Annotated in this window: 94 protein-coding genes, 1 other RNA gene and 2 pseudogenes; 62 read left to right on the top strand and 35 right to left on the bottom strand. The window is 49.2% G+C overall.

The features are described from left to right. Positions 1-119: 119 nt before the first annotated feature. The gene (locus tag CBE68_RS11420) at positions 120-863 is read right to left on the bottom strand and encodes a FadR/GntR family transcriptional regulator (protein WP_087506224.1); all 744 of its coding nucleotides are present in this window, start codon (positions 861-863) and stop codon (positions 120-122) included. A gap of 318 nt (positions 864-1,181) precedes the next feature. On the opposite strand from CBE68_RS11420, the gene CBE68_RS11430 reads away from it, so the two are divergent. From CBE68_RS11430 to CBE68_RS11475, 10 genes are all read left to right on the top strand, one after another. Then, the gene (locus CBE68_RS11430; protein ID WP_087506226.1) at positions 1,182-4,244 is read left to right on the top strand and encodes a TonB-dependent receptor; all 3,063 of its coding nucleotides are present in this window, start codon (positions 1,182-1,184) and stop codon (positions 4,242-4,244) included. A gap of 86 nt (positions 4,245-4,330) precedes the next feature. After that, a complete protein-coding gene (locus CBE68_RS11435) occupies positions 4,331-6,592 on the top strand; it encodes a polysaccharide lyase 6 family protein (protein WP_087506227.1) in 2,262 nt (753 codons plus the stop codon). Positions 6,593-6,630: 38 nt separating this feature from the next. Then, positions 6,631-8,850: a heparinase II/III domain-containing protein gene (locus tag CBE68_RS11440; RefSeq protein ID WP_087506228.1), complete on the top strand. Its 2,220-nt coding sequence runs from the start codon at positions 6,631-6,633 to the stop codon at positions 8,848-8,850. A gap of 106 nt (positions 8,851-8,956) precedes the next feature. Next, positions 8,957-10,261: an MFS transporter gene (locus CBE68_RS11445; RefSeq protein WP_087506229.1), complete on the top strand. Its 1,305-nt coding sequence runs from the start codon at positions 8,957-8,959 to the stop codon at positions 10,259-10,261. A 175-nt stretch (positions 10,262-10,436) separates the two neighbouring features. Further along, positions 10,437-11,390, top strand: a complete 954-nt coding sequence (locus CBE68_RS11450) for a sugar kinase (RefSeq protein ID WP_087506230.1) — start codon at positions 10,437-10,439, stop codon at positions 11,388-11,390. Positions 11,391-11,420: 30 nt separating this feature from the next. Further along, entirely contained in the window at positions 11,421-12,038 is a 618-nt protein-coding gene (gene eda, locus CBE68_RS11455; protein WP_087506231.1) for a bifunctional 4-hydroxy-2-oxoglutarate aldolase/2-dehydro-3-deoxy-phosphogluconate aldolase, read from the top strand. Positions 12,039-12,574: 536 nt separating this feature from the next. Beyond that, on the top strand, positions 12,575-13,465 hold the full coding sequence (locus tag CBE68_RS11460) for a hypothetical protein (protein WP_087506232.1): 891 nt from the start codon (positions 12,575-12,577) through the stop codon (positions 13,463-13,465). A gap of 101 nt (positions 13,466-13,566) precedes the next feature. Next, the gene (locus tag CBE68_RS11465) at positions 13,567-14,148 is read left to right on the top strand and encodes an SCO family protein (RefSeq protein WP_087506233.1); all 582 of its coding nucleotides are present in this window, start codon (positions 13,567-13,569) and stop codon (positions 14,146-14,148) included. A gap of 14 nt (positions 14,149-14,162) precedes the next feature. Further along, positions 14,163-14,480: a hypothetical protein gene (locus CBE68_RS11470; RefSeq protein ID WP_087506234.1), complete on the top strand. Its 318-nt coding sequence runs from the start codon at positions 14,163-14,165 to the stop codon at positions 14,478-14,480. Positions 14,481-14,513: 33 nt separating this feature from the next. After that, complete coding sequence (locus CBE68_RS11475; protein WP_087506235.1) at positions 14,514-15,671, top strand: methyl-accepting chemotaxis protein; 1,158 nt, start codon at positions 14,514-14,516, stop codon at positions 15,669-15,671. 68 nt (positions 15,672-15,739) lie between these two features. Here CBE68_RS11475 and CBE68_RS11480 read toward each other — a convergent pair whose 3' ends face one another. Continuing rightward, on the bottom strand, positions 15,740-18,265 hold the full coding sequence (locus tag CBE68_RS11480) for a TonB-dependent receptor (RefSeq protein WP_087506236.1): 2,526 nt from the start codon (positions 18,263-18,265) through the stop codon (positions 15,740-15,742). Positions 18,266-18,637: 372 nt separating this feature from the next. Between CBE68_RS11480 and CBE68_RS11485 the strand changes: the two genes are divergently transcribed. Further along, a complete protein-coding gene (locus CBE68_RS11485; protein ID WP_087506237.1) occupies positions 18,638-19,384 on the top strand; it encodes an NUDIX hydrolase in 747 nt (248 codons plus the stop codon). Positions 19,385-19,445: 61 nt separating this feature from the next. On the opposite strand, the gene CBE68_RS11490 is transcribed toward CBE68_RS11485, so the two are convergent. From CBE68_RS11490 to CBE68_RS11500, 3 genes are all read right to left on the bottom strand, one after another. After that, on the bottom strand, positions 19,446-21,089 hold the full coding sequence (locus CBE68_RS11490) for a glycoside hydrolase family 43 protein (protein WP_087506238.1): 1,644 nt from the start codon (positions 21,087-21,089) through the stop codon (positions 19,446-19,448). Between the two features lie 76 nt (positions 21,090-21,165). Continuing rightward, the gene (locus tag CBE68_RS11495; protein ID WP_087506239.1) at positions 21,166-22,506 is read right to left on the bottom strand and encodes a glycoside-pentoside-hexuronide (GPH):cation symporter; all 1,341 of its coding nucleotides are present in this window, start codon (positions 22,504-22,506) and stop codon (positions 21,166-21,168) included. 13 nt (positions 22,507-22,519) lie between these two features. Next, on the bottom strand, positions 22,520-23,575 hold the full coding sequence (locus CBE68_RS11500) for a LacI family DNA-binding transcriptional regulator (RefSeq protein WP_087506240.1): 1,056 nt from the start codon (positions 23,573-23,575) through the stop codon (positions 22,520-22,522). Positions 23,576-23,896: 321 nt separating this feature from the next. Here CBE68_RS11500 and CBE68_RS11510 point away from each other — a divergent pair, with 321 nt between their 5' ends. Then, positions 23,897-26,263 (top strand): endo-1,4-beta-xylanase, encoded by a 2,367-nt coding sequence (locus CBE68_RS11510; protein ID WP_158100588.1) that lies wholly within the window; start codon positions 23,897-23,899, stop codon positions 26,261-26,263. Between the two features lie 159 nt (positions 26,264-26,422). Further along, positions 26,423-28,342: an EAL domain-containing protein gene (locus tag CBE68_RS11515; RefSeq protein WP_087506242.1), complete on the top strand. Its 1,920-nt coding sequence runs from the start codon at positions 26,423-26,425 to the stop codon at positions 28,340-28,342. On the opposite strand, the gene CBE68_RS11520 is transcribed toward CBE68_RS11515, so the two are convergent. Then, on the bottom strand, positions 28,302-29,252 hold the full coding sequence (locus tag CBE68_RS11520) for a 1-aminocyclopropane-1-carboxylate deaminase/D-cysteine desulfhydrase (RefSeq protein WP_087506243.1): 951 nt from the start codon (positions 29,250-29,252) through the stop codon (positions 28,302-28,304). The genes CBE68_RS11515 and CBE68_RS11520 overlap by 41 nt on opposite strands. A gap of 69 nt (positions 29,253-29,321) precedes the next feature. On the opposite strand from CBE68_RS11520, the gene CBE68_RS11525 reads away from it, so the two are divergent. From CBE68_RS11525 to CBE68_RS11605, 17 genes are all read left to right on the top strand, one after another. Next, positions 29,322-30,230, top strand: coding sequence for a hypothetical protein (locus CBE68_RS11525; protein ID WP_087506244.1), 909 nt, complete (start codon positions 29,322-29,324; stop codon positions 30,228-30,230). Continuing rightward, positions 30,227-30,874, top strand: a complete 648-nt coding sequence (locus CBE68_RS11530) for a PilN domain-containing protein (protein WP_087506245.1) — start codon at positions 30,227-30,229, stop codon at positions 30,872-30,874. The genes CBE68_RS11525 and CBE68_RS11530 overlap by 4 nt, the downstream gene beginning before the upstream one ends. Beyond that, positions 30,871-31,524 carry a type II secretion system protein GspM gene (gene gspM, locus CBE68_RS11535; protein ID WP_087506246.1) on the top strand — a complete coding sequence of 218 codons (654 nt, stop codon included), beginning with the start codon at positions 30,871-30,873 and terminating at the stop codon, positions 31,522-31,524. The genes CBE68_RS11530 and gspM overlap by 4 nt, the downstream gene beginning before the upstream one ends. Continuing rightward, positions 31,517-31,855, top strand: coding sequence for a hypothetical protein (locus CBE68_RS11540; RefSeq protein ID WP_143824548.1), 339 nt, complete (start codon positions 31,517-31,519; stop codon positions 31,853-31,855). Before gspM ends, CBE68_RS11540 begins: the two co-directional genes overlap by 8 nt. Before the next feature lie 12 nt (positions 31,856-31,867). Continuing rightward, entirely contained in the window at positions 31,868-33,532 is a 1,665-nt protein-coding gene (mshL, locus tag CBE68_RS11545) for a pilus (MSHA type) biogenesis protein MshL (RefSeq protein ID WP_229744748.1), read from the top strand. Beyond that, positions 33,532-34,377, top strand: a complete 846-nt coding sequence (locus tag CBE68_RS11550; protein ID WP_371870504.1) for an ExeA family protein — start codon at positions 33,532-33,534, stop codon at positions 34,375-34,377. The genes mshL and CBE68_RS11550 overlap by 1 nt, the downstream gene beginning before the upstream one ends. Next, positions 34,374-35,600 carry a tetratricopeptide repeat protein gene (locus tag CBE68_RS11555; RefSeq protein WP_087506249.1) on the top strand — a complete coding sequence of 409 codons (1,227 nt, stop codon included), beginning with the start codon at positions 34,374-34,376 and terminating at the stop codon, positions 35,598-35,600. Before CBE68_RS11550 ends, CBE68_RS11555 begins: the two co-directional genes overlap by 4 nt. Then, positions 35,587-37,326, top strand: coding sequence for a GspE/PulE family protein (locus CBE68_RS11560; protein WP_087506250.1), 1,740 nt, complete (start codon positions 35,587-35,589; stop codon positions 37,324-37,326). Before CBE68_RS11555 ends, CBE68_RS11560 begins: the two co-directional genes overlap by 14 nt. Then, positions 37,323-38,543: a type II secretion system F family protein gene (locus CBE68_RS11565; protein ID WP_087506251.1), complete on the top strand. Its 1,221-nt coding sequence runs from the start codon at positions 37,323-37,325 to the stop codon at positions 38,541-38,543. Before CBE68_RS11560 ends, CBE68_RS11565 begins: the two co-directional genes overlap by 4 nt. Continuing rightward, positions 38,543-38,995, top strand: a complete 453-nt coding sequence (locus CBE68_RS11570) for a hypothetical protein (protein WP_087506252.1) — start codon at positions 38,543-38,545, stop codon at positions 38,993-38,995. Before CBE68_RS11565 ends, CBE68_RS11570 begins: the two co-directional genes overlap by 1 nt. 135 nt (positions 38,996-39,130) lie before the next feature. Beyond that, on the top strand, positions 39,131-39,715 hold the full coding sequence (locus tag CBE68_RS19005) for a type II secretion system protein (protein ID WP_188708261.1): 585 nt from the start codon (positions 39,131-39,133) through the stop codon (positions 39,713-39,715). 27 nt (positions 39,716-39,742) lie between these two features. Continuing rightward, on the top strand, positions 39,743-40,240 hold the full coding sequence (locus CBE68_RS19010) for a type II secretion system protein (protein ID WP_087506254.1): 498 nt from the start codon (positions 39,743-39,745) through the stop codon (positions 40,238-40,240). 676 nt (positions 40,241-40,916) lie between these two features. After that, the gene (locus CBE68_RS19015; protein WP_087506255.1) at positions 40,917-41,378 is read left to right on the top strand and encodes a prepilin-type N-terminal cleavage/methylation domain-containing protein; all 462 of its coding nucleotides are present in this window, start codon (positions 40,917-40,919) and stop codon (positions 41,376-41,378) included. Next, on the top strand, positions 41,368-41,928 hold the full coding sequence (locus CBE68_RS11590; RefSeq protein ID WP_158100589.1) for a type IV pilus modification PilV family protein: 561 nt from the start codon (positions 41,368-41,370) through the stop codon (positions 41,926-41,928). Before CBE68_RS19015 ends, CBE68_RS11590 begins: the two co-directional genes overlap by 11 nt. Beyond that, on the top strand, positions 41,928-42,746 hold the full coding sequence (locus CBE68_RS11595) for a PilW family protein (RefSeq protein WP_087506257.1): 819 nt from the start codon (positions 41,928-41,930) through the stop codon (positions 42,744-42,746). The genes CBE68_RS11590 and CBE68_RS11595 overlap by 1 nt, the downstream gene beginning before the upstream one ends. Further along, positions 42,718-43,191, top strand: coding sequence for a hypothetical protein (locus tag CBE68_RS11600; RefSeq protein WP_087506258.1), 474 nt, complete (start codon positions 42,718-42,720; stop codon positions 43,189-43,191). The genes CBE68_RS11595 and CBE68_RS11600 overlap by 29 nt, the downstream gene beginning before the upstream one ends. Further along, positions 43,188-46,622, top strand: coding sequence for a DUF6701 domain-containing protein (locus CBE68_RS11605; protein WP_087506259.1), 3,435 nt, complete (start codon positions 43,188-43,190; stop codon positions 46,620-46,622). Before CBE68_RS11600 ends, CBE68_RS11605 begins: the two co-directional genes overlap by 4 nt. 3 nt (positions 46,623-46,625) lie before the next feature. Here CBE68_RS11605 and CBE68_RS11610 read toward each other — a convergent pair whose 3' ends face one another. After that, positions 46,626-47,123, bottom strand: coding sequence for an aminoacyl-tRNA deacylase (locus CBE68_RS11610; protein WP_087506260.1), 498 nt, complete (start codon positions 47,121-47,123; stop codon positions 46,626-46,628). A 186-nt stretch (positions 47,124-47,309) separates the two neighbouring features. Here CBE68_RS11610 and CBE68_RS11615 point away from each other — a divergent pair, with 186 nt between their 5' ends. Genes CBE68_RS11615 through tldD form a run of 8 tightly spaced genes read left to right on the top strand, consistent with a single transcriptional unit; the run spans position 47,310 to position 58,097 of the window. Then, entirely contained in the window at positions 47,310-48,353 is a 1,044-nt protein-coding gene (locus tag CBE68_RS11615; protein WP_087506261.1) for a rod shape-determining protein, read from the top strand. Positions 48,354-48,373: 20 nt separating this feature from the next. Beyond that, positions 48,374-49,258, top strand: a complete 885-nt coding sequence (gene mreC, locus CBE68_RS11620) for a rod shape-determining protein MreC (protein WP_087506262.1) — start codon at positions 48,374-48,376, stop codon at positions 49,256-49,258. After that, complete coding sequence (gene mreD, locus CBE68_RS11625; RefSeq protein WP_087506263.1) at positions 49,258-49,731, top strand: rod shape-determining protein MreD; 474 nt, start codon at positions 49,258-49,260, stop codon at positions 49,729-49,731. Before mreC ends, mreD begins: the two co-directional genes overlap by 1 nt. 30 nt (positions 49,732-49,761) lie before the next feature. After that, positions 49,762-50,337 carry a Maf family protein gene (locus CBE68_RS11630; RefSeq protein ID WP_087506264.1) on the top strand — a complete coding sequence of 192 codons (576 nt, stop codon included), beginning with the start codon at positions 49,762-49,764 and terminating at the stop codon, positions 50,335-50,337. Positions 50,338-50,340: 3 nt separating this feature from the next. Next, positions 50,341-51,828, top strand: coding sequence for a ribonuclease G (rng, locus tag CBE68_RS11635; protein ID WP_268234483.1), 1,488 nt, complete (start codon positions 50,341-50,343; stop codon positions 51,826-51,828). Positions 51,829-51,830: 2 nt separating this feature from the next. After that, positions 51,831-55,814 (top strand): YhdP family protein, encoded by a 3,984-nt coding sequence (locus tag CBE68_RS11640; protein ID WP_087506265.1) that lies wholly within the window; start codon positions 51,831-51,833, stop codon positions 55,812-55,814. Then, a complete protein-coding gene (locus CBE68_RS11645; protein ID WP_087506266.1) occupies positions 55,807-56,613 on the top strand; it encodes a carbon-nitrogen hydrolase family protein in 807 nt (268 codons plus the stop codon). The genes CBE68_RS11640 and CBE68_RS11645 overlap by 8 nt, the downstream gene beginning before the upstream one ends. Before the next feature lie 17 nt (positions 56,614-56,630). Beyond that, positions 56,631-58,097, top strand: coding sequence for a metalloprotease TldD (gene tldD, locus CBE68_RS11650; protein ID WP_087506267.1), 1,467 nt, complete (start codon positions 56,631-56,633; stop codon positions 58,095-58,097). Positions 58,098-58,160: 63 nt separating this feature from the next. On the opposite strand, the gene yjgA is transcribed toward tldD, so the two are convergent. Next, positions 58,161-58,685 (bottom strand): ribosome biogenesis factor YjgA, encoded by a 525-nt coding sequence (gene yjgA, locus CBE68_RS11655; protein ID WP_087506268.1) that lies wholly within the window; start codon positions 58,683-58,685, stop codon positions 58,161-58,163. Between the two features lie 110 nt (positions 58,686-58,795). Here yjgA and pmbA point away from each other — a divergent pair, with 110 nt between their 5' ends. After that, a complete protein-coding gene (pmbA, locus tag CBE68_RS11660) occupies positions 58,796-60,133 on the top strand; it encodes a metalloprotease PmbA (protein WP_188708263.1) in 1,338 nt (445 codons plus the stop codon). Beyond that, a complete protein-coding gene (locus CBE68_RS11665; protein WP_087506269.1) occupies positions 60,133-60,618 on the top strand; it encodes a GNAT family N-acetyltransferase in 486 nt (161 codons plus the stop codon). The genes pmbA and CBE68_RS11665 overlap by 1 nt, the downstream gene beginning before the upstream one ends. A 279-nt stretch (positions 60,619-60,897) precedes the next feature. Here the strand turns inward: CBE68_RS11665 and mgtE are convergent, their stop codons facing one another. The 12 genes from mgtE to CBE68_RS11725 all read right to left on the bottom strand — a co-directional run bounded on the left by mgtE (position 60,898) and on the right by CBE68_RS11725 (position 70,154). After that, on the bottom strand, positions 60,898-62,256 hold the full coding sequence (mgtE, locus tag CBE68_RS11670) for a magnesium transporter (protein WP_087506270.1): 1,359 nt from the start codon (positions 62,254-62,256) through the stop codon (positions 60,898-60,900). Positions 62,257-62,368: 112 nt separating this feature from the next. After that, on the bottom strand, positions 62,369-62,641 hold the full coding sequence (locus CBE68_RS11675) for an HPr family phosphocarrier protein (RefSeq protein WP_087506271.1): 273 nt from the start codon (positions 62,639-62,641) through the stop codon (positions 62,369-62,371). Between the two features lie 3 nt (positions 62,642-62,644). Further along, positions 62,645-63,493 (bottom strand): RNase adapter RapZ, encoded by an 849-nt coding sequence (gene rapZ / locus CBE68_RS11680; RefSeq protein ID WP_087506272.1) that lies wholly within the window; start codon positions 63,491-63,493, stop codon positions 62,645-62,647. A 27-nt stretch (positions 63,494-63,520) separates the two neighbouring features. Further along, the gene (gene ptsN / locus CBE68_RS11685) at positions 63,521-63,970 is read right to left on the bottom strand and encodes a PTS IIA-like nitrogen regulatory protein PtsN (RefSeq protein WP_087506273.1); all 450 of its coding nucleotides are present in this window, start codon (positions 63,968-63,970) and stop codon (positions 63,521-63,523) included. Positions 63,971-63,985: 15 nt separating this feature from the next. Next, on the bottom strand, positions 63,986-64,273 hold the full coding sequence (gene hpf / locus CBE68_RS11690) for a ribosome hibernation promoting factor (RefSeq protein WP_087506274.1): 288 nt from the start codon (positions 64,271-64,273) through the stop codon (positions 63,986-63,988). A 29-nt stretch (positions 64,274-64,302) separates the two neighbouring features. Beyond that, on the bottom strand, positions 64,303-65,751 hold the full coding sequence (locus tag CBE68_RS11695; RefSeq protein ID WP_087506275.1) for an RNA polymerase factor sigma-54: 1,449 nt from the start codon (positions 65,749-65,751) through the stop codon (positions 64,303-64,305). 73 nt (positions 65,752-65,824) lie between these two features. Further along, positions 65,825-66,550, bottom strand: a complete 726-nt coding sequence (gene lptB, locus CBE68_RS11700) for an LPS export ABC transporter ATP-binding protein (protein ID WP_087506276.1) — start codon at positions 66,548-66,550, stop codon at positions 65,825-65,827. A 3-nt stretch (positions 66,551-66,553) separates the two neighbouring features. After that, positions 66,554-67,102 (bottom strand): lipopolysaccharide transport periplasmic protein LptA, encoded by a 549-nt coding sequence (lptA, locus tag CBE68_RS11705; protein ID WP_158100590.1) that lies wholly within the window; start codon positions 67,100-67,102, stop codon positions 66,554-66,556. Further along, positions 67,080-67,655: an LPS export ABC transporter periplasmic protein LptC gene (gene lptC, locus CBE68_RS11710; RefSeq protein ID WP_087506278.1), complete on the bottom strand. Its 576-nt coding sequence runs from the start codon at positions 67,653-67,655 to the stop codon at positions 67,080-67,082. Before lptC ends, lptA begins: the two co-directional genes overlap by 23 nt. Next, complete coding sequence (gene kdsC, locus CBE68_RS11715) at positions 67,652-68,203, bottom strand: 3-deoxy-manno-octulosonate-8-phosphatase KdsC (protein ID WP_087506279.1); 552 nt, start codon at positions 68,201-68,203, stop codon at positions 67,652-67,654. Before kdsC ends, lptC begins: the two co-directional genes overlap by 4 nt. Continuing rightward, positions 68,203-69,171 carry a KpsF/GutQ family sugar-phosphate isomerase gene (locus CBE68_RS11720; RefSeq protein WP_087506280.1) on the bottom strand — a complete coding sequence of 323 codons (969 nt, stop codon included), beginning with the start codon at positions 69,169-69,171 and terminating at the stop codon, positions 68,203-68,205. Before CBE68_RS11720 ends, kdsC begins: the two co-directional genes overlap by 1 nt. Positions 69,172-69,179: 8 nt before the next feature. Beyond that, the gene (locus CBE68_RS11725; protein WP_087506281.1) at positions 69,180-70,154 is read right to left on the bottom strand and encodes a calcium/sodium antiporter; all 975 of its coding nucleotides are present in this window, start codon (positions 70,152-70,154) and stop codon (positions 69,180-69,182) included. 388 nt (positions 70,155-70,542) lie between these two features. Here CBE68_RS11725 and CBE68_RS11730 point away from each other — a divergent pair, with 388 nt between their 5' ends. From CBE68_RS11730 to CBE68_RS11770, 8 genes are all read left to right on the top strand, one after another. Further along, positions 70,543-71,361 (top strand): ATP-binding cassette domain-containing protein, encoded by an 819-nt coding sequence (locus CBE68_RS11730; RefSeq protein ID WP_087506318.1) that lies wholly within the window; start codon positions 70,543-70,545, stop codon positions 71,359-71,361. Further along, the gene (gene mlaE / locus CBE68_RS11735; RefSeq protein ID WP_087506282.1) at positions 71,358-72,137 is read left to right on the top strand and encodes a lipid asymmetry maintenance ABC transporter permease subunit MlaE; all 780 of its coding nucleotides are present in this window, start codon (positions 71,358-71,360) and stop codon (positions 72,135-72,137) included. Before CBE68_RS11730 ends, mlaE begins: the two co-directional genes overlap by 4 nt. A gap of 7 nt (positions 72,138-72,144) precedes the next feature. Then, positions 72,145-72,630, top strand: coding sequence for an outer membrane lipid asymmetry maintenance protein MlaD (gene mlaD, locus CBE68_RS11740; protein ID WP_371870506.1), 486 nt, complete (start codon positions 72,145-72,147; stop codon positions 72,628-72,630). Further along, positions 72,630-73,271, top strand: a complete 642-nt coding sequence (locus tag CBE68_RS11745; protein WP_087506283.1) for an MlaC/ttg2D family ABC transporter substrate-binding protein — start codon at positions 72,630-72,632, stop codon at positions 73,269-73,271. Before mlaD ends, CBE68_RS11745 begins: the two co-directional genes overlap by 1 nt. Further along, positions 73,234-73,581, top strand: a complete 348-nt coding sequence (locus tag CBE68_RS11750; RefSeq protein ID WP_087506284.1) for an STAS domain-containing protein — start codon at positions 73,234-73,236, stop codon at positions 73,579-73,581. The genes CBE68_RS11745 and CBE68_RS11750 overlap by 38 nt, the downstream gene beginning before the upstream one ends. Further along, complete coding sequence (locus CBE68_RS11755; protein ID WP_087506285.1) at positions 73,581-73,835, top strand: BolA family protein; 255 nt, start codon at positions 73,581-73,583, stop codon at positions 73,833-73,835. Before CBE68_RS11750 ends, CBE68_RS11755 begins: the two co-directional genes overlap by 1 nt. 13 nt (positions 73,836-73,848) lie before the next feature. After that, on the top strand, positions 73,849-75,114 hold the full coding sequence (gene murA / locus CBE68_RS11760; protein ID WP_087506286.1) for a UDP-N-acetylglucosamine 1-carboxyvinyltransferase: 1,266 nt from the start codon (positions 73,849-73,851) through the stop codon (positions 75,112-75,114). A 617-nt stretch (positions 75,115-75,731) separates the two neighbouring features. After that, complete coding sequence (locus CBE68_RS11770) at positions 75,732-77,618, top strand: CRTAC1 family protein (protein ID WP_087506288.1); 1,887 nt, start codon at positions 75,732-75,734, stop codon at positions 77,616-77,618. Positions 77,619-78,399: 781 nt separating this feature from the next. On the opposite strand, the gene CBE68_RS11780 is transcribed toward CBE68_RS11770, so the two are convergent. Beyond that, positions 78,400-79,491 (bottom strand): alkene reductase, encoded by a 1,092-nt coding sequence (locus CBE68_RS11780; RefSeq protein ID WP_268234485.1) that lies wholly within the window; start codon positions 79,489-79,491, stop codon positions 78,400-78,402. A 42-nt stretch (positions 79,492-79,533) separates the two neighbouring features. After that, positions 79,534-80,616 (bottom strand): annotated as a pseudogene (locus tag CBE68_RS11785) (alkene reductase); the annotation flags it as partial. Between the two features lie 114 nt (positions 80,617-80,730). Between CBE68_RS11785 and CBE68_RS11790 the strand changes: the two are divergent. Beyond that, entirely contained in the window at positions 80,731-81,618 is an 888-nt protein-coding gene (locus CBE68_RS11790; RefSeq protein WP_443094002.1) for a LysR substrate-binding domain-containing protein, read from the top strand. A gap of 7 nt (positions 81,619-81,625) precedes the next feature. On the opposite strand, the gene degS is transcribed toward CBE68_RS11790, so the two are convergent. The 3 genes from degS to CBE68_RS11805 all read right to left on the bottom strand — a co-directional run bounded on the left by degS (position 81,626) and on the right by CBE68_RS11805 (position 84,625). Next, a complete protein-coding gene (gene degS, locus CBE68_RS11795) occupies positions 81,626-82,729 on the bottom strand; it encodes an outer membrane-stress sensor serine endopeptidase DegS (RefSeq protein WP_087506290.1) in 1,104 nt (367 codons plus the stop codon). A 103-nt stretch (positions 82,730-82,832) separates the two neighbouring features. After that, the gene (locus CBE68_RS11800; protein ID WP_087506291.1) at positions 82,833-84,176 is read right to left on the bottom strand and encodes a DegQ family serine endoprotease; all 1,344 of its coding nucleotides are present in this window, start codon (positions 84,174-84,176) and stop codon (positions 82,833-82,835) included. A gap of 77 nt (positions 84,177-84,253) precedes the next feature. Continuing rightward, positions 84,254-84,625 carry a YhcB family protein gene (locus CBE68_RS11805; RefSeq protein WP_087506292.1) on the bottom strand — a complete coding sequence of 124 codons (372 nt, stop codon included), beginning with the start codon at positions 84,623-84,625 and terminating at the stop codon, positions 84,254-84,256. A gap of 205 nt (positions 84,626-84,830) precedes the next feature. On the opposite strand from CBE68_RS11805, the gene zapE reads away from it, so the two are divergent. From zapE to CBE68_RS11845, 8 genes are all read left to right on the top strand, one after another. Further along, positions 84,831-85,925 carry a cell division protein ZapE gene (gene zapE / locus CBE68_RS11810; RefSeq protein WP_087506293.1) on the top strand — a complete coding sequence of 365 codons (1,095 nt, stop codon included), beginning with the start codon at positions 84,831-84,833 and terminating at the stop codon, positions 85,923-85,925. Between the two features lie 496 nt (positions 85,926-86,421). Then, positions 86,422-86,850: a 50S ribosomal protein L13 gene (gene rplM, locus CBE68_RS11815; RefSeq protein ID WP_087506294.1), complete on the top strand. Its 429-nt coding sequence runs from the start codon at positions 86,422-86,424 to the stop codon at positions 86,848-86,850. A gap of 17 nt (positions 86,851-86,867) precedes the next feature. After that, positions 86,868-87,260 carry a 30S ribosomal protein S9 gene (rpsI, locus tag CBE68_RS11820; protein WP_087506295.1) on the top strand — a complete coding sequence of 131 codons (393 nt, stop codon included), beginning with the start codon at positions 86,868-86,870 and terminating at the stop codon, positions 87,258-87,260. 215 nt (positions 87,261-87,475) lie between these two features. After that, on the top strand, positions 87,476-88,066 hold the full coding sequence (petA, locus tag CBE68_RS11825; protein WP_087506296.1) for a ubiquinol-cytochrome c reductase iron-sulfur subunit: 591 nt from the start codon (positions 87,476-87,478) through the stop codon (positions 88,064-88,066). Further along, positions 88,066-89,325, top strand: a complete 1,260-nt coding sequence (locus CBE68_RS11830) for a cytochrome b (protein ID WP_087506297.1) — start codon at positions 88,066-88,068, stop codon at positions 89,323-89,325. Before petA ends, CBE68_RS11830 begins: the two co-directional genes overlap by 1 nt. Next, a complete protein-coding gene (locus tag CBE68_RS11835) occupies positions 89,322-90,062 on the top strand; it encodes a cytochrome c1 (RefSeq protein ID WP_087506298.1) in 741 nt (246 codons plus the stop codon). The genes CBE68_RS11830 and CBE68_RS11835 overlap by 4 nt, the downstream gene beginning before the upstream one ends. An 83-nt stretch (positions 90,063-90,145) precedes the next feature. After that, on the top strand, positions 90,146-90,772 hold the full coding sequence (sspA, locus tag CBE68_RS11840) for a stringent starvation protein SspA (protein ID WP_087506299.1): 627 nt from the start codon (positions 90,146-90,148) through the stop codon (positions 90,770-90,772). 27 nt (positions 90,773-90,799) lie between these two features. Beyond that, positions 90,800-91,255 carry a ClpXP protease specificity-enhancing factor gene (locus tag CBE68_RS11845; RefSeq protein ID WP_087506300.1) on the top strand — a complete coding sequence of 152 codons (456 nt, stop codon included), beginning with the start codon at positions 90,800-90,802 and terminating at the stop codon, positions 91,253-91,255. A 62-nt stretch (positions 91,256-91,317) separates the two neighbouring features. On the opposite strand, the gene CBE68_RS11850 is transcribed toward CBE68_RS11845, so the two are convergent. From CBE68_RS11850 to CBE68_RS11865, 4 genes are read right to left on the bottom strand one after another with little or no spacing between them, the layout of a single operon-like run. Next, on the bottom strand, positions 91,318-91,911 hold the full coding sequence (locus CBE68_RS11850; RefSeq protein ID WP_087506301.1) for a BON domain-containing protein: 594 nt from the start codon (positions 91,909-91,911) through the stop codon (positions 91,318-91,320). Positions 91,912-91,914: 3 nt separating this feature from the next. Then, entirely contained in the window at positions 91,915-92,505 is a 591-nt protein-coding gene (locus CBE68_RS11855; RefSeq protein WP_087506302.1) for a phosphoheptose isomerase, read from the bottom strand. 14 nt (positions 92,506-92,519) lie between these two features. Continuing rightward, positions 92,520-92,870 (bottom strand): YraN family protein, encoded by a 351-nt coding sequence (locus CBE68_RS11860; protein ID WP_087506303.1) that lies wholly within the window; start codon positions 92,868-92,870, stop codon positions 92,520-92,522. Position 92,871: 1 nt separating this feature from the next. Further along, the gene (locus CBE68_RS11865; RefSeq protein ID WP_087506304.1) at positions 92,872-94,677 is read right to left on the bottom strand and encodes a penicillin-binding protein activator; all 1,806 of its coding nucleotides are present in this window, start codon (positions 94,675-94,677) and stop codon (positions 92,872-92,874) included. 78 nt (positions 94,678-94,755) lie between these two features. On the opposite strand from CBE68_RS11865, the gene rsmI reads away from it, so the two are divergent. Next, entirely contained in the window at positions 94,756-95,589 is an 834-nt protein-coding gene (gene rsmI / locus CBE68_RS11870) for a 16S rRNA (cytidine(1402)-2'-O)-methyltransferase (RefSeq protein ID WP_087506305.1), read from the top strand. Between the two features lie 6 nt (positions 95,590-95,595). Here the strand turns inward: rsmI and CBE68_RS11875 are convergent, their stop codons facing one another. Further along, positions 95,596-97,245 carry an EAL domain-containing protein gene (locus CBE68_RS11875; RefSeq protein WP_087506306.1) on the bottom strand — a complete coding sequence of 550 codons (1,650 nt, stop codon included), beginning with the start codon at positions 97,243-97,245 and terminating at the stop codon, positions 95,596-95,598. A 27-nt stretch (positions 97,246-97,272) separates the two neighbouring features. Then, positions 97,273-97,623: a hypothetical protein gene (locus tag CBE68_RS11880; RefSeq protein WP_087506307.1), complete on the bottom strand. Its 351-nt coding sequence runs from the start codon at positions 97,621-97,623 to the stop codon at positions 97,273-97,275. Between the two features lie 202 nt (positions 97,624-97,825). On the opposite strand from CBE68_RS11880, the gene rnpB reads away from it, so the two are divergent. Continuing rightward, an RNA gene (rnpB, locus tag CBE68_RS11885) (RNase P RNA component class A) lies at positions 97,826-98,178 on the top strand. Positions 98,179-98,270: 92 nt separating this feature from the next. Next, positions 98,271-98,396: pseudogene (locus CBE68_RS19085) on the top strand (DUF6538 domain-containing protein); the annotation flags it as partial. Between the two features lie 642 nt (positions 98,397-99,038). On the opposite strand, the gene CBE68_RS11895 reads toward CBE68_RS19085, so the two are convergent. After that, positions 99,039-99,944, bottom strand: a complete 906-nt coding sequence (locus tag CBE68_RS11895; protein ID WP_087506309.1) for a hypothetical protein — start codon at positions 99,942-99,944, stop codon at positions 99,039-99,041. Between the two features lie 247 nt (positions 99,945-100,191). Here CBE68_RS11895 and CBE68_RS11900 point away from each other — a divergent pair, with 247 nt between their 5' ends. Both CBE68_RS11900 and CBE68_RS11905 read left to right on the top strand, forming a co-directional pair. Continuing rightward, entirely contained in the window at positions 100,192-100,908 is a 717-nt protein-coding gene (locus CBE68_RS11900) for a GGDEF domain-containing protein (protein WP_087506310.1), read from the top strand. Between the two features lie 137 nt (positions 100,909-101,045). Beyond that, positions 101,046-102,656, top strand: coding sequence for an EAL domain-containing protein (locus CBE68_RS11905; protein WP_143824550.1), 1,611 nt, complete (start codon positions 101,046-101,048; stop codon positions 102,654-102,656). 61 nt (positions 102,657-102,717) lie between these two features. Here CBE68_RS11905 and CBE68_RS11910 read toward each other — a convergent pair whose 3' ends face one another. From CBE68_RS11910 to upp, 3 genes are all read right to left on the bottom strand, one after another. Beyond that, positions 102,718-103,041 carry a hypothetical protein gene (locus tag CBE68_RS11910; RefSeq protein WP_087506312.1) on the bottom strand — a complete coding sequence of 108 codons (324 nt, stop codon included), beginning with the start codon at positions 103,039-103,041 and terminating at the stop codon, positions 102,718-102,720. 149 nt (positions 103,042-103,190) lie between these two features. After that, on the bottom strand, positions 103,191-104,414 hold the full coding sequence (locus CBE68_RS11915; RefSeq protein WP_087506313.1) for a uracil-xanthine permease family protein: 1,224 nt from the start codon (positions 104,412-104,414) through the stop codon (positions 103,191-103,193). 38 nt (positions 104,415-104,452) lie between these two features. Next, positions 104,453-105,082 (bottom strand): uracil phosphoribosyltransferase, encoded by a 630-nt coding sequence (upp, locus tag CBE68_RS11920; protein WP_087506314.1) that lies wholly within the window; start codon positions 105,080-105,082, stop codon positions 104,453-104,455. Between the last annotated feature and the right edge of the window lie 281 nt (positions 105,083-105,363).

Consider the following 105,363-nt stretch of genomic DNA (forward strand, 5'->3'; position numbering starts at 1 on the left):
CGCACTTGAGCCTTGGCATGAAAACGCCAGAAGAAGTGCACAAAAAAGCCAGCGTTGGAGGAACGCTGGCTTAATCAAAAACCGTCAACTTATTTTAGGACGGCACAGTCGAGACATCGTTAAGCAGGCCGGTGTAAAACACCTTCAAGCGAATAAAGGCCGCGTTTCTCACTGGCTTTGCGGCGCACTTCCTCAAGCGCTTTGGCTTCTAGCGCATCAAACAGCGAGTTAATCAATCGATTAAAGTGTTGGTGCATGGCGGCGCGTGCCGCAGTGGCATCTCTTGCCTTGAGCGCTTTATAAATAGCGGTGTGTTCATCAAGGATTTTGCTTTGATTGCTCTTGGCACACACAGATCCATAATCGGACACAATTTGTGGATTCGATACTCGTAGGCTCCACAAGTTTTCAACGGTACGAAGCATTGCTTTGTTGCGAGTCGCTACCGCGATGATCCGGTGGAATTCTTCATCCGCCTCTTCGGTGTAATCACCTTTTTCCATTGCAATCAGTGTGCTATGAAGTTTTTCCAGCTCTTCGTCAGTGATTGAGGTGGCAGCCAACGCGGCAACTTCACCCTCAATGAGGGCGCGAGACTGTGTTAGCTCAAAAGCACTGATGGCCATGTCAGCTTTAGACAAATTGCTTTGCTCTAACACGTAAACACCCGAGCCGGTCTTAACTTCAACCCGCTCGCGGACTTCCAGAGCAATGATTGCTTCGCGAATTGTTGGCCGGCTAACATCAAAGATCTCTGCAAGCTCTCGCTCTGGCGGTAAGCGGCTTCCTGCAGGAAAATCACCACCACTGATCATGGCTTCGATTTGATCTACGATGCGCCAGAATAAGCGCCGATTTTTCATGAATGAATTCCTATCTCAAAATATTGGTTAGCCGTTGGCATGACACATAATCACCATATGTTATAGGCAAACTCAAGGTTTGTTCAAAGTAATTGCGATCAACATCTACATATTTGTTACCAATAAGGCTTGCTTTGAATTTAAATTGGCAATACCAATTGGTAAAGTTGTTTTGGATCACAATTGTGTCATTGGTAATATTAAATGGTTTGCTGGTTTGTTTGAATTTGGTTAACTTTACTGCACTTGGTAAGCACAATTATTTTTCAAGTGCTTCATAAGAACAACAAACGTTGAATAACGTGGGGAAAACACATCGTGAAACTCAACCAAATAACCAGCGCACTCGCGCAACAGAAAGCTGGTTTGCTAAGCAAGCAAACTTTGCTGACATCGGCGTTACTTGCTTTTGCTGCCCCAGCTCTGGCTGCTGAAGCCCCGGCCCAAGAAGTGCCGACCGCCGAGCCAGAAGAAGCGGTAGAGCGCATTCAGGTTTCGGGCATGCGTGCAACCATGTCACGTTCTTTGGATGAAAAGCGCACCAACGCTGCTGTGGTTGACGCTATTGCTGCTGCTGATTTTGGTGATTTGCCTGGTCTATCCATTTCTGACGTAATCGAAAACATTACTTCGGTTTCTGGTCACCGCGGTAAAGGCAGTTCTTCAGAAACGTCAATTCGTGGTATGGGACCATTTCTCGGTTATTCCACTTGGAATGGCCGAACTGTAACCAGCGCTGGTTACAGCCGGGCAGTGAACTTTAAGAAGTTCCCATCTGACTTAGTAAATAAAGTGGTGGTGTACAAATCACAGCAAGCTGATTTGGTTGAAGGTGGTGTAGCCGGTACCATCGAGCTGAGCTCGTTGCGTCCAATTGACTATGGTAAGCACAAGACAACGGTTGAAGCTCAGGCTATCTACAACAGCCACACTGCCCGTCTCCACGATGAAAATGGTTTTGGTAACCGCTTGACCTTCTCAACCGTTAACCAATTTGAAACCGATAGCTTGGGTGATTTTGGTTACACCTTAGGTTTTCAACGCACTGACACATCAAACCCAGAAGAAAGTATGCTGACGTCTTCGAGCATGTACGGCTGTGGTAGTCGTATGGCAGATGGTAGCCCAGCCCCACAAGGCAGCTATGACTGTGAAGACATGCTCGATAAAGAGGGTATCACCGACGAAAATGGCGATAACTACGGTTGGGACATTCGAGATTCTATCGATGTCTACGATCCAGATAGCATGTTCTATACCTCGTCATCGCATACCTATCGCACTATGGAAGAGGAAGATCTTCGCAAGGCGGTAGTCGGTACTTTGCAATGGCAACCAAATGAGAACTGGGATATCAATGCTGATATCGCATGGTCGAAAAATAGTTACTGGGAAGAGCGCCACGACTTCATTGTCACTTCGGCTCGCCGCAACATCAATTGGGACACCATGGTGGTTGGCCAAGACGGTACTTTGTTGTATCGCGAAGGCGAAGCGAAGATGGAAGCGCAAGGTTTGCACCGCGATGAAACCGAGCGTTACAACGGCTATGGCCTAAACATCGCCAACTATTGGAATGATGACTGGAAGTTCGAGCTCGATCTGTCTTATTCACGCTCGACCCGCAGCCGTATCGACTACAAATCACGCATTGTTACTGGTGATTACTGGAACTACAGCCTAGACAACACCAAGCATCGCCTGACTGAACTTCGTTTTCTTGATACTGATGGTGCGGTATTCGATCCGAATAATCCAGAATCATGGTTGGCAGAAAACAACAACGGTAGCGCGCCAGAAGGCAAATACGAGCGTTTGACCGATGACCGTTGGGACACCCATAAAGCGATTCGCTTCGATACCGACTACCTCATTGATGGCGATATCTTCTCAAGCGTACGTGCAGGCTTCCGCTACTCCAAACAACATCTAACCTCTGATTTGGATGACGATGTGGCATTGCGGGTTCGTGGCCAGTTGCCTGAAAGTAACGCTGATCAGGTGTCGGAGTACAAAACTAAAGATGAAGCCATCACTGACATCCTCGTGTCTGACTGTTTCACCGACTGGAATAACGACCGTTGGATGAACAGTGAAGATGGCGAAGGTATTGAAGGTGGCCGTTGGGCGAGCTTTGATGGCCGCTGTGGCTTTGGTGTGATGTCCGGCGTTAACGAAGATAACAGCTTCACCGATATTGGTCCTTGGGTTGACCGCCGTTCAACTGGTGACGATGACATTCGTGAGGATGTGACGGCAGCCTACGTAATGGCCAACATCGATACTGAGATGTTTGGGTTAACCACCACCGGTAACGTTGGCGTTCGAGTGGTGAAGACCGAGGTTGAATCCAGTGGTTGGCGTCAGGATTACGAGGTTGACTTCAGTGACCCAACTGAACCGAAATTGGAAGCAAAAGTTGACGAAAATGGCGTGCCAATTCTAGAAAAAGTAGTGTTGGAAAATGACGTTACCGAAGTACTGCCAAGTGCCAATATTACCTTCCATTTAGAAGATGATTTGCTGTTGCGGACTGCGGTTTATCGTTCGCTGTCTCGCCCTAACCTGCAAGATATGGGCGCCGGCCGTCAAATCAAAACCGGTAGTGGTGATGAAGAAACTGAAACCATCGCTGAGCTGATCTCTGATGTCACTGGCGACAACCCGAACCTAGAACCAATTATGTCTTGGAACGGTGACATCTCGCTTGAGTGGTATCCATCGACTGACACTGCCATTTCGACTGCGTTCTACCTGAAACGTTTTGAGGCGTCTTTCGAAAACACAATTTTGCAAGAAACCATCACCATTGATGGTCAGGAAGTGCCAATTGATGTTCGCGCCACCTCAAACGGCGACGACAAGAGTACCTTGTGGGGTATTGAGCTTGCCGGTCAACATCACTTTGCCGACCTCCCTGGTTTGTGGAGTGGTTTGGGTGTCAAAGCATCCTACAACTATGCCGATTCTGACTTTGAGAACGAAGATGGCGCATTTGGTAATGCTTACGATGAAAATGGCGAGCTAACCAAAACACGTATCGATGGCTTCGATCCGGCCAACATCTTTGGCTTCTCAGAGCATGTGTTCTCTGGTTCGGTTTACTGGGACTACGAAGACTTCTCGATTCGTGTGCTCTACAAATACCGTTCGAAGTACTACCAGCCAAATACGGGTTCTCGAGCCAACCGTTATGTTGAGCCATTCGAGTATGTTGATATGAACATGAAGTACAAACTGACCGACGACACCAGCGTTTCGTTCAAAGCGCTCAACGTGTTGGACGAAGCACAGTACATGACTCGTGGTACCAACAACTATCCAACCTTGATCTCAAGCTCAGGTCCTAAGTACTTCCTGGGTATCAAGACCAAGTTCTAAGGATTAGACATCATCTTACGGGAAATGATGAAGCACCATGGAAGGTGCTTTCTTCCCCCTTTTTTCAATAACAACAGAGTTCGGCAATGCACCTGACACTATCTTCTCGACGCTGTCTGACAGCGTTTGCAACCCTGGCACTAAGCTCACTACCGGTTTCTGCGTTGGCAACCGACTGGTTGGTTAAAACACAAGCTGAGTATCATCAAGCGATGGCAGATATCGCGCCCGGCGATAAAGTGATCTTGGCAAACGGTCAGTGGCAGGATTTTGAAATTCTGTTCGAAGGTAAGGGCACTAAAGCTGAACCTATTACTCTGACAGCCCAAGACAAGGGCAAAGTATTCATTACCGGCCAGTCTAACTTGCAACTGGCAGGTGAACATTTGGTCGTTAGCGGTCTGGTTTTCAAAGACGGTTTTACTCCAAGTAGCGAAGTTATCTCATTTCGTCGCGATAAGAATAACTTCGCCAGTCATTCGCGTGTGACTGAAGTGGTTATCGATAATTTCAGCAATCCCGATCGCTTTGAAGGCGACTATTGGGTTGGTCTGTATGGTAAGCACAACCGCTTTGACCATAACCACTTAGAAGGCAAGCGCAATAAAGGCGTGACGCTGGCGGTTCGTTTGAATGGCGAAGCACACCAGCAAAACCATCATCGCATCGACCACAACTACTTCGGTCCGCGACCTATTTTTGGCTCCAACGGCGGCGAAACCTTGCGTATTGGTACCAGTCACCATTCGCTAAGCGATTCACTGACTGTGGTCGAAAACAACTATTTTGATCGCTGCAATGGTGAAGTGGAAATTGTCTCGGTGAAAAGCGGCAAAAACCAAATTCGCAACAACGTGTTTTTTGAATCTCGCGGCACACTGACCTTGCGCCACGGCAATGGCAATGTGGTTGAAGGCAATGTGTTCTTCGGCAATGGTGTTGACCACACAGGAGGCATTCGGGTTATTAATGCGGACCAAACGATCCGCAACAACTACCTCGAAGGCTTGACGGGGTACCGGTTTGGCAGCGGTCTGACGGTGATGAATGGGGTGCCGAATTCGCCCATTAACCGCTATCACCAAGTCGTTAATGCGACGATTGAGAATAACACCCTGATTAACGTGGAGCATGTGCAACTGGCCGCAGGTAGCGATGCCGAGCGCTCTGCGACTCCGCAAGACAGCGTCATGCGCAACAACCTGATCATCAACAAACAGGGCCGTGACCCATTTACTCTGTTTGATGACATCAGTGGTATCAAATTTGAGGGCAATATTCGCAGCAACACCAACAAGCCAGCGATTCAGTCAGGCTTTAAGGATGCCAGAAGTAAGCTGGTACGTAACGGTCATGGTTTGCTGCAACTTGCTGAGCCAGTGTCTGGCGTTGGCGCGTCTGCCGATTTGAAACCAATCACTAAAGCGCAAGTTGGTCCTAGTTGGTATCCAAAAACTGAGCCAGAAGTGGCGTTTGCTGCCGGTAAAGTGGTGCAAGTTACACCGGGTGAAAAGGCCCTTTATCAAGCCGCAATGTCTGCCCAATCGGGTGATGTGCTGGTGCTGGCCGACGGTCACTACGATGTCACTAAAATCATCAAGCTCGACAAAGTGTTGTCGGTTAAAGCTGCTAACCCGGGCAAAGTGTCGATTCGATTCCAGCGCTCAGCACTATTTGAAATCGGCAACGGTGGTAGTTTGGAGTTGGTCGGCTTGACCATCTCTGGTGTCGATGCGCCAGATTATTCTGGTAACGCCATGGTTCGCACCGCCAAGTGGGGGATGTACCACAACGTCCGCTTGGTGATGAAGCAAATGACGGTGAAAGATTTAGACATCAATCATTCGTTCCATGTCTATGACTCCGGCGCTCGTGCGTTTGCCGATTACATCAACATTTCTGACAGTCGTTTCGACAATATTACCGGCGATATTTTGCGTCTTAACAAAGAGTTGGATGATTTAGGAATTTACAACGCCGAATACGTCCGACTGGAAAACAATCGTTTTAACGATATTCAAGGCGCCATTGCCAAAGTTTATCGTGGCGGCAGTGACGAAAGCACCTTTGGTCCACATGTATTGATGACCGAAAACATCATCGCCAATGCTGGCTTAGGTAAGCGCAACAAAGAGCAGGCTGCGCTGTTGTTGCACGGCGTTCAAGTCACTTCATTGACTGACAACCAATTTATTAACTCTGCGCCGGTCGTCGTTGAACACACAGTGGGTGAACCTCAAACGACAATTACCGACAACCTGTTTGACAAAACGAGTGCGCCCAAAGTCACCGAATTGCGAGTTTCTGGCCCGCACACGGCTGTGTTGCACAACAACAAAATCCGCTAATAGCGTTGTTCTCACTGCGATTATAGGTACTAAAAGTGATGAAATTCGGATTTAAATCAGCAACTGTTTCGCTACCGCGTTTGGCACAGGTAGTGGCGGCTACTTGGGTCGCCATTGCTTCAACGGTCAGTGCTGCCCACCCAAACTTAGTGATTACCGCTGAAGACGTTGAAGCCATGCGACAAGCAGTGAAACAGCCTGGCTTGTTTCAACAGACTTACCAGCAAGTCAAAGCGTCTTTAGATGAGCAAATGTTGCTGCCCATCACGGTGCCAGTACCAAAAGATGCCGGTGGTGGCTACACCCACGAACGCCATAAAAAGAACCAGTATTTAATGTACAACGCTGGCGTTATGTATCAGCTCACGCAGCAGCAAAAATACGCTGACTACGTGCGTGACATGCTGATTGAATACGCAAAGCTGTATCCGACCTTGCCGATTCATCCGCAAAAGAAAAGCAGCAATGTTGGCAAACTATTCTGGCAAGGTTTAAACGAAGCTGTATGGCTGGTTTATACCATTCAAGCTTATGATGCTGCGCTCCCTGGCATTAGCAAAGCAGATCGCGACTCAATTGAGCAAGGCGTGCTGCGTCAGGTGGCATTGTTCTTGTCGGAGCAGTCTCCACACACATTTAACCTAGTGCACAACCATGGCACTTGGGCAACAGCAGCAGTCGGCATGACCGGCTATGTATTGAATGAACCTGAGTGGGTAGAAAAGGCGCTGTATGACTTGGATAAGTCAGGCAAAGGCGGTTTCTTGCGCCAGATGCAGGAGTTGTTTTCACCTCAAGGTTATTACAGTGAAGGTCCTTATTATCAGCGCTACGCCTTGATGCCATTTGTCACCTTTGCCAAAGCGATTGAGACCAATGAGCCTGAGCGTAAGATTTTTGAGTATCGCGATGGCCTGTTGCTCAAAGCCATCGATACCACGATTCAGTTGAGCTACAACAAGCTGTTCTTCCCGCTCAACGACGCGATTAAGAGCAAAGGTATTGATACCATTGAACTGGTCAATGGTGTGGCGATTAAATATGGCCTGACAGCCGATCCTCAACTGCTATCGATTGCCCAACTGCAAAATCAGATTTTGCTGACTGGTGATGGTCTCAAAGTGGCTCAAGGCATCGAACAGGGCCTAGCTCAGCCATATGACTTCCAAACAAAGGTTTACGGAGATAGCGCTTCGGGCGACAAAGGTGCCTTGGTTATCTTGCGTCAGCAAGCCGCTAGTGCCGAGCAAGCGGTGGTGTTTAAAGCAACTGGCCAAGGCATGGGCCACGGCCACTTCGATAAGCTCAATTGGCAGTTTTATGATCATGGCAGTGAAATTGTCTCTGATTACGGCGCAGCTCGTTTCCTCAACGTTGAAGCCAAGTTCGGAGGCCGTTACCTGCCAGAAAATGACAGTTATGCCAAGCAAACTGTTGCTCACAACACCCTAGTGGTGGATGAAACCAGTCATTACAACGGCAACTGGCGCGAATCAGAAAAACATTACCCAGAGCTACTGTTCTTTGCCGACAATGACCAAGTGGCAGTGACTTCAGCCAAAGTCGATAGCGCATACCAAGACGTTTGGTTTAAGCGCACCATGGCACAGCTCAAGCTTGCCGATGATCGCACTATTGTGGTGGATATTGTTGATGCCAATGGCGAGCGTCAGCACCAGTACGACCTGCCGGTGAACTACCAAGGTCAGCTGATTGAAACCAACTTCAAGCTGGCCGGAAATACCACATCGTTAACACCCGTTGGCAAAGCCAATGGCTATCAGCACTTGTGGCTTAAAGCTTTGGCTGAGCCGCAAGCGGGAATGAACAAAATCACCTGGCTAAATGAAGAGAACAACCGCTTCTACAGCTATAGCACCTTAACAACGGCAGAGACGCAAGTGCTGTTCACCCAAACCGGTGCCAACGATCCCGATTTCAATTTACGCAATCAACATTCATTCATTCTTCGTGTTCCAACAGCGAAGCTGCACACCTTTGTCAGCGTGTTGGAGCCACATGGCGAATACAACCCATCGAAAGAGTACACCCTCAATGGCAGCTCTCAGCTGACTGTTCTGGCATTTGATCGGCAGCGTGAGATCGATGTGGTTGAGTTGGCATTTGTTGATGGAGGGCGTTATTTGCTGGCTATTAGCAACGGTAAACAAGTGACCTCTACGAGCCAATCGACGTTTTCACATCAAGGTCAAAGCTACACCTTTCAAGGGCGCTTTAGTCTGCTGCAACTCGATTGATGGCGGGATTGAAATTTTAGTTTTAGCAACAGTTTAACGTGGCTGGGTCGGTAAATAGTGGTTTAGTCACAACAAATAGAATTTACTTCATAGGAGTGCAACAAGCATGAAAATCAAGGGGTTCCGGTGGGTCATTATCGGTTTGATTTTTACCGCCACGGTTATCAACTATATCGACCGTTCCGCATTGTCCATTATGTGGCCAGGTGAAACGGGTATTGCCAACGACTTGGGTCTGACTGACTCAGATTATGGCCTGATTCTCAACGTGTTCATGGTGGCCTACGCGTTAGGTCAGCTATTTTCGGGTAAGATTTTTGACAAGATTGGTACCCGCATTGGCTATGTTCTAGCCATTGGTATTTGGGGCTTATCATCGTTCCTGCACTCCACCGCTCGTGGCTTCTGGTCGCTCGCCTTCTTCCGTACCACTTTAGGTTTTTCTGAAGCGGGTAACTGGCCGGGTGCAGTAAAAAGTAACGCCGAATGGTTCCCCGTTCAGGAACGGGCGATTGCTCAAGGCTTGTTTAACGCTGGCGCTTCGATTGGTTCGGTCATTGCACCGCCACTGATTGCGGCGTTGTTCGTGGCTTTTGGTTGGAAAGTAACCTTCATGATCATTGGTTCATTCGGTATTGTCTGGATCGTGCCTTGGTTGGTCATCAACAAAGCTGGTCCGAAAGATCACCCATGGGTAACTGATGAAGAGCGTAAGTTCATTCTTGACGGTCAACCTGCTGAATCGACTAGTGATGACAAAGAAGAAGAAGGTCTTTCTTGGGGCCAGTTGTTGAAAATTCGCGAAACTTGGTCAATCTTGATTGGTCGTTTCTTCCTTGAGCCAATCTGGTGGTTCTTCGTTGGCTGGATGCCGCTTTACCTTGCTAAAGTTTATGGTTTTAACGTCAAAGAACTGGGCATGTTCCTATGGTTCCCATATGTCGGTGCAGCCGTCGGTTCTATTGTCGGTGGCATTGTCTCCGGTAAGATCATTGCCAGCTCGGGCTCGATCAACAAGGGCCGTAAGACTACAGTGGTGATTGGCGCTATTATCATGTTCCTTGGTTTGCTTGCTACCGTGATGTTTGAACACAACGAATACTCCTTTATGGGAGTCGTGTTCTGCGTCCTGTTCGGCTTCCAATTTGCAATTGGTAACATTCAAACCTTGCCGGGCGATTTCTTCAGTGGCAAATCGGTTGGCTCGCTGGCCGGTATGGGCGGCATGGTCGGGGTGTTCTCGGTCATCATTCTGAACTTCTTGGTACCGATTATCGCTGAGGTGTCATACACCCCTATCTTTATCTTGATCGGTGTCTTCGTGCCATTGGGTGTGCTGGCGGTATTCTTCTTCGGTGGCAATATCGGCCCGGTTGAAAAAGAGCGTATTGAGCAAGTCAAAGCATCTTAATCGGTTCATTCGAACTTATCGTTAAGGAGTTGCCGCAAAAGCTGCAACTCTTTAACGACAACAAATTCAAATAAAGGGCTTGAGCCCTTCTTAACCTCAATTGGTTTATTGATGATCTGCTGTTTATTTTGCCGTTGTGCTGGTGGATCGAAGCTGCGGAGCGTAGAACGTAATTATGAAAAACGTATATATATTAGGTGAATGTATGGTGGAGTTGTCGCGCACTGGCGACGGCTTACTGAAACAATCCTACGCGGGTGATGTGTACAACACCGCAGTCTATTTGAAACGAGCTTTTGATGACTTCAACGTTAATTTTTTCACCGCGGTTGGTGAAGACTCGTTGAGTGACGACATGGTGGCAGCGTTTGAAACCGAAGGCGTCAACACTGAGATGGTGCAGCGCTCAAAAGACAAAGCTCCCGGCTTGTATATGATTTCTGTCGACGAACAAGGTGAGCGCAGCTTTTCTTACTGGCGCTCAGATTCCGCAGCGCGACAGATTATGCAGTTCGTCAGCGCGGAAAATGTTGGTTATTTATGCATGGGCGACTTGTTTTTCTTTTCTGGTATTTCGTTGGCGGTTATCGCGCCTAACGAGCGCGATATCTTCTGGCAGCTATTGCGTAAGTTAAAAGACTCAGGGGTCCGCATCGCTTTTGATCCCAACTACAGAGCCCGTATGTGGTCAGACAAAACTGAAGCCAAAATCCAGTTTGAGCGCGCATTTCGTTTGTCGGATGTTGTGTTACCCGGGATTGATGATCTTAGTCAGCTCTATGGCTTCACCGAATTCAATAAAATACAAGACTTCTGCAGTGCTTTTGGCATTGAAGAGCTGGTGGTGAAAAACGGTCCAGATAGTGTTTGCTGTATTCGCAATGGTGAATTTAATGAAGTCGCTATCAAACCAGTACAACAAGTTGTTGATACCACTTCCGCAGGGGATTCTTTTAACGGCGTATACTTAGGCGCTCGAATGAGTGGTGTTGAAGTCGTTGAAGCCGTGAATCTTGCGGCGGCAGCTGCCGGCGAAGTCATTCAACACCCGGGAGCAATTGCCCCCAAGGATGCGTTTGAGCAGGCGATTCGTCCTCTGGTAGACCAATCTGTAGCCGTCGCTAGCTGACGCGACGTGTCGAATTATTAAGGACTTTTAATGAAACTTTTTTCTGAAATGATGGCAGGCCAAACCTTACTGCCAATTATTCAAGCTGATTCGGTAGCGCAGGGTGTTGCCATCGCCGGAGCTATGGCAGAAGCAGGCCTTAAGGTCGTTGAAGTGGTGTTGCGATCAGATGCATCACTAAAGGCGCTGACGGCCATTAAACAACAGTACCCTGAGTTGATTGTTGGTGCAGGTACCGTACTGGACACTGAGATCCTTGCTCAAGCACTTGATGCCAAAGCCGATTATATTGTCACGCCTTGCGTCACGCCTGATTTGTTAGCGGCATTGGCCAGCAGCGGAGTGCCAGCTATTCCCGGTGTCGCCAACTGTGCTGATATCGCTTTAGCGCGTGATGCAGGCTTCCGTGAAGTGAAGTTGTTCCCAGCCTCTTTAGCTGGTGGTATTCCATTTTTGAAAGCGGTCTCTTCAGTGTTTCGCGATATTAGTTTCTGTCCAACAGGCGGTATTAATGCCGATAACTGCGGCGACTTCTTGGCACTACCCAATGTGATTGCAGTTGGTGGTACTTGGGTTGCTAAGAAAGACTGGGTTGAAGCCGAGAATTGGCAGGCGATCACGGATGCCTGTCGTGATGCTATCGGTTAATTTGTGCTGATGTGACAGTGATTACTTCCCGGTGAGGTTGGTACTCAGGTGTGACTAGGTTCTGGTTGCACATGGAAGTGCGCCGCCAAGCAAAAGATTGAGCGCTCATGCTGAAAAGCATGGGCGTTTTTTGTTGTTGGAGCAGACAAATTGCGGAGTAATTAATGTTGGTATTGCCGAACTTTAATTATTGGTCGCACTAATTGGTAATATTGGTAATAATGAATAAATTTTTTTGTTGATTTTTTGGTAAAGCCAAACTACTATTTGGTTCGTGGGTTTTGGCAAATCTTTTGTGTGATTTGGGGTTTGCCTGACACTTCAGTCCTACTTCTCTATTAGCGAACATGGTGGCCGTTTGCTATAGAACCCCCTCCCAAGAGGACTTCGCGGTATCAGTTTTGATACCGCGTTTTTTTTGTCAAAATTTAACCGACGATGCACTCAAAGTGTGATGAATTGTATTTATTTGGTCTATCCAATTAATTATATTTAACGCTTTATTTGGTCAATCCAATTGAGTTTTGGGGGTTCGCATGAGCAACATTCGTACCCTAGTTATTGTCGCAAGTCTGTCTCTTATTGGCTGCGCGACTGACAACGAGCAACAACAACTGCCATTGGCGCAGGGCATTAAACAATCTGATGGCCGACAACTCGTCAGTGAATCCGTTGTTAAAGCTGATGGTGTTGATGTTGGTTACGATAGCTATCAACTGATTGAAGACGCCTACGGCAAACGTTCGATTGAAGCACCTGATTTGTTTGTTGGTGACCACACAGGTGTACGTCACATTGTTGAGGTAGTCGATGATGTTGTCGGACCCCATTTTGCATTCTTGATTCATCGTGATTTGGATGGCAACAAAGGTCAGTATATCGATCGCCAGCGCAATGAAATCAAAGTCTTCGGTGGCTCAGAGGACTATTTAAAGGGATACCAGCACAAGCTGTTTGAGTACCGTTGGAAGTTCAAGGTTAATCATGACTTCTCGCTTACCAAACGCTTTAGTCATTTCTTCCAACTAAAAGCTGTTGGTGGTGCTGATAAAATGCCAATTATCACTCTAACCGGCAATATCCGAAATGGTCAAAAGGGCATGGAATTGCGTCATAGCTCGGGGAGCGAGCACAGTTTGTTAGCTCGAGTGCCATGGCAGCGAGTCACCGATGAGTGGCTTCAGATCACATGTTTTGCAAAGTATCAGCAGCAAGGGATCCTGCAGTTTGTTATTCAACGTTTAAGCGACGGTGAAGTGCTCATGGCGGTTGATGCCGAACAAATTGATCTTTGGCGAGGCCTCCGCCCTGAACATTTTGTTCGGCCTAAGTGGGGGATTTATCGCTCGGTGGTGCAAAAAGACTTGATTAGCGCGAAGCAAGAACGTGTCCTATTCGCTGATTTTGAAATCCGTGAGTGGCAATAGTTAGTCAAGGTAAAAACTGAGTCACAAACTCCGTCTCCCAAGCCGCATGAACAATTTCTAATATTGGTCTAGGGTTAATCCATGGATCATCGGAGGTTTGTGTGAGTTACCGTACTGTCCTCATTGCTCTGTTGTTTGCTATTGCCGCTGCGTTTGCGGTGGCAATGCCATGGCTTCCCTCGTTACTGCAGCAACAAGATTTCTATGGCCTTTCTGTTGACCGCCCTGCACATGACTTCGCCATCGGCGATGGTCAGCTGACTGACTTGCAAGGCCGCTACGTCTATTTGCTGTTCGGGTTTCTGCGATGCGGTGATGTCTGCCATCGCCAAGTCGCCAACATGTTGGCATTGAACAAGCAGCTACAGGCTGAACCCGTTAGCTTTGTCTTTGTTAGTCTCGATCCTGAGTGCGACGCCGTTGACCAGCTACAATCCTATTTTGATCAGCAAGGCCCAGATTTTCATAGCGTTAAGCCAGCAAGCTCAGCCGCTGCGCGAGCACTTGCCAAAGAGTACAACGAGTACGTTGTGAAAACCGGTAGCGGCGACGACTATCAAATTGACCATTCCGGCTTTATGTATGTCATTAACCCAGCAGGGCGATTACGTCTGATATACACCAGTAGTCATTTGAGTGTTTCAGAAATGCTAAATGACTTGTCAAAATTACCAATCAGTTAATAGGCGAGAGAGTGATGAGTGACCTAACCCATGCCCAACAAGAGCGGCTGAAATCAGACAAATTTATGCTCGGTATATTGCTCGCTCATGTGCCTTTCGCTGGCTTATGGGCCCCCATGGGGTATGGCACTATGTCGTTCGCCCTGACCTCGTCATTGTTGATCGCTGCGATTATTGGCGCTGGTTTTGTCTTGGCCAAAGGCACGCGGGCATTCTCCTGCTTGGCCGCCATGTGCCTGATGTTATTTTCTGCAGTACTCATTCAAGCCCAGTTGGGCCGCCTGGAAATGCACTTCCACATATTCTCGGCGTTGGCGTTTACCTTAATTTAACGGGATTGGGCACCGGTAGTAACCGCTGCTGCAGTGATTGCCGTCCATCATTTGCTGTTTACCGCGTTACAACTCGGCGATGTGTCATTTGGCGATATGCCGGTGATGATTTACAACTACGGTTGCAGCTGGTCAATCGCCTTTCTGCATGCATTTTTCGTTGTGATGGAGTCTTCTGTGTTGGTGTATTACTCGATCCGAATGCAGCAAGAGCAGCAATTTGGCTATGCCCTTATTGATGCGGTTAGTGACGTTGCCAATCACAACAATTTGCAAACTCGCCTCGACAACCAGCAAGGTAATCCGGCCGCGCAAGCATTTAATGAAATGATGGATAGCATCGCCGATTTGTTTCGAGTGCTCACTTCGTCGGTTAGTGAACTGAAACAAACAGCAAATCAGTTGCAAAAGTTGAGCGATGTCACCCATGAAGTGATGGCGTTGCAGATGGGCCAAACTCAAGAAGCCGCCACCTCGATGAATCAAATGTCCGCCACCATTAACGAGGTCGCGCGGAGCGCCCAAGGAGCAGCAACATCTGCTGCCGATATTGATGTCCAGGTTAGGGATGGTGGCCAGTTGGTGACGCAAGCTACTGGCCGCACTGATGAACTGACCGCAGCGTTAGAGCGTGCTTCAGATTCAATTAGTGAGTTGGATGGCAATGTTCAAACCATATCCTCGGTAGTTGAGGTGATTCAGAGTATTTCAGAACAAACCAATTTACTGGCGTTGAATGCCGCCATCGAGGCCGCTCGGGCGGGCGAACAGGGGCGAGGGTTTGCCGTGGTTGCTGATGAAGTCCGAGCGTTGGCTGGACGCACCCAAGAGTCAACAGGCGAGATTCAAAACATGATTGAGGCGTTGCAGCAAGGCACTAATCATGTAGTGAAAGCGATGGAAACCGGTCGCGAACATTCATCGGATACCGCTAGCAAAGTACACGAAGCTGGCGCTGTGCTTGGCAGTATCGAGCAAGCAGTGGCACAGATGCGTGATATGAACGACCAAATAGCTGCTGCAGCCGAACAGCAATCTGTGACTGGAGATCACATCAATCAAAACGTCATCGATATCAGCAGCCAAAGTAGCAAAATTGTCGAGCAGACGGATCAAGTCACTACTTTCGCCAAGAACCTAAATGACATCGTTGGCGAGTTTGAAATCTTGATCGCTAAGTATCGAGTGTAATACCGAACAGGCATAAAAAAGCGGCGCAAAGGGCGCCGCTAGAAAAACCTCAAAGTGGTGGGGTGAGGTTAGAAATAGGTCCGCATGCGAACACCATAAGTGCGAGGCAAGTTATAGAACCGTAGGTTCAAGCCTGGCGCCATAATGGCTTTGTCCGAATGTGTCTCGTCGAAGATGTTGTTGACGTAACCTTCGAAGCGAATCGCGCCGTCACGGAGGCTATAACCAATACCGAAGTCGGCATGCCAGTAGCCATCGACTTTGTCATCAAAACCAGGGTTCGGATCTGAGTCATAGTCTTTACCATTGAAGATACTCAAATAGTATGAGCTGCGGTATTGCGCGGCTAGCATCCAATCCAAGCTACCATGCTCAAAATCGTGATACTGAGTCAACTTCATGTTAGCGGTGAAGTCAGATGCTTTTGGTAGAGTGTTGCCACTCAAATCGACTTCTGGAAGGTCGCCAGGGTTGTGAGATTGACGCGCATCGGAAACGATGCCGCTATCAATTTCTGCATCGAGGAACAGCATTGTCATGTCAAACGTCAGGTCGTATGGCAGTAATGTTTTGCTCTCGATTTCCAAACCTTTGATTTCAGAGTCTGCAACGTTGACGTTTAGTGCCGCCGTTGGTGGCACTTCACACTCTGGACATTCGCCCACTTGTTGCACCAACTGGAACACTTGATCTTCATAGTCATAGTAGAAGGCCGATACGTTCAAACGCATTGGTGTGCCCATGAATTCCAGATCGTTTTTGCTACCAATTTCATACATGGTCAGCTTCTCTGGAGAATACTCTTCAGTGATCAGCTCGCCATCAACCAAGTGAGTATCATTGAAGCCACCAGATTTGTGACCTGTGGCGATGTTGGCGTAGACCATGCTGTCATCAGCCCAGTCCCAAGCAATACCGACGCGCCAGTCATTGAAGTCGAACTCTGAGCTACCCTCTTGCTTAATCAGCGTTGAGTTATTGGCTTGATTACAAGGTTCACCTTGGAACTCACAGCCGCCAGCCAGGTAGTCACCAATGGTGTCACGAGCACCGAATGACTTGACGCCACTCAGCAGCAGTGCTTCGGCATCCAGTTGGGTGACATCTTCCTTCAGGAAGCTGAAATCACGATCGAGGCCTTTAAAAACATAACCTTCGGTACCAAAGCGGATGTTTTCATTCGGTACACTTTCTGACCAAGAGCTGTTCATCCAGCCAAAGCCGTAGTTACCACCAATACCTAAGCGGTACTTCTCTTCATTGGTACGGCGGTAGCCACCCATCACGCGTAAATCGTCAGTGATGTTGTAGGTCATGTCGATGTAACCAGCCAGAGAGTCAGTCTCAACTTTTGGCATGGTGAACTCGGTACCTTGGTACCAGTTGGAGCGGTCGGCGAACGAGAAGAATACGGTCTCTTGGTCTTCATCGTAATAGAACACACCAGCGGTCCAAATTAATGGGCCATCGTCAGTGGAGAACAAGCGCAACTCACTCACTCTGGATTCTGAAGTTTGCTCCCACAGCACGTTGCTGTATAGATCCCACTCTTGGCCTGAGTTGTCACGGCCTGGATACATCATGCCAACGCTTTGAGCATTTTGTTGTTCGAAATCCATGTCTCGGAAGCTGGTGCTAGCTTCGACGGAGAAACCATCAAAGTCGTGAATGTACTGGGCAACAATACCGCGGATACGCGAGTACATGTCACCTTGAGTGCCGTGATAGAGCACGTCACGTGGTTCATTCAAGTCATCTGGGTTGTAGCCATTTTGCAGCGCCTCATAGGCGTTGGCTCCCGGATAACCGGTACCGGTTTCTTCAGTGTAGTCAGCAACGATGTACAAGGAGCTATCCATGGTTGGCTCCCACAATGCTGAAATCCGGCCTGCGATGTTGTCTTCCTCACCAGCAGGAGTCAGATCTTTTACTGGGCTGGCTTGGTTGAAGTACGAGTCATGAGCTTGGTGCTGGCCCGCGACGCGAATTGCAAAGTTGTCGGCCACTGGAATGTTAACCGTTGCATCATAGTTGATGGTGTCATAGTTACCGTAGCCGACCTCAACCATACCGGTAAATTCATCGAACTCAGGCTTTTTGCTGATGACGTTAAGGCTACCAGCTGTGGCGTTTCGACCGCGCAGGGTACCTTGCGGGCCTTTATTCACTTCGACGCGTTCAACATCGTAGAATTGCATACCAATGCCACGCATTCGCGGAATGTATATACCGTTAATGTGGAATGCTGCTGCTGCGTCGCCTAGCTCGGTGTTGTTGGAGTTGCCGACACCACGGATGTAGACCTCAACGTTACCTTCTTGTTTGGCAATGCTCAGGCCTGGTACCGCGTTACCTAGGTTACGGATATCAGCCGTAATACCCATGTTCTTTAGTTCAGACTCATCCAGAGACTGAGCAACACCGGCGTAGTCTTGAATTGACTGCACACGACGCTCAACGGTCACTTCGATGACTTCTAGTCCACGATGCTCGGCTTTATCTTCTGTTGTGGCTTCATCTGCCGCTATCGCGTTGCCGCTCAGTGCTAGACCAACTGCAATGGCTAGCGAGCTCAAAGATTGTTTCTGCAACATAACACCCCCCTGGTGCTTATTGTTCGCTGGAATAATTTGTTATTGAAATACCCTGGCAAAGTAATGACTACGAACTCTGATTGTTGTTATCTGGAGTTAAGACTTTGCTACGGATGTTACAAACTTTACATACAGTTTATTAATGGTCAATAGGACTATAACTGTAATGGTAAAAAAGACTACAAGCTTGTGATCGAGGTTACATTTTGATCGCGCTTGTTACCCTTAATAGGTGGTTTGGCATATGCTGGAGCAGTTGGCGTAAGCCTTATAGTCAGATTTGCACCACTGGTACTGAGACGGTAAGGTTACCATCATTATTGGTGCTGCAAATGTTGTTGACCAGATTTTGGCTGTGGGGACACAAAAGCTATGACAGAAAACGCGGACTCCGCGACATCAGACGAGAAAATTTTCTTTTACGGCAGAATTCAAGAGTTGCCGGATGATGTGATTCACACCTTATCAAACGACAGCGTCGTGTTCGGCTGTGACAATTGTTGCCTTAAGGTGCTGTTAGTTCGCCACGCTGCTGGCGATAGTGCCGGTGAATGGGCTCTGCCTGGAGGCTGGGTTCGATTTGACGAGAGCGTTGACGATTCCGCAGCACGCATGCTTCAGCAACTGACCGGTGTACACGATATTTTCCTAGAACAGTTGCATGTTTTTAGCAATGTCCACCGGGTACCGCACCGGCGGATTATCACCACCGCCTACTACGCGCTGATCCGGCCCGATGATCATGCTATTGCCGCTGGCCACAGCACCTATGATGTGCGCTGGGTTGATATTCATGATTTGCCAGAGTTGATTTACGATCATGCCGATATCATCAACATGGCATTGCAACGCTTACGCCATAAAGTTCGCCATGAGCCCATTGGCTTTAACTTGTTGAACAAGAAATTTACCTTGCTACAATTGCAAGAGCTGTACGAAGCAATTCTCGATGTGAAGTTAGATAAACCGAATTTCCGTCGTAAAATGTTGAAGATGAACTTGTTGATATCCAGCAATGAAAAGCAAACCGGCGTTAGTCATCGTGCAGCCAAACTCTACGAATTTGATGAAGCGGTGTATCACGAATTAGAGCAGCAAGGCTTTAACTTCGAGATTTAAACCACCATTCAGCTGAAAAAAAACCGCTCAATAGAGCGGTTTTTTGTTGCGTTGCTTGCTGCTAGCAATCGTCAGCACGCTGCTGGCGATTCATAAATTCCCGCTCTTGATAGCTGAATTGGCGGAAATCTGCTGGCAAGCGAGCACCGCTCATGTCGTGACACGCCATACCAATGAAGGCGCCGGTGAAATTCTCGGCACCAAACTCGTCAGCCAAAATGCTGTAATCAAGCTCAATCGCTAGACGCTGCCATTGACCACCGTTGTGGCGCCATGCGCAACTCCATGCATCAAAGTCAACGTCGATGCGCAACCCTATTTCACCCTCAGCCGGCAACGGAATACGCTGACCAAGTGGATAGCTCATGCTGCCGCCTGACATATTGGCCATCATGATCTCAAGTACTCGGCCTTGCTCCGGATCATGGGTGATGTAGAGGTAAATAAACTTACCTGTGTTGTAGTAACTGATCAGGCCAGCCATTTGCTGAATGTTTTCCGGTTGAACGTCAATATCAGTAGTGGCAGTAAAGCAAAATGCTTGTTGGCGTCTGGCAATCAACGATTGTTCATATTTACTGGTCGGACACTCGGCGCCTTTCAAACGTAAATAACCTGGGCGCTCTTTCAGCGTTAAGTTGTTTTCGCCTAGTGGCACCCGCAAGGTTTGAAAATCGATCGGCAATGAAGCCTCATCGAAATCCAATGATTGGCTTTGGAAACGCTCCGGTGCGCTGCCGCCAAATGGCCCTTCAATGGTGTCGGTTGGGCCAACATGACCCTGCGCCAAGCGTGGCCAACCGTCATCAGACCAAGACATTTTCTGAATGGCCGTTTCTCGTCCGAGCACACAACGGCCACGGTAAGGCAACGGACGCCCGGTCAAGTGAACCAAGTAGCAGTCGCCATTGGGCAGCTCCAACATGTCGGAATGGCCGCTGCGTCTCAAGCTAGATGAGGGCACTTGCCAACTATTGAGAAAGTGACCTTCGGGATCCATTTCATAAGGGCCATCGATTGTTTTACTGCGAGCGAAAAGTGCCGCGTGATATGCAAATGTGCCGCCTTCCGCCGTCAGTAAGTAGTAGTAACCGTCGCGCTTGAACAAGTGGGGGCCTTCGACTAAGCCTAGATCCGAGCCAGCAAAAATGTTTTTGATTGGGCCAACGAGCTTCTGTTGCTCGTGATCATATTCCTGCAGCAAAATACCGGCGAAGCTCTTGGCTGGACGATTGTGATTGAGGCTTGCTTCTGGGCGGTGATCCCAAAGCACGTTGATAAACCACTGGCGGCCATCATCGTCATGGAATAACGAGGGATCAAAGCCACTGGAGTTCATGAAAATCGGCTCAGACCATGGCCCTTCAATCGATTCTGCGGTCACCAAGTAGTTGTGAGCGATTTTAAAGTCGTCTTGATAAGCCCGCACATCGGTGTAGATCAGCCAGAACAAACCGTTGTGGTAGGTCAAGCAAGGAGCCCATACACCGCACGAGTCGGGATGACCTTTCATATCTAACTGCGACACTCGATTGAGTGGTTGGGCAACTAAGTCCCAGTTAGCTAAATCTTTAGAGTGATGGATTTGGACGCCAGGAAACCACTCAAAAGTGGAGGTGGCAATGTAGTAGTCATCGCCAGCCTGACAAATCGACGGGTCAGGGTTAAATCCCTTCAAAATTGGATTCAGTATTTCATTCGACATTATTGTTTTTCCATACTTGGGCCAGTAACTGGCTTTAATTCAAAATTCTTTATTCGCAACATTAACGACTTAGCGTTTAGGAGCTACTTTCCTGGGCTTTGAGCTGTATGTGAATGTCATCCATGGCTTTGTCATCGAGCTTGTAGAACTGGAAGATGGCAATCATCAAGATTCCTGTGATGACTGCGAATATGGCGTAGCAGAACAAGATGCCTTGCAGCGCGCCTGCTGTTTGTTCCTGATTGGCCACGTAACCACTGGCAGCGAGGATCCACCCGGCAAAGGCGCCCCCCAAGGCAATACCAAACTTTAATACCAGCAAATGGCCTGAGTAACTCATTGCCATGGTATTGGCGCCTGTTTTTAGTGCATTGTAGTCAGCTGTGTCGGCAACCATGGCAAACACCGCAGGGACGACAAGCATTTGGCTGAAGCCGCCGAGCATCGACATCGCGAAAATCAGGGTCAAATACTCTGGCGGCAACAGGTACAGTGCCAGGTGAGTAGCGGCGATGAGTGCCGCTCCGAATTTGACGATAGCCACTTTACAGAACCGGCTACCAAGCCAATTCATACACACGGCTCCGGCAATCGAGGCGAGCATGCCTGCAGTCAAAAATTGCGACAGGATATCTTCGCGCCCGACGTAGTAACTAATGTAGTAAGGAGTCGTGGCGCCACGTAAGGCGGTCATGATCAGCAGCACAAATGAAGCCGCAGCCAGCAATAAAAACGGTTTGTTTTTACTCAGTGAACCGACGTCCTTCAGAATCGACTGATGAGGCTGAATCTTTGGTTTAACGCGCTCTTTGGTGGTCATGAAGCAAACCACGAAACAGACAAAGGCGAGTATTGCGAACACCCCCATTGCCATTTGGAAACCCGCTTGACGATCGCCATCAGGGCCGGCAAAGAAATCAACCATCGGCATGGTAAAGGCAGATACTAAGGCGCCGCCGGACATGGCTAAAGCAAAGCGGTATGACTGAATCGACGTGCGTTCGGAGTTCTCGGTGGTGAGTACGCCACCGAGTGCAGAATAGGGCACGTTGACTGCGGTGTATGCGGTCATCAGCAATGCATAGGTCACGTAGGCGTAAACCAACTTACCCTGCTCGGTAAAATCAGGTGTGGTGAAAGTCAAAACCGCGAGAATGGCATAAGGAATCGCTGTAAGGATGAGGTAAGGGCGATAGGTGCCCCAGCGCGTCTTGGTGCGGTCGGCAATACCGCCCATAATCGGATCGGTGACACCGTCGAATAGCCGCACGACTAACATCAGTGTGCCCACTGCGGCTGCCGACAAACCGTAGACGTCGGTATAGAAAAACATCATGAAATTGATCACCATCTGGAACACCAGATTGGCGGCGGTATCACCTAAACCGTAACCAATTTTCTCGCGAATTTTAATCATTAGACTTCGTTCCTTAAAACTTCTGGTTATTCTGTGCTCGAGTCGCGCAATCAAGCTCTGTTAGCGAAGATATGTCGTGCTCATAGAGTTGCGCATAATCGGTTTGATGAACTTGCTTGCGAGTGCTTTTGATCAACAGCTGAACGGCGCCAGCAGCCATTTCGCGAAATGGTGGGCTAATGGTTTGCACGCGCTGATCTTGAAAATGCAGTTGTTGGTGACGGCTGATACAACATACGGTTAGGTGCCGGGGAATCTCCAATCCCAACTGTTTGGCAGCGTAGACCACGATGAGTGCTTGTTCATAATGATGACAAATAATGGCAGATGGGCGATTTTTGTCTTTTAACAACGCCATCGCTGTTTCCAGTGTGTCATCTTTATTCAGCGCCGTGGTGGCTGGCAGTTGTAACAAGGTTGGATCAATGGCGATGTTTCGTGTCGCATCGAGATAGCCTTGATAGTAACCACGCACTGATACTTGCTGTAGATCATCCGACATAAACTCAATGCGTTGATGGCCTTGTTCGATGAGTTTTCGAGTTAACTGGTAACCTGCTAGGTGATTGTTTGCCGCAACAAATGGTGTGTTGTTTGCCGGAGTGCTTGGTTCGATTCGAACCACGGCCAGCATTTGTTCGATTAAGGCATCGCACAGTTCTGGTTGGTCAGCAATCGAGGGGGCCAGTAAAACACCTCGCAATCGTTGTTCTAAACACCAGTCAGCAATTGCTAATTTGCTTTGCTCGGGCCAAAGCGATATGTCTTCGGTTTGTAGGTTGAAATTAAGCGACTGTGCTTGGCTCAATGCCGCTTGCAGAAAAACGCTACTGATATCGGCTTGGTTGCTGTCATACAGCAAACCAATATGGTTACGCTTGGGTTTTATCGAGCTATCCGGTCGAGCAACAGTTGTCGTGGCTAGGACTTGCTGCGCTTGCTGAACTTTCTTCCGCGTTTCTGGCCGCACATTCGGTGCGTTGTTAAGCACTCGAGATACTGTCATCCTTGACACGCCGGCCCGACTGGCTATGTCATCAAGGGTTACAACGTGTGTTTGCTCTGACATGGTTATACCTACTTGATTCCGCTCTCGAAATTTCTCTTTCTCCCTGTGTAAATCAACAGGGATTCAATATCAGGGTTATAGTCTCTTGGACTTTAACTAAATTGTCAATGTGACTACAAGTAAGTGTTAAGTTGGTAACACTATCGACTAAAAAACATAGCTTTCATATTGTCCAAAAGACTATAAGTGGTCTCAATAAAGTTGCCAAAGCTAAAATAAGCGATTTTTGAAGTCTCTCGTTTGATTCTGGTTTTGAGCAATTAATTGGCTAAAACAGCCTTAGTTGAGCCTGTAGAATTGCCTTAGTGGAAGGAGAGAAGCATGTTTGTCAGAGCAAGCCACCTTGTTCTCATGCTGTCGGCACTACTAATTAGTGCCTGCGGCGTCGATGGAAAAGTATCGAAATCAGAGCCACAAGAAGAAGTGCCCGAAACACCTGTTGAGCCAACGGATCCAGAGCCAACGGACCCAGAACCAACGGACCCAGAACCAACGGACCCAGAACCAACAGACCCAGAACCAACAGACCCAGAACCAACAGACCCAGAACCAACAGACCCAGAACCAACAGACCCAGAACCAACAGACCCAGAACCAACAGACCCAGAACCGACCGATCCGGAGCCAACCGACCCAGAACCAGCGGATCCATTGATGGTCAATGGTGATTTTGAAAATGGCGAAGTGGCACCTTGGGTTGGTAACAGTGGTGAGGTCTTACTAACTAATGTCGCGAGCCAATCTAGAAGTGGGGCCAATAGCCTTTTGGTAAGCGGGCGAACGCAAAATTGGCAGGGAGCTCTTTATGGCTTGACTAACAGTGTGGCTGAAGACAGCACTTACCATATTTCTGCCTGGGTGCGGATGGACAATCTAGCCAGTAGTGATGTCAGAATGACAGTCAAGGTCTCCGATGGTAACGGTGATCGTTACGAGCCCTTGGCTCAAGCCTCTGCAACTGATTCCGGCTGGGTCGAACTCGCTGGCAATTACACCATCGCTACGTCTGGTGATGTCGCCGAGATTGCTTTTTACATCGAGGGTCCGGATGCGGGGGTTAGCTACTTTATTGATGATGTCACGGTGACAGACATCAATGATGACGATTTGTTGCGGGTTGATGTGGATCACCTATCAGCGCTCGCTGAGTTTCCAATCGGTGTTGCAGTACCTGCCGGCGATGCGGGTAACAGCATGCTCAATAGCCCAGAGCGTCAGGCGATTGTGGAACAACATTTCAGCCAATTAACAGCTGAAAACATCATGAAACCGTCCTACTTACAGCCAAGCGAAGGCAACTTTTTCTTTGATGATGCTGATGCGCTGATTGCTTATGCCGAAAATAACGGCCTGTCGGTCCACGGTCATGCGTTGATATGGCATTTTCAGATTGCTGATTGGATGGCGAACTACTCGGGTGATGCGTCGGCATGGCAGCAGATGCTAGAAACCCACGTCACCGAAGTCGCAAGCCATTTCGAAGGGCAGCTAGCGAGTTGGGACGTCGTCAATGAAGCGTTTCTCGACGACGGTAGCTATCGTAACGTCGATGTTGGCAATGATGCCGGTTCGGTCTGGTACCAGAATATTGGTCCTCAGTACATTGAGTATGCTTTCAATGCGGCCCGAGCTGCCGACGCCCACGTTGACTTGTACTACAACGATTACAATATCTCTTGGAACGATACCAAGCTCAATGCCATTCTGACCATGGCGGAGGATTTTATTGACCGTGGTATTCCTATCTCAGGCATTGGTTTCCAAATGCATGTGGATAAATCAGGCCCCGGTAAAGCGAAGATCAAAGAGCAGTTCCAAAAGGTGGTCGACCTTGGTCTGAAAGTGAAAATCACCGAAGTTGATCTGCGAATGAATGCAGATGGCAGTGCGACATCATTAACAAATCAGCTGTTATTGCAGCAAAAAGCGCGATATCAAGAGATTGTTGAAGCATACATTGAGACGGTTCCGCCATCTTTACGCGGAGGTATCAGCGTTTGGGGAATCGCAGACCCTGATACTTGGATTGTACCTTTGTATGGCAACCCAGATTGGCCATTGATGTTTGATGACCAGTTTGAACCGAAACCGGCGCTGCAAGGCTTTGCCGATGGCTTAGCTGCAACCGATGCCGAGGAGCCAGAACAGCCCTCTGATCCTGCTCCGACCGATCCTGAACCATCTGATCCACAACCATTATTTGTCGATGACTTCAATGCCGCTACGAGTTGGGCGAATGAAGGAGCCGACGGTCAGCTCGCGGCAACGTTGAGCCATAACTCAGCAGAAGGAACGATGGTGGTTGATGTGCCGTGGGCGTCAGATGCTGATGTTGTCCACATCAAAACCTGGTTCGGTCAAGAATTGGACTTATCCGCTGGCAATGACATTAGCTTGCGAGTCAAATTGCCCGCTGACTATGTTGCCGATGGCAATTTAGTGGTGCAAGTGTACATTGAGGATTCAGCCTACACGCCAGCATTCACTGGTTGGCAGATGGCCAGTGGCTTTGTTGCAGGTGACTGGACCACCATTACCTTAAGTGGCGTAGGCCCTGATTTTAGCTTTGGCTACGATGGCGGAGTTGATTTTACCAAGGTCCATGCGATTGGCATCGAATTGGTCGCCAATGGCAAGGATCCGGCTATCTCGGGTGCCATTGAAATTGATGATGTGACGATTCACTGATAATCATATTGTCAGCCATCAATTTGTTTTTGAAACATTTTGCTGACTAATACCAATGTAGGGGCTGTTCGCAGCCCCTTTTTTTTGGCTGAATATATAGTCGCCAGCTAATATTGAATTACATTCGCATTTTTGTCTCAGCCCTTGTAGGAGTCCGCAATGAGATTGACCCAGCGCCTGACTTGGGGATGGCTTATCAGCACAATGATTGCGGTGAGCCTGACTGCTCTGGGTATCTTCTGGTCGGCAAGTGACTTAGCAAAGCAGCGTCAGCAACAACGAGTTGATGCCATTGCTTCTCAAACTGCTGAGTTCCTCTCGCAAGCGGAACACCCATCCCGAACCTGGCTTGAACATCCGCCATGGTTTGATATAGCCGTTGATATTGCTGACATCAAGGCGGCCAAAATTCGCTATAGCGGTCACTTGCTGGTGCAGTATGGCCAACATCAATCCTCTTGGTATCAGCTAACCTCTCAGCAAACTGTTAACGGCCAGACTATTGAAGTCAGTGCTAGTTTTAAAAGCCCTTGGTTGGCGGCGAGTTGGAACTGGCGCAGTGCCCTCATTCTGGTGGTGATGTTGGTTTCGGCTGGTGGCGCAGCCTGGTGGGCGAGCCTTTGGTTTATTCGACGCTTGCAAGAGATTGACAATATTAGTCATCGAGCCCACAAACTGCTCAAAGGCGAACTCATCACCAGTGGTGATTTACCCGAGCGGCCGCGGGTGATCCGCCAAGCGTTGGACCAGATGGTCGAAGAGTTGCGCGATGCGCGACAAGAGCGCAGTCGATTCGATGCGTTTATGCGCAGCAATACTTTCCTCGATCCGGTTACTGGACTGGGCAATCGGCTGTACTTTGATAACCAAATCAATAGCGCTATCCGGGCTGGTACCGACCACAATGCTGGTTTTGTGTTGTTGTTGCAGTTCAATCAGTATGACGATGTGCAACAAAACGAAGATCGCGAAATTTGTTACGACATTCTGAATCAGATTGGTCGCTGTTTGTATGATGCCTATGACGATTATGCCGATAGCTTTATCGCTCGGCGCGGCGAAGGTGACTATGCCGTGCTATTGCCTGGCACCCACCCTGACGATGTTGAACGCTCGCTAAAAGCTTTGTTGCGGTCATTGGTGAAAATCCCGCTACCGTCCTATGTCGATACCGAACATTGCTTTCATGTCGGCGTTGCTTCTCTAGAAACTTCAACCGAAAGCTATCAGGTGCTGGCAGAAGCTGACATGGCGTTACGTGCCGCTCAAGTGCAAGAGGCCAATACTTGGTTCATGTACCAACGCAGCGATTTGCCGCGCAACGAAATCAAAGGTTCGGTGCGTTGGCGCACCTTGCTTGAGGATTCGGTGCGGCGAAAAGCATTCGTGTTGTCATCACAACCAGTGGTTGAAGCGCATGAGGATGATATTCATCACTATGAGATGCTATTGCGGTTACGCGATGAAAGCGGCCAAATGATGCCCGCACAAGTGTTTTTGCCGATGGCGAAAAAGTGCGGCATGACCAGTCAAATTGACCGCAATGCGCTGCACCAGCTGCTTAAGCTGATGCGCTATGAAGGTCGTCAGCCAGCGCGTTGTAGCATTAATATTGCGATTGATTCGTTGCTCGACCGCAATTTTAGTCGCTGGATCGAACTTATTTTGTTGCAATATCGCGATATTATCAGCCGCTTGATCATTGAAGTGTCTGAGTATCCGCTCAACCAAAACTACGAAGCGCTGCGTCCGACGTTGCGCAAGCTCAAACAAGCCGGATGTCTGTTGGCAGTTGATCAAGTTGGTCAGAACATAGTGAGTACTCACTATATTCGTGATCTAGATATCGATTACCTCAAGCTGCATGCTAATTTGGTCCGCGACATTGACCAACGCAGTGAAAATCAGTTGTTTGTGCGCAGCTTACTTGGCGCCTGTGAGAACACTACGGCAAGAGTGTTTGCTCTGGCTGTAGAAACTCAACGCGAGTGGCAAGCACTAAAAGCGCTCGGTGTTTATGGTGGCCAAGGGCATTTGTTCAGTGAAGCGTGGCGAGACAGTCCTGCATTTCTGGGATGAGTTTCGCAGTCATCCCGCGCCAGCCCTGAATGCCGCCACTGTGGTACATCAGTACGCTGCCGTTGCCTGGTAACCGCCCTTGACGAATTTCCTCAACCAGCGCGAAGCACAGCTTAGCGGTATAGACTGGGTCGAGTAACACTTGAGTGTGACGATAAAACGCAGCCACAAACTGTTGCAGCTCGACAGGCAAGCGGGCAAAGCCTCCCCACTCATAACCTGTGAGCCAACACATCGACACCGAATGTCGCGGCATGTCTTGCGCTAAGTTCAGTAACTGATCAATTCGATGAGGCAGTTGTCGATCTCGTACCGCAGGAACCAGCAGCAGCCGCTGCGCGGCCGACAGCCCTAAACTTAAACCCGCTGCGGTACCACCACTACCCACGGCTGTCGCAATGTATTGATAGCTTTGGGTCCTGTCATCGAGCACTTCTGCCATGCCCTGTAAAGCTTGTGCGCCGCTCCCTCCCTCTGGAATTAGAGCATGATTTGCTTTGAGCCACCGTTGCTGAGCCGAATGATGATGTCGGTCGCGATAGTCTTGCCTTGATATCGGCACTAATTCGGCGCCCCAATGGGTGCAATCTTGCAGTGTTTTTGATGTGTTCGGTGATGCTTCAAGCCCACGAATGATCAATCGACATTCAAGTTGCAACTGCTGGCAAGCAAATGCCAAAGCGTGAGCATGATTGGAATGTGCGCCGCCGAAGCTGGTGATACCGCGGTAGCCAGCTGTCATTGCATGGTGTAGCGGATATTTCAGTTTTCGAAGCTTATTGCCACTGACGATTGAATGATTCAGATCGTCGCGCAGTATGTGTATTTGCGCGCTTGAGCCAACCCAAGGGGACAAATCGACCGGTAGAATTGGGCTTAACTTCACTGTCTCAAATAGCGAACAAATCATTTGTTGCACTTAGCTATAAATGTCAGATAATTAGCTACATTCTGCCACAAAGAGTGTCAATCCAAGCAAATGGATGTATCCCGTTGGTTTAAGTCGGGGCTAGATTGCCAGCTGTTGATTGGCTTATCCGCCGCGCAAACAACCGTATTGCTGTTTAAAGATGAGCAATGCCTTGAGCAAATTGTCATTCCAGAACGGCTTGCTTCGGCTTGTTTTGATGCCCTCCACGCGTTACTAAATCAGCACAATCTTAAACACCCCGCGGTGACTTTAGTACTTGCAGATGATTGTTATCAACATGCGGAGCTAGATAAACCTTCGGTTCCCGATGAGGAAGTTGCTGCAGCATTGCAATGGTCGGTAAAAGAGCTCATCAGTATTGAGCCCGACAATATGCAACTCGACTACTATGATGTTGCTTCGACAGGCAGTCGACAACAAGTGAGAGTGATTGCCGCCGAGCGCCAGTGGCTGTCGGATTGGGGGCACATGGTGGTTTCGCAGTTACGCGGTGAGTTGCACAAAGTCTTGATCGAAGAATTGTGTCTGCTGAACTTGTTTGATGAAGCAGATGTTCCGACCATGTTGTTGTGGCAAAAGCAAGGAGGTGAAGTTCAGTTGTTATTGGTCCACAAACAACATCTTTATCTATCGCGGAGCTTGCGTGGTTCAGCCAACCTCGAATCGATGGCCAGTGAATTACTACCAAGCATTATCGATAGCCTCAGTCTTGAGGTCCAACGAGCGCTTGATTATTTTGAAAGTAACCTCCGCCAACCGCCGGTAAAAATTGTCAAACTTGCGTTGCCCGAAGCAGTGCGGCAACTCGTTCAGATGCAAATGCAAGCCAACTTGGCTGTTGACGTGGAACCGCTCGAAACCCAAGCCATTTCCGGATTTAGCTCTCCCGACGATATTGCCGTTTTGCCGATCCTAGCGGCGCGCGTTGAGCCTGCGGAGGTGGCAGCAGAAGCATGAAGAATCAGATTGATCTGTTCTCGCCAGCATTAATTCCGCGTCAATTGCGTATCAATTTCCGATTGGTCGCAATCAGCTGGGGAGCCGTCGCAGTGCTGATGATTGTTGCCAGTTTAGTGAGCTCGTGGCTGAACGGTATGAATGAACAACAGTTGGTTCAGGCCAATAGAGTCAATAGTAACCTCGACCAACAGTATCAAAACCTAATGGCGGCAAATAAAGCTCGAACTGTGTCGGCCGAATTGAGCACGGCATTGCAGCAAGCGCAACGTGAAGTAACAATCAAACAGCAATTGTTAAAGCTGGTTGTTGATGGTGAGCGTTCGCAATCTAAGCCTTACTCAGCGCTAATGAAAGACTTAGCCTCGATCAACGAACCGCGGTTGTGGCTGCAAGAAATCCAGATCAATGGTCAGCAGCTAGCCATTGCTGGTTTGGCAACCGATGCCGAGGCTATCCCAGGCTGGTTATCGCAAGTCGGTCGTAGAGGTTACCTTAAGAACCAGGCCTTCAATCAACTGACTATCGCAGAGCAAGAGCAGTTACACTTTTTCGCGATACGCAGTCAACCAGAGGCGGACTCGCCAGCGCCAGCGCAGCGCTCGACTTCTGTCAGCGATGTCAAGGGAGTGCCGTCGTCATGAACCCGCAATTACAGCAATTGGAAACGCGTTTCAACGACATGACCGCCCGCGAACGTGGCATGGTGCTGGGGGCTGGTCTCATCGTGGTGTTTATGCTGTTGTTTTCACTTTGGTTGGCACCTAGCTTGGAACAGGGCGATCGGCTTGACCGGCAGTTGCAGCAAACGGAGCAATCGACAACTAATCTTCAACGCCAAATTGATACCCTCAATGTGTTACTCAAACGCGATCCCAATGAAGCGGTACGAGTAGAACTGAAGTCTATTGAGAGCCAGATTGTTGAGTTAGATGACGAACTTGGCGAACTCACTGTTGACTTAGTGTCGGCGGAGCAAATGTTGCCGGTGTTGCAGAGCTTGTTGGCCACTGCTCGAAATGTCACTTTAGTTGAACTAAAGTCGATCCCTGCACAATCAGTGTTGGCTCCTGAGCAACAACAACAAGCTGAAGTTGGCATGTATCGACATGGTATTGAACTACAGGTCGCAGGCAGCTTTTTCGATATCTATCGACTCATCGAATCGATTGAAGCGGCCCAATGGCGTTTTTATTGGCAAATGATGGACTATCAAGTCACTGATTATCCGAAAGCTAGCGTTCGGATTGTTCTGTATACCCTAAGTACTAGCGAGGACTATATTCGTGTTTAGTCTTCGGATTGTGTTGCTGAGTCTCTGCCAGTGCGGAGCAATGTTCAGTTACAGCGTTAATGCAGCGGCGGTGGAACAATTGACCGACCCAACTCGGCCGGCCAATTATCAGGCTGTTGCTGCGGCGAATGGCGGCTTGTCGAGCTTAAAGTTAGAGCAAATCGTCAGTTCAGCATCGCGCCGTTTTGCTGTAATTGATGGTCAAAAAGTTAAAATTGGTCAGCAAGTTGGGCAGTATGAGATTGTAGATATTCAACCCAAAGAAGTGCTGCTAAGGCAATCTGATGGTACTGATATTAGATTGACACTATTCACCCACATAAAAAAATAATTGATGCACAACATGATGAAGTTGAATTTAGTAAGGGATTTCGGGCTGCTGTTATGCGCCATGTGGCTAGTGGGCTGTGAATCCGTTGTAAAGTCACCCGATGAAATTCAGCAACAAGTGCAAGCGACTAATGAGCAACTCAGTCAGCAAGCGCAGCGCCCAGCATTGCCTGCGGAAGTATTGCAGGAGCTCATGCAGCCACCGCTGCTACAGGCGACTCCAGCAGTGGCTGAAATCCGTTTCAGTATTGCTGCCGACCATGTTGACGCAGCAACATTCTTTGCCAGCTTGGTCGATGGCACACCTTATTCTGCGGCGATTCACCCAGATGTCAGCGGTGAAGTGACGCTGAACCTAAATCAAGTCACGCTGCAAGAAGCGTTGCAGGTGGTTCAGTCGATGTATGGCTATGATATTCAACGCACCGGTAACGTGTTGCAGGTGTTTCCGGCTGAGCTGAGAACAGAAACCTTCAATATTAATTATTTGATGCTGACACGGTTGGGGCGGTCTAGGACTACCATTAACTCCTCAAGCTTGGTCGATGCCGACTCCGACAGTGACAGCGACTCTGACTCCAATTCCAACAGCAGTAGTAGCAACTCTTCAAGTAGCTCAGGTGGTGGTAGTTCCGACGCCACAGCGGCAGCAGGTACTGTGATTCACACTTACTCTGAAAGTGATTTTTGGACTGAACTGGAGCGCTCAATTCGGTTGATGTTAGGCTCTGCCGGTGACGGTCGGGCGGTGATTTCGACACCGCAGTCGGGCTTACTGACAGTTCGGGCGATGCCATCGGAGCTGGCGCAAATTAGAGATTTCGTCAATCGTTTGCAAAACCGAGTACAACGGCAGGTATTGCTGGAAGCTAAGATCCTAGAAGTGAAACTGTCCGACGGTTATCAGCAAGGTATCAACTGGACTGCCTTAGCTAGCGGCAGTGCAGGTTTCAGTGGTGGCTTTAATGGTAGCCTTCCTGGCAATGAAATTAGCCAAGTGGTTGGCGGTGTGTTCTCAATTGGATATGAGAGCAGTAACTTCGAAGCCGTGATTAGCATGCTGAACACCCAAGGCAACGTCAATGTCCTGTCCAGCCCTCGAATTTCTGCCGCCAATAACCAAAAAGCGGTTATTAAAGTTGGTACCGATGAGTACTTTGTCACTGAAGTATCAACTACAACGACCACAGGTAATGCCACGACCACCACACCTGAAGTTGAATTAACGCCATTTTTTGAAGGTATTGCGCTGGATGTGACGCCGCAGATTGATGATCTAGGTGCCGTGTTGTTGCATGTTCACCCATCGGTGACAGATATTAGTGAGCAGACCAAAGTGATCAATATTTTCGGTGATAGCCTCGAACTGCCACTGGCGGTTAGTGATATCCGAGAGACAGACACCATCGTCCGTGCCAACAGCGGCGACGTTGTGGTGATCGGTGGCCTGATGAGCACCTTGCGAACCCAGGCAGACTCTAAGATCCCGATTCTTGGAGATATCCCGCTGATGGGGGGATTGTTCACTAACAAGTCTGAAGTCGAAGAAAAGCATGAGTTGGTGATTTTGATTCGGCCAACCATTGTCGAAACCGACTATGGCTTGCCGCTGTTGCAACAGACCAATGACAACCTCAATAACTGGTATCGGGAAGCACAAACCCGATTCAATGATTGATGATGTATCTGGAGCATTTTCGCCTGACAGAAATGCCGTATTCGCTGACTCCGAATACCACGCTTTATTGCTCGCTGCCGCCGCACGAAGAAGCGCTGGAGACGTTGTTGATGGCGCTTCAAAGTGGTGAGGGTGTATTGAAAGTGGTCGGTGAGGTGGGAACCGGCAAGACCTTGCTGTGTCGCAAACTACTAAACGAGCTGCCCGAACATATTCAACCGGCCTATATTCCTAACCCGTATCTGCAACCAGATGAATTGCGCTGGGCTTTAGCCCACGAGTTGGGATTGCAACTTGATAGTGACACCAACCAACTGCAGCTAACCCAAGCAATCCAGCAACGATTAGTGGAATTGCATGATCAGGGCAAACAAGTGGTATTGCTGCTCGATGAAGCTCAAGCGATTCCCGCCGAAGGACTGGAGGCATTGCGCTTGTTTACCAATCTGGAAACTGAGCGTCGCAAGTTACTGCAGTTAGTGCTATTTGGCCAACCAGAACTCGACCAACGATTAGCGGATAAGTCCTTGCGTCAGTTGCGCCAGCGGATCAGCTTTTCTTGCCAACTCCGGCCGCTGCATCGTCACGAAACCGGACCATATATTCATCACCGCATGCTGGCGGCAGGGTATCGAGGGGCGCCCGTATTTGGTAGTCTCGCGGCCCGAATGATCTATCGAGCCAGTCGCGGTATTCCCCGGTTGGTCAATCTGATCTGCCATAAAACCTTGTTGCTGTGTTATGGCAAAGGATCTCATCAAGCCAGTGTTGCCATGGTGTGGCAAGCGATTCGAGATACCGAAGATGCCTCATTATTGCTTCCACGCTATGGAGGCCAATCATGAGTGTGATTAATCAAATGCTGCGTGATTTGGAGCAGCGCAAACAACCCGAGCAGGCCACAGAGCAACCGAAGTTTGAAGCACCGGCACCATCGCCTTGGCGCGGCAGGCTGGTGCTAGTTGCAATCGTTGTGTTGGCTGCTGGCTGTTGGTGGTGGTTCACCTCGCCATCACTTAGCAAGGATTCGAGGGCTCCCCAACAAGTGCAATCTGAGCCCGTTGAACAACAGACACGCGAAGCTCAACTGTTTTCTGCACTTGCCGAGGCTGAACAACCAAACCAAGCTAAAGCCTCGCCGCACAGTAAGCCGCTAGCCAATGTGACTGCAGCGACGGTTGATGATGGCGCTGACAATGCCGGTGCAGCACCTGAACAGTTTGATGTCGCGGCAACCAGCAAGCCTGAAGTAGGCTCAGCATCCCTGCCCGCAGGCAGCGCTGAAGATCAAACACCCGAACCTCAAGTCGCGGCCGTGGAAACAGCGAAACCAGCAAAACAGCCGAATGCGCCGGTCGCACCACCCACCGTTGCCGACAAACCAAGTATCAGCAAGCCCAAACAAACCGCGCCAGTGGCAAAAAGTGCCACAACCAAAGCCCCTGCCAAAGCGACAATCAGCCACTCGGCTGTGTCGGAACAACAATTGGTGCAGTTGCAACTAAACGAAGCGCGAGCATTTGCTGCCAATGGCCGTCAAGGTGATGCTGAAGCAACCTATCGCAAACTACTCAAACGTGATCCCAAATTGGTTACCGCGCGAATGGAGCTGGTTGCTTTGCTGACTCAACAACGGCAAGAGGGAAGGGCACTGAAAGCGGTGGATGATGGGCTGCGTTATTTGCCAACCAACGCCCAGTTGATCACCCTCAAAGCTCAACTGCTGTTGAGCTTAGGCCGCGCCGAAGATGCGTGGAATGTGTTGCAAGTGGTGAACGAAAGCCAAGTTCAGGAGACCGGCTTTTTTGTTATCAAAGCCGGCTTAGCAAGTCAGCGAAACGAATTTGATGTTGCCTACCGCAACTACTCGATATTGGCGGTGCGAGAGCCAAGTCAGGGACGGTGGTGGCTGGGTAAAGCAATTAGCGCAGAGCAAACCGGCCAATTAGCGGACGCCGTTGAAGGCTATCGACGAGCACTGACATCCGCTGGTTTAAGTGCTGGCAGTATGCGCTATGCACAGCATCGGTTGGATTTGTTAGGAACTCAAAGCCATGGCCAAGATTAAACTCAAACAGCGGCTTGGTGATTTACTGGTAAACGCCGGTAAATTAACCGAGCAACAATTGCAGCAAGCGCTGGTTGATCAACGCGCCAGTGGCCGTAAGCTCGGCCAGACCTTGATTGATTCCGGTGTCCTGACCGAAGAAGAAATGATGCGCTTCCTAGCGCGCCAGCTCGATGTACCATTTCTCGATCTACAAGACATTACCGTTCCTCCGGCCATTGTTACTCTGTTACCGGAAGTGTTGGCGCGACGTTATCGAGCGCTGGTGTTCAAACGAGAAGACGGGGTGGTGGGCGTTGCCACTGCTGATCCGGCTGATTTGAGCGCCCTCGACGCAGTTGAAGACCGCCTCGGTGATTACCAAATAGAGTGGGCAGTTGTTCGCGAATCTCAGCTATTTGAAGCCTTTGATCAGCTTTATCGCCGGACCCAAGAGATTTCTTCCTATGCCACTCAGCTCGGTGAAGAGTATTCCGAAGACGATGAGTTCGATCTATCTGATTCGCTGACCGATGAATCTGAAGGTGAAGCCACCGTCGCCCGGCTATTGCAATCGATCTTTGAAGATGCCGTTCAAGTCAAAGCCTCTGACATTCATATTGAGCCTGAAGCCAAGCTGATCCGCATTCGCCAACGGGTCGATGGTGATTTGCAAGAGCAAGTCATTGACGAGGCCAATATCGCCTCGGCGCTGGTACTGCGGTTGAAGCTTATTGCAGGCCTCGATATCTCTGAGAAACGCTTACCCCAAGATGGCCGTTTTAACATCAATGTGCGCAAGCACTCGATCGATGTGCGGATTTCAACCATGCCCGTTCAACACGGCGAGTCGGTGGTGATGCGTTTGCTGGACCAATCAGGCGGCTTGTTGTCGATGAACGAAACCGGCATGCCAGAAGACATTTTACGGCGCTTCCGACTGCAACTGTCGCGGCCTCACGGTATGATTCTGGTCACTGGGCCAACGGGCTCCGGTAAGACCACAACCCTGTATGGCGCGCTGAGTGAAATGAATACCCCAGAGCGCAAAATCATCACCGTCGAAGATCCGGTCGAATATCGTCTGCCGCGGATTAATCAGGTTCAGGTGAATGCCAAAATTGGCCTCGACTTTTCTAGCGTACTTCGTACCGCCCTGCGCCAAGACCCCGACGTCTTGTTAGTCGGTGAGATGCGCGACCATGAGACCGTAGAGATTGGCCTTCGAGGCGCATTAACCGGCCACATGGTGTTATCCACCCTTCACACTAATGATGCCATTAGTACCGCATTGCGATTGTTGGATATGGGCGCCCCAGGTTATTTGGTGGCCAGCTCCTTGCGAGCGGTGGTTGCGCAGCGCTTGGTGAAACGTTTGTGCCACAATTGTGAGCAAGACTATCAGCCAACCCCTGATGAACTCAGTTGGCTGCAACATATCGCCGGAGAACCCATCCCAGCTGATATCAAGTTCAAGGTCAGTAAAGGCTGCCAGAGTTGTCAGCAAACCGGTTATCGCGGCCGAGTCGGGGTATTTGAATGGTTGGAGCTCAATGACGACATGATAGCGGCATTGCGAGATAGCGATACCCAAGCGTTCTCTGCTGCCGCCAAAAACAGCCGCTATTATCAACCGCTATCGATGGCGGCATTGCAGTATGCCATGAGAGGTATCACCACTGTCGATGAGGTATTGCGTTTGGCGGAGTACCTAGTTGACCAGGCAGATGAGGGCGTCGCTGAATGAGTCGATTTAGCTATCAGGCACGCAACCCTCAGGGCCAAGAGGTTCGAGGCGAGTTGGAGGCTGTGAATCAGGCGGCCGTTGCTGATAGCTTACTGCGTCGCAGTCTTGTGCCGGTTAAAATTGAACCTGCTGCCGAGAAAGCGGCTAGTTTTGATTTTAAAGCGCTGTTTGAAAAAGCCATTGAGCTCGACGAGATGGTCATTTTTTCTCGGCAAATGTTTGCTTTAACCAAAGCTGGCGTGCCGTTACTTGCTGCCATCAGTGGCTTAGCCGAAGCCAGTCATAGTGCGCAGATGAAGCGGACGTTGGAAGATTTGGGTGAGCAACTAGAAAGTGGCCGCACCTTATCAACCTCGATGGCGGCGCACCCAAAGGTGTTTAGCCGTATGTACGTCAGTATGGTGCATGTTGGTGAAAATACTGGCCAGCTCGAAGAAACCTTCTTTCAGCTCGCTCAATACCTTGAAAAAGAACAAGAAACTCGACGCCGAATTAAGGCGGCGATTCGCTACCCGATATTCGTCATCATTGCCATTACCATCGCGTTGGTCGTGCTCAATATCATGGTGATCCCCAAATTTGCCGAAATGTTCGCCCAATTCAACGCTGAGCTGCCTTGGTCAACTCGCTTTCTGATTGGCATGTCCGATATGTTCGTCAACTACTGGCCGCTGATGTTAGTCGGTGTCGTGTTGCTGATTTTTGGCAGCCGTTATTACGTCAGCACTGAACCTGGCCGCTTGCGCTGGGATCGAGTCAAGCTGCGCTTACCGATTATTGGTTCTATTATTAGTCGGTCAACATTGGAACGATATAGTCGTAGCTTTTCCATCATGTTGAAGGCCGGTGTACCGATAAACCAAGCGCTAACCTTGGTCGCCAGTGCGGTCGACAATGCCCATATGTCTGAGCGGGTGGCTGAAATGCGGCGCGAGATTGAGCGTGGTGAAAGTTTGCTGCGCACCAGTCGTCGTAGTGAGTTGTTTACTCCGCTGGTGTTGCAAATGGTTGCGGTTGGTGAAGAGACCGGGCGAATTGATGAGTTGCTGTTAGAAGCTGCGGACTATTATGAACGGGAAGTGGACTTTGATTTAAAATCGCTGACCGCCCGAATTGAACCAATATTAATCACCGTGGTCGCAGTAATGGTTTTGATCCTGGCTCTCGGTATTTTTACGCCGATGTGGGACATGATGCGGGCGGTGCGAGGCGGCTGATGACTCGAGCCGATCAGCAAGAGGCAGGAAATCGTCGTCGTTTCATGACGATTATATGCGTGTTGCTGATGTTGCTGCTGATTTATCAAGTCAATCGTATGTTGAGTGAACAGCATTCTGATTGGCATCGCTCGGTGTTTGTGGTGGTAGAACGAGACTTTCAGGTTGCCGTCGCCCACATTTATGCCGAAGCGAGGTTACAGGGAAAGGTGACAGAAGTAGCACTGTGGCAGCGGCTTATTCGAGTCAATGACCGAGGTCGGCCTGCGGTATTCAATGCCGAGGGGCTGTTGCAATGTGAAGTAATCTGGCAGCAGGTCATGGGCGTGACACTGGATAGTATGGCGATGCCGGTTACCGTTGTTGGGTTGAATCGGTTGACGAACGGAAAATCGTCACAGGGGTGCCGTTTTTTAGTATCTGAGAATGATTATTTCGATTATTTTCCATAGTCGTATAGGCTTAGTTAAATACTCGTTAAATCAAATAGATCGCACTGTTTTTTAGATTGTCAGCGGCTATACTCAGGCGATATTTTGAAGTGGCGCAATTGTTGATAGCGTGACATGAATTTTGAAAGGTCGAATATGACGTCAACACAACGTGGTTTTTCTTTAATTGAACTGGTGATTGTTGTGACCATTTTGGGGTTGCTGGCAGTTACCGCTTTACCGCGCTTTCTCGATGTAACCGAAGAGGCGCAAATCGCCAATATTGAAGGCATGGCGGGTGGTTTCGCCACCGGTGTTAGCCTTGTTCGGGCTCAGTGGGAGGCCGAAGGTCGACCACAAGACAGTAACGTTAACAGCGTGGTTTATGATGGGCAGCTGATGTATCTCACCGAAGAGTCTGCTGGCACCTCAGCGCCGGGCTATCCAGTCAATGCTGGTAGTGGCAACACGGCGAATGGCACAACCATGACTACAACGCGCTGCATTCGCGTGTGGGATGCCATTTTGCAAAATCCTGCGACTGTAACGGACAACATTAACAATGCGGTTGATAATCGTTACTTTGTTGACCTTAACAATGGCGATTGCGTGTTTTATTTAACTCAGACGCTTGACCGTAACGGTTCAACTTATACCGATCCGAACGGCAGTCTGACGACCGGCAACAACTTTGTTTACTCGCCAGGCTTTGGTAGCGTGCGAGTCAATATTAATAATTAATTTGCAGTCCTTAGGGGATAACTAACTATGAAACAGCAACAAGGTTTTACACTGATTGAATTAGTCGTGGTCATTGTGATCCTAGGGATCTTGGCCGTCACCGCGGCGCCACGTTTTATTAACCTGCAAGGCGATGCGCGGGTGTCGTCTCTACAAGGACTCAAAGGTGCGATTGAAGGCGCCAATGCGTTGGTTTACAGCCGCGCAGCCATTGATGGGGTAGAAACTTTTGCTCATGATGACGCAGACAATGACTCAGACATTCTAGTGCAAGGGCAGACTGTTTCGCTTCAATATGGTTATGTACAAGCCACGGTCGCTGAACTTCAAAAAGCTATGGCTTTTGATGCTGATGAGTGGCAGTACACAGAAAGTGATGGTAGCGTTGAGTTTTGGCCGAAAGGCGTAGCTAAAACAACCGGTGAATGCAGCTTAACGTATACAGAGCCAGCGGGTGGTAGCAATTTGGTTTATACAATTGCTTATGGCCCATCAGATATTGATGCCGAGAACTGCGGCGGTTAATTAGCATGAGTCGCATAAAAAAGCAGCTTCGGCTGCTTTTTTTGTATTTGTTACTGAGTAAGTGAGGTAGAAAGCAACTTCCAACTCGGACACGTCGTAAATACTTCCATGTAGACTCTGCCGCAGCATCCCTGCTGCGGAAGGTCCTCGCCGGAAGTTCCTTCCTATCTCTCCAATCCGTGCCACGCAGCCAAACAGCCCTCGATCATTGAAGAGGTAGCGAGTCGCAGCTTAGTGGTGCTTCAACAAGCATGGATGCTTGTTGTAGAGCGCTCCATGGATGGACTTGAGCGTCACTACTTAGCTGTAATTTGCTGCTGATTACTTCCTCTGCAAGAGAGCTAGAAAGCAACTTGCAACTCGGACACGTCGTGAATACTTTGCTGACGGGCTCCTGCCCTTTGCAAAGTCCCGCTTCTGCTTCCTGCCTCCGCGACAAATTAATTTAATTTGTCCCATGTAGACTCTGCCGCAGCATCCCTGCTGCGGAAGGTCTTCGTCGGCAGTTCCTTCCTAGCTCTCCAAACTGTGCCACGTAGCCAAACAACCCTGAATGGATAACCGCATTACTGATGAAGTCGCCATTATTTAGCTTCTAATCCGCTTTTTCCTGCCATTTTTCATTCGGTTGGATACAATTAGCGCTAGTGTCTTTGAATTCATCTAGGTCCATTTGATGTCGCCAACGCTTCGCTACCCGCAAAACACTCAAGCCGGTTTTACCGTGATTGAGCTGGTGGTGGTGATCATCATTCTTGGAGTTATCTCGGTTGTTGCTGCTCCTCGCTTTATTGGCTCCCAAGGGTTTGATGAAATTGCTCTTCGTGATGAGGTCATGCAACGTTTGCGTGCGGTGCAGCTGAGCGCTATGAATGGGGTAGCCAGCGATTGTCATGCCTTGGTGATTGATAGCGGCGAGTTTGGTGTCTCGGTGATGGATGCCGATCCGTGTCCCGGTACGCTAGAACATGTGACTGATTACAGCGACACCGGCCTAACCATCAGTCAGGGGACTTTTGGTTTTGATCGCTTAGGGCGGCCGACCGCTAGTTGTGATGGCGGTTGCAACATTCAAATCAGTGGCGCCACCACTGAAATCATCACCATCGAATCGGAAGGCTTTATCCATGGTCTATAACGCTCATCGTGGTTTCACGCTAGTCGAAATCGTCATCAGTATCGTGGTGATGGGCATCGCATTGCTTATCGTCACCTCGGTGATGGCGCCGCAGGCGAGAAACTCCGTCGACCCAGTGATGGACGTTAAAGCCGCTGAGTTAGCACAAACCCTGTTGAATGAAGCCCTGGCTAAATCCTATGACCACAACTCCGATCATAACGGTAGCCGTTGGCGTTGCGGCGAGAGCATCGCAGGGCTGACCATTGCCAGCTGTACCACTCGTATCGGTCCCGATATGGTCGGTGGCAGTTTGGAAACACGAACTCAGTTTAATGATATCGATGATTTTGATACCGCCGGCGCCTTTCTAGCAGGCGATGACTTACTCAATTCTTCGGGTGATGCGATTGGACCGCTCTATCCTAATTTTTCCGCTGCCATCGCGGTATCGCATGATGCCGCAGCATTTGATGACAGTGGCACCGATGTCGCCAAACGGATAGACGTGACCATTCGAGGCCCCTCTGGGCGCGAATTAGTATTCTCTGCCTATCGAGGCAACTACTAATGATCACTTCTTCGCGCGCCGCTCGCTTGTCCACGTCTGCTGGCTTTACTCTGATGGAGCTGGTGGTGGTGATGGTGTTGTTGGGCATTGTGGTGATTGCCACCAGTAATTTTGTGATCACTGGTGTGGCAATTTTTACCCGCGGTGTAGACCGCCAGAATATGGCGTCAACGGGCCGTTTCGTGGTTGAGCGGCTATCGCGGGAAGTCCGAGACGCGGTTCCCGGCAGTGTCACTATTCGCGATGATTTGGGCGATTGTTTGGAGTTTCGCCCGATCGAAGCGACGTTCTTCTATCTCGAAGCGCCAGTGGCACCATTACCTGCGGCCAACACCGCGATTGTTGCCAGCAACACCAGTTATTCCTACGACAGCGCAGCAAGTAATTACGATGCCATTGTTTACCCTTTGGTCCGCGATCATGTGTTCAGCGGTGGCGGTAATTCTCGGGCGGTCGGCGTTGCTGCTAATGGTTTGTCCGACAACGGCGACAATTCGAGTACCTTGCAGTTTAGCAGTAGCTTCCAGTTTCCTGAGGGATCACCGGCCCAGCGGTTGTTCTTGACCCGCAGTGTCACTAGCTATTGTTTGGTTGCGGGTGAGTTGTATCGACATACCAGTAGCAACGGTAGTATTACGCCGGGCAATGGCGGGGTATTGATGGGGCGCTTATTTGCTAATGGTGTTGGTGAAGACATGTTTGCCATTAGTCAGTCGCAATACTCGGGCGTTTCTTTGGTGCAAGTGTTTCTCAGGCTCAATGCCCGCGATGAGGATGTGGTGCTGAATCATGAAATCCACCTACAGCAAGTCCCATAATCTTGCTTTTGGCACCAGCCAGCGCGGCGCTAGCTTAATGGTGGCGTTGTTCCTGTTAGTGATTCTGTCGGTGTTAGCGGCTCGTCTGATCAATGTTTTATCGGACAGTTCACGCAGTATCGCGGTGGAAGTGTATGGCACCAGAGCGTTAATGGCGGCGCAAAGTGGTGCCGATTTAGCCCTAGTCAAACTGTTCCCATTGGACAACGGAGTGGGCGCTGGTTGTGGCGCTGTGCCAACCAGTGATAGCGGTGAGTTTGCCGATAACGCCGGCCTATTGCGTTGTTCGGCAACCATTGGTTGTCAGCAGCAGGCCATTCCCGATGCGGTTGGCAGTGTGCTCTATACCATTACCGTCACTGGCTTTTGCGCTGGGGGCGGTGGCGAAGAGGCCATTCGAGCCGAGCGGATCATTGAGCTAGAAGCAAGAGGACTGTCGTTGTGAGCCAGCCGGTAGCGCTTTTTCGACTCATTGCCCTACTGATTCTAGTGGTTGGGGCCAATCCATTTGTGGTCGCCGCCACCTGTGATGATGTTTTGAAAGTGACGCTGCAGGGGGTGAGAGAAGCGGAAGGTAGCAACACCGGCTCTTACTTCAATCAGAACAGTAGTCAAGCCAAAATACGAAATGCCCAAGGGCAAGAGTTTGATTTTGTCCGCTTAATCAATAATCAGCCGGGAGGCTGCCCCGGCGTTCAAGGTGGGCGCTGTGTTATCAGCGGTAATCCGGGAGTGCGAGGCAATCTTGTCTACGATTTGTCACTCAATCCATCGGCACCTAACGTTAACGCTTACAACGGCTTGCGGGTTTATCTTGGCGTGCCTGATTGGCTTGACCCATATTTCAATAACAGCAATATCAGCTACACCGACGACACATACAACCGTGTTGATGTTGGTGGTGATGTTTATCTGTGGGGCGGTATTGACGCCAACGAGAACGATCGTGGCTATGTCGAATACACCATCGATAACCTGACCATTTATAACACCGGTGAAGTGTATAGTCCGCCCGGCGATCTGTTGATACCGCAAGGTTATGTCGCCCAAGGCCAGTTTTATACTCAAGGCAATTCTCGACCCGACGGTTGGGACGATTTTATTGATGACATCCCTGTGGGCGACGCCAGCGGCTTTTTCTCTCAACTAATAGCCGCTTTGTTTGGCGGTGATGAAGCTGTTACTCAGGTTGATCGGATTGATTTTGTCTTGGACGCTCTCGATAGAGGCTTGCAAGTACCTTCTTCTGAAGTTGGTAGCTACGTGGTATTTGTCTTTGCCGATGGCGAAATACCTAATTCATTGGTTGAGTTTTTATGGCCTCTGGACCACCCATCCGAAACCACCCGGGTTCGCCTCAATGGCCAGCTCTCGCTCAACAACTCGGCAGCAGGTATGAACGAGCCATCCAGCTCACCGATTAGTAATCTAGTTGTTCATACCAATAGCCGAGTCACCATGAGTGGCGGCGTGTTTCGAGGCGCGTTAATTCAAGATAATCGCACCAGCCAAGGGACGTCTGAAGTGCTTGAGATTAACAATCGAGATGTCGAATTTTATGGTGCGGCGTCAGTCGAAGGCGGTTTTGAATTTACCGGCGGAGACTTTTACTACGAAGCTCAAGCGCTGGATGCCGACTTTGATGATATTTGTGAATCAACCAGCACTGAAGTGGATCTGTTTATTGATGCCAAGAAAGATACCGCGCTGACATGCGAAGTGGTCGATGTGGAGTTGCGTGTCGAACGTGGCGGCAGCACGGTCACTGATTTTGAGGGAATCGTGAGTTTGACCACCAGTACCAGCCAGGGAAGTTGGGTCGGCGCTGGATACTCCTTTAATGGCTCATTAAACAATACCGGCAGCGGCAACGGTAGCTACGAGTTTGTTGCCAGTGACAATGGGCAGGTATTGGTCGGGTTCCGTCATCCAGCGATAGGCACGGTATCGATGGAAATGACCAAAGATACGACCACTTCGGATCCCGACTCAGTAACCTTTGTTCCTGATGGCTTGAGTGTTGAATTTAATCCCGAATACCCAACAGCTAACGATCCGTTTGAGTTACTCGTCAAAGCAGTGAAGCCGAGCGACTCTGATCCGAGTCAGTGCGTTTCTGATATTAACTACGAGGGTGCTAAAAACATCGCGTTTGCGATGCGTTATGCCGACTCAGGACAAACGGTGTTTGTGCCATTAACCCAAGATGGTGAAATCATTCCTGAGCAAGGCAACGGTACCATTATTCGCCAGCTCAATTTCTCTCAAGGCGTATCCGAGCCAGCGTTGCAAGATGTCAATTACCGTGATGTTGGCGGTATTGAAGTGGTGGTCAGTGACCAAGACTTTGCCGATGAGTTTCCCGACCAGCCGCCTCTTACCGGCGAGGGAGCAACCACTGTGATACCGGAATCGGTGAAAGTCTTAGATGTGCGAACGCAGTTAGCTGGCGCTCAGTGTGGTCAGCAGAACCTCGGTGGTAATGCAACCCAAGGTGCGGCATTTACCGCCGCAGGCGATCCGTTTGAGGCATTGGTTTCTGGTTTAGTGGCCAATTGTGAGCCAACAGGCAGTGTTTGTGACCCCACTGCCGTCGCTTGTGCGGCTCCCAACTTTAAGGCGCCAGTAGCCATTTCGGTTGAGCTTGATACGCCAGCCGCTGGTACAGAGGGGGCGCTAACTGGCGATCAGCCGGGCGAGAACGATTTTGCTAGCGGCAGTGCTGTGGCTGGCAATCTGCGCTACGACGAGGTCGGCAGCATTAAATTAAAATCCTTGGTCACAGATTATGCCGGAACGGGTGAAGATTTCGCTGATGAAGTAATCGTAGGGCGGTTTTACCCGGCTTACTTAGAGCGAACTGAGGACTCAGTGCGAGATCTCCCAGCAGCGCGACCAGGATGTTTGAACCTTGGCATTGGTGAAGATCATTTCTCCTACCTATCAGCACCAAACCAGCAGATTAGCTTTGAACTTGTTGCCCGAGAACGGGGAGGGGAGTTGACTGAGAATTATCAGCAAGACGATGATAATCCAGATAACCACTATGCTTTCACCGCTAATGACCCCAGTTATTTGCTATATGACGACAGCACTGAACTGACCGACCGCTTGCAAGGGCTACCGGATCCCTTGGTTTGGAGTGGCGGTAAAGTGCTAATCGACGATGAAGGCTTCAGTGTAGAACGCCTATACACTTCGCAAACACCACTGACTTCGATAGAAGACGGGCCTTTCACTTCGCCAGAAATTGGCTTGTCGCTCGAAGGTGGTGATGGCGAGACCTTCCAGCAACAAGAGCTGACTTACGACTGTGGAGGCAGTACCTGCCCACAACCAGCAATAGACTTGTTAGATGAACCGATTGCTGAGCTGCGCTATGGCCGTTTGCGGGCCGATGATGGCTATAGCCCAGATAGTCTGGATTTGCATGTGCCACTCGTTGTCGAGTATTGGAATGGCAGTAATTTTGTTGTCAATAGCTGGGACAGCTGCACTGAGTTGGGCTTTGCCTTGATGTCATTTGATCCCGAGAAGAGTAACGCCGATGCGGTTGACATCGGCACAGGTAGCTCGACCTTGGCGTTGACTCGCGACCGCAGCAATTATGTTGGTTCTGGCGCGACTGTGCTGACTCAGGATGGCAGAGTTTGGCTGCGCTACACGGCACCAAATGATTCTGGCTCGGCGACTCACTATGTTGGAGATGGCGGTGCCTCTAGCCCAGACACAGACTGGCCCGATTGGCTGAAATACAATTGGGATGGCGATCAAGGGTCAGACATAAGTCCCGGTGATGATGCCAGTGTTAGCGGCGTGGCGACATTTGGCCGCACCCGCGGTAGTGATCGGGTGATCTCGCGACGTGAGCTCTAGCCGCTATTCATCTCGGCAAAACTGACCCCAAACGGCAGGTACTAAACTGAGATAATCGCTCATTGCCATAATGATGGATTCGGTGGTGACACCGCAGTTAAAAGCAATTGTTTGATTGCTTTTCAAAGCTTCATCAAGGTACATGGGGACGTCAATCAAACCGCTGCCAAACGGCGGTAAAGCGCCTTTTTCAACGCCAGCAATTGCCATTAACTCTGCGCTTGAAGCAAAACGAAGTTTCTGACAGCCGAGAAAGCGTCGTACTTTTTGTGAGTCAACTTGCTGATCGGCAGGTACTACAATCATGGCAAAATCACCCTGATGAAACGAATTTGCCGTGTAACGGCTGCGAAACAACAAACTCTTACCCCCCAAGGCCATCGGTAATTGCCGTTGTTCGGCGCTTTGCTCACAGGTGCTGGCGGCGCTATGGCTTTGTTGTTGGTATTTGATTTGATGTTGCGCCAGCAAGGCGATGATTTGCGAGCCGATTGGTGTCATTTGGGGGTTAAAATTGCGTCAAAAAAGTCATCATCTGCCAACATCATGACAGATTTATGTGGTCTTGTTGTGGTTTTACCATTTAATGGCCGAATTAAGTGGTTGCTTGCTTGTCGAAGCCCGAGGGCATTGGTAAAGTTAGCCCGTTTAATTTGAATCATTAGCCAATCTAACCTTGGGCGCCTCATGTTTAAGAAATTTCGCGGAATCTTTTCCAACGATCTGTCTATCGATCTAGGGACAGCAAACACTCTCATTTACGTCCGGGAACAAGGCATCGTCCTTAATGAGCCTTCGGTTGTTGCTATTCGCCAAGAGCGTGCCGGTGGCCCCAAAAGTGTCGCCGCTGTCGGTCATGCCGCTAAGCAGATGCTGGGTAGAACACCGGGTAATATCCGAGCTATTCGACCAATGAAGGACGGCGTTATTGCTGACTTCTATGTCACAGAGAAAATGCTCCAGCACTTTATCAAACAAGTGCATTCCAATAACTTTTTCCGCCCGAGCCCACGAGTGCTGGTGTGTGTGCCATGCGGTGCGACTCAGGTTGAAAAGCGTGCCATTAAAGAGTCAGCGGCTGGAGCCGGTGCTCGTGAAGTGTATTTGATTGAAGAGCCAATGGCAGCAGCGATTGGTGCCGGCTTGCCAGTTTCGGAAGCAACCGGCTCGATGGTTGTCGATATCGGTGGTGGTACGACTGAGGTTGCAATTATTTCATTGAATGGCGTGGTGTATTCCTCTTCAGTACGAATTGGTGGTGACAAGTTTGATGAAGCCATCATCAACTATGTGCGTCGCAATTATGGCAGCCTGATTGGTGAAGCCACAGCCGAGCGCATCAAGCATGACATTGGTTCGGCCTATCCCGGTGAAGAAGTGCGCGAAGTTGAAGTTCGTGGCCGTAATCTTGCCGAAGGTGTGCCGCGTAGCTTTAATCTTAATAGCAATGAAATTTTAGAAGCGTTGCAAGAGCCGCTAACTGGCATCGTGTCAGCCGTTATGGTGGCGTTGGAGCAATCTCCGCCAGAACTGGCATCAGACATTTCTGAGCGCGGTATGGTGTTAACTGGTGGTGGCGCCTTGTTGAAGGAGCTTGATCGGTTGTTGATGGAAGAAACCGGCATTCCTGTTGTCATTGCTGATGATCCGCTGACCTGTGTTGCGCGCGGTGGTGGTAAAGCGCTGGAAATGATTGATATGCACGGTGGCGACGTCTTCGCGTACGATTAATCGTCGCGGGTATTCGCTGAATGAATCCTATTTTTGGTCGGGGCCCATCGCTCCAGCTTCGTTTGATACTGGCCGTGATCACGGCCATTCTGCTGGCGTACCTCGACCGAAATTTTGCCTACATTGCGCAAGTCCGCGGCTATTTAAGTACCGCAGTCAGTCCAATCTATTACGTTGCCAATCTGCCTGAGCAAGTACTCACTGAAGTTGGTGATGTTCTGAAAACTCGTTATACCCTGCGAAAAGAAAACACTCAGCTTCGCGAACAAGCACGATTGGATGCTGGCAAATTGCAAATGCTGGCGCAGTTGAAACGAGAGAACAACCGGCTTCGCGCCTTATTGGGGTCTCCGGTGCAGCAAGATGCCCGTAAAATGGTAACGGAAGTGATTGCCGTTGAAAGCGATCCTTATCGTTACCGAGTGTTGATTGATAAGGGCAGTAGAGATGGCACCTACATTGGCCAACCTGTATTGGACGACAACGGCGTGGTTGGGCAAATTGATGAAGTCGGATACAGCACCAGTCGAGTGCTACTGATTGCCGATTTAAGTCATGCGCTGCCGATTCGTATCAGTCGTAATGACACCCGTAGTATTGCCTTAGGCATTGGTGCGCTCGACAAGCTTGAACTGCAACACGTGCCTCACAGCGCCGACATCCGAGAAGGCGATCTGGCGATTACCTCGGGACTTGGTGGCCGTTTTCCTGAAGGCTATCCAGTTGCCAGAGTCATTACCGCCAACTTTGATGAAAGTCTGCCATTTGCTGAGATCACCGTGCAGCCAATTGCCGCGCTCGACCGGCTCCGCTACTTATTATTGGTTTGGCCTGCAGAGCAAGACCAGGTGCCCGTCACCAACCCTGAAGCTGTTGAACAGCTTGCGACAGAGGAAGGTAGTTGATGCGCGCTCGATTTTGGCTCGGCCTAACCTTGTTTGTTGCTTTGATTGCTGCTGTCATGCCAGTACCGGCATGGATTGAAGACTTCCGCCCTGATTGGCTGTTACTGGTGCTGGGTTATTGGGCTTTAGCCTTACCCAATCGTGTCAATGTCGGTACCGCCTGGAGTCTTGGCTTAGTGCTCGATATTTTGCAGGGCGCGGTACTTGGAGCCAATGCGTTGGCCCTCAGCGTGGTGATATACGTTCTGGCTCTGCACTTCCAAAAAATACGAAACTTCTCAGTCTGGCAGCAGGCAATAATCATTTCGCTACTGTCGATCATGGTCAAGTTATTGAGCTATTGGATGAGCTATTTGGCGTACGATATTGACTTTAATGACCAGCAGTTATGGGGCGCTCTGATTAACTTTTTGTTGTGGCCTTGGCTGTTTTATTTGATGCGGCGCTATCGTCGTCATTTCAGAATAAGCTAATCTACTGATTACGCTTTTGTGGATTAAGCCATGAAACTATCCTTGCCTTTGGTGTTAGCCTCCCAAAGCCCGAGACGGCGTGAGTTGCTGGGGCAATTGGTGACCCATTTCGAGCAGCGTAGCGCTGACATTGATGAAGTGCGTCAGCCTGACGAGTCTCCAGCATCGTATGTTGCTAGGCTCGCCCAAGAAAAAGCCCAAGCTGTTGCTCAACTGGAGCCCAATAAGTGGGTGTTGGGGGCAGACACCATTGTTGTTTTGGGCGCTCGAATTTTTGAAAAGCCGCAAGATGAAGCTGATTGCTTAGCAACATTGTCGTTGCTTTCAGGTCAAACCCATCAAGTGATGACGGCCGTTGCGTTGTGCAAAGGCAATCAGCTGCTACACCAAACGGTGAGCTCAAATGTGACATTTCGGCCGTTGTCGACGTCAGAAATGGTGGCTTACTGGCAAACTGGCGAGCCAGCGGATAAGGCTGGCGGCTATGGTATTCAGGGCTTAGGCGGATGTTTCGTTTCTCATTTATCGGGCAGCTACAGCGCAGTGGTCGGTTTGCCATTGTGTCAGACTCAGCAGTTGCTGCAGGCTGCAATTAAGGAATCCTGAATTATGTCGAATATGTCTGCGTTAGGGGTTGAATTGCTCATCAACGTCACTCCCAGTGAAACACGAGTTGCGTTGGTTGAAAATGGCGTGCTGCAAGAGGTACACATCGAGCGAGAAGCAAAACGAGGCATTGTTGGCAATATCTATAAAGGGGTTGTCAGTCGAGTCTTGCCCGGAATGCAAGCCGCGTTTGTCGATATTGGCTTAGGCAAAGCTGCTTTTCTGCATGCTTCCGATATTGTGCCTCACACCGAATGTGTCGCCGATGTTGAACAAGAACATTTTCAAGCCGGCAACATTGCCGAGTTAGTCCGTGAGGGCCAGCAAATCGTTGTTCAAGTGGTGAAGGACCCCCTTGGCACTAAGGGTGCGAGGCTGACCACTGATATCACCTTACCGTCGCGTTATTTGGTGTTTATGCCAGGAGCCTCTCATGTCGGGGTGTCACAGCGCATCGATTGCGAAGAAGCCAAGCAACGACTGAAAGATTTTGTTTCCAAGTACATCGATGAAAGCGGTGGCTATATCGTTCGCACTGCGGCAGAGCACTCCAATGAAATTGAACTGGAGCAAGATACTGCCTTTTTGCGCCGACTATGGGCAAAAATTCAGAAGCGCTGGCAAGGCGATCCGCCGCTAAGCATGATTTATGAAGATTTACGTTTAGCATTCCGGGTGCTGCGCGATTATGTCGGCACCGGTATCGACCGTATCCGGGTCGACTCGCGACAAACGTTTGAACAACTTGATTCGTTTTTGGAAGACTTTGTACCCGCTTTAAAAGGCGCATTGGAGTACTATCCGGGTGAGCGGCCAATCTTCGACTTATATGATGTAGAAACAGAGATTCAACGGGCGCTTGAGCGCAAAGTTGAGCTCAAGTCTGGCGGCTACTTGATCATTGATCAAACCGAAGCCATGACCACCATTGATATCAACACGGGCGGCTTTGTTGGCCACCGCAATCTTGAAGAAACTATTTTCAACACCAACCTTGAAGCCACGCAAGCCATTGCCCGGCAGTTGCGGCTGCGCAACCTCGGTGGAATCATCATTATCGATTTCATTGACATGGTGCAGGAAGATCATCAAGAGCGGGTGATGCAAAGTCTTGAATCGGCGTTGGCGCGCGACAATGCCAAAACCAAAATTAGTGGCTTTTCTGGTTTGGGCTTGGTCGAGATGACCCGCAAGCGCACCCGGGAGAGTTTGGAACATGTGCTGTGTGACTCTTGCCCTTCATGTGGTGGTCGCGGAACGGTGAAAACGGTCGAAACGGTGTGTTTTGAAATCCTCCGTGAAATCCTTCGGGTCAATCGTGCCTACGATGCCGATATGTTTGTGGTGTACGCCTCTCCGCCGGTCGCGGATGCACTGACCGGCGATGAATCGCACTCGATGGCTGAGCTTGAAGTGTTTATTGGTAAGCAGGTGAAGATTCAGCCCGAAATCATGTATGGCCAAGAAAAGTTTGACGTGGTGATGATGTAACCATGGCATTGCGGCGCATTTGCCAATCAACCATTTATTACCTCTGGTTATTACTGGCGGTTGTGGTGATCGTGGCCGCGCTGGCGGTCAGCTCGTTGCGGCTGCTGGTTCCTCATGCTGAACATTTCAAACAGCCGTTAGCCGAGTGGTTCCTCGATACCTACCAGCTGAAAATCGATTATCAACAACTTGATTTGAAGTGGAGTCGATTCGGTCTCTATATCTCATTGAGTGACGTCAATATTGACCCGATAGATGGCATTGATCGAGTCAAGGGCATTGATTTGATGAGCCTAAGAGTCGATCCTTTGGCTAGTTTGCTGGCTCGTGAAGCTCGCTTTGGCGACATTCGGTTGCACGGTGTTGAACTCGATCTATCGACCATTGAAACCTCTGCTGAAAGTAATGATCAGCAATCACCGGCACAGCTACTGATGGTTGAATTGGTCGGCAGTCGCTTTAAAGATTTCGAACTATCGGACTTCGTCATTCATTTGGGCGAAGATCAAGAAATACCTAGCATCAATATCCCGTATTTAACCTGGACCAACAGTGACACGTTGCACCAAGGTGAAGGACGGATTCAAATTGAATCAACCAGCGATGAAACCGTTAAGTTCATCCTCAAATTAACGGGCAATGAAAACCAGCAGAAAGATATCACCGGCCAACTCTATATTGAGGTGAGTAATCTCTCGCCCCACCCCTTTGTGCAGCAGTATTTAGGCGATGAGCTCACCATTACCGACAGCCTATTGAGTTTTGAAACTTGGGTGAATTTTGGTTGGGACAAGATTGATCAAGTGATGCTGCGATTGGAGAAAAATCGCTTGGCCTGGCGCTTGCCACTCGATGAGCAAGCTGATGAACACCAGCTGGTGGTCGAGGCTGGGTATTTGAACTACAACGCCGAACAGCACGGTTGGCATTTGTTTGGTAGCGAATTAGACGTTCATACCAATGGTGAACTGTGGCGCGACCTAAACCTCAAAGTTTGGCAGCGCGATGCTCAGATTAAGGCATCTGTGGAGTATGTCGATTTAAGTCTGATTGCGCCTTTGCTTGAGTGGATCCCCAAGCGCTGGGAACTACCAATTCCAAAACGAGTGCCGTTAAAGGGCGCGGTACGGGATTTGTTGGTCGAGTATGACAACCCCGAGCAGTGGCAGATCCAAGCAAATTTTGCCAATGTTGGCTGGCCAAAGATCGACAATATGCCGGGCGCAGCGCTGGTCAATGGCGATATCTACCTCAACCAAGACCTATTGCAACTCGATCTGTCTGCGCCACCGCAGTTGATCAGTACTGGCGAGTTGTTCTACCAAGATATTGAACTCGAGCGGCTCGATGCTTTTTTTCAAGCTTATCGGCATCCTTGGGGATGGCAGTTTGAACTGCCCAAGTTGTCATTGCGAGCCACTGATCTGAGCGCAGAATTAGTAGCACAAGGGCGAGTCGGCCCTGAATTGGCCAATGAACTGTATCTCTATGGCGAACTAGATTTAGCCGATGCTGGTCATGCAGACTACTATTTCCCGCTATCAGCTATGGGCAACAACTTGGCTGATTATCTCTCCGAATCATTGCAGTCGGGGCAGGTTGAAGCGGCACAAATACTATGGCATGGGCCGCTTGCACAATTCCCCTACGACGATGGTTCAGGTATTTTTCAAGCTTATGTACCGCTGCGTAATAGCCGCTTTAAATTCAGCCCAGACTGGCCTGCGTTAGAACCTCTGGATCTCGATCTTCAGTTTGAAAACAGCGACTTAAATATGTTTGCCCACAAAGCGCTGCTTTACGATGTCCATGTTGACGATCTGGTCGCCAGAATCCCCGGTTTAAAGGGCGATTCTGTGTTAACCATTGATGGCAATATTAGCGGTAGTAGTACCTCGGTCCGAGAAGTATTGGGCGACTCAATGCTGGCCAATTCACTGGGTGAAACCTTGGAATTAATGGATCTCAAAGGTCCGGTATGGGGGCCGTTGTCACTGCAAATTCCACTTGATAATGCCAATGATGTCAAAGTGTCGGGCTTTGCTCAGCTTGAGCAAGCCGAATTATTGGTGCCGGGAACCAGCTCTCACTACATTACCAATGCCAGCGGCCGAGTTGACTATGAGCAGCAAGGTTTCCGAATTGACGAACTAAAAGGACACTATTACCAGTTGCCAGTCACTATTACTGTGGCAGGCGATCAAAAAGGTGAGGACTATCAAGTTGACGGTACCATCGATGGCTCTTGGCAGGCAGAGCAATTAGCGCAATTACCAGGTTTTTGGGTGCCGGGACTCAGTGGCCAATTGGAGACTCATGCCAAAGTCACGGCAGTGATTGATGAGCAAGGGACACATACGGATATCAGCATTCGTTCTGATCTGTCGCCCATGGCTATCGATTTGCCGACCCCATTTGCCAAAGCCGCCGGTCAGCCTCAACAGTTACTCGGTCGCATCACCATTAGCCGACAACATCAATTTGATATGTCCTTTGAGCTTGCCGATTTTGGCCAAATGCGTTGGCTACAAGATCTGTCTTTGGTCGATAGTGAAGCGAAAATTTGGATTGGCGTGGGCGCCGAGCAACCTAACGAGCTAGAGCCGGGCCTGAGTCTCGACATCAAACAAGCACATATTGATGTCAATCAGTGGCTGCCTTTGCTCAGCCAGCGACAAGATGGCGAATCCAATAGCGCTTTGCCTTTTCAACGTGGACTGTGGCATTTCGACCAAATTGAAGCCGACGGCTGGCTGCTGGAGCAGGTCGATATCGAAATGTCTCAGACCCCGCTTGGCTGGCAGGCCCGCGTCAGCGGCCCCACGGCCCAAGGTGCTATTCGATTCGACAGTCTTGAGCAGCCGCTACTCGATATTAAATTGCAGCAGTTCGACCTGCGCCAAACTGCGACAGCAGCAGCCAGCGAGCAGAGTCAAACCAAACAGTTTGTTGCTGCCGGTGCCAATGAACTGGCCAATATCCCTGATTTAGATCTGCTCTGTAGCAACTGTGTGGTCATGGGGATCAATTTGGGTGAACTGCGGTTGAAGAGCTTCACGCAATCACAGCAGGGCGTTTGGCGAATTGAAGAAGCGTGGCTGAAGAATCCACAAGGCCAAATCACACTCGATCAGTTTGAATGGCAAGTTGGCACTGCTGACAATGACAGCTCAACCGAGTCCATGACTAGTTTGACTGGGCAGCTAACGGCTAGTGATTTTGGCAAGTATGCCGAAAGTTTTGTGCCATCGGCAGAAAACCCAATTAAAGGCAGTGAAGCGAAGGGTACACTGAATTTCAGTTGGCCCGGCGCGCCATATCAGTTTGATGCCAAGACCGCAGAGGGCGTGTTCAAGTGGGAGCTCGGGCCTGGCCATGTGTCGGAGTTGAGCGATAAAGGCGCACGTGTATTCACCTTGCTCAGTATTGATTCGCTGGTGCGTAAGATCCGCTTGGATTTTTCCGACGTATTCGACAAAGGGTTGCACTACAACAGTTTCGAAGGCGATTTTGTCCTTAAAGATGGTTTTATCAATTCTGAGCAACTCGAAATGGACGGTGTCGCTGGCGACATGTTCATTAACGGTCGGACCAACTTAATGACCCGCGAGCTTGATTATGATGTGGTATTTAACCCTAATATCACCGGTAGTTTGCCCTTGTTGTCAGCACTTACTTTCAACCCATTCACTGGTTTGGCGGTACTCGCTGTGTCGACCGTGATTCGACCCGCAGTGGAAGTTGTGACGCAAGTACGTTTCAAAGTTTCCGGCACTACTTCTGATCCGGTTGTTGAAGAGGTAGGGCGTAGCAGTAAAGAAGTCGAACTGCAGAAGCCGAAACCAGAGCCGCAGTTACTGGATGATGTACTGGAGCCGATAACCGACGGTCAACAACAGCCAGAGGCTGCTGTCGAGGAATCGTTGTTACCTGAAATCCCGGCAGATAAACCTATTACTGTTGGAGAGTCACCGCCAAATGAGTGAGTTGACTGTTGCTGCTGTCCAAATGTGCAGCACACCGGAACCCGCCGATAATATGCAATGGCTGGAATGGCTATTTGCGTCGCTTCCTGCAGCGCGGCCGTTGCTGGTCGTTCTACCTGAATGCTTTGCTGCATTTGGCAGTGAAGATGGCTCCCCATATGGTGAACAACTTGGCGATGGTAGGGTTCAAGACTGGCTCGGTAAGCAAGCCTTGGCGCATAACATCTGGTTATTGGCAGGCTCGCTGGGAATTCGTACTGACGCGGGCGACAAAATCACTGCATCTAGTTTGTTATTTGCCCCCAATGGACAGCGAACAACCCGCTACGATAAGCGTCATTTGTTTGATGTTGATGTTGCCGATAATGTCGGTAGTTATCGCGAATCGTCATATACCGAACCTGGCCAGCAAATTGTAGTTGTCGATATTGAAGGTTTTAACATCGGCCTGTCGATTTGCTATGACTTGCGATTCCCTGAACACTTTCGCGCGATGGCAGAACAGGGGCTTGATTTGATTGCGGTGCCAGCGGCTTTCACTGCGGTGACAGGCAAAGCCCATTGGCAGCCTTTATTACAAGCCCGGGCAATTGAAAATCAATGTTATGTGGTTGCCGCTGGCCAATGCGGCCAACATCCTAATGGTCGCGAAACTCATGGTCATTCAATGGTGATTGACCCTTGGGGGCAAGTGACTAGCGACAGCGGTAAACAACTTGGTATCATTGTCGATTCGATTTCTAGGCAGCGTCTTAACGATGTTCGCCAAGCAATTCCGGCGTTGAAACATCGCCGTTAGTTTGAGGAAGTGATTGAATGGCCACCGGCTCACCCGTCTTGAATCAAGTCAGCGAAGAAATGCTGGCACCTGCTGAATTGCAGCTCAATGACCTACAGCAATGTCTTGAAAGCATGTACAGCAATCAGCTCGATTATGCCGATATTTTCTTGCAGGGCTCTCATCATGAATCTTGGGTGCTTGAAGATGGCATTATCAAAGAAGGTAGCTTTAACATCGAGCAAGGCCTAGGCGTTCGAGCGATTACTGGTGAGAAGACCGGCTTTGCATACTCTGATGAGCTCACTGCAGACGCCCTGATTATGGCTGCTAATACCGCCAAAGGAATTGCTGATTGCGGGCAGGATGGCAAGTTACAGGTCGCTCAAGCCGTCGCTCAACCGCAAATCTATCAGCCGGTGAATCCACTGACTGCACTGGCTGAGGCCGAAAAAATTGCCTTGCTGCGCGAAGTCGATGAGCTTGCTCGCTCGTTGGATGAACGTGTTAGCCAAGTGATTGTCAGTATTAGTGGCGTTTTTGAGCGCATGATGGTGATGGGTTCAGATGGTACCTTGGCGGCTGATATTCGGCCTTTGGTACGAATGAATTGTACCGTATTGCTGCAAGACGGTTCTAAACGGGAGCGCGGCTCAGCAGGTGGCGGTGGCCGCCTTGATTACGGTTATTTCAGTGAGATCGATGGCAAAGGACACAAACGTGCTCTTGGCTATGCTCATGAAGCTGTGCGCCAAGCGCAGGTCAACCTTACTGCCGTTGATGCACCGGCGGGTACGATGCCCGTGGTGTTAGGCGCGGGTTGGCCGGGAGTGTTGTTGCACGAAGCGGTAGGTCACGGCCTAGAAGGTGACTTCAACCGCAAAGGCTCCTCCGCTTTTACCGGTCAAGTGGGCAAGCAAGTCAGCTCGCCGCTGTGCACGGTGATTGATGACGGCTCGATTGCTAATCGTCGTGGTTCGGTGAGTGTTGATGATGAAGGCACTCCGGGTCAGCACAATGTACTGATCGAAAATGGTGTGTTACGCGGCTACATGCAAGATAAGCTGAACGCCCGGCTGATGGGGGCTAAACTGACCGGCAATGGCCGTCGCGAATCTTATGCTCATCTGCCGATGCCACGAATGACCAATACCTATATGTTGGCAGGAGAAAGTGATCCTGCGGATATCATTAAGTCGGTGAAAAAGGGCCTGTTTGCGCCCAATTTCGCTGGTGGCCAGGTTGATATTACCTCGGGCAAGTTTGTGTTTTCGACCTCTGAAGCCTACTTGATTGAAAATGGCGAGCTCACTGTGCCCGTCAAAGGCGCAACGTTGATTGGTTCAGGCCCGGCGGCGATGAAACATATTTCCATGGTTGGCAACGATCTGCAGCTTGATGAAGGAGTCGGAGTCTGTGGTAAAGATGGTCAGAGCTTGCCTGTAGGTATCGGCCAGCCGACGCTAAAAGTCGATGAGCTGACCGTTGGTGGCACCAGCAGTTAAATGGTCTGCTCCAAAGAAAAAGCCAACGACTGACGTTGGCTTTTTTGTACCTAACTGAAAATGCTACTGTTCTGCTGATTCAGCGATTTCGCGCAAATACTTGAACAACTCCCGCGCCGATTTCGGCGGCTTGTTTTGCTTCTGCTCTCGCTGAGCACCCCGGCTCAGTTGGCGTAAACGTTGGCGATCTGCTTGCGGGTAGTCATCGATAAACTGCTGAATAGCGCTGTCGCCTTCGGCAATAATCGCATCGCGAGTCTCTTCAAGCTGATGAAAAGCTTGATTTGACTGCTGCTTCTTGGCCTCAATTAAAGCGATCGCTTTGACGATGTCTTCGCTATCACGCTGCCGCATTAACTTACCAATGTATTGGATTTGGCGACGGTATCCCTCGCGTTTGTTGCGAATGCGTTTAGCCAATTGAATGGCTTCCAACAAGTCGTCCTCAAGGGGCAGTTTCAGTAATAGCTGATCACCCATTTCAGTGAGCTGGCGCCCCAACTTCTGTAACGCTTCACTCTCTTGTTTGCGCTGGGTTTTAGAGACCCATTCCAACTCATCTTCGGGCTGTGTGTTTTGCTCTGACATGGCCTTTCACTAATCATGGTTTCAGATCCCTCGCAGGACTCGCACCGCGGGGGTAAATTGCAGTATCATGGCTGCTTTGTCGATTTTAACAGAAACTGGACCAAAGCTTCATGTCCCAACCGATTGCCGAAGAGCAAGCGCAACTGCAGCAAGTCATTGAAGACACGTTGAGTTACGCCAAGTCTAAAGGTGCCTCACAAGCAGAAGTGGCGATGAGCCGACAAACCGGTGTATGCGTTAGTACCCGGATGCAAGAGGTTGAAACACTTGAATTTAATCGTGATGGCGCACTAGGTATTACGGTTTATTTCGGGCACAAAAAAGGCAACGCATCGACCTCGGATTTGCGCCCTGAAGCGGTTCGCAGTGCGGTTGATGCAGCCTGCAACATTGCCCGCTTTACTTCAGAAGATCCATTCAGTGGCCCTGCCGAAGCATCGCAAATGCCTGAAGATGTGCCTGATTTGCAGCTTTACCACCCAGGTTCCCTATCACCAGAGCATGCCATTGAGTTGGCGCAGCGTTGTGAACAAGCAGCATTTGATGCCGATCCACGTGTTACCAATTCCGATGGCGCCACGTTTGCCAGCCATCAATCGGTCAGAGTTTACGGGAACAGCCATGGCTTTATTGCCGGTTACCCCAGTACTCGCCACAGTTTGAGTGCCGTAGTGATTGCCACTGATGGCGATGACATGCAACGCGATTATAGCTACTCAGTGAGTCGTCAGGCTGAACGCCTTTGGCTGCCCGAACGTGTTGGTAAACACGCTGCCGAGCGAACACTTAATCGATTAAATGCCCGTAAACTCGGTACTCGTAAGGTACCGGTGTTGTTTGCTTCTGATTTAGCGTCGGGTTTGTTTGCCCACTTAGTGAATGCCATCGCGGGCAGTAGTCTTTACCGCAATGCGTCGTTTTTGAAAGACAAACTCGGCCATCAGATCATGCCAGAGCATGTTTCTATCGTTGAGCGGCCTCGAATTCCTTGCGCCTTAGCCAGTGCACCATTCGACTCGGAAGGGGTTGAAACCCAAGATCGGATGATTGTTGAGCAAGGCACATTGAGCAGCTATCTGCTAACTGCCTACTCAGCACGCAAATTGGGTATGGAAAACACCGGCCATGCCGGCGGCATATACAACTGGCTGGTACGTCACAGTGGTCGTGATTTTGAGCAGTTGTTGGCGGAAATGGGCACAGGCCTATACGTCACTGAGCTGATGGGCCAAGGGGTTAATACTGTGACCGGCGACTATTCGCGCGGCGCGAGCGGTTTCTGGGTTGAAAATGGTCAGTTGGCTTTCCCGGTGCACGAAATCACCATCGCCAGTAATTTGAATGACATGTTCAATAATATTGTTCGAGTGGGCGCAGATTTAGATCGTCGGGGCCAAATTCAAACAGGTTCCGTGTTGATCTCTGAGATGCAAGTGGCGGGTCATTAATGGCTATTGAAATAAAGTTGGCTGATTATAGTAACCCAAGGCATGGGGCCGATTTGATTGCGGTGTTAAGGGCCTACGCCAATGATGTGATGGGTGGCGGTGAAGATCTCAGCGATTACGCCCAACAAAACCTCATTGCTTCTTTGGCTCAGCAACCGGGCGCATTCACTGTCCTAGCCTATGTTGATGGCAAACCCGCTGGATTAGCGAACTGTTTCACTGGTTTTTCGACATTTGCTTGTAAATCTTTGATCAATATTCATGATTTTGCTGTAGTGGCTGAATATCGTGGGCGTCAATTAAGTCAATTGTTGCTTGATAGAGTCGAGCAAATCGCCCGCGAGCGTGATTGTTGCAAGGTGACATTGGAAGTTCTGCAAGGCAATACCGTGGCTCAAAATGCTTATCGTAAGCATGGCTTTGAAGGCTATGAGCTACCAGGAGGGCAGGGCCATGCCTTGTTCTGGGAAAAGAAGCTGGCATAACCTTTTATTACTTCCCCCTAAGCGGCCTGCAAGTTCCTTTGCAGAGACGCTGTGAATACTTCCTTGTAAGCTTTACTGCCGCGTCCTGCGGCAGAAACTCCGCTCAGTAACTTCCAAGCCACTTTCTCAGATCGGCGCCAAACCTTACCTTGAGCGAACAAGTCTTAATGGAGCGATGCTTCAGGCGGCATGGATGCCGCATGTAGAGCGATACATGGAAGTACTTGAGCGTCAGAGCGAGTTATGGCTTGTTGGCGACTATGCACAACTGAGCGGCGCTTAGCTCAGCATTAAAGTGGCAGTCCCTAGGAAGGTAAACAGACCGATGATGTCGGTGAAGGTAGTGACCATCATGCTGCCTGCTAAGGCCGGATCAATCTTGAATTTCTTCAGCGTCAACGGTACCAACACGCCAGCAAGCGCCGCCATCAACATATTGACAAACATCGACACCGCGATGACCACACCAATATGCCAATCACCTTTCCAAACCGTCACCACAGACGCCAGAATCGTTGCCCAAATCAAACCATTAAAGACACCAACCAACGCTTCTTTGCCTAGCAGCCAGCGGGCATTTGAGTCGCCAACATGACCCAGAGCAATACCGCGGATCACCAAGGTTAGCGTTTGGTTGCCGGCAACTCCACCCATGCTTGGTACGATGGTCATGAGAATAGCGATGGTGGCTAATTGCGACAGGATATCTTCAAACATATTGGACACCGATGCCGCCAGCAGCGCCGCTCCAACATTGAGCCCGAGCCAGATCGAACGACGTTGGGTACTCTTCGCAGCAGGCGCAAAGGTATCTTCTTCATCTTCAAGACCGGCCATGCTCATCATCGAGTGCTCAGCATCTTCACGAATGATATCAACTACATCATCAACTGTGATACGGCCCAGCAGGCAGCCGTTGGCGTCAACCACTGGTGCTGATATTAACTCGTAACGTTCAAAGTGTTGGGCAACTTCCGAGTCGTGCTGCTCTGCTTTCAGCGGTGCTACTTCTGATTCGTGAATCTCGCGGATCATGGTGTCAGGCTGACAGGTGATCAGGTCACCTAAAGAGACTTCGCCAAGCAACTTGTCGTGACCATCAACGACGTAGAGCATGTCGGTGCGCTGTGGCAGTTCGCCGCGTAGCCTGAGGTAACGCAATACGACATCAACCGATACGTCAGGGCGCAATGTGATGACATCAGTGTTCATCATCGCACCGGCACTTTCTTCATCATACGACAGTGCTTGTTCAACGCGGTGCTTGTCTTGCTCACTCATTGAGCTAAGTACTTGTTGATAAACAGATTCTGGTAAGCTACCTAAGACATATGCCAAGTCATCACTGTCCATACCTTCAATGGCGGACGCAACGTGCTCAGGATCCATTTCCTGAATGATGGAGTCTTTAATGTCCTCGGATAACTCTTCTAGAATGTCACCGTGCTGATCGGGATCGATCAGTTGCCACAATACCGGTCGGGCAGAGGGAGTCGACGACTCTAGTAGCAGTGCAACGTCGAAAGAGGGCAACGAATGAAGCATTTGTCGGACATGAACATACATGCCGCTGGTCAGGGCGTCGTTGACTGCGCGTAAACGACTATGGGTCTGTTGTTGCTCGAGTGATTCCGGCATCGCCCACTACTCCTATCCCCTGACAAATCTTGGGGTGTATTCTATCCGAATAAATCGGATATTCCACTGATGGGTAAGAAGTATTTAGTTCTTGACGTGATTGAACTGAGTGCTACTCACCCTCATCAAAAAAGTTGTTAATCAAGGCTTCAACGGCATCGAGCGCTCGCCCTGCATCCGGGCCATCCGCAGAGACCTCAATGTGTTGACCTTGACAAGTTTCGAGCAGTAGCAATCCCATAACGCTGGCCGCTGATGCTTGTTTGTCACCGTGTTTGATCATCACGTTGGCATCAAAATCTTGTGCCAATGTAGCTAGTTTAGTAGCTGCTCTGGCATGTAAGCCGAGTTTATTCCTGATAAGCAGTGAGCGAATCTCTGTCATGCCTTAATGACTGTCCTTGAGGTTACGGTGACGCAGTTGCACTTCTCGTTGCGTGCGAAAGTGTTCTGCTAGCGAGTTGGCGATAAATACTGAGCGGTGGCAACCACCAGTGCAGCCAATGGCGACGGTGACATAACTACGGTCATTCTGCTGAAGTTGTGGTAACCACTTGATTAACATCGACTTGAGTTGCTCGATGAATTCACCAACTGTCGGTTGCTGATTGAAGAAGTCAATCACCGGTTGGTCATTACCACTGTATCCTCGCAGTTCTGGCTCCCAATACGGGTTGGGCAGAAAGCGCACGTCAAAGACGAAGTCAGCATCGTTGGGAATACCATGTTTAAAACCGAAGGACTCGAAGATCAGCACCATCGAGGAGCTAGGGCTGCCGGAAACACGTTCGCGCAGAGTGGCGCTGAACTGATAAATGGTCATTTCGCCGGTATCGAGAAACAAGTCTGCTTGCTCTCGAACCGGCGCTAGCAATTCAGTTTCGGCCGCAACAGCTTCGGCCAATGTGGCATGATCGCGAGTTAGTGGATGGCGCCGGCGGGTTTCGGAATAACGGCGCAGCAATGATGCATCGGCTGCATCGAGGAAAATAATCGTGGTTGGCACTGTACTGCGGATCAGGGTTAGCAATTGCTCAACTTCCTGCGAACTGTTCGGTAAGTTGCGCATGTCGAGGCTGACCGCAATTTGCTCGTGACGATTTTGCTGTTGCGTGAGCCACGGCGTGAGCAGCTCGACCGGTAAATTATCGACGCAGTAGTAACCGAGATCTTCAAGAACGCGCAGGGCGACTGACTTTCCTGAGCCAGAGCGGCCACTTACAACTGTGAGTTTCATCCTGTAAACCAATGCCAGCTAGCAAGCTTATGCGTTGATGATAACCTGATATAGGTCCTCAGAACTAGTGGCAGAGCGAAGCTGTTTGAGGGTTTCTTTGTCGGATAGTTTTTCTGCCACCATGGCCAGAGTTTTCAAGTGCAGGTTGCAGTCTTGTTCTGGTACCAGCAGACCAAACAAAATATCGATAGGACGTTTGTCGATGGCGTCAAATTCAATTGGTTTCTCCAACTGCATCAATACCGCCACTGCTTTGCTATCTGAAGGCAGTCGACCGTGGGGGATAGCGATGCCACCACCAATACCCGTTGAGCCGAGTTTCTCACGGTTTAACAAGCGCTCGAAGATGTCTTGTTCAGTCAATTCGGGTAGCTGTTTGGCTGCGACTTGACTAAAAATTTCGAGGGCGCGTTTTTTGCTGGTGCAGGGGACTGCACTTAATGTGCAGTCCGCGCTGAGGATGTTGCCAATATTCATTGTCAATAGAGTTGATTAGTGCTTCTGCAGCTTTTCCTTGTGCTTGATGACTTGCCGATCCAGCTTGTCGACCAAAGCATCAATAGCGGCATACATATTATCTTGCTCGGCGGTAGCGACTAAATCACCACCCGAGACGTGAACGGTTGCTTCTGCAATATGACGGAGCTTTTCTACTTTCAATACCACATGGGCATTAGTGATGTTATCGAATCGTCTTTCAAGTTTGCCTAGTTTATCAGTCACATAATCACGAAGGGCAGACGTTACTTCAACATGATGACCGGTTAAGTTTAATTGCATAGGCATAGTTCCTTCATCAGTGCGCTGTTTTACAACAGGCTTTTTCGTTGATTGGACGGTGGAATGTTGAGCGCTTCACGATATTTGGCAATCGTGCGGCGAGCGACATTAATTCCCTGGTCCGATAACAGCTCGGCCATCTTGCTATCGCTCAATGGCTTGGCCGGATTCTCTGCAGCAACCAGCTTTTTAATCAGAGCGCGAATGGCTGTCGATGAACACTCACCGCCGCCTTCAGTACTGACATGGCTGGAGAAAAAGTACTTCAATTCGAATATGCCACGCGGTGTATGCATGTATTTTTGCGTGGTCACACGGGAAATGGTTGATTCATGCATGCCAACTTCTTCGGCGACATCATTGAGCACCATGGGCTTCATGGCTTCGTCGCCAAGCTCAAAGAAGTCATATTGGCGCCGTAAAATACAGTTGGCCACTTTCATTAGGGTTTCATTGCGGCTTTCTAAGCTCTTAATGAACCACTTGGCTTCTTGCATGTGGGAGCGAATAAACTGGCTATCCGAGGTATTACGAGCACTGCGCGACATCGCGGCGTATTGCTGGTTTACCCGGATTTTGGGCACTGAGTCTGGGTTGAGCTCGACTTGCCAGACGCCATTTTTCTTATGCACTGAAACGTCTGGAATGACGTATTGGTCGTCTTCTTTAACAATGGCGCTGCCTGGGCGAGGATTGAGGCTTTGGATCAATCGCATCACTTCACGCAGCTGATCTTCCTTTAAGCGAGCGCGGCGCATCAACGTGCGATAGTCACGGTTGGCTAATAAGTCCATGTGGTTGGCAACCACAGTCAAGGCTTCTTTCAACCAAGGTGTGTCGGGTTCAAACTGCTTGAGCTGAATCGTCAGACATTCGGCAATAGAGCGAGAGCCTGCACCGATGGGATCAAACAATTGTACTCGTTTCAGTACCGCTTCAACTTCATCCAGCTCAAGCTCATCGTTTCCTTGGCTTTCGAGCACATCCTCGGCACTAAGGCTGAGATAACCGGCGTCATCAATACCATCGATAATTGTCATGGCAATGGCACGATCAACATCGCTCATCGGCGTCAAATCAAGTTGCCAGCGCAAATGGTCTTGCAACGAGTCGGTGGTTTCACCCTGAAAGCTAGTGTCATCATCATCGCGAGCTACGGCAGATGACACCGGGGCGGCAGAGACGACTTCATCCCAAGTGGTATCGATGGGCATGTCATCACTGATGGATTCTTGTTGCAGCGCTTCGGAGGTATCGACAGCACTGCTGTCCGCCTCAAGCTGGTTATCCGCTGCTTCGGCAGATTCATTACTGCTGTTATCTTCTTCGGCCTGCTCTAGCAATGGGTTGGCATCGAGCGCTTCTTGAATTTCTTGTTGTAAATCAAGCGTAGACAATTGCAATAGGCGGATTGCCTGTTGCAATTGTGGGGTCATGGTCAGCTGTTGGCCAAATTTGAGCTGAAGCGATGGCTTCATCTAATCTCCGACTGTGTTGCTGTTGGGGCAGGATGAAAAATAATCACCTCTGCCTGATTCTTGCATGTCATTACTATAGCTGGAATTGCTCGCCCAAGTACACATCTCGAACTTGCTGATTTGCGAGTACTTGATCTGGCGTCCCAGAAGCAATTAATTCTCCATGAGAAACAATATATGCGTGCTCACATACGGACAGTGTCTCACGGACGTTGTGGTCAGTAATCAATATGCCTAACCCTCTGGCTTTTAAGTGTTCAATGATTTTTTTAATATCAGACACTGAAATTGGGTCAACGCCAGCGAAGGGTTCATCAAGCAAAATAAACTTGGGTTCGGCGGCTAAAGCTCGGGCGATCTCTACGCGTCGACGCTCACCACCAGACAATGCCATACCTTTGCTTTTAGCGATATGGCCAATATTAAATTCTTCCAGTAAATCGTCGTGGATCTGGTCGCGTTCGGCACTGGTCAGCGTTTTGCGCGTCTCCAAGATCGCCATAATGTTATCGCTGACCGACAACTTGCGGAAAATCGATGACTCTTGCGGTAGGTAGCCAATGCCTTTGCGGGCTCGTTCGTGCATCGGCGCATGCGAGATGTCCTCGCCATTGAGCGAGATATTGCCGCCTTCGGATTGCACTAAACCAACCACCATGTAAAACGTGGTTGTTTTACCTGCACCGTTGGGCCCCAATAAACCAACAATCTGGCCAGGCTCAACGCGCAATGATACGTCTCGAACGACTTGCCGCCCTTTGTACGATTTTGCCAGTTGATTCGCTTCTAAAACATCCACGTCTCAGTTGCCTTCTTGTTCTGCTTTAACTGCTTTGGGTTTTTCATCAAGCTGTTGTTTGACTTGCTCTGGAATAAAGATAGTCGTTACCCGCTTGTTACCATCCGCGTTGCCATCGGCTTCAAGCAATTGCTTGTCGAGGTTGTAGCGAATGCGGTCACCTTTTACCAAGCTATCTTCTTGCATTACCTGAGCATTGCCAGTCAGCAGCAAAATGCGTGAGTTGAGCTCGTAGCGCATTTTATCAGCCTGAGCATCCATCACTTTGCCGTTGTCCAGTACTTGACTGTAGCGAACCGGAGCGCCATCGGCGACCAATACTTGTTGGCCCTCTTCATTGGCATTCAAAATAGTCAGGTTGTCGGCAAATATTTGCATGGTGCCCTGAGCCACCTTGACATCGCCGGTGTACTTCAACACGTTTGCTTTGATATCAAAGGCATTTTGTTCCGCTGAGATTTCAACTTTTTCGTCAAAGTCTCGTTGAATCGCCATGCTCGATTGGCAGCATAGCAGCATTAGCAAAGCGCTAATTCGCAGGGTTGTTTTCATAGACGGATTCCACTTGTTGCAGCACCTGGATGTATTCGGCATTCAAGTCTGCCTTCAGGCCAAGCCCTTTCATCAATAGCCCAGGGCCTGTTGCTGTCACACTTTCGTCAGTATGCATCTGATTGGATTCGATTTCGAGTACCAGAAACGGCGTTGTCATCGTTTGAATCTGGCTTGTCGGGTCTTTCGCGCGGATGGTGACACTGCCGCGCAATTGCAATTGTTGCTGGTTGGGGTAGTGACTGCCCTCTGAGGCCGAGACATGCCAGGTCGGTTGTTTCTCGGTGTTTTTGTCGAAAATGGTGACTTCCGGTTTGGCAAAAATAGTCATCGCCAGATCGGGATAGGATTCCATCGATTCAGCAAATACCGTACTTTCCAGCCGACCATTGCTGTCGTAGTTGCGATTGAACAGCTTATGAGCCACGTAGTCTGGTTCGTAGCTACCCCAAATATTACTTTGTTGCACTGGCTCCTCACCACTATCCATGACGGCATTGAACATCAATGCTGCCACCAGCAATAACACTGAGATAATGGTCAGTCGATTCATATACTGCGGCCCATGGTGGTATTGAAGCTACCTTGTACTTCCATAATGGTGTCGCAGACTTCTCTTACCGCCCCTGCGCCGCCAACAGTTTGTGTTACCCAACTGGCTTGTTGGCGCAGCCAAGGGTGGCCATCGGCGACCGATATGCCAACTAGGCAACGACTCATCACCGGCCAGTCAATCAAGTCATCGCCGACATAAGCACATTGCTCGGCGGTGAAGCCACTGCGCTGCAATATGTCTTCAAAAGCGGTGACTTTGTCATCGCAACCTTGGTAGAGCCATTCAATGCCCAAAGCCGTCATGCGCTGCTCAACAATGTTTGACTGGCGACCAGTGATAACCGCAAGGGCCACGCCTGTTGCTTGCAATGCCTTGACACCATAACCATCGCGAGTGTGAAAAGTTTTTAACTCTTCACCATCATTGCCCATGTAAATACGGCCATCTGAAAACACGCCATCAACGTCGCAAATGAGCAAGCGTATCTGCTTCAGCTGAGAAGCGAGTGTGTCAGAAATTGAGCCGTATAGCGTTTCAACAGGCATTACAAAACCCCTGCACGCAACAGGTCTTGCATGTTTAGTGCGCCAACCGGACGATTGTTGGGGTCGACAACAAATAGGCCATTGATGCGTTTATCTTCCATCAATTTCAATGCTTCGGCAGCCATCATGCCAGCTGATGCGGTGACGCCATTGACCGTCATAAACTCAGTGATCGGAGCTTGTACCTGAACATTGCCTTTATTCAACACGCGGCGTAAATCACCGTCGGTGAACAGGCCTGTCATGATGCCATCGCCATTAACAATGGCGGTCATGCCCAGTTGCTTGCGTGACATTTCCGCCAATGCGTCATTCAAACTAGCTTGCTCGGTAACGACCGGCAGAGCGTCGCCAGTGTGAATTAAGTCATCCAGTGTGAGTAGTAGACGGCGACCTAGGCTGCCGCCCGGATGCGAAAACGCAAAGTCCTCGGCACTAAAGCCCTTGGCCTTGAGTAGCGCGATAGCCAGTGCATCACCCAACACTAGGGTTGCAGTGGTGCTTGAGGTAGGAGCCAAGTTATGCGGGCAAGCTTCGCGTTCCACGACAACCTTTAAATGACAATCAGAAAACTGTGACAAGGTCGAATCGGAAGATTTCGACATGCCAATCATGCGCGCACCAATTCGTTTAATTAATGGCAGTAAATTCGTTAGCTCGTCGGTTTCTCCTGAGTAGGAAATAGCAATGATTACATCATTTGGCGTGATCATGCCGAGGTCACCATGACTCGCTTCGCCGGGGTGAACAAAAAATGCAGGCGTACCGGTCGATGCTAAAGTCGCAGCGATTTTATGGCCAATATGACCTGATTTGCCCATGCCGGTCACGACAACGCGACCCTTACATTGCAGCAGGATTTCGCAGGCTGCTTCGAATTGTTCATCTAGAGTATCAGCCAAACGGGCTACTGCCTCGGCTTCAATGGCAATCACTTGTTTTGCTGATTCAATATATTGCTGACGCATAGAGCCTCTTACTTGCTCACTTCGCTGATATACAACAGTACTTCATAGCCAACAAAGCAGGCTAACAGCAGTACGCCAAACCAGCGCGGAAGTTTACGGTGACGCTTAGCAGCATAGCTTACTGCTACTAATAAAAAGGTGATGGCGACCATGGCATACAAATCACGGCCTGCCGCAGCCTGGTCAAGCTCGGCTGGCGCAATGGTACCGGCGATGCCCAGAACCGCAAGGATATTAAACAAATTTGAGCCAACAACATTACCAATGACCATGTCATCCTCGCCTTTACGGACTGCGGCAATACTTGCGGCCAGTTCAGGTAAACTGGTACCAATGGCAAGAATGGTCAAGCCGATGACCAAATCGGAAACGCCAAATTGTTGAGCGATGTCTGAGGCTCCAGTCACCAGAATCTGCGCACTGACTGGCAATATGACTAAACCAACTATGGTCCACAATATTGCCTTTTTAGTGCTGACGTTGTCAGGTACCTCGGCAGCTTGCTCGGCAACCAAAGGATCTTCTTTGTTGGTGTCAGCCATCGCCATCCATAGCAAGCCGCCAAGTAATGCGAAGAAAGCCACCAGTAAAACAATACCCTCAAAACGCGACAATGAGCCGTTGTGAAGGACTAACCCAGCCAGCGCAGTAATGACAATCAGCAACGGGATTTCACGGCGCAATACGATCGAGCTAACCGATAGAGTCCGCAACAATAGCGTTGCGCCAAGTACTAAGCCGATGTTGGTGATATTGGAGCCCAATACATTGCCGACAGCGGTATTGGGTTGCCCCATATAGGATGCCGTTGCCGAAACCATCATTTCCGGAGCCGAAGATCCCATCGCAATAATTGTCATTCCGATGACCAGGGGCGAAATACCCACATTGCGAGCCAAGGAGGCTGAACCGAACACCAAACGGTCTGCTGACCAACCAAGTAGCGCAAGGCCAACAATCACCATGGCGGAGGCGATGAGCATAGTTAATACACCTGAGTATGAGAAAGGCGTAGATTTTGCTCGATTTATGGGGGAATTGAAAGTAGCAAAATAGTCCCCATTAAACTGTTCCGAAGGTTAGTGACGTTTAACAACGCGTTGATCCAATCAGTGGCTATCGAGAGCATCCAGTCGACATTCAGTATCGAACAGTTCGGTTGAACCGCTAAGTTTGGTTTACGATAATAAAACAGGCAGTACAGTAGACACTTTTTGACACTTTTATACGTTTTAGAAACGGTCGCTGTGAAACAATCGCAACACTTCGAACAACAGTTTGTAACGTTTTTAACTAAATTGAACGATGAGTCCCCGACGGGCTTCTGGTATAGTCGGCAGCTTCCCGCCGCTGATGCAGCAAAGAGATGGAATGATCAATAAGGATTCTGACAATCTAGTCGTTGTTGACGGTTTGACCTTCAGTCATGGTGAACGACTGATCTATGACAATATCAGTCTGTCGATTCCGCGTGGCAAAATTACCGCAATTCTCGGCCCCAGTGGGATTGGTAAAACGACCTTGCTGCGCTTGATCGGTGGTCAGCTCGAACCTGACTGCGGCCATATTTGGTTTGATGGTAACGATGTTCCGCAACTCAGCCGCAAAGAATTATTCCAGCTCAGAACTCGGATGAGCATGCTATTCCAAAGCGGCGCTTTGTTTACTGAGCTGGACGTGTTTGACAATGTTGCTTTCCCGGTCAGAGAACACACTCGGTTACCGGAATCAGTCATCCAAACTTTGGTGATGATGAAGTTAGAGCAAGTTGGTTTGCGCGGTGCTCATCACTTGATGCCATCAGAATTATCCGGCGGTATGGCGCGTCGCGTCGCGTTGGCGCGAGCGACAGTGCTTGATCCAGAATTGATCATGTACGACGAGCCATTTACTGGCCAGGATCCGATTTCCATGGGCGTGCTAGTTAGTTTGATCCGTTCGGTCAATGAAACTCTGGGCTCGACATCCGTTATCGTCAGTCATGATGTGCATGAGGTGTTGAGTATTGCTGATTACGTCTATGTGATGGCTGATAAGCGCATTATTGCTCAAGGCTCGCCAGAACAGCTGAAACAAGACCAGTCCGAACAGATTGTCCAGTTTTTACAAGGAAAGCCCGACGGGCCAGTGCCATTTCATTATCCGGCTTCCGCGTTGGATGAGCAATTGCGAGGGTTAGCAGGCAAATGATTGCGCATGCATTGCAACAAATTGGGCGCCGAACGTTTGATGTGTTGGCGACCATGGGATTTGCCGTACTGACCTACATGAAGGTGGTTTTCGGCTTTTCCCGACTATCGGTATTTTTGCCGCTGCTAGTCCGCCAAATGTATGTTGTCGGTGTGCAGTCGTTATTAATTATCTTAGTGTCCGGTCTGTTTATTGGCATGGTCATCGCGCTCCAGGGCTATCAGGTTCTCGTGAGCTATGGTGCCGAGGGAAGCTTAGGGCCGATGGTGGCTCTGAGCTTGCTGCGTGAACTCGGGCCTGTGGTAACTGCGCTGTTGTTCGCTGGCCGAGCCGGCTCGGCGCTGACCGCCGAGATTGGTTTAATGAAAGCGACTGAGCAAATCGCAAGCTTGGAAATGATGGCTATTGACCCGTTACGCCGAGTCATTGCCCCTCGATTCTGGGCAGGCCTGATTTGTATGCCAATGCTGGCGACTATCTTTACCCTAGTAGCGATATACGGAGGTAAATTGGTCGGTGTTGATTGGCTTGGACTTGATACTGGTACCTATTGGTCGTTGATGCAGGCTGCGGTTGAGTGGAAACAAGACATTGGCAGTATGCTTATAAAAAGTGTGGTGTTTGCTAATGTTGTGACTTGGATTGCGGTTTTTCGAGGCTACCATGCTGTGCCAACGTCAGCCGGTATTAGTAAAGCCACTACAGAGACGGTGGTGCAGGCATCGCTGATGGTGCTCGGACTCGATTTTGTTCTGACCGCTTTAATGTTTGGGTAAGTTTTGTATGGATAGAAAAAAACAGCTGCAACAACGCCGTATTGAAATTGCAGTGGGTTTGTTTGTGGTGTTGGCCATTGTTTCAATCGCCATTTTGTCAGTTAAAGTGGCAACGTGGGGAATTACTGGTGGTCAGAGCACTTATACTGTGTATGCCCGTTTTGACAACATCGGCGGTCTCAAGGAACGTGCGCCAATCAAAATTGGTGGCGTGGTGATTGGTCGAGTCGCGTCTATTACTTTGGAATCTCAGTACTATACGCCAGTCGTTGAACTTCGTATTAACTCCATGTATGACGAAATTGCCGAGACCTCTTCGGCATCAATTCTCACCAGTGGCCTGCTGGGAGAGCAATACGTTGGCATTACTCCGGGCTTTGTGATTGAAGATATTGCTATGCTTAAAGACGGTGACTATATCAACGATACCAAGCCAGCCTTGGTGCTTGAGGATATGATTGGTCAGTTTTTATATAACCAGAGCGACGATTAATGACTGTGTTTGTAAGAGTTTTATTGATTAGCTTTAGCTTTTTAACGCTTTCAGCTTGGGCCTCGGTGGATACCTCTGACCCTCAAGTAATGCTGAGCCAAATAGCCAATGAAACGTCGCAAAAGCTAAAACAAACCACTGCAGAACAACATACCACTGAGTTTTTGCGCAATGTGGTTGAGCAAGATCTACTGCCTCACGTGGATTACCGCTTTGCCGCGTTAAAGGTTCTGGGTGTCGAAGTTCGCCAAACCAACAAAGAGCAGCGCGCGGCATTTTCTGAAGCCTTCAAAGACTACATGGTCGGCACTTTTACGCTCTTGTTTAAGCGCTATGATCCGCAGCGTCATGTCATTGAAGTTGATCCCGTCCGCATTCCAGGTCAAGTCCCTGCGCGTTTCGTCGAGCAAGGTAAGCCTGATATTAAAGTCATTTTTTATATGCGCCAAAACAGTAAAACCGGTGAATGGAAAGTTTGGGATTTGGCTGCAGAGGGCATTAGCCAGGTAGAAACTAAGAACAAGGAATTCCGGCCTTTGTTGCGTCAGCATGGGATTGATTTTGTCACCCAGCAATTGCGAACGAAAGTTGATGGTGGCCTGAATGAAGATGAATTGGCAGGATTCGGCTCTGGTGACTGAACTGACCAAACAAGGGAATCGTTGGCTGTTAGCTGGAGCCTTTGACCGCTTTAGCTTGATGTCGGTTTGGCCACAGTTAAAGGCCCTGCCGACTGGCTCAGACATTACCTTAGATTTACAAAAGCTAGGACGCGTAGACAGCGCAGGACTTGCTGGCTTGGTGCAATTACGAATTAAAGCCGAACAACAGCAGGTGGCGTTAAACTTTGAGAATGTGCCGCAGCAGCTATGCCACATGGCCCATTTGTTTAATGTAGATGTGTTACTGGCCTTGCCCCGCCAGAACACCAGTGAAGTTGAGAATAGTTAATGAACGCCGCTGAAGTTAAAGAGTTGCTGGAGCAGGCTATCAGCCTGCAAGAGTGTCACGTTGAAGCCGAAGGTACGCATTTTAAGGTCATTGCTGTTGGTGACCTGTTTGAAGGCATGTCGCGGGTCAAGGCCCAGCAAACCATTTACCAACCTCTCTCTGAGGTGATTGCTGATGGTTCTGTCCACGCCGTCACCATCAAGACGTTCACTCCCGAGAAGTGGCAGCGCGAGCGCAAGCTCATGATGCTGTAACTGAGGGGGCGTCATGCAAAAATTAGAAGTTTTAAGCTCTGGCCCATTGGCTGGAGACGTTCGCATTTCTGGTGCAAAAAATGCGGCGTTGCCCATTTTGTTTGCCAGCCTGCTATGCCCTGAGCCAGTTACCATTCGTAATGTTCCCCGATTACAAGACATTGCTACAACCATAAAGCTGCTCAATGGTTTTGGCGCTGATGTTGAGCATCATGATGATGTCGTCACCGTCAACTTGCCGACCATCGCCAGCCACGTTGCCCCCTACGAGCTAGTGCGAACCATGCGAGCCAGTATTCTGGCGTTGGGCCCGATGCTGGCGCGGCAGGGCGAAGCAAAAGTATCGCTGCCTGGTGGTTGTGCTATCGGAGCTCGGCCGGTCAATTTGCACTTGCACGGTCTTGAGCAAATGGGTGCCGACATCTCCGTCACCGAAGGGTATATCAATGCCAAAGTGGATGGTCGACTGAAGGGCACCACGATCGTCATGGATATGGTCAGCGTGACGGGCACTGAAAATTTGATGGCCGCGGCGGTTCTTGCTGAGGGCACCACAATTATCGAAAACGCAGCGCGTGAACCCGAAGTGGTTGATCTGGCATTATTCCTTAATGCTCTTGGTGCCAAAATTTCTGGTGCGGGCACCGATCATCTTGTCATTGAAGGCGTCGAGGCTTTACATGGCGGCGAATATCAGGTTCAGCCTGATCGCATTGAAACCGGCACGTTTTTGGTCGCTGCGGCGGTCACTGGTGGCAAGGTTCGCTGTACACATACCGATCCGCGGTTGTTAGAAGCTGTGCTAGCAAAGCTAAAAGAAGCCGGTGCCGCCATCGACTTTGGTGATGACTGGATTGAGATTGACCAGCGTGATCGGCCATTGACCTCGGTGGATATCACTACTGCGCCGTATCCAGCATTTCCAACCGACATGCAAGCCCAGTTTACCGTGCTGAATGCGGTTGCTGAGGGGGCTGCAACCATCACTGAGAATATCTTTGAAAATCGCTTCATGCATGTGCCTGAGCTGCAACGTATGGGTGCTAGCATTGAACTCAAGGGTAATACCGCCTTTTGTAAAGGCAGTGCCGAGTTGTCTGGTGCCACCGTGATGGCGACCGACCTGCGAGCTTCGGCTTGTTTAGTGATCGCCGGTCTCGTGGCAGCAGGCAAAACCAAAGTGGATCGGATCTATCACTTAGACCGTGGCTATGAGCACATTGAGGATAAACTTCAAGGCTTAGGGGCTACCGTTCGTCGCATCAATGAATCAATGTAATTGACCAATGCAATGCAGCCGAGTGATGAGATAGCCACCAAAATCAGTCAAATGACTACTTTGACTGAGTTGATGAGCTACTTTGATATCGGCTGTGATAGCCAGTTCCTCAATGACTACGGCGAGATACTCAAGAAACGGTTTTGGGGAAATGTCTTGATAGCCAAACCGGACAACTGGTTTGGCTACCGCCGAGCACTCAAATCTGCTTATTGTAAAATTCAGCGAAACCGCCAAAACAGTCGCTCTGAAACACGCCGGGCGTGCACTGGTTGCACGAGCTGCGAACGTCGGTAGAGCTGGATTTACTCTCAGAATCAGCCAATCAATTGGTTACCTAATCATTGCCAGTACGCTCGTAGCTCACGTTTAACGCCGCCCAATAGTAAAGTCCCCACCCGGTTTTTCCCTCCTCGAGTAGTCGGTACATTGTTGGCATGCAACTCCAAGTCCTTGTAATGGGCCGTGTTGCTGGTTGCATGAAGCTTAGTACAGGTTGCTATTCGCCGATCGTGATCATGGAACAATCTATCATGCAAGATACGTCATATGTTTATATTGATAATATGGATTGTGAGTGTTACTAATGACTGATTGATTTGCTCAGAGTATTCGTTATGTCCTTGTTCTATAAGCCTGCTCATCGGTTGTTAGCCGTTGGTCTCGGAGCGACAGTGTTGATCGCTTGTCAATCAACCTCATCGGATTCAGCGCATCTTGCTGAAATTCAGTTCTCTGAAGCGGGCACTGACATCATGCCACTCGAACAGCGTTCGAGACGCAAGTGGGACAACGCCTTGGTGGCAGACCTGGATCGTGATGGCAAGCTCGACATCATCACGACTGACCATGCGTATCGTGCCAATATATTCTGGAATGAAGGGGGCTACTTTTCTGGACCTCAGTTATTAATTGGCGGCGATACTCACGGTGTTGCTGCTGCTGATTATGACCTCGACGGCAAAGTTGAGATTGTGGTATCGCAGGGCGGCGGCGCAGGGACGAATCCAAGGTTCCCTGTTGGCTTTGAGGTAAACCCGGATCGAACCCTGAGTAAACGAGTGGTATTTGAGCATTTTGAGCGCAGTCGTGGCCGGGCAGTCAAGCTAGTCGACACAGATAATGACGGCATGCTGAATATGATCACCTCGGCATTTCCGTTGAAATCACAACCTGATGGCGCCAATTTTCATTATCGCCAGGAAAGCCTGCGTCAGTTTGAGTTCATTGAGCGGCTGCCATTTGCTCAGTGGTTGGGTTACAAAGTACTGGTCACTGATTACAACAATGATAATGACGCCGATGTGGTGTTCTATGGTGGTGCCGACATGGTTCTCATCCAAGGTGGTGAGGGCTCTGATTTTACTAACGTCAGCAAAGGTGTCTTGGGTGACCTTGCCAATACTCATGATGTCAGCAGTATCGCGGAAATTGATTTTGACAATGACGGTGATTTTGACTGGCTATTGACCCGCGCCAAACACCAGTTCAAAGGGCAAAGCTATTACGACAGCGAACATCAGCGCTTTGCTTTTTTCAGCCGCTTTAAGCCGTTAGTGCTCGATGACTTGCGCATTGAAGGCGATTTCAAGCTGGAGAATTTGCAGATGGCGTTTCCAACGTTTGAGGTATTTGTTGGCGCCAGCAAACAACCGCTCAGCTTTGATGTCGATCGCCATGGCCACAAGAATTTCTCCCTAACCCCAGAGCAGGCCGCTGGTTGGCCGACGGATACCGAACAAAAAGGCCTGTACATTGGTTACATCGGTGACGATGTTTGGCGCGTGTTTGCCAATACCAAGTCTCCAACAGCGGCGGTCATTCATCATGTCGTCTCCACTCCGAAAACCACAGATGAAGAACTTATTCCGGTGCGGTTGTTGGAAAATCGCGATGGTCAATTTGTCGATGTCACCGAAGCGATGGCAATTGATGTCGCTGAGCAGACTGCCAGTTCGGCGGTTGGTGATTTCGACAATGATGGTTGGAGCGACATTTTTATTGTGCGCTACGGCAACATGGCGACGGAAACCAAACAGATTATTTACCACAATCAACAGGGTAAAGGATTCAAACGCATTGAAGGGCATGGTGTGATATCGACAGAGCTTGGTGCCACCGGCAGCGGTGCGGAAGTGTTTGACTATGATGCCGATGGTGACTTGGATTTGTTTTATGCTAACGAACGAGGCCGCTGGCATTTGTTTACTAATAATGCCACCAGTAACGGCAATTCATATCTGATCGTTGAAGTAGCCAACGCGCCAAGTGGTAAAGCTGGGCCAATGGGCGCAGTGATGACTTTTGACGCCTGCGGTATGACTTACCGTCGCGTCGTCGGGCAAACCTCAGCGGCATTTTCCCACAACAACATCAATCAATTACATGTTGGTTTGGGTAGTTGCCAGGAATTTACCGATGGGCTGGTGACTTGGTCAAATGGCGAGAGTCAGTCATTTACCATCAATGGCGCCAATCAACGTTTAGTTGTTGGCAAGCGCTAACTGCTGACGGCTACAGTTAGAGACCCTGCAATCTTCGATCGCAGTCGACGAATTTGTTTGAAATTTGGAGGGGAAAAGAGGCTCTGAGGAGCTTGTTCCTGGAGCCTGTAAAGGGATGTTTCTGCGATGTCTTCGCAGAGGGCAAATTATTTGGCGCTAACTCTTTTGATCGAGAACTAAGTAGTTGTATCGCTCATTTGGCATGTTGCAGAAGCTATGTCGCTCCTCTTTTCTTACTCCTAAAGATTCAAAAGAAAAATCAATCGTGTCCATAGTGATGTTGTTCACTCCAGTTAATAGAGAGTAATCTTTAGACTCCACCAGATTACAGAGATCTATTATGAGGGCCTGACCCTCTCTCCTTTTTATTTCATTGATATCTGCGTTAAGAGCACTAACGTAGCTTAGCGATGAAGAATGTACATGAGCAGAATATAGTGGTAGCCACATTACGTTGAAGAACAAGTAAGCTCCAACACAAAGCCCAACAACAAAAACACTAAGACCAAAAACTGATAGTTTTATGTACTTCATGCTTCTTTTCCCCTAGTAGCTGACATAACATACTTTCCCAAGACTGACAGATTGCACCCCAGACGCTAATGTCGTCTTTATTCGTAAAGAAAACAACATTGAGATGCCCCGTGTCCACCAGAGTTATAGTCATGGTAAGTTCTGTTCTCACTATCCCCCTCTGAATACCGGACATTACTGGGGGTCTCATCCGCTTTCTTTTTTCATATACAAAGCCCCGCCAGCAAAGCCGGGCTTAGTTAAACGCTTAATCAGCCGTTGCCGTCGGATAGTCCGTATAACCTTCTGCCCCCCCGCCGTAAAAAGTGGCGTGAGCATCGTAATCGACAGGCGTTAAGGCGATGCCATGGCGGATCCGCTCAACCAAGTCTGGATTGGTAATAAACGGCTGCCCGAATGCAACAAGGTCCGCATAACCCTTGTTGATGACATCAGTCGCTGCCTGCTGAGTGTATTTACCCGCTACCATAATGGGTTGCGGATAAATGGCTCGTACTTGTTGGCGATAGCTATCAGGCATCTGAGTGTAATTCGAAATGTTCTCAGAAAAGTGCAAGTAAGCCAGCTTCATTGGCGCGAGTCGTTCGATCAGTTGCAGGGTCAAATCGGCGATTTGCGGATCGGCATCGGCCTGACCTTCAGTAACAAATGGTGATAAGCGGATGGCTACCTTATCGCCGCCAATGGCATCGACCACTGCTTGGGTTACTTGCAATGGAAAACGCAGGCGATTTTCAGCTGAACCGCCATATTCATCGGTCCGATGATTGCTAGTGGTTCGAAGGAACTGATCCAGTAAGTAGCCATGAGCACCATGAAGTTCCACGCCATCAAAACCCGCGGCAATTGAATTCTTCGCTGCTTGGACAAAATCAGCAATGGTGTCATCAATGTCTTGTTGGGTCATGGCTCGCGGCATGTCCGTTTCGATCATGCCAAAGCCGCCTTCTGGTAATGGTCCGAACACTTGATCTGGGTTTTTCACCGCCGATGGTGCCACTGGTGTTTGGCCCGCAATGGTCGAATGCGAGCGGCGGCCAACATGCCAAAGCTGAATGAATATCTTACCGCCTTTTGCATGTACCGCTTCGGTGACTCTTTTCCAGCCATCAATATGAGCTTGGGTGTAGATCCCCGGCGTCATTGAATAACCGCGGCCAACATCGGAAATCGGCGCTCCTTCGGTGATGATTAGACCGGCACCAGCACGTTGCTGATAGTATTCGGCCATTAGAGCATTCGGTACATCTCCCGGTTGATCGGTACGAGAGCGCGTCATCGGTGCCATGGCGATGCGGTTGGCCAGTTGTTCATCGCCAATACCAATGGCAGACAGCAATAGCTCAGCAGAGCCTTCAGTTGTGGCTTGTTGGTCGCATGCCGGGTAGTCGGTTAAGCCTGCGGCTCCGCCGCCAAATAAAGTTTCTGGATTGTGGGCGGCCCATGGCACACCGTGCTGAAGTCGGTACGGTAAATCGGGGTTGGCAACAAACGGGCGGCCGAAACCGATCATGTCAGCCCAACCAGATTCAATAGCTGCCACGGCGCGCTCAGCGGTGTACTTACCGGCGTAAATCAATACGCCAGAAAAAGCAGAGCGCAACTCTTGTTTGAATTGCTCTGACATTTCAGGGGCGTCATCCCAGTCGGCTTCGGCAATGTGTAGGTAAGCAATCTGATGCTTGTTGAGCAACTCGGCGGCGGCTGTGTATGTTTGTTGCGGTTTGGCATCAACAGTGCCATTGAGCGTGGTCAGGGGTGCTAATCTGACGCCAACGCGTTCAGCGCCAATAGCGGCAACCATGGCTGCGACGACTTCATCCAAGAAGCGCAAGCGATTCTCCAAACTACCGCCATATTGATCGGTTCTGGCATTTGATTCGGAGTCAATAAACTGATTGACCAAATAGCCATTTGCGCCATGCAGTTCAATGCCATCAAAGCCCGCCGCAACGGCGTTGCGGGCTGCTTGAGCATACTCTTCAATAATCGCGGCGATCTCATCAACAGTTAGCGCGCGAGGTTCAACAACATCGACAAAGCCAGGTTGGTCGCTGCCATTATCAACAAATACTCGGACATTCTCTGCTTTGATCGCAGAGGCAGATACTGGCTGTTTGCCGCCAATATTATCAGGGTGGGTGACACGACCAACATGCCACAATTGGGCGAAGATGGTGCCACCTTTGGCATGAACTTCATCAGTGACAAGTTTCCAGCCGACAATTTGTTGATCAGAGTAGATCCCCGGAGTCCACGCGTAACCTTGACCCATTGGCGATATTTGCGTGCCTTCGGCGACGATCAAGCCTGCGGAAGCGCGTTGGCCGTAATACTCCGCCATCAAAGCATTGGCGCAATTACCCGGTTGGCTGGCACGAGAACGCGTCATCGGTGGCATGACGATGCGATTGTTCAAGGTTATTGAACCAAGTTTGACTGGAGTAAACAGAGCATTATTCACAAGAATACCTCGTGCCGTATGGCAGTTATCAAAATCAGAGGCTTGAAGTATAGATATGGTTTTATTTGTGATTAACTATGGTTATAGAAAAACATTATTGCTATTTTTGCAAAAATGACAATTAAAACCAGATCGGACGATCTTCAGCTCTTGATTAGTGTTGTTGACTGCGGCGGCTTTTCCGCTGCGGCAGAACAGTTGGGAGTGCAAGTGGCGAAGATATCAAGAGCCGTGGCAAGGATTGAGCGCCAATTGCAAATGACGTTGCTGAACCGCACCACACGCCGATTGGAGCTCACCGAGGAAGGTGCAAGGTTTGTCGATTCGGTACGCCAAGGGTTATCGACACTGGCGCTGGCCGAAGAACAGTTACAAAGCCACAGTCAACAACCGTCAGGGCGAATTCGCCTTGATGCAGCCAGCCCATTTGCGTTGCATCAACTGGTGCCGCTTATGAGTGAATTTCGGCGCTTGTATCCTGCGATAGAGCTAGAGCTTACCGCTAATGAGGGGATTATCGACCTGTTACGCCACCAGGTGGATGTAGCGATTCGTATTGGTCGACTGCAAGACTCCAACTTGCATGCGAGATTACTCGGTCACAGTCCTTTATTGCTGGTGGCTTCGCCGATTTACCTTGCGGAACATGGCACGCCGAGTTCTGTTGACGAGCTACAACAGCATCAGTTGTTAGGCTTTGTGGGCAGCAGAAACCTGAATCGCTGGCCATTACAACCGCCATTGGAAATCAAACCTCAGCTAAGTGCATCCAACGGCGAAGTGGTGCGACAACTGGCAATGAGCGGAAACGGCATCGCATGTCTTTCTCGTTTCATGGTGGCAAAAGACATAGCGGCCGGACGACTACAGTCGGTGCTGTCATCACATGTGGTATCTGGCAGTGAACGCGAGCAAGTTCATGCGGTGTATTACCGCAGTAGCAAATTGGCGCCTCGGGTGTCGGTGCTGCTTGATTTCTTACAGCAGCACTTAAATCTTTGATGCTGTGTTAGCGTCGAGCCATTGTTGTGGGTAAGGGCGGCTCCGAGACGATCACCGCGATGGTAATCAACTGCCCTTGGCGAAGAATCGTCAACTCAACACTTTCACCGGGTTTGGTTTCGGCGATGGAATCCATCGCGACATTAACTTCACTTATGTCTTTGCCATTGATTTTGAGAATGATGTCGTTGGCTATTATGCCCGCATTGGCTGCTGGACCGGTCGGCTCCATGGAAGTGACAATAACACCACTGCGGTCAGCAAGTCTCAGTTGTTGCGCCATGGTTGGACTGATCGATTCGCCGGTGATCCCCAGGTAGCCACGAATCACCCGGCCATGCTTAATAATGCTTTCAAGTACTTTACGCGCTAGTCCGTAGGGCACTGCGAAGCTAATACCATAGATATCGATTTCTTGACCGGCTTGGAATGCTGCGGTGTTAATGCCAACCAATACGCCATCACTGTTGACCAGTGCGCCCCCTGAGTTGCCTCGATTGATTGCGGCATCGGTTTGTAAGAATTCTTGATAGTTGGTGGCAGCCATACCACTTCGGCCAGCGGCACTGATGATGCCTTGAGTTATGGTTTGGCCCAAGTTATACGGGTTACCAATGGCTAATACCAGTTCACCAACTTCTGGGGTGTAATCGGCGAGTTGAGGGATTACCGGTAAGTCTTCATCTTCAATGTGCAACACGGCAAGATCGGTAAAGATATCTTTACCAATCAATTTGGCGGTGTAAATCCGGCCGTCTTGCAATGCCACTAAGATTTGATCTGCATTTTCAACCACATGAGAGTTGGTCAGGATGTGGCCCTTTTCGGTCATGATGACACCTGAGCCTAAGCCTTTGGTGCGCAATTCGGCTTTATTGCTCCACAGACCGCCCGCGCGTTGCAAGCTTCGTGAGTAGACGTTAACCACTGCTGGTGAGGCTTTTCGGACCGCGTCTGTTAGCGACATTGGGCCATTGGCAGAGTTGGCCGTCGGTAACCAGGAATCAAACAAAGTATTGCTGCCGCGCAGACCGGGAAACAGGATAAGCAACAACGCGGCAAGTAACAGGCCAGCCAGCGAAGCTTTGAAAACATAGGTAAGAAAGCGCACGGATTTTGGTTAACAGCAGGTTAATGAGCCATATTCGGAGAATAACAGCTAACAAAAAAATGGGCGAGCCATGCGCTCACCCATTTTTTCATTACCGGTTAAATTAGCGCATAAACAAGTAAATTTGAGTGCCATCTCGCACTAGATTGAGCGCGATTGTGCCCTTGGCATCGTCGAGGATATCTTGCAGGTCGCTGATGGTTTTCACTCGCTGCTTATTGATGCCAATAATGACATCGTCTTTTTTCAAGCCAACGCGAGCAGCAGGAGAGCCGGGCTCCAATTCGACAATCGCGATACCGCCTTTGTATTCCTTGGTGGTTTCCAACTTGGCTCCCAGCAAACGCTTGTCAATGTCCTGAGCACTAGCCGTCTGCTCATCGGAGCCGCCTAGAGTAACAGTGACTGTTTTCTTGCTGCCATCACGCAGTAAGCCTAATTTGACCTTCGAGCCAGCACCCATGGTGCCGATTTGGGCACGAAGCTGACCAAACGAATTGACTGGTTTGCCGTTAATCTCGGTGATCACGTCGCCAGCTTCAATGCCTGCGTCGGCTGCGGCGGTATCGGCAAACACCTGATTAACGAATGCACCTTTCTGAACATCCAGATCCATCGCTTTGGCGACCTCTGAATTCAAATCGCGACCGGTAATACCGAGCACGCCACGTTGCACTTTGCCGTGTTCTAGCAGTTGGTCGATGATGTTATTGGCCATGTTAATCGGGATGGCAAAACCGATTCCGACGTTGCCGCCATTGGGGCCATAAATGGCGGTGTTGATGCCGATAAGACGGCCGTTAAGATTGACCAAAGCGCCGCCAGAGTTACCACTATTAATGGCAGCGTCGGTTTGGATGAAGTTTTCGTAATTCTCAATATTCAGACTAGAGCGTGCCAACGCACCGATGATGCCTGAGGTAACTGTTTGGCCAAGACCGAAGGGGTTACCAATGGCGACGGCGAAGTCACCAACTCGTAGGTCGTCAGAATTGCCCAGTTTGATAGCCGTTAGGTCATCAGCTTCGATCTGCAGCAATGCAACGTCGGTACCCTCATCTGAACCAATTTTTTTGGCATCGAAACTACGGCCATCGGTCAGCGTGACGGTGATTTCATCGGCGTTGTTAATGACGTGATGATTGGTGATCACATAGCCTTTGTCGGCATCAATAATGACTCCGGAGCCAAGGCCTTTGAATGGGCGTTCCCTGACTGATTCCGAGGGGGCGCCAAAGTGGCGAAATATTTCTGGAATACGTTGACGCTGGGTGTGGGTACCCGCGACTGAAATGTTAACCACTGCAGGGGTCACTTTTTCCAACATAGGAGCAAGTGAAGGAAGTGGTTTGCCATCCACGCTAGATGGCAAAGCTGCGACTGCTGAAATTGGCGCGGTTAGTGTCACGCCAACAATTAATGCGCTGAAAATATGGCGAAATTTCATAGCCAGAAAATCCTCTACTTCTGTTTTATCCGTTAAGCCAATAGACGTTTACATTAAGGTTAAGTTCAGCAATTTTTTTATTGAGATGTTTCTTTTTGTTTCAAAAGACCATGACTGGTGTTGGCGTAATCGCGTGGAGGTAATTCTCCGGCGCTTTTCACGCGAACAGGCTGTTCTTTGTCTTGCGTCTCGTCATCCGTTAACAGCTGTCGGGTCTTCAACAGTTGCTCGGTCAATTGCTCATAGTTCTCTTGAGCAGCATGCATCAAGTCAGAAGTGGATTGGAGGTGCTCTGTGACTTCTGATTTATAGCGTTCAAACTCGGCTTTGGTGTTATGCAATTCAATGTCGAGTGTTGATGTTTCGGCTGATTTTTGAGCCCAAAAACGGCCAATGAGAATACCAGCAACAAGGCCAGCAAATACGCAAACAAATGGGATCCAACTCATCCGACTCTCCTTAATGAGTAAACGACTATTTTGTTCTGGAAGCTGGCAAGCCAGCCCTTCAATTAATGGGTACGGCGCTAAAGTAAATCAAGCTCAACCAAGTAAAAGCTGAACGTGCATCGCGAAAATAGCTAATTAGCTGACCATACCAATCTGCCGCTCGATTGGTATAAGATGCGGGCCATTGTAACAACGAGGATGTTCCATAGTGGCCCGCTCACCTTTGCAACAGTATCAATATGATTTGACTCATCGCGGCTTCAGTCAAGACTCTGCCCAAGCCAATGCTGTGAACGAATTAGAATCGTTGTTTCAGCAGTTGAACAAGCCTAGCCCGAAGTCCAGCTTCTGGCAGCGGCTGCAGCGAAAAAAAACTCAGCATTCGACCAAGGGATTGTATTTTTGGGGCGGTGTTGGGCGCGGCAAAACTTACTTAGTTGACACCTTTTTCGAATCGTTGCCGTTTGAAAACAAGCTGCGATTACATTTCCACCGATTGATGCAGCAAGTTCATGCTGAATTAAAAACTGCTGCAGGGCAGGCAAACCCTATGGAGTTGGTCGCGGCTAGCTTTGCTGAGCGCGCTAGGGTTATTTGCGTTGATGAGTTTTTTGTTTCTGATATCACCGACGCAATGCTAATGGCTGAGCTACTCAAAGGCCTGTTCGACCGAGGCGTGGTTTTAATAGCCACCTCGAACATTGTGCCCAATGAGTTGTATCGCAACGGTTTGCAACGAAGTCGATTTTTACCGGCCATCGCGTTGCTTGAACAGCATTGCAAAGTGGTGAATGTTGATGCAGGTGTCGATTATCGACTGCGTTTACTGACTGCTGCACCATGCAGCTATATTCCCAACGATCCCGCAGCAGACCAAGCGCTGACTGAGCGATTCCATCAATTGGCGCCTGAACCAGGTCGAGAGGGCGGAACGATCGATATTTTGGGTCGGGCGATTGATGTTCGCTGGCATGCCGATGATGTGCTGATGATCGATTTCACCTCGCTATGCCAAACCGCAAGAAGTCAGCTCGATTACATCGAAGTGGCCACTTACTTTCATACGGTGCTGCTAACCAACATCATTGCCATGAATGACAGTCAAAATGATGCTGCACGTCGATTTATCTCATTGATTGATGAGCTGTACGATCGCCGCGTGAAGTTATTACTCTCCGCTGAGCAGCCGTTGGCAAACTTGTATTCAGGCCGCGGTTTGGAGTTTGAGTACAAGCGTTGCCTGTCTCGTTTGCAGGAAATGCAGAGTGAGGAATACTTGGCGCTACCTCATCGGCCTTGAGTGTAGACTCAAGCCCGAACCTCTCGTGAATTATTCAGTTCGAGCAGCGACATAGGCTATCAGTTCCCGACTCAGACACGCTGTAAACACATCCGTGTGCGCTCTACCGCAGCTTCCCTGCTGCGGAAGGTCTTCGCCAGCAACAGATAACCTACGCCGATGAAGTAGTGAGCGCATGGCATAACAGAGAGACAGCGAATAACTCACTGGGGTGCTTCAGGCGGCATGGATGCCGCATGCAGAGCGCTCCAAGGATGGGCTTGAGCGTCATCGAAGGGAGTTGTTCGTGACCGAATCAACACTCGATAACCAGCGAACAAAAAATAATCATAATTAGCGCGTGATCTCGGTTACACCTTTCTGTATAATCCGCCAGCCCTTATTTGCATGCTCCCACTTTTACCATTTTGCGGACAATGCGCTCGAAGGGGCGAAAAACCGCATCGGGGCTTCCTTGGAAGCTAGGTATGTAACTGATTTTATTGGGTTAAGATAAATGACAACTTTTACTGCTAAGCCAGAATCTGTCAAACGCGACTGGTATGTCGTGGATGCGGAAGGCAAAACTCTGGGCCGTTTGGCAACTGAGATTGCTTTGCGTCTGCGCGGCAAGCACAAGCCTGAATACACTCCACACGTTGATACTGGCGATTACATCGTTGTTATCAACTGTGAAAAAGTAGCTGTTACCGGCCGTAAAGCCGAAAACAAGATGTACTACCGTCACACCGGTTTCCCTGGTGGTATTCGTGAAATCAACTTCGAGAAGCTGATTGCACGCAAACCAGAAATGGTAATCGAGAAAGCTGTGAAAGGTATGTTGCCAAAAGGTCCTTTGGGCCGTGCAATGTTCCGCAAGCTGAAAGTGTACGCGGGTGCTGAGCATCAACACGCTGCTCAACAACCTAAAGTACTGGACATCTAAGGTAGAGGAACAGGCAAATGGCTGATAATCAATATTATGGTACTGGTCGTCGCAAGAGCTCTACTGCTCGCGTATTCGTTAAACCAGGTACTGGCAACATCACAGTAAACAAGCGTACTTTGGAAGAGTACTTTGGTCGTGAAACGGCTCGCATGGTTGTTAAACAACCTCTTGAGCTGACTGAACTGACTGAAAAATTGGATCTGTACATCACCGTAGTTGGTGGTGGTATCAGCGGTCAAGCTGGTGCAATCCGTCACGGTATCACTCGCGCTCTGATGGAGTACGATGAAACCTTGCGTCCTGCACTGCGCGCAGCTGGCTACGTGACTCGTGACGCTCGTCGCGTTGAACGTAAGAAAGTTGGTCTGCACAAAGCACGTAAGAAGCCACAATTCTCAAAACGTTAAGTTTTGCTGCATTTTGGTTCGAAAAAACCCAGCAATTGCTGGGTTTTTTTTTGCCTTCTGTGGCAAGACCAGTTTGTGTTTCGCGCCTCGATTTTTTATCATTGGCGCGGTTTTATACATTAGTGTTGATCAAGGTCTGGTTTTATCCTGCCATTATCTGTTTTGACACTGCATAACAATAATTCAATTACGGAGCCCTGACGGGAGACCCTTGCATGAGCAATGCGCCTGTTGATTCTGGCCGCCGTCGATTTTTGACTGCGACCACGGCTGTGGTTGGAGGTGCTGGCTGTGCTTTCGCCGCTGTGCCTTTCATCGCATCCTGGAACCCAAGTGCGAAAGCCAAAGCGGCTGGTGCACCGGTGGAAGTTGATATTAGTAAACTCGAACCTGGCCAATTAATTCGTGTCGATTGGCGCGGCCAGCCGGTTTGGGTTGTTAATCGTACTCAAGCGGCATTAGACGAGTTGAAAGCTGTTGAAAATCAGCTCAAAGATCCTGCGTCTGATGAGCCTCAGCAACCTGAGTTTGCAAAAAACCAATACCGCTCGCTGAAGCCAGAGATTCTGGTCGCGGTTGGTTTGTGTACTCACCTCGGTTGTTCACCAACTTATCTGCCTGATACTTTCGGTGAGCAGGTCTCTGGCGTTAAGTCAGGGTTCTTCTGCCCTTGTCATGGCTCGAAATTCGATATGGCCGGACGCGTGTTCCAAAACGTTCCAGCTGGCCTAAACCTGGTGATCCCACCGTATACCTTTGTTGATGACACCACTATTTTGGTCGGTGTTGAAGAAGGAGCCGCGTGATGAAAGGTTTGATGGACTGGATTGAAGCTCGTCTTCCATTTATGGAAGCGATGAACAAGCACGTTATCCAATACCCAGCACCGAAGAACTTCAACTTTTGGTATTTCTTTGGCTCATTAGCCATGTTGGTGTTGGTCAATCAGATCGTCACTGGTATCTGGCTGACCATGAACTACGTTCCTTCTGGTGAAGGTGCGTTCGCCTCGATCGAATACATCATGCGTGATGTCGATTACGGCTGGCTACTGCGCTATATGCACTCGACGGGGGCTTCGGCATTCTTCGTTGTGGTTTACCTGCATATGTTCCGCGGCATGATGTACGGCTCGTATCAAAAGCCTCGCGAATTGCTGTGGTTGTTCGGCATGCTGATCTTCTTGGTACTAATGGCAGAAGCCTTCATGGGCTACCTGTTGCCTTGGGGCCAGATGTCGTTCTGGGGTGCTCAGGTCATTATCTCGCTGTTCGGTGCCATTCCTTGGATTGGTGACGACTTGACCCTGTGGATCCGTGGTGACTACGTGATCTCAGGCGCGACCCTGAACCGCTTCTTTGCTTTGCACGTGATTGCGTTACCACTGGTACTCGTGGTGTTGGTGTTCCTGCACATTTTGGCACTGCATGAAGTGGGCTCAAACAACCCAGAAGGTATCGATATTAAGAAGCCAAAAGGCTCGGTACCAGAAGGTGAAAAGAGCAAATTTAAATTCCACGCTCGCTATGACAAATACGACATCGTTGATGCCGTACCTTTCCATCCGTATTACACGGTGAAAGACATCATGGGCGTCGCTGGTTTCTTGATCCTATTCTGCTATGTGATTTTCTTTGCGCCAGAAATGGGCGGTTACTTCTTGGAGAAGCCAAACTTCGAAGCGGCTAATCCGCTGAAGACGCCTGAGCACATTGCGCCAGTTTGGTACTTCACTTCGTTCTATGCGATTTTGCGAGCAATCCCTCACAAGCTGATGGGTGTTGTTGGCATGGGCGCGGCAATCGTGGTGTTGTTCCTGCTGCCTTGGCTCGACCGCTGTAAAGTGAAGTCGGTTAAATACCGCAGCATCTGGCACAAGCTGAACCTGACTCAATTTGTTATTTGCTTCATCATTCTTGGTATTTTGGGTGCGATCCCTGCGACTCCGGGCCGCACTTTGTTGGCTCAGATCACTACCTTTGGTTACTTCGCATTCTTCGCACTGCTGTGGTTCTACAGTAAAAACGAGAAATGTAAGCCTGTACCTGAGAGGATCAGCAAATGAAAACATGGTTGTTAATTTTGTCACTGCTGGTTCCTTCTGCTGCTTTCGCAGCTGGTGGTAGCAGTGTGCCGTTGGATGACGCCAACATTGACCTGACTGACAATGCGTCACTGCAACGCGGTGCCAAATTGTTTATGAACTACTGCTTTGGTTGTCACAGCACGCAATATCAGCGTTACGAGCGTGTTGCTACTGACATCGGTATCCCGTTGGATCTGATGCAAGAAAACCTGATCTTCACCGGTGCCAAAATCGGTGAATTGATGGAAAATTCAGTGGATGACGAACAAGCTGCGAAATGGTTTGGTGCAACTCCGCCAGACCTAACGTTGGTGGCCCGTGTTCGTGGTGTGGATTGGATCTATACCTACCTACGCACCTTCTACGTGGATGAAACGCGTCCGTTTGGGGTTAACAATGTTGTGTTCCCAAGCGTCGGTATGCCTCACGTTCTGGAAGAACTGCAAGGCATTCCAACCAAGAAATATGAAACCCGCCTAGTCGATGGTGAAGAGAAGCTGGTGTTCACTGGTGAAATCGAAGTCGACGGTTCGGGTGAAATGAGTACTGATGAGTACGATCAAGCGGTTCGTGATATCACTAACTTCTTGGCCTATTCAGCAGAGCCAATTGCGCTGGAGCGTCAGCGTTTAGGCTACTGGGTACTTGGTTTCTTGTTCATCTTGCTAATCCTTTCTTACTTCTTGAAGAAGGAATTCTGGCGAGACGTGCATTAATCCCAATGCACTAATTTTTGCTAGCAAGGGGCCAGCGGCCCCTTTGCTGTTTTCAGTTTTCGTTTAATGACTTGGAGGAACGCATGGCTGTAGCTGCCAATAAACGTTCTGTTATGACCCTGTTCTCTGCGATGGATGACTTGTATAGCCATCAGGTTCGCATTGTTCTGGCGGAAAAAGGCGTGACCTTTGAAGCCACTTATGTTGATGCTGAGCACCCGTCTGAGGAGCTTGCTGAGGTCAACCCATATGGTAGCGTTCCAACTCTGGTCGACCGTGACTTAGTGCTTTACCGTGCACAAATCATTACCGAATACCTCGATGAGCGTTTTCCTCATCCGCCATTGATGCCGGTTTATCCGGTGGCTCGTGGTCGTAGCCGCTTGATGATGTATCGCATTGAAAAAGACTGGTACGGATTGGTTGAAAAGATTTTCAACAATGATGATGCTGAAAATGCTCGTCGCGAGTTGCGTGAAGGGTTATTGGCTATTGCGCCGATCTTTACTGAAACGCCTTACTTCATGAGTGAAGAGTTCAGCCTCACTGATTGCTTCTTGGCACCATTGCTGTGGCGTTTGCCTGTGCTTGGTATTGAGTTGAGCGGCCGTGGTAGCAAAGAGCTAAAAGCCTATATGAACCGTTTGTTTGAACGCGATTCATTCAAAGCTTCATTGACTGAAGTTGAGCGCGAAATTCACGCTTTCTAAGCGCGTCGTTCGCTAGCAGGAGTTACTATGACCCCGAGTCGTCCTTACTTGCTCAGAGCCTTCTATGAATGGCTGGTTGACAATGATCTGACCCCGCACTTAGTGGTAGATGCAGAGCAGCCAGATGTTGAAGTGCCACGGCAATTTGTTCAGAACGGGCAGATCGTGTTGAATATTGCACCAGCGGCAGTATCTCAGCTGCAGATGACCAATGACGTGGTGTCATGCTCGGCTCGCTTTGGTGGTAAGCCGGAACTTCTTTACGTGCCAATGTGGGCTGTGAAAGCGATTTATGCCAGAGAAAACGGCGCTGGAACAGTGTTTGAGGCAGAGCAAGGTTATCGAGAAATGTTAAATCAGCTCGATAGTGACGATGCATCATCACAACCTGCCGCTGAGCGGGATCTGCAAAACGACAATGGCGACGACGACAAACCGACGCCGCCAACTGGTTCCAGACCAACGCTGCGAGTGGTTAAATAAGGTTTCAGTCAGGCAATAAAAAACCGAGCGATATGCTCGGTTTTTTTATGTAAATTGGCCGACTATTGGCTCGCTGATTCTTCTGGCACAAACTCAAAAACCCGCACGACTTCAGTTACGCCACTAACGTTGCGAACTATCTCGGTGGCGATGTTGGCCTCCGAGCGGGTTACCACGCCCATCATAAATACTTTGCCATCCTCGGTGATGATCTTCAGCCGAGAAAACTCAGTGTTCTCATCTGCCAATAGTGCACTTCTGACTTTGGTAGATAGCCAGCTATCGCTCGAACGAGTGGCCAATGATATCGGTTCTCTAATCTCAAGCTCATTGTGTAGTTTGCCTGAGTCGACCTGATTGGCACTGATCCGTTTGACTTCATCCATTAAGTGGCTACTGGGTACTTGACCTACCAGTAACACCGTGCCGTTGACAGCGAACACGCGGATCCGCGATTGCTTATCCAGGCCACTGCTCTCAGTGAAGGCGCTAGAGAGTTCAAACTCGAGCTTGGTATCTTCCACTTGAGTGGTTACTGGGCGCCGATCATGGAGCATGGTGGCGGTGCCAGCAGCTCCCGCAACAATGACGCCAGCACAGCCTTGCGTCAACGCAAGGCTGGCAATTGCTGCCAAACCTAAATACCAGCGAGTCACAGGCTAGTCCTCGATATTGGGGAACAGGGTGTTGTCGATTAGATCACACAGGCAGTGAATGACGAGCAAGTGCACCTCCTGAATTCGTGCGGTGCGGTCCGATGGCACACGAACTTCAACGTCGTTTTGGCTCAACAATCCGGCCATTTCACCGCCGTCTTTTCCGGTCAACGCGACAATCTTCATGTCTCTGCTTACTGCCGCTTCCATTGCTTTGATGACATTGCGGGAATTACCGCTGGTGCTGATTGCCAGCAGGATATCGCCCGGTTGACCCAGAGCGCGGACTTGTTTTGAAAACACTTCATCGTAGCTGTAGTCATTGGCAATGGAAGTGACCGTCGAGCTGTCCGTGGTCAACGCCATCGCCGGTAAGCCTGGGCGCTCTTTTTCAAATCGATTGAGTAGTTCAGAAGAAAAGTGCTGTGCGTCGCCAGCAGAACCACCGTTGCCGCAGGATAGAATTTTGTTACCGTTGAGCAGTGCTTGGCTCATGTTGAATGCCGCCGCCTGAATTGCATCTGGCAACGCTTCTGCTGCTGCTATTTTGGTTTGGATGCTTTCAGTAAAACTGGCTTTGATTCGGTCTAACATGGGTTCCTCTCGAACTAAAATGCGTTTTTCAGCCAGGAAATTTGTTGTTCATTGCCCTGACCATCAACAGCGAGCAGGTCAAACCGGCACGCTGTTTGGTGTTCTTTCAATTGCTGTGTTTGCAAAAAATATTGAGCGGTACGTCGTAGGCGGCTGATTTGAGCTTGGCTCAGGGCATACTCGGCGCCGCCATAGCCCTTCTGGCTGCGATATTTTACTTCGACAAACACTAGAGTGTCTTGTTCCCTCATGATCAGGTCTATTTCCCAGTGGCCTTTGCGAAAATGTTGGGTGACAAGTGATAGCCCCTGCCGTCGCAAATAGTCGAGGGCCAGCTGTTCATAGTGATCGCCGGTTTTCTTCAAGCTAGCTGCTCACCGGGATCAGACGCTGATCTTGGTATCGGCTCCATGGCAGGCTGACCCCCACTTCGCCTTTCTCTGAGACACTTAGGTCACCGGTCCAGCCAGAGACAGTAAAGCCAGGTAGTTGCCGCAATGCTTCGAGCTGGGGAATGAGTGACAAGGCATCGTGACCCATAGCAAATAGGCGAATATCACTGTATTGCCATTCCGGTGCAAGTGTCTGAACTGCGGTTTTTTGCTGCTGAAGTGCTTGGTCAGTCAGTAGCGGGATGTCAGCAATATAAATACCACCAAACTCGCTACTTTGACCGTTATGAGAACGTGGCCCGGCATAGACTTTCACCGGATCGGCGAAAGGGCTGATAGTGACATCGACAAACGACTTCAATAAACGTGCTTGTTGGGAGCTCGCAACCACATAAATCGCATCGATATCAGCGCGGCTGCGAGGCTCTGACTCCAATTTCAGGCCGAGCGCTTGAGCCAGTTGAGCGGCGCGTGCTTTGGAATCTGTGATGCCCATGATCTGTTGCACTTGCTTCTGCATGTTCTTGGCATCTTGAATCGGTACTAAGGCAATCGAATTTGGGTTCTCTTGTTGTTGCCAAGCTTGCTCAAAAGAGCGGGTAATGCGCTGATAACTGCTGCCATTTGCTTGCAGCACCAGTGGATGTTCGATGCCTTGGTCAATGAAGAAGGTGGCGGTATTACTACCCTCAAGTTCTGGCGATAATGCAAATGAGCTCACTGCGGCCGATTGTTGGTCGTCATCGACTTGATTGAGCGCCAATACTTGCATTGACTCATCGGCAATCTCCAATAATGTTCTGACATTTGGCTTTAATAGCGGCCCGACAATGATGGAGTGGCCGTCTTGCTGAATTTGCTGATAGAGGTCAGCAATAGTATTGCGGCCGCTATCATAAAAATGGAGCTGGGTAGGGCTCTCCAGATCGTCGAGGACAGCTTGCAGCATGCCGTTGCGAAGGGCATGGCCTTGCGACTTGTACTTGCCACTAAGCGGCAGAATGACGGCGACATCTGCTGGCTTCTGGCCGGTAGCGGTCATTGCTTCGTTGAGGTTTGCCGGCAGTGTCGCTGATGCTGGATGGTCTTTATAAGCTTGCTGCCACTGCTGCAACTGCGCCAACACTTGTTGCAGTTGGCCTTTATTATTCAGAATCTTATACAACGACAACCAACCATCAAAAGCTGGATCGACACTTTGGTTGGCTAACTGTGATGGCTGATTTTTTTCGACTTCAGCCAGCAAGCTCCAGATTTGCTGCTCGACTTTGGCTTGACGCTCCACATCGACATAGGGGTAGCGTTTTACTGCTTGCTGAGCGGCTCCCCAATAATCCTCATGGTACTGGTGGATTGCTGTCGCAATGGCATAGCGCACGTCATTGAGCTGCTTATTGAGCAATGGTTGCTCGATAGCGCTGTCATAGGACTGCTCGGCGCCAACCATGTCACCCTGAGCCATTTTTAACTGTGCGTCGAGTAGTAGCCAATGTTGTTGATTGGCTAGGTCGGTGGGTTTTGTGCCAGTTAATGTCGATGATGCTAAATCGAGCCTGCCTGAGCGCAAATAAAGCCGCGTTGCGTTCAAGCGATATTCGCTGCGCTCGGGCTCTTTAGCTTGTAGCGCCAAATCTAACCACTGTTGCGGAGACGCAATGTTGTTAAGGTCGGCCTGTGACGGCTTGTCGTTGCTGGCACAACTGAGGATGCCGAAAGCCATCATAACGACGATCAGCCAGCGTGAGATGAATGCGAAGCGACGTTGTTGTGAATAGCGCACAAGATCTCCTTAAATGTGGGGGAGCACGGTTTAGTGATGTATATTAACCGCTGATTCTGAACAAACAAAACCAATTCCATGAGCGGCACTCTTTACATTGTACCTACCCCAATCGGCAACCTCGGAGATATTAGCGCAAGAGCTCTCGAGGTGTTAGCAGCAGTTGACGTTATTGCTGCCGAAGACACACGTCATACCCGAAAGTTGTTGAATCATTTTGGTATCGACACCAAAGCGGTTTCTTTGCACGCTCACAATGAAAATCAGCGCTCTGCGCAAATGCTTAACTACCTTGAAGACGGCCAGTCATTGGCATTGGTGTCGGATGCCGGCACTCCACTTATTTCAGATCCTGGCTATCCCTTGGTGACTGCGGTGCGTCAGGCAGGTTATGAAGTGGTGGCGTTGCCCGGCCCTTGTGCGGCTATCACTGCATTATCCGCGGCGGGGCTTGCCACTGATCGATTTTGCTTCGAAGGCTTTTTGCCTGCCAAAAATGCCGGTCGCATTGACGTGCTGCAAGGACTCGCGGCCGAATCTCGGACGATGGTGTTCTATGAATCACCGAGGCGGATAATTGATACCCTTACTGCAGTTGCTGAGGTCTTCGGTGAGTCACGCCAACTGGTGGTAGCAAAAGAGCTGACCAAACGCTTTGAAACTTTTATTAGCGGTACTCCGGTTGAAGTTATCGATTGGTTTCAAGACGCTGAAGAGCGACAACAAGGCGAAATGGTGGTGATGGTCGAAGGGGCGCCCAAAGAGCAGGACCAAGATTTCGAACAAGCAGTTCATTTGGCTAAGAAGTTGCAGCCATTGATGCCTCCGAAACAGGCTGCTGGTATTGCCGCAGAGACGTTTGGCGGCAAAAAAAACGCCATTTATAAAGCCATGATGGCAGAGGAAAAGTAAACACAACTAGTAGCTTGTTAGTACTTTGCTTTGGTTGTCACACATGTACTGATGAGCTTGCTGAAATGGCATTGCTTTAGCGTAAAGCCAACCCTGTGCCTCATCGACATCTGTAGTGCGCAAGAAATCCAACTGTTGCTGAGTTTCAACCCCTTCAGCGACGATGTGAAAACCAAGCTGTTTGCACAACACGACTAGTTGCTCATAGAGGCGCAAGCCTTTCTGTTCATCAGTGATCTCAAGCAACGATTTATCAAGTTTAATGGTTTGAATATTGGTCCGAGCTAGCATGGCGATATTGGAATAACCCGTGCCAAAATCATCCATGGCCGTGGATATATTGCTTTGCACTAAACGCTCGATCATTTTGTCCATGGCGACTTGGTTGCTGATATAACTGCTCTCGATGATTTCCACTTCAACTTGCTTAGGAAATTGCTGCATGGCTTTTTCCAACTGCTCGACCGTTTGCTCGTGCAAATCTATTGGATCGATGTTGAGGCTAACTTTAGGGTGGTAGCCGGCAGCAGCCCATTTATCGAGATCCTCGCTGACCCTATTGATTACCCACCAGTCGATAATATTGATTAGGTTATGCTCTCTCAGAGTGGGCAAAAAATAGGGCCCAGCGATATCGCCAGTTGGATGGCGTAACCTGACCAGCGCCTCGAAGCCTGAAACCAACCCAGTAGCTAGACTAATTTTCGGTTGGTAATGCAACTCGAGTTCGCCATGTTCCAAATCTTGCAGTACCTGATTGAGTTCAGATTGGCGCATTTGGTTTTGCTGCTGTACTTCAATAAAACGATCTTCGAGGCTTTCATCGAGTTTGGTGTTCACTGACAGGCTTGCGCGGAGTCGTTCGAGCTGGTGATAGGTTGCATTGTGGCGAATGCTCAAGCGCACAAACGGATAGTAGATAGCGGTACTAATGACAATTAACACCATTTGAAAGAACACTGTACGACCGCTTTGCGACATGAACCAAGCATCGAGTAGCACCGGTGTGACCCATGAGCGCTCGGTTTCGGTAAAAGGTAACCATCCGGTTTGCAACACATGGTAAGCAATAAACGCATTGACCATTGGTGCGAAAACAAAAGGCACCAAGAAATAAACATTGAAGACAATTGGAATGCCATAAATCAGCGTTTCATTGACGTTAAATACCGCCAGCGGCACTGATAATTTAGCGACATTTTTTTCGTGAAACTGCTCGCGACACACCAAGCAAGCCAAAATCAACCCCCAAGTTGAACCGGAACCGCCGAGGTGAACAAAGGTCGACATGAAGGTGTGCATCGGCATGCCAGCAATCATTAGATTATTGCCGAGCTCCATGCCATCGATCATATTGACTATGTGTTCGCCATGAACCCCGGTCATCCACGTCAATTGGCTAACAAAGATCCGCGTCAGGATCCGTGGAAACATCGATAGTTCTTCATATTGCGCAACGAGCAAGTAGCCTAGCATGCTGAATAGCTCAGCAATGTAGGGCATGATTGAACTGACCAGAATAAAAACCACAGCGAAAGGTAACACTAAGTTAATGTGTTTCTTGAGAAAATGGCTAATTCCGGCACCTTTCACCAAGTGCAACCATTGCAGCCGGGAAGTGAAGGCAAGTAGGTAACTGGATAGTGTTGGAATCAATATTGCGTAGCCAGAAAAGCCTTCTGACTAAAATGCCAATGCATCGAGCTCGGCAGAACGTTGGGTGGCGTCAAAGACAAAGCAACACAATGCCAATATTGGTGACGCAACCGTATTTAAGCCAAGGTTTTTGGCTAAATAAAAGCTCATTGATCCGACTAGAGCTAATGAAAACAAACCAAACAGAACGGCGTTGCAAGAACTGATTGCGGCGACTATCTGTGGCGATTGGGAAAACCAGTCAAAGCGATGGGTGTATTCAGACAGCACCGCAGATGATGCCATCAAAATGACAAACGGCACTAGGGCGATGCAAGCTTCTCGAAGCGATAGAAAGAACGACAGCTGGGCAATGCTTTTATGGCTGTTTGGTAACATGGAGCCCCATATTTTTGCTCTTAGGCGTTTCTGTAGCTGAGCTTCATTGATGCTCGCAGTTTAGTACAGGCTTGAACTTGGCTTTATTCTCAGCTGCAGAGTTGCGAGCTGACTCAAAACTATCGCAGCCAACAAAATCCAGTCAACTATATAGCCATGTTAGTACTTGGGTTCGCGTTGCAATCGGTGTACACTGCGCGCCGGAGTCGGCCAGGCAATCGCTGCTCTGCTTTGCAGAGGGGAGGAAAGTCCGGGCTCCATAGGGCAGGGTGCCAGGTAACGCCTGGGGAGCGTAAGCTCACGACAAGTGCAACAGAGAGTAAACCGCCGATGGCTCGTAAGAGCTCAGGTAAGGGTGAAAGGGTGCGGTAAGAGCGCACCGCGCGGCTGGCAACAGTTCGTGGCACGGTAAACTCCACCCGGAGCAAGGCCAAATAGGCCCCTACGGATGCGGCCCGCATTTGGGGGCGGGTAGGCTGCTTGAGCCAGCGGGCGACTGCTGGCCTAGACGAATGATTGTCCACGACAGAACCCGGCTTATGGCCGACTCCCACTTCTTTGAGTTCAGTAACTTGCAGCTATGCGAGGTTACTGTGATACAAAGTGTGCAACAAAATGAGTAACGGAAGCTTAAACATACTTACCAGCGTAATGGCATTTACTACCTCTGCCTGCGCGTTCCTTCAGTCGTTAGAAACTATACAAAGCTACCCGAATTCATTCGCTTTAGCCTGCGTACACGCTCACCTAAGCAAGCACAAAGACGCTCTTGAGGTTGTGGGTTGCTTAGGTTTTCAAATGCAATAAATTGAGAGCATGATATTTGTTGCGTTAACAGTTGCCTATCATCGCTTCTCGCTTGCAACTTGCTTTGCTTTATCCACGGTAAGCTTGTTTCTTATGCTATTCAATTCTTCGAGGGTTTCGGGGCAGCTGGTATCGTTAATGAACTTATCTAGCAGTTCAACTTTATCTTGGTAGTCCCGTTTGTGCTCAATCATTCGAAGGCGGTAGCGGACTCGAGCCAGAACCAATGTGGCGACACATGAGATAAGCCCTGATAGGAACGCTATTGTGGGCTCTTTAAGGTATGGAGCTAAAGGCGATGTCTCTGGTAGGTTTTTTGACCATGTAAGTAGAATAAAAGTCGTTACGCTGGTGAGAGTTGCGCTGCTCAAGACATCTGTTTTGCTGATAGTCTTCTGTTTTGAATTCATCCCCTCAGACACTTTTACTCCTTTTATGGTGCTCGATTGCCTTCCATAAAGGGTCGTCAGGGTATAGGTATACAATTGATGTGCTTGGTGCGCCCCCTGCATCAACAACAATTTTTACTTTGCGAGTCTTTAAGCGTTGAACAATTAGAGGCATGAGGTACGCGACTGCAATCGATACAATCACAACAAGCAATAGCGCTACATGAGCTTCCACTGTTTATCCTCTACCGGAATATGCTGAATCACCTTAGTAATAGTGTAATTGGTAATTGTTTTCCCTGTTAGCTTTGTTTTTTCTTTGTACCAAACCCCATCGACCTCTAGTAAGTCATCTTTGGAAAATTTCTCTTGATTATCAGATACTCTCTTTAGAAATACAGGGTCAACAATTAGAGCGGTTAGGCTTCTAGCTGGATTATCTCTGTCAATGAGCTTCCATTTCGCCTTGGGGTTGTAGCTCAGATTTTCCACATAAAAAAAGCCAAAAATCTTGCCTTCGTCCACAACGTGCTTGTGATTTCGTCTGATGACAAGTTTCTCTTTGTCTTCTTTGGTTACTGTTATTAGGGGATGTTCTTTTGCTCCTTGATTGATTGTCAGGGAGTCTATCCCCTCTTCTGTCAACGGAGTAGATATGTCGCTGATGGCTGCTCTAATCTTAGGGTTGGTTAGTATTGCGCACTCAAGCTCATTAAGTTCAACTCGGTCTCCATCAATATCAATCGAGTAGCCCTGCTTACCTTGCTTTATTACTATTTCTGTGGTCGATAAATCCATGTTCTTCAGCAGTTCAATTGTTTTATTCAAAGCGGCGCAAATGGCACCATAAATTGAACTGGTTTCGAAAGACTGCTGAGATTCTGATTCCTTGGTGAATAGTTTTATTAGCCACCACAGGGAGCCATCTCTGAAACCTCCTGATAGGAGTGCTTCAGTAGATATGTGTGAGCTATATATGCGGTTAGCTTCTTTGAAGGCCTCTAGGTAAATTGTTTCAAGGCCAGACATGCTGCTAGTGACAAGAGACACCTTCATTTGGTGTTGTTTGATTTTGTCTCCACTACCATTGTAGTGAATCTTTATTGATTGCTCGTGTTCGTCCATAAACTGCGGCTTTATCGTGTATTCCCATCATGTAAATATGTCACTTTTCAAGCTGTAATAGAATGTTTAAGCTCAAAAATGACTTACTAATTTGATGTTGACTTGGTTCGTGCTGGCTACCGTATTAAATAAGCCTAACTGCTGTTGCTATGAGTGTTGTTTTTTATTGCTATCTACAGGTGTTATTTTTAACCAATTGATATTTATATATTAATATTGGTTTCTTGTCCTTGGGCCTGTTGTAGTGATGCAAAAGGCCGTGGCAAACCTCAACGAAGATGAAATTCAAGCGCTAAAAAATCGTTGGTTAGGGGTGACACTAAAGCAGCAGTTTGACTATCTGTTGTTGTGGAAAATTGCTGGAGTGGTGGCAATCATCGTGGTCTTAGGATTCCTCCGTTATCGCGAGCTAAGCACTCTCAATAGAAAAATATCTGAATCGAATCAACAGCTCATGACAGCCAAACGTGAGCTTGAATTACTCAGCACGACTGACCATTTGACCGGAATTGCCAACCGTAAAAAACTCGATGAGCAATTGATTCGGGAAATATATCGAACCAAGCGATATCAGCACCCGTTAGGGGTGATGCTCGTCGATTTCGATCGATTCAAACAAGTGAATGATACATTTGGCCACGCCATGGGAGATCGATTACTGTCGCAAGCCGCTACGATTTTTTCAGCCAATATCCGTCAATCAGATTTTGTCGGTCGTTGGGGCGGCGAAGAATTCATGTTGATCTGCCCAGAGACTCCGTTGGCATCGTTGGAAATTCTGGCAAATAACCTACGACAAACGATTGCCAATTCATCGTTTGAAACGGCTCAAGTGCAAACCGCAAGTTTTGGTATAGCCAGCTACCAACCAGGCGAGACCATGGAAGCTTTTTGGCAGCGAGCAGATAAGGCTTTGTATCGAGCTAAAAAAGGTGGTCGTAATCGTGTCGAGGTTGCTTCATGACCCTCTGTAGCCTCACAATTTTGGTGACAATCTGACCATGTGGTCAGAAAAATTATCACATCTTTCACATTCGTAAAATGTTTTTCAAGGAGGAGCCCATTTCATTGCAATAATGGTGTCCCGTTTCTAGCTGCAAGTTGGCGACGCCTTACTCCGCCTCACATGTGTTATTGGAGGCAGTTGAAATCTTTCCGAAGTCTGGATTTATGCGTAGTAGTCATCATATCGTTTTTACCGCAACAGAAAGGAAGTCCCTTTTCAGATATGTCAGCTTGAGCTTTGTTCTCAGTGTAATGGTTGTAACTGTCGTTGCTTTCTTCGATATCAGAGATGAGCTATCGGAAGATGCATCGGAACTAGTTGAGCGGCTTGAGGCGATTCACTTTGAAGGGGCTGACATTGCTGCCAAGCTTCAACAGATAGATGTCAAAGATTGTTCGGTTAGCCACCTTCAAAAGCTCCAAGCCATATTTAATCAACAGGTATTTATTCAAGCCATTAAGTATCGTTTGGAAAGTGGAGAACAATGCCAAGTAGGAAGCTATACCCCCTTTGTTAAAAGCGAGCGTATTCGGAGCCCTAGAGGCAATGAGATTATTGTTAATTACAGAAGCCCTGTTGATGTGGTCAGTTTTATGGCTCAGCATGGTGATTATCAATTTGTTTATCCCGCGCTTATTTCGCCAGCATTTCTTTTGGTCGACACCAACTTTGAGATTGTACTCTCCTCCGAAGCGCTTAATGCTGATGAGTACCAATATTTGATTGGAGAGTTCGGATTAAGAAGAGTATATGCGAAAGGTCAAAATGCTTGGTGGCCTGATTATGTTGTGATGACTGAATCCTGTGGAGAGCATTCTGATTATTGTGCCATTTTGGGGTTCTCTCCTCGTCAATTTGCTGTCGTTTTCCTTGATTGGCTGGGGATCATTGTTGCTGCTAGTGTCGCATTCGCATATTTCACTTATCGTAGTCTGAAGCGCAAGTATATTCGCCGTCGCTCGAGTCGATCGAGAATCCTCAGAGGATTAAAAAAGTCATTCTTTTTCTGTCACTATCAACCCATCGTTGACTTGGCCAGCAGGCGTATTGTTGGGTGTGAAGTACTGGCTCGGTTCGAAGATGACTATGGCACAATGTCTCCGCTTGAGTTCATTCCGTTGATTGCAGAGGCCAAGTTAACGTTGCCTTTTACGCAACTGATTATTGATAAAGCGATGGCTGAGCTTGCTGAATTGATCGATGAAACCAACAGCCTTAAAGTCAACTTCAATGTTTTTCCAGAGGATTTTGTCACTGACTCATTATGGCGCTATGTTGAGGGAGTATCGGCAAAATATCCGCTTTGCAAACTGGTTGTCGAAATCACTGAAGATCAACCGCTTGATGTGGGACAAGCGATCACGCATACCGACAGTGCGCAATCGAATGGCGTATTGATTGCGATGGATGATTTTGGCACTGGTTATTCAAATCTTGCTAGTTTACAAACGCTCAACTACGACATTCTAAAAATCGACAGGAGCTTCATTAAGGGGCTTGAGTTCGATGCCATTGTCGCAAGTTTGCTACCTAATATTGTCGAGATAGCGAACAAATATGAGATGGTTGTCGTGGCAGAAGGCATCGAAACCGAAGAGCAGCTCAAAAGTCTATTGGAGCTTGGGGTTCAACAGGGGCAAGGGTGGCTTTTTGCTAAACCGATGCCTATTCAAATGTTGAGTGACCATCTCTTACTGAACAGCTGAGTATTGGCTCATATTCACGGTCTCGCAAAGTTATTTAAACTGCAGGCCGCAGAACGTGTGCTTAGGCAAGTTGTTTAAGCTGTTCAATGGCGCCGTCAAATTCGTAGTCATCAAGTAGATTTGAAGCTTTTTTCAACCGGCGCTGTTGTTCTCTGCTCAGTTCAAACTGGTGTAGCTCTTCGATCAATTGTTTCGCGTCTGGGTCGCCATCATCGCAAGTTTCAATCAGTACCGCGATACGCTCACTTAACTGCGCTGATGTGATTGGCTGTTTGGCTTGCTCAGCAACATCGTCAAACTCAATTGTTGCTAGTTGTGCGAGTAACTTATCTAAGCTTGTCTGGACTGCGATTCTGTACTCTTCTATTTGCCCCTTGTTGCTCACTTCACAGGTTTTTTCGAGCTGCTCAGATATCGCTAGAACGAACAGCAGATAAATGCCATAACCGCCAACTAATCAATGGATAATGTGCATTTCTGGAGGGACAAAAAAACGGTGCACCAGGCACCGTTTACAACCGAGAATCATTGCAATTAGTGGTGTTTGGCTTTTGGCAAGATCAAGTTCAACACGATAGCTGTTATTGCTGCCAGAGCGATGCCACGGAGAGTAAAGTCGCCAAACTCGAAGAACATGCCGCCTAAACCAAATACCAGCGTCAACGAGACAATAGTCATATTGCGAGGCAAGCTGATATCTTCTCCGGCCTTGACCAATGTATTCAAACCAATTGCTGCAATAGCACCGAACAACAAGGTCATGATACCGCCCATCACAGGAACCGGAATCGAATTCAGTAAGGCACCACTTTTGCCGCAGAATGATAGCAAAATGGCGAATACTGCTGCCCAAATCATGATCACTGGGTTGAATGCTCGGGTCAGCGCAACAGCACCGGTTACTTCTGAATAGGTCGTGTTGGGTGGGCCGCCAAACATTGCCGCGGCTGAGGTAGCGACGCCGTCGCCCAAGAGAGTGCGTTTTAGACCCGGCTTTTTCAGGAAGTCTTTCCCGGCGACGTTGGAAATGGCAACCATATCGCCAATGTGTTCTACCGCTGGGGCAATAGCAATTGGCACGATAAATAAAATTGCTTCCCAGTGAAATTCAGGCGCAGTAAAGTTTGGGATTGCAACCCAAGGTGCCGCAGCAACGCCGTCGAAACTGACCATACCCAACAATACCGCAATGACATAACCGACAATCAGTCCTGACAAAATAGGAACTAAACGCAGTAAACCTTTGCCTAAGATCGATACTAGAACAGTAACGATGAGCGCTGGCATCGACACCAACAAGGCCTGATCGATACTAAACAACTCAATGGCGCCATCGCCGGTGCGTCCCAATGCCATATGAACAGCAACGGGCGCTAAATTGAGGCCAATGACCATGATCACTGGGCCTACTACAATGGGGGGTAGAATACGGTGAATGATCTCATTGCCACGCAATGCCACTAGGCCACTAAGTAGCATGTAAAAGACACCTGCTGCCATCAAGCCAGACATGGTTGCCGCGATGCCCCAAGTAGCGACACCGTGTGATATCGCCGGTATGAAAGCAAACGAAGAAGCCAGGAAGATTGGTACAGAGCGCTTGGTAATGAAGTGAAACAGTAAGGTACCAATACCGGCGGTGAACAATGCTACGTTTGGATCTAAGCCGGTCAAAATTGGTACTAGCACCAAGGCGCCAAAGGCGACAAATAGCATTTGGGCGCCAATCAATGCGGTGCGAACAGAGAAGGTTTGCATAGGTTTGTTGAGTCCTGCAGTGTGTTTTTTATTTAAAATTATCGGGTGCCAAAAATCTTGTCGCCGGCATCACCAAGGCCAGGGATGATGTAACCTTTGTCGTTTAAGTGATCGTCGACAGAGGCAACATAAATATCGATATCTGGATGAGCCGCCTCTAGTTTGGCAATGCCTTCTGGTGCTGCGACCAAGAACAACCCTTGAATGTGTGTGCAACCTTTCTGCTTAAGCAAATCAACAGTGGCAATCAGTGTGCCGCCTGTCGCTAACATTGGATCAACGATGAGTGCGGTGCGCTCTTCAACGTCGCGAACTACTTTGTCGAAATAGGCCACTGGTTCTAATGTTTCTTCATCACGATAGAGGCCAACCACACTGATCTTGGCGTTTGGCAAAAGGGTTTGAACACCGTCTAGCATGCCCAACCCTGCTCGTAAAATCGGCACCAAAGTGATTTTTTTACCTTTGATGTTTTCAACCGCCAGTGGCGAACCTTGCCATCCTTCGATTTCAACCGTTTCGGTTTCGAGGTTGCGAGTGGCTTCATAGGTAAGCAAGGCACCAATTTCACTACAGAGTTCGCGGAATTGTTTGGTGCTGAGGCCTGCTTTACGCATAAGCCCAAGTTTGTGTTGCACCAGCGGGTGCTTGATTTCAAAAACGGCCATGATGGAGTCCTGACGTGATGGGGTAAAAATTGCGCGTAACAAATAGCATAGCGACTATTTGCTATTGTTGATGCTTGACAAGTCTCAGGCAGGTGGTCGACTTCTGCACCGCCTTTGGCTGTCAACAAAACGAAACAGTCAATCAATGAAACATGAAAAAGCCAGTCCAATAGACCTGTCTCTTGATCACATCTTAGAGTTCAAGAGACTTGGCTAGCTCGTACCCTTCAAGGATGGCTTGTAATTTGAGCCATCCTTGCCACAGCACTTTAACTGAAGCT

Source organism: Neiella marina, assembly GCF_002165625.1.
GTDB classification, from domain to species: Bacteria; Pseudomonadota; Gammaproteobacteria; order Enterobacterales; family Neiellaceae; genus Neiella; species Neiella marina.

Bases quoted from the DNA above. Each gene is read 5' to 3' on its own strand.
- CBE68_RS11725 (WP_087506281.1), bottom strand. From the start codon at position 70,154: ATGCTCATCGCCTCCGCCATGGTGATTGTTGGCCTTGCGCTACTTGGT.
- CBE68_RS11900 (WP_087506310.1), top strand. From the start codon at position 100,192: ATGCAAAAGGCCGTGGCAAACCTCAACGAAGATGAAATTCAAGCGCTA.
- CBE68_RS11640 (WP_087506265.1), top strand. From the start codon at position 51,831: ATGGCATTGCGGCGCATTTGCCAATCAACCATTTATTACCTCTGGTTA.
- CBE68_RS11915 (WP_087506313.1), bottom strand. From the start codon at position 104,414: ATGCAAACCTTCTCTGTTCGCACCGCATTGATTGGCGCCCAAATGCTA.
- CBE68_RS11490 (WP_087506238.1), bottom strand. From the start codon at position 21,089: ATGTCGAATGAAATACTGAATCCAATTTTGAAGGGATTTAACCCTGAC.
- CBE68_RS11550 (WP_371870504.1), top strand. From the start codon at position 33,532: ATGATGTATCTGGAGCATTTTCGCCTGACAGAAATGCCGTATTCGCTG.
- CBE68_RS11600 (WP_087506258.1), top strand. From the start codon at position 42,718: ATGAAATCCACCTACAGCAAGTCCCATAATCTTGCTTTTGGCACCAGC.
- rsmI (WP_087506305.1), top strand. From the start codon at position 94,756: ATGAGCGGCACTCTTTACATTGTACCTACCCCAATCGGCAACCTCGGA.
- CBE68_RS11495 (WP_087506239.1), bottom strand. From the start codon at position 22,506: ATGATTAAAATTCGCGAGAAAATTGGTTACGGTTTAGGTGATACCGCC.
- gspM (WP_087506246.1), top strand. From the start codon at position 30,871: ATGAACCCGCAATTACAGCAATTGGAAACGCGTTTCAACGACATGACC.
- CBE68_RS11745 (WP_087506283.1), top strand. From the start codon at position 72,630: ATGACTGTGTTTGTAAGAGTTTTATTGATTAGCTTTAGCTTTTTAACG.
- mreC (WP_087506262.1), top strand. From the start codon at position 48,374: ATGAATCCTATTTTTGGTCGGGGCCCATCGCTCCAGCTTCGTTTGATA.
- CBE68_RS11610 (WP_087506260.1), bottom strand. From the start codon at position 47,123: ATGACACCAATCGGCTCGCAAATCATCGCCTTGCTGGCGCAACATCAA.
- CBE68_RS11615 (WP_087506261.1), top strand. From the start codon at position 47,310: ATGTTTAAGAAATTTCGCGGAATCTTTTCCAACGATCTGTCTATCGAT.
- CBE68_RS11530 (WP_087506245.1), top strand. From the start codon at position 30,227: ATGAAGAATCAGATTGATCTGTTCTCGCCAGCATTAATTCCGCGTCAA.
- CBE68_RS11510 (WP_158100588.1), top strand. From the start codon at position 23,897: ATGTTTGTCAGAGCAAGCCACCTTGTTCTCATGCTGTCGGCACTACTA.
- CBE68_RS11830 (WP_087506297.1), top strand. From the start codon at position 88,066: ATGAAAGGTTTGATGGACTGGATTGAAGCTCGTCTTCCATTTATGGAA.
- CBE68_RS11880 (WP_087506307.1), bottom strand. From the start codon at position 97,623: ATGTTACCAAACAGCCATAAAAGCATTGCCCAGCTGTCGTTCTTTCTA.
- upp (WP_087506314.1), bottom strand. From the start codon at position 105,082: ATGGCCGTTTTTGAAATCAAGCACCCGCTGGTGCAACACAAACTTGGG.
- CBE68_RS11450 (WP_087506230.1), top strand. From the start codon at position 10,437: ATGAAAAACGTATATATATTAGGTGAATGTATGGTGGAGTTGTCGCGC.
- CBE68_RS11835 (WP_087506298.1), top strand. From the start codon at position 89,322: ATGAAAACATGGTTGTTAATTTTGTCACTGCTGGTTCCTTCTGCTGCT.
- CBE68_RS11565 (WP_087506251.1), top strand. From the start codon at position 37,323: ATGAGTCGATTTAGCTATCAGGCACGCAACCCTCAGGGCCAAGAGGTT.
- sspA (WP_087506299.1), top strand. From the start codon at position 90,146: ATGGCTGTAGCTGCCAATAAACGTTCTGTTATGACCCTGTTCTCTGCG.
- CBE68_RS11895 (WP_087506309.1), bottom strand. From the start codon at position 99,944: ATGGACGAACACGAGCAATCAATAAAGATTCACTACAATGGTAGTGGA.
- mlaE (WP_087506282.1), top strand. From the start codon at position 71,358: ATGATTGCGCATGCATTGCAACAAATTGGGCGCCGAACGTTTGATGTG.
- mreD (WP_087506263.1), top strand. From the start codon at position 49,258: ATGCGCGCTCGATTTTGGCTCGGCCTAACCTTGTTTGTTGCTTTGATT.
- pmbA (WP_188708263.1), top strand. From the start codon at position 58,796: ATGTCCCAACCGATTGCCGAAGAGCAAGCGCAACTGCAGCAAGTCATT.
- CBE68_RS11720 (WP_087506280.1), bottom strand. From the start codon at position 69,171: ATGCGTCAGCAATATATTGAATCAGCAAAACAAGTGATTGCCATTGAA.
- CBE68_RS19015 (WP_087506255.1), top strand. From the start codon at position 40,917: ATGTCGCCAACGCTTCGCTACCCGCAAAACACTCAAGCCGGTTTTACC.
- CBE68_RS11520 (WP_087506243.1), bottom strand. From the start codon at position 29,252: ATGATTTGTTCGCTATTTGAGACAGTGAAGTTAAGCCCAATTCTACCG.
- CBE68_RS11665 (WP_087506269.1), top strand. From the start codon at position 60,133: ATGGCTATTGAAATAAAGTTGGCTGATTATAGTAACCCAAGGCATGGG.
- tldD (WP_087506267.1), top strand. From the start codon at position 56,631: ATGGCCACCGGCTCACCCGTCTTGAATCAAGTCAGCGAAGAAATGCTG.
- CBE68_RS11695 (WP_087506275.1), bottom strand. From the start codon at position 65,751: ATGAAGCCATCGCTTCAGCTCAAATTTGGCCAACAGCTGACCATGACC.
- kdsC (WP_087506279.1), bottom strand. From the start codon at position 68,203: ATGCCTGTTGAAACGCTATACGGCTCAATTTCTGACACACTCGCTTCT.
- CBE68_RS11480 (WP_087506236.1), bottom strand. From the start codon at position 18,265: ATGTTGCAGAAACAATCTTTGAGCTCGCTAGCCATTGCAGTTGGTCTA.
- CBE68_RS11445 (WP_087506229.1), top strand. From the start codon at position 8,957: ATGAAAATCAAGGGGTTCCGGTGGGTCATTATCGGTTTGATTTTTACC.
- CBE68_RS11420 (WP_087506224.1), bottom strand. From the start codon at position 863: ATGAAAAATCGGCGCTTATTCTGGCGCATCGTAGATCAAATCGAAGCC.
- CBE68_RS11800 (WP_087506291.1), bottom strand. From the start codon at position 84,176: ATGAAATTTCGCCATATTTTCAGCGCATTAATTGTTGGCGTGACACTA.
- lptA (WP_158100590.1), bottom strand. From the start codon at position 67,102: ATGAAAACAACCCTGCGAATTAGCGCTTTGCTAATGCTGCTATGCTGC.
- rng (WP_268234483.1), top strand. From the start codon at position 50,341: ATGTCGAATATGTCTGCGTTAGGGGTTGAATTGCTCATCAACGTCACT.
- petA (WP_087506296.1), top strand. From the start codon at position 87,476: ATGAGCAATGCGCCTGTTGATTCTGGCCGCCGTCGATTTTTGACTGCG.
- CBE68_RS11595 (WP_087506257.1), top strand. From the start codon at position 41,928: ATGATCACTTCTTCGCGCGCCGCTCGCTTGTCCACGTCTGCTGGCTTT.
- CBE68_RS11645 (WP_087506266.1), top strand. From the start codon at position 55,807: ATGAGTGAGTTGACTGTTGCTGCTGTCCAAATGTGCAGCACACCGGAA.
- CBE68_RS11755 (WP_087506285.1), top strand. From the start codon at position 73,581: ATGAACGCCGCTGAAGTTAAAGAGTTGCTGGAGCAGGCTATCAGCCTG.
- lptC (WP_087506278.1), bottom strand. From the start codon at position 67,655: ATGAATCGACTGACCATTATCTCAGTGTTATTGCTGGTGGCAGCATTG.
- murA (WP_087506286.1), top strand. From the start codon at position 73,849: ATGCAAAAATTAGAAGTTTTAAGCTCTGGCCCATTGGCTGGAGACGTT.
- CBE68_RS11845 (WP_087506300.1), top strand. From the start codon at position 90,800: ATGACCCCGAGTCGTCCTTACTTGCTCAGAGCCTTCTATGAATGGCTG.
- eda (WP_087506231.1), top strand. From the start codon at position 11,421: ATGAAACTTTTTTCTGAAATGATGGCAGGCCAAACCTTACTGCCAATT.
- CBE68_RS11525 (WP_087506244.1), top strand. From the start codon at position 29,322: ATGGATGTATCCCGTTGGTTTAAGTCGGGGCTAGATTGCCAGCTGTTG.
- CBE68_RS11675 (WP_087506271.1), bottom strand. From the start codon at position 62,641: ATGACAGAGATTCGCTCACTGCTTATCAGGAATAAACTCGGCTTACAT.
- CBE68_RS11805 (WP_087506292.1), bottom strand. From the start codon at position 84,625: ATGAGTTGGATCCCATTTGTTTGCGTATTTGCTGGCCTTGTTGCTGGT.
- CBE68_RS11770 (WP_087506288.1), top strand. From the start codon at position 75,732: ATGTCCTTGTTCTATAAGCCTGCTCATCGGTTGTTAGCCGTTGGTCTC.
- CBE68_RS11560 (WP_087506250.1), top strand. From the start codon at position 35,587: ATGGCCAAGATTAAACTCAAACAGCGGCTTGGTGATTTACTGGTAAAC.
- CBE68_RS11590 (WP_158100589.1), top strand. From the start codon at position 41,368: ATGGTCTATAACGCTCATCGTGGTTTCACGCTAGTCGAAATCGTCATC.
- CBE68_RS11630 (WP_087506264.1), top strand. From the start codon at position 49,762: ATGAAACTATCCTTGCCTTTGGTGTTAGCCTCCCAAAGCCCGAGACGG.
- rapZ (WP_087506272.1), bottom strand. From the start codon at position 63,493: ATGAAACTCACAGTTGTAAGTGGCCGCTCTGGCTCAGGAAAGTCAGTC.
- CBE68_RS11730 (WP_087506318.1), top strand. From the start codon at position 70,543: ATGATCAATAAGGATTCTGACAATCTAGTCGTTGTTGACGGTTTGACC.
- CBE68_RS11470 (WP_087506234.1), top strand. From the start codon at position 14,163: ATGAGTGACCTAACCCATGCCCAACAAGAGCGGCTGAAATCAGACAAA.
- mshL (WP_229744748.1), top strand. From the start codon at position 31,868: ATGATGAAGTTGAATTTAGTAAGGGATTTCGGGCTGCTGTTATGCGCC.
- CBE68_RS11485 (WP_087506237.1), top strand. From the start codon at position 18,638: ATGACAGAAAACGCGGACTCCGCGACATCAGACGAGAAAATTTTCTTT.
- rplM (WP_087506294.1), top strand. From the start codon at position 86,422: ATGACAACTTTTACTGCTAAGCCAGAATCTGTCAAACGCGACTGGTAT.
- CBE68_RS11855 (WP_087506302.1), bottom strand. From the start codon at position 92,505: ATGTTAGACCGAATCAAAGCCAGTTTTACTGAAAGCATCCAAACCAAA.
- CBE68_RS11500 (WP_087506240.1), bottom strand. From the start codon at position 23,575: ATGTCAGAGCAAACACACGTTGTAACCCTTGATGACATAGCCAGTCGG.
- CBE68_RS11440 (WP_087506228.1), top strand. From the start codon at position 6,631: ATGAAATTCGGATTTAAATCAGCAACTGTTTCGCTACCGCGTTTGGCA.
- mlaD (WP_371870506.1), top strand. From the start codon at position 72,145: ATGGATAGAAAAAAACAGCTGCAACAACGCCGTATTGAAATTGCAGTG.
- yjgA (WP_087506268.1), bottom strand. From the start codon at position 58,685: ATGTCAGAGCAAAACACACAGCCCGAAGATGAGTTGGAATGGGTCTCT.
- CBE68_RS11435 (WP_087506227.1), top strand. From the start codon at position 4,331: ATGCACCTGACACTATCTTCTCGACGCTGTCTGACAGCGTTTGCAACC.
- mgtE (WP_087506270.1), bottom strand. From the start codon at position 62,256: ATGCCGGAATCACTCGAGCAACAACAGACCCATAGTCGTTTACGCGCA.
- CBE68_RS11750 (WP_087506284.1), top strand. From the start codon at position 73,234: ATGAAGATGAATTGGCAGGATTCGGCTCTGGTGACTGAACTGACCAAA.
- CBE68_RS19010 (WP_087506254.1), top strand. From the start codon at position 39,743: ATGAAACAGCAACAAGGTTTTACACTGATTGAATTAGTCGTGGTCATT.
- CBE68_RS11570 (WP_087506252.1), top strand. From the start codon at position 38,543: ATGACTCGAGCCGATCAGCAAGAGGCAGGAAATCGTCGTCGTTTCATG.
- hpf (WP_087506274.1), bottom strand. From the start codon at position 64,273: ATGCAATTAAACTTAACCGGTCATCATGTTGAAGTAACGTCTGCCCTT.
- CBE68_RS11515 (WP_087506242.1), top strand. From the start codon at position 26,423: ATGAGATTGACCCAGCGCCTGACTTGGGGATGGCTTATCAGCACAATG.
- rpsI (WP_087506295.1), top strand. From the start codon at position 86,868: ATGGCTGATAATCAATATTATGGTACTGGTCGTCGCAAGAGCTCTACT.
- CBE68_RS11460 (WP_087506232.1), top strand. From the start codon at position 12,575: ATGAGCAACATTCGTACCCTAGTTATTGTCGCAAGTCTGTCTCTTATT.
- ptsN (WP_087506273.1), bottom strand. From the start codon at position 63,970: ATGAATATTGGCAACATCCTCAGCGCGGACTGCACATTAAGTGCAGTC.
- CBE68_RS19005 (WP_188708261.1), top strand. From the start codon at position 39,131: ATGACGTCAACACAACGTGGTTTTTCTTTAATTGAACTGGTGATTGTT.
- CBE68_RS11790 (WP_443094002.1), top strand. From the start codon at position 80,731: ATGACAATTAAAACCAGATCGGACGATCTTCAGCTCTTGATTAGTGTT.
- CBE68_RS11555 (WP_087506249.1), top strand. From the start codon at position 34,374: ATGAGTGTGATTAATCAAATGCTGCGTGATTTGGAGCAGCGCAAACAA.